At 57.0% G+C, this 115,343-nt stretch carries 93 protein-coding genes and 6 pseudogenes (2 of these 99 cut by a window edge); 18 read left to right on the top strand and 81 right to left on the bottom strand.

The features are described 5' to 3' along the window. From tssM to CPA59_RS07040, 15 genes are all read right to left on the bottom strand, one after another. Positions 1–240, bottom strand: partial view of a type VI secretion system membrane subunit TssM gene (gene tssM / locus CPA59_RS07110; protein ID WP_038918412.1) — the 5' portion only. It extends 3,258 nt beyond the left edge of the window; only the first 240 of its 3,498 coding nucleotides appear in the window; its start codon is at positions 238–240; its stop codon lies off the left edge, out of view. 25 nt (positions 241–265) lie between these two features. Next, on the bottom strand, positions 266–1,705 hold the full coding sequence (gene tssA, locus CPA59_RS07105; RefSeq protein WP_107760772.1) for a type VI secretion system protein TssA: 1,440 nt from the start codon (positions 1,703–1,705) through the stop codon (positions 266–268). 11 nt (positions 1,706–1,716) lie between these two features. Next, positions 1,717–2,280: a type VI secretion system-associated protein VasI gene (gene vasI, locus CPA59_RS07100; protein WP_107758950.1), complete on the bottom strand. Its 564-nt coding sequence runs from the start codon at positions 2,278–2,280 to the stop codon at positions 1,717–1,719. Further along, a complete protein-coding gene (locus CPA59_RS07095; protein ID WP_038918410.1) occupies positions 2,280–3,818 on the bottom strand; it encodes a sigma-54-dependent Fis family transcriptional regulator in 1,539 nt (512 codons plus the stop codon). Before CPA59_RS07095 ends, vasI begins: the two co-directional genes overlap by 1 nt. 2 nt (positions 3,819–3,820) lie before the next feature. Continuing rightward, positions 3,821–6,439: a type VI secretion system ATPase TssH gene (gene tssH, locus CPA59_RS07090; RefSeq protein ID WP_107758949.1), complete on the bottom strand. Its 2,619-nt coding sequence runs from the start codon at positions 6,437–6,439 to the stop codon at positions 3,821–3,823. 15 nt (positions 6,440–6,454) lie between these two features. Next, positions 6,455–7,231, bottom strand: a complete 777-nt coding sequence (gene icmH, locus CPA59_RS07085) for a type IVB secretion system protein IcmH/DotU (RefSeq protein WP_038918408.1) — start codon at positions 7,229–7,231, stop codon at positions 6,455–6,457. 16 nt (positions 7,232–7,247) lie between these two features. Beyond that, positions 7,248–8,585, bottom strand: coding sequence for a type VI secretion system baseplate subunit TssK (tssK, locus tag CPA59_RS07080; protein ID WP_038660487.1), 1,338 nt, complete (start codon positions 8,583–8,585; stop codon positions 7,248–7,250). A 2-nt stretch (positions 8,586–8,587) separates the two neighbouring features. Further along, positions 8,588–9,109: a type VI secretion system lipoprotein TssJ gene (gene tssJ, locus CPA59_RS07075; protein WP_038918407.1), complete on the bottom strand. Its 522-nt coding sequence runs from the start codon at positions 9,107–9,109 to the stop codon at positions 8,588–8,590. Then, positions 9,109–10,323: a type VI secretion system-associated FHA domain protein TagH gene (gene tagH, locus CPA59_RS07070; RefSeq protein ID WP_038918405.1), complete on the bottom strand. Its 1,215-nt coding sequence runs from the start codon at positions 10,321–10,323 to the stop codon at positions 9,109–9,111. The genes tssJ and tagH overlap by 1 nt, the downstream gene beginning before the upstream one ends. 2 nt (positions 10,324–10,325) lie before the next feature. Then, the gene (tssG, locus tag CPA59_RS07065; protein ID WP_039691354.1) at positions 10,326–11,339 is read right to left on the bottom strand and encodes a type VI secretion system baseplate subunit TssG; all 1,014 of its coding nucleotides are present in this window, start codon (positions 11,337–11,339) and stop codon (positions 10,326–10,328) included. Further along, positions 11,303–13,069 carry a type VI secretion system baseplate subunit TssF gene (tssF, locus tag CPA59_RS07060; protein WP_107758948.1) on the bottom strand — a complete coding sequence of 589 codons (1,767 nt, stop codon included), beginning with the start codon at positions 13,067–13,069 and terminating at the stop codon, positions 11,303–11,305. The genes tssG and tssF overlap by 37 nt, the downstream gene beginning before the upstream one ends. A gap of 2 nt (positions 13,070–13,071) precedes the next feature. Next, the gene (gene tssE, locus CPA59_RS07055; protein ID WP_013317140.1) at positions 13,072–13,503 is read right to left on the bottom strand and encodes a type VI secretion system baseplate subunit TssE; all 432 of its coding nucleotides are present in this window, start codon (positions 13,501–13,503) and stop codon (positions 13,072–13,074) included. Between the two features lie 6 nt (positions 13,504–13,509). Continuing rightward, positions 13,510–14,988: a type VI secretion system contractile sheath large subunit gene (tssC, locus tag CPA59_RS07050; RefSeq protein WP_038660504.1), complete on the bottom strand. Its 1,479-nt coding sequence runs from the start codon at positions 14,986–14,988 to the stop codon at positions 13,510–13,512. 31 nt (positions 14,989–15,019) lie between these two features. After that, the gene (tssB, locus tag CPA59_RS07045) at positions 15,020–15,523 is read right to left on the bottom strand and encodes a type VI secretion system contractile sheath small subunit (protein WP_012770486.1); all 504 of its coding nucleotides are present in this window, start codon (positions 15,521–15,523) and stop codon (positions 15,020–15,022) included. 849 nt (positions 15,524–16,372) lie between these two features. Then, positions 16,373–17,530, bottom strand: a complete 1,158-nt coding sequence (locus CPA59_RS07040) for a M20 aminoacylase family protein (RefSeq protein WP_107758947.1) — start codon at positions 17,528–17,530, stop codon at positions 16,373–16,375. 117 nt (positions 17,531–17,647) lie between these two features. Here CPA59_RS07040 and CPA59_RS07035 point away from each other — a divergent pair, with 117 nt between their 5' ends. Further along, on the top strand, positions 17,648–17,905 hold the full coding sequence (locus CPA59_RS07035) for a hypothetical protein (RefSeq protein WP_107758946.1): 258 nt from the start codon (positions 17,648–17,650) through the stop codon (positions 17,903–17,905). Between the two features lie 124 nt (positions 17,906–18,029). Continuing rightward, positions 18,030–18,278 (top strand): annotated as a pseudogene (locus tag CPA59_RS23100) (hypothetical protein); the annotation flags it as partial. 43 nt (positions 18,279–18,321) lie between these two features. Here CPA59_RS23100 and CPA59_RS07025 read toward each other — a convergent pair. The 3 genes and pseudogenes from CPA59_RS07025 to CPA59_RS23225 all read right to left on the bottom strand — a co-directional run. Continuing rightward, entirely contained in the window at positions 18,322–18,642 is a 321-nt protein-coding gene (locus tag CPA59_RS07025) for a type II toxin-antitoxin system RelE/ParE family toxin (RefSeq protein WP_100849209.1), read from the bottom strand. A gap of 2 nt (positions 18,643–18,644) precedes the next feature. After that, complete coding sequence (locus CPA59_RS07020) at positions 18,645–18,920, bottom strand: type II toxin-antitoxin system ParD family antitoxin (protein WP_107758944.1); 276 nt, start codon at positions 18,918–18,920, stop codon at positions 18,645–18,647. Positions 18,921–18,950: 30 nt separating this feature from the next. Beyond that, a pseudogene (locus CPA59_RS23225) lies at positions 18,951–19,406 on the bottom strand (tyrosine-type recombinase/integrase); the annotation flags it as partial. A 157-nt stretch (positions 19,407–19,563) separates the two neighbouring features. Between CPA59_RS23225 and CPA59_RS07010 the strand changes: the two are divergent. Then, positions 19,564–19,680: pseudogene (locus CPA59_RS07010) on the top strand (transposase); the annotation flags it as partial. A gap of 218 nt (positions 19,681–19,898) precedes the next feature. On the opposite strand, the gene CPA59_RS07005 reads toward CPA59_RS07010, so the two are convergent. Continuing rightward, complete coding sequence (locus tag CPA59_RS07005; protein WP_100848778.1) at positions 19,899–20,921, bottom strand: IS110 family transposase; 1,023 nt, start codon at positions 20,919–20,921, stop codon at positions 19,899–19,901. A 66-nt stretch (positions 20,922–20,987) separates the two neighbouring features. On the opposite strand from CPA59_RS07005, the pseudogene CPA59_RS07000 reads away from it, so the two are divergent. Next, positions 20,988–21,982 (top strand): annotated as a pseudogene (locus tag CPA59_RS07000) (IS3 family transposase); the annotation flags it as partial. A 117-nt stretch (positions 21,983–22,099) separates the two neighbouring features. Here CPA59_RS07000 and CPA59_RS06995 read toward each other — a convergent pair. From CPA59_RS06995 to CPA59_RS06985, 3 genes and pseudogenes are all read right to left on the bottom strand, one after another. Continuing rightward, complete coding sequence (locus CPA59_RS06995) at positions 22,100–22,489, bottom strand: hypothetical protein (RefSeq protein WP_107758943.1); 390 nt, start codon at positions 22,487–22,489, stop codon at positions 22,100–22,102. 211 nt (positions 22,490–22,700) lie between these two features. Continuing rightward, positions 22,701–23,051 carry a hypothetical protein gene (locus CPA59_RS06990; RefSeq protein WP_107758942.1) on the bottom strand — a complete coding sequence of 117 codons (351 nt, stop codon included), beginning with the start codon at positions 23,049–23,051 and terminating at the stop codon, positions 22,701–22,703. 4 nt (positions 23,052–23,055) lie between these two features. Continuing rightward, positions 23,056–24,162: pseudogene (locus CPA59_RS06985) on the bottom strand (RHS repeat domain-containing protein); the annotation flags it as partial. 61 nt (positions 24,163–24,223) lie between these two features. Here CPA59_RS06985 and CPA59_RS06980 point away from each other — a divergent pair. Next, the gene (locus tag CPA59_RS06980; RefSeq protein ID WP_369831426.1) at positions 24,224–24,373 is read left to right on the top strand and encodes a hypothetical protein; all 150 of its coding nucleotides are present in this window, start codon (positions 24,224–24,226) and stop codon (positions 24,371–24,373) included. An 8-nt stretch (positions 24,374–24,381) separates the two neighbouring features. Next, positions 24,382–24,728, top strand: a pseudogene (locus tag CPA59_RS23090) (SymE family type I addiction module toxin). Positions 24,729–24,816: 88 nt separating this feature from the next. Here the strand turns inward: CPA59_RS23090 and CPA59_RS06970 are convergent. The 10 genes from CPA59_RS06970 to CPA59_RS06925 form a co-directional block, all read right to left on the bottom strand. Then, positions 24,817–25,404: a hypothetical protein gene (locus CPA59_RS06970; protein ID WP_107758940.1), complete on the bottom strand. Its 588-nt coding sequence runs from the start codon at positions 25,402–25,404 to the stop codon at positions 24,817–24,819. Further along, positions 25,376–30,349: an RHS repeat-associated core domain-containing protein gene (locus tag CPA59_RS06965; protein WP_107758939.1), complete on the bottom strand. Its 4,974-nt coding sequence runs from the start codon at positions 30,347–30,349 to the stop codon at positions 25,376–25,378. The genes CPA59_RS06970 and CPA59_RS06965 overlap by 29 nt, the downstream gene beginning before the upstream one ends. Before the next feature lie 19 nt (positions 30,350–30,368). Beyond that, on the bottom strand, positions 30,369–31,286 hold the full coding sequence (locus tag CPA59_RS06960; protein ID WP_100849204.1) for a DUF4123 domain-containing protein: 918 nt from the start codon (positions 31,284–31,286) through the stop codon (positions 30,369–30,371). Further along, positions 31,283–32,251 carry a DUF4123 domain-containing protein gene (locus CPA59_RS06955; RefSeq protein ID WP_107758938.1) on the bottom strand — a complete coding sequence of 323 codons (969 nt, stop codon included), beginning with the start codon at positions 32,249–32,251 and terminating at the stop codon, positions 31,283–31,285. The genes CPA59_RS06960 and CPA59_RS06955 overlap by 4 nt, the downstream gene beginning before the upstream one ends. A 158-nt stretch (positions 32,252–32,409) precedes the next feature. Next, on the bottom strand, positions 32,410–33,174 hold the full coding sequence (locus tag CPA59_RS06950) for an ankyrin repeat domain-containing protein (protein ID WP_174213731.1): 765 nt from the start codon (positions 33,172–33,174) through the stop codon (positions 32,410–32,412). Further along, positions 33,171–33,938: an ankyrin repeat domain-containing protein gene (locus CPA59_RS06945; protein WP_072093519.1), complete on the bottom strand. Its 768-nt coding sequence runs from the start codon at positions 33,936–33,938 to the stop codon at positions 33,171–33,173. Before CPA59_RS06945 ends, CPA59_RS06950 begins: the two co-directional genes overlap by 4 nt. Continuing rightward, positions 33,935–34,714 (bottom strand): ankyrin repeat domain-containing protein, encoded by a 780-nt coding sequence (locus CPA59_RS06940; RefSeq protein ID WP_049854146.1) that lies wholly within the window; start codon positions 34,712–34,714, stop codon positions 33,935–33,937. The genes CPA59_RS06945 and CPA59_RS06940 overlap by 4 nt, the downstream gene beginning before the upstream one ends. Continuing rightward, on the bottom strand, positions 34,714–36,087 hold the full coding sequence (locus tag CPA59_RS06935) for a PAAR domain-containing protein (protein WP_100849201.1): 1,374 nt from the start codon (positions 36,085–36,087) through the stop codon (positions 34,714–34,716). The genes CPA59_RS06940 and CPA59_RS06935 overlap by 1 nt, the downstream gene beginning before the upstream one ends. A 9-nt stretch (positions 36,088–36,096) precedes the next feature. Next, a complete protein-coding gene (tssI, locus tag CPA59_RS06930; RefSeq protein WP_049854144.1) occupies positions 36,097–38,133 on the bottom strand; it encodes a type VI secretion system tip protein TssI/VgrG in 2,037 nt (678 codons plus the stop codon). 164 nt (positions 38,134–38,297) lie between these two features. Then, entirely contained in the window at positions 38,298–38,816 is a 519-nt protein-coding gene (locus tag CPA59_RS06925) for an Hcp family type VI secretion system effector (protein ID WP_038918397.1), read from the bottom strand. Positions 38,817–39,219: 403 nt separating this feature from the next. Between CPA59_RS06925 and CPA59_RS06920 the strand changes: the two genes are divergently transcribed. Continuing rightward, complete coding sequence (locus CPA59_RS06920) at positions 39,220–40,908, top strand: molecular chaperone HscC (RefSeq protein WP_107758936.1); 1,689 nt, start codon at positions 39,220–39,222, stop codon at positions 40,906–40,908. A gap of 488 nt (positions 40,909–41,396) precedes the next feature. Here CPA59_RS06920 and CPA59_RS06910 read toward each other — a convergent pair whose 3' ends face one another. Both CPA59_RS06910 and CPA59_RS06905 read right to left on the bottom strand, forming a co-directional pair. Beyond that, on the bottom strand, positions 41,397–44,072 hold the full coding sequence (locus CPA59_RS06910; protein ID WP_107758935.1) for a DUF805 domain-containing protein: 2,676 nt from the start codon (positions 44,070–44,072) through the stop codon (positions 41,397–41,399). Continuing rightward, complete coding sequence (locus CPA59_RS06905; RefSeq protein WP_038920855.1) at positions 44,072–44,776, bottom strand: DUF1266 domain-containing protein; 705 nt, start codon at positions 44,774–44,776, stop codon at positions 44,072–44,074. The genes CPA59_RS06910 and CPA59_RS06905 overlap by 1 nt, the downstream gene beginning before the upstream one ends. A 227-nt stretch (positions 44,777–45,003) precedes the next feature. Here CPA59_RS06905 and CPA59_RS06900 point away from each other — a divergent pair, with 227 nt between their 5' ends. After that, a complete protein-coding gene (locus CPA59_RS06900; RefSeq protein ID WP_038918394.1) occupies positions 45,004–46,461 on the top strand; it encodes an AMP nucleosidase in 1,458 nt (485 codons plus the stop codon). Between the two features lie 326 nt (positions 46,462–46,787). Here CPA59_RS06900 and CPA59_RS06895 read toward each other — a convergent pair whose 3' ends face one another. From CPA59_RS06895 to CPA59_RS06870, 6 genes are all read right to left on the bottom strand, one after another. Further along, complete coding sequence (locus CPA59_RS06895; protein WP_225622648.1) at positions 46,788–47,291, bottom strand: hypothetical protein; 504 nt, start codon at positions 47,289–47,291, stop codon at positions 46,788–46,790. A 425-nt stretch (positions 47,292–47,716) separates the two neighbouring features. Then, a complete protein-coding gene (locus CPA59_RS06890; RefSeq protein ID WP_107758934.1) occupies positions 47,717–49,231 on the bottom strand; it encodes an ABC transporter substrate-binding protein in 1,515 nt (504 codons plus the stop codon). After that, positions 49,218–50,306, bottom strand: coding sequence for an ABC transporter ATP-binding protein (locus CPA59_RS06885; RefSeq protein WP_107758933.1), 1,089 nt, complete (start codon positions 50,304–50,306; stop codon positions 49,218–49,220). Before CPA59_RS06885 ends, CPA59_RS06890 begins: the two co-directional genes overlap by 14 nt. Then, a complete protein-coding gene (locus CPA59_RS06880) occupies positions 50,303–51,274 on the bottom strand; it encodes an ABC transporter ATP-binding protein (protein WP_107758932.1) in 972 nt (323 codons plus the stop codon). The genes CPA59_RS06885 and CPA59_RS06880 overlap by 4 nt, the downstream gene beginning before the upstream one ends. After that, complete coding sequence (locus tag CPA59_RS06875) at positions 51,271–52,128, bottom strand: ABC transporter permease (RefSeq protein WP_107758931.1); 858 nt, start codon at positions 52,126–52,128, stop codon at positions 51,271–51,273. The genes CPA59_RS06880 and CPA59_RS06875 overlap by 4 nt, the downstream gene beginning before the upstream one ends. Then, a complete protein-coding gene (locus CPA59_RS06870) occupies positions 52,125–53,063 on the bottom strand; it encodes an ABC transporter permease (protein WP_107758930.1) in 939 nt (312 codons plus the stop codon). Before CPA59_RS06870 ends, CPA59_RS06875 begins: the two co-directional genes overlap by 4 nt. 391 nt (positions 53,064–53,454) lie before the next feature. On the opposite strand from CPA59_RS06870, the gene CPA59_RS06865 reads away from it, so the two are divergent. Beyond that, the gene (locus tag CPA59_RS06865) at positions 53,455–54,189 is read left to right on the top strand and encodes a LuxR family transcriptional regulator (RefSeq protein WP_202438458.1); all 735 of its coding nucleotides are present in this window, start codon (positions 53,455–53,457) and stop codon (positions 54,187–54,189) included. A 21-nt stretch (positions 54,190–54,210) separates the two neighbouring features. On the opposite strand, the gene CPA59_RS06860 is transcribed toward CPA59_RS06865, so the two are convergent. Then, a complete protein-coding gene (locus CPA59_RS06860; protein WP_100849191.1) occupies positions 54,211–54,546 on the bottom strand; it encodes a hypothetical protein in 336 nt (111 codons plus the stop codon). Positions 54,547–55,123: 577 nt separating this feature from the next. Here CPA59_RS06860 and CPA59_RS06850 point away from each other — a divergent pair. Both CPA59_RS06850 and CPA59_RS06845 read left to right on the top strand, forming a co-directional pair. Further along, positions 55,124–56,017 carry a proline iminopeptidase-family hydrolase gene (locus tag CPA59_RS06850; protein ID WP_107758928.1) on the top strand — a complete coding sequence of 298 codons (894 nt, stop codon included), beginning with the start codon at positions 55,124–55,126 and terminating at the stop codon, positions 56,015–56,017. Positions 56,018–56,252: 235 nt separating this feature from the next. Continuing rightward, positions 56,253–56,738 carry a Dps family protein gene (locus CPA59_RS06845; protein WP_038918391.1) on the top strand — a complete coding sequence of 162 codons (486 nt, stop codon included), beginning with the start codon at positions 56,253–56,255 and terminating at the stop codon, positions 56,736–56,738. Positions 56,739–56,832: 94 nt separating this feature from the next. Here the strand turns inward: CPA59_RS06845 and CPA59_RS06840 are convergent, their stop codons facing one another. From CPA59_RS06840 to CPA59_RS06815, 6 genes are all read right to left on the bottom strand, one after another. Continuing rightward, a complete protein-coding gene (locus CPA59_RS06840; RefSeq protein ID WP_038918390.1) occupies positions 56,833–57,975 on the bottom strand; it encodes a lactonase family protein in 1,143 nt (380 codons plus the stop codon). A 178-nt stretch (positions 57,976–58,153) separates the two neighbouring features. Next, positions 58,154–60,601, bottom strand: a complete 2,448-nt coding sequence (locus tag CPA59_RS06835) for a TonB-dependent receptor domain-containing protein (protein WP_107758927.1) — start codon at positions 60,599–60,601, stop codon at positions 58,154–58,156. A 205-nt stretch (positions 60,602–60,806) separates the two neighbouring features. Further along, a complete protein-coding gene (locus CPA59_RS06830) occupies positions 60,807–61,601 on the bottom strand; it encodes a heme ABC transporter ATP-binding protein (protein ID WP_107758926.1) in 795 nt (264 codons plus the stop codon). Further along, a complete protein-coding gene (locus CPA59_RS06825) occupies positions 61,594–62,550 on the bottom strand; it encodes an iron ABC transporter permease (protein ID WP_049842380.1) in 957 nt (318 codons plus the stop codon). Before CPA59_RS06825 ends, CPA59_RS06830 begins: the two co-directional genes overlap by 8 nt. Positions 62,551–62,579: 29 nt before the next feature. Further along, a complete protein-coding gene (locus CPA59_RS06820; RefSeq protein ID WP_107758925.1) occupies positions 62,580–63,395 on the bottom strand; it encodes a hemin ABC transporter substrate-binding protein in 816 nt (271 codons plus the stop codon). Continuing rightward, entirely contained in the window at positions 63,392–64,423 is a 1,032-nt protein-coding gene (locus tag CPA59_RS06815) for a hemin-degrading factor (RefSeq protein WP_107758924.1), read from the bottom strand. The genes CPA59_RS06820 and CPA59_RS06815 overlap by 4 nt, the downstream gene beginning before the upstream one ends. On the opposite strand from CPA59_RS06815, the gene CPA59_RS22835 reads away from it, so the two are divergent. The 3 genes from CPA59_RS22835 (at position 64,424) to CPA59_RS06805 (ending at position 66,783) form a co-directional block, all read left to right on the top strand. After that, a complete protein-coding gene (locus CPA59_RS22835; protein WP_127350741.1) occupies positions 64,424–64,696 on the top strand; it encodes a hypothetical protein in 273 nt (90 codons plus the stop codon). Positions 64,697–65,126: 430 nt separating this feature from the next. Further along, positions 65,127–65,387, top strand: coding sequence for a DUF1471 domain-containing protein (locus CPA59_RS06810; protein WP_038918385.1), 261 nt, complete (start codon positions 65,127–65,129; stop codon positions 65,385–65,387). 445 nt (positions 65,388–65,832) lie between these two features. Further along, positions 65,833–66,783 (top strand): VirK/YbjX family protein, encoded by a 951-nt coding sequence (locus tag CPA59_RS06805; protein WP_038918384.1) that lies wholly within the window; start codon positions 65,833–65,835, stop codon positions 66,781–66,783. Positions 66,784–66,832: 49 nt separating this feature from the next. Here the strand turns inward: CPA59_RS06805 and CPA59_RS06800 are convergent, their stop codons facing one another. Continuing rightward, a complete protein-coding gene (locus tag CPA59_RS06800) occupies positions 66,833–67,594 on the bottom strand; it encodes an SDR family oxidoreductase (protein WP_049854136.1) in 762 nt (253 codons plus the stop codon). 213 nt (positions 67,595–67,807) lie between these two features. Continuing rightward, a complete protein-coding gene (locus CPA59_RS06795; RefSeq protein WP_049854135.1) occupies positions 67,808–68,269 on the bottom strand; it encodes a hypothetical protein in 462 nt (153 codons plus the stop codon). A gap of 229 nt (positions 68,270–68,498) precedes the next feature. Between CPA59_RS06795 and CPA59_RS06790 the strand changes: the two genes are divergently transcribed. Then, positions 68,499–69,395 (top strand): GntR family transcriptional regulator, encoded by an 897-nt coding sequence (locus tag CPA59_RS06790; protein WP_038918380.1) that lies wholly within the window; start codon positions 68,499–68,501, stop codon positions 69,393–69,395. 12 nt (positions 69,396–69,407) lie between these two features. Here the strand turns inward: CPA59_RS06790 and CPA59_RS06785 are convergent, their stop codons facing one another. From CPA59_RS06785 to CPA59_RS06780, 3 genes are all read right to left on the bottom strand, one after another. After that, positions 69,408–70,472, bottom strand: coding sequence for a diguanylate cyclase (locus CPA59_RS06785; protein WP_049854134.1), 1,065 nt, complete (start codon positions 70,470–70,472; stop codon positions 69,408–69,410). Between the two features lie 582 nt (positions 70,473–71,054). Continuing rightward, positions 71,055–71,222, bottom strand: coding sequence for a hypothetical protein (locus tag CPA59_RS22975; protein WP_162942913.1), 168 nt, complete (start codon positions 71,220–71,222; stop codon positions 71,055–71,057). Positions 71,223–71,373: 151 nt separating this feature from the next. Next, positions 71,374–72,876: a hypothetical protein gene (locus CPA59_RS06780; RefSeq protein WP_107758923.1), complete on the bottom strand. Its 1,503-nt coding sequence runs from the start codon at positions 72,874–72,876 to the stop codon at positions 71,374–71,376. Positions 72,877–73,144: 268 nt separating this feature from the next. Between CPA59_RS06780 and CPA59_RS06775 the strand changes: the two genes are divergently transcribed. Next, positions 73,145–74,341 carry a hypothetical protein gene (locus tag CPA59_RS06775; RefSeq protein WP_255412270.1) on the top strand — a complete coding sequence of 399 codons (1,197 nt, stop codon included), beginning with the start codon at positions 73,145–73,147 and terminating at the stop codon, positions 74,339–74,341. Positions 74,342–74,435: 94 nt separating this feature from the next. Here the strand turns inward: CPA59_RS06775 and CPA59_RS06770 are convergent, their stop codons facing one another. From CPA59_RS06770 to CPA59_RS06645, 25 genes are all read right to left on the bottom strand, one after another. Then, entirely contained in the window at positions 74,436–76,592 is a 2,157-nt protein-coding gene (locus tag CPA59_RS06770; protein WP_107758921.1) for a YjbH domain-containing protein, read from the bottom strand. Then, positions 76,592–77,371, bottom strand: coding sequence for a capsule biosynthesis GfcC D2 domain-containing protein (locus CPA59_RS06765; protein WP_038918374.1), 780 nt, complete (start codon positions 77,369–77,371; stop codon positions 76,592–76,594). Before CPA59_RS06765 ends, CPA59_RS06770 begins: the two co-directional genes overlap by 1 nt. A 9-nt stretch (positions 77,372–77,380) precedes the next feature. Next, complete coding sequence (locus tag CPA59_RS06760) at positions 77,381–78,001, bottom strand: YjbF family lipoprotein (RefSeq protein WP_338084196.1); 621 nt, start codon at positions 77,999–78,001, stop codon at positions 77,381–77,383. Between the two features lie 913 nt (positions 78,002–78,914). Next, a complete protein-coding gene (gene gndA, locus CPA59_RS06750; protein ID WP_038918370.1) occupies positions 78,915–80,321 on the bottom strand; it encodes an NADP-dependent phosphogluconate dehydrogenase in 1,407 nt (468 codons plus the stop codon). 271 nt (positions 80,322–80,592) lie between these two features. Beyond that, positions 80,593–81,492 (bottom strand): sugar phosphate nucleotidyltransferase, encoded by a 900-nt coding sequence (locus CPA59_RS06745; protein ID WP_107758920.1) that lies wholly within the window; start codon positions 81,490–81,492, stop codon positions 80,593–80,595. Between the two features lie 83 nt (positions 81,493–81,575). After that, positions 81,576–82,742 (bottom strand): nucleotide sugar dehydrogenase, encoded by a 1,167-nt coding sequence (locus CPA59_RS06740; RefSeq protein ID WP_038920852.1) that lies wholly within the window; start codon positions 82,740–82,742, stop codon positions 81,576–81,578. A gap of 236 nt (positions 82,743–82,978) precedes the next feature. Beyond that, positions 82,979–83,986: an NAD-dependent epimerase gene (locus CPA59_RS06735; protein ID WP_038918369.1), complete on the bottom strand. Its 1,008-nt coding sequence runs from the start codon at positions 83,984–83,986 to the stop codon at positions 82,979–82,981. 105 nt (positions 83,987–84,091) lie between these two features. Then, positions 84,092–85,465 carry a phosphomannomutase CpsG gene (cpsG, locus tag CPA59_RS06730; RefSeq protein ID WP_038660632.1) on the bottom strand — a complete coding sequence of 458 codons (1,374 nt, stop codon included), beginning with the start codon at positions 85,463–85,465 and terminating at the stop codon, positions 84,092–84,094. Positions 85,466–85,478: 13 nt separating this feature from the next. After that, a complete protein-coding gene (locus CPA59_RS06725; protein ID WP_107758919.1) occupies positions 85,479–86,906 on the bottom strand; it encodes a mannose-1-phosphate guanylyltransferase/mannose-6-phosphate isomerase in 1,428 nt (475 codons plus the stop codon). A 192-nt stretch (positions 86,907–87,098) separates the two neighbouring features. Continuing rightward, the gene (locus tag CPA59_RS06720; RefSeq protein WP_038660640.1) at positions 87,099–87,935 is read right to left on the bottom strand and encodes a glycosyltransferase family 2 protein; all 837 of its coding nucleotides are present in this window, start codon (positions 87,933–87,935) and stop codon (positions 87,099–87,101) included. Between the two features lie 97 nt (positions 87,936–88,032). Continuing rightward, a complete protein-coding gene (locus tag CPA59_RS06715; protein WP_038918366.1) occupies positions 88,033–89,304 on the bottom strand; it encodes an oligosaccharide flippase family protein in 1,272 nt (423 codons plus the stop codon). Then, entirely contained in the window at positions 89,301–90,221 is a 921-nt protein-coding gene (locus CPA59_RS06710) for a glycosyltransferase family 2 protein (protein ID WP_107758918.1), read from the bottom strand. The genes CPA59_RS06715 and CPA59_RS06710 overlap by 4 nt, the downstream gene beginning before the upstream one ends. Before the next feature lie 173 nt (positions 90,222–90,394). Beyond that, positions 90,395–91,252, bottom strand: coding sequence for a dTDP-4-dehydrorhamnose reductase (rfbD, locus tag CPA59_RS06705; protein ID WP_038918363.1), 858 nt, complete (start codon positions 91,250–91,252; stop codon positions 90,395–90,397). Further along, on the bottom strand, positions 91,249–91,785 hold the full coding sequence (gene rfbC, locus CPA59_RS06700) for a dTDP-4-dehydrorhamnose 3,5-epimerase (RefSeq protein WP_049854839.1): 537 nt from the start codon (positions 91,783–91,785) through the stop codon (positions 91,249–91,251). The genes rfbD and rfbC overlap by 4 nt, the downstream gene beginning before the upstream one ends. Position 91,786: 1 nt before the next feature. Next, entirely contained in the window at positions 91,787–92,656 is an 870-nt protein-coding gene (gene rfbA, locus CPA59_RS06695; RefSeq protein ID WP_038918361.1) for a glucose-1-phosphate thymidylyltransferase RfbA, read from the bottom strand. Positions 92,657–92,681: 25 nt separating this feature from the next. Further along, a complete protein-coding gene (gene rffG, locus CPA59_RS06690; protein WP_038660659.1) occupies positions 92,682–93,746 on the bottom strand; it encodes a dTDP-glucose 4,6-dehydratase in 1,065 nt (354 codons plus the stop codon). A 24-nt stretch (positions 93,747–93,770) separates the two neighbouring features. Beyond that, positions 93,771–95,177: an undecaprenyl-phosphate glucose phosphotransferase gene (gene wcaJ / locus CPA59_RS06685; RefSeq protein WP_038660661.1), complete on the bottom strand. Its 1,407-nt coding sequence runs from the start codon at positions 95,175–95,177 to the stop codon at positions 93,771–93,773. A 25-nt stretch (positions 95,178–95,202) separates the two neighbouring features. Beyond that, positions 95,203–96,120 (bottom strand): glycosyltransferase family 2 protein, encoded by a 918-nt coding sequence (locus CPA59_RS06680; RefSeq protein WP_038660664.1) that lies wholly within the window; start codon positions 96,118–96,120, stop codon positions 95,203–95,205. 88 nt (positions 96,121–96,208) lie between these two features. Then, positions 96,209–97,234, bottom strand: a complete 1,026-nt coding sequence (locus CPA59_RS06675; RefSeq protein WP_049854841.1) for a glycosyltransferase family 1 protein — start codon at positions 97,232–97,234, stop codon at positions 96,209–96,211. A 112-nt stretch (positions 97,235–97,346) separates the two neighbouring features. Next, positions 97,347–98,558 (bottom strand): glycosyltransferase family 4 protein, encoded by a 1,212-nt coding sequence (locus CPA59_RS06670; RefSeq protein ID WP_107758917.1) that lies wholly within the window; start codon positions 98,556–98,558, stop codon positions 97,347–97,349. 272 nt (positions 98,559–98,830) lie between these two features. Beyond that, a complete protein-coding gene (locus tag CPA59_RS06665) occupies positions 98,831–99,994 on the bottom strand; it encodes a glycosyltransferase (protein WP_038918358.1) in 1,164 nt (387 codons plus the stop codon). Between the two features lie 297 nt (positions 99,995–100,291). Continuing rightward, complete coding sequence (locus CPA59_RS06660; RefSeq protein WP_038918357.1) at positions 100,292–101,443, bottom strand: glycosyltransferase family 4 protein; 1,152 nt, start codon at positions 101,441–101,443, stop codon at positions 100,292–100,294. A gap of 303 nt (positions 101,444–101,746) precedes the next feature. Beyond that, on the bottom strand, positions 101,747–103,918 hold the full coding sequence (gene wzc / locus CPA59_RS06655) for a tyrosine-protein kinase Wzc (RefSeq protein WP_038918356.1): 2,172 nt from the start codon (positions 103,916–103,918) through the stop codon (positions 101,747–101,749). A 16-nt stretch (positions 103,919–103,934) separates the two neighbouring features. Further along, positions 103,935–104,369 carry a protein-tyrosine-phosphatase gene (locus CPA59_RS06650; protein WP_038660679.1) on the bottom strand — a complete coding sequence of 145 codons (435 nt, stop codon included), beginning with the start codon at positions 104,367–104,369 and terminating at the stop codon, positions 103,935–103,937. A gap of 19 nt (positions 104,370–104,388) precedes the next feature. Beyond that, positions 104,389–105,525 (bottom strand): polysaccharide export protein, encoded by a 1,137-nt coding sequence (locus tag CPA59_RS06645; RefSeq protein ID WP_038660683.1) that lies wholly within the window; start codon positions 105,523–105,525, stop codon positions 104,389–104,391. Between the two features lie 1,400 nt (positions 105,526–106,925). On the opposite strand from CPA59_RS06645, the gene CPA59_RS06640 reads away from it, so the two are divergent. Further along, complete coding sequence (locus tag CPA59_RS06640) at positions 106,926–108,515, top strand: TerC family protein (protein WP_038918353.1); 1,590 nt, start codon at positions 106,926–106,928, stop codon at positions 108,513–108,515. 124 nt (positions 108,516–108,639) lie between these two features. On the opposite strand, the gene asmA is transcribed toward CPA59_RS06640, so the two are convergent. The 4 genes from asmA to apbC all read right to left on the bottom strand — a co-directional run bounded on the left by asmA (position 108,640) and on the right by apbC (position 113,209). Next, positions 108,640–110,454: an outer membrane assembly protein AsmA gene (asmA, locus tag CPA59_RS06635; RefSeq protein WP_038918352.1), complete on the bottom strand. Its 1,815-nt coding sequence runs from the start codon at positions 110,452–110,454 to the stop codon at positions 108,640–108,642. A 32-nt stretch (positions 110,455–110,486) separates the two neighbouring features. After that, positions 110,487–111,068, bottom strand: coding sequence for a dCTP deaminase (gene dcd, locus CPA59_RS06630; RefSeq protein WP_038660695.1), 582 nt, complete (start codon positions 111,066–111,068; stop codon positions 110,487–110,489). Positions 111,069–111,170: 102 nt separating this feature from the next. Next, entirely contained in the window at positions 111,171–111,812 is a 642-nt protein-coding gene (gene udk, locus CPA59_RS06625) for a uridine kinase (protein WP_038920850.1), read from the bottom strand. Positions 111,813–112,099: 287 nt separating this feature from the next. Beyond that, the gene (gene apbC / locus CPA59_RS06620; protein ID WP_107758916.1) at positions 112,100–113,209 is read right to left on the bottom strand and encodes an iron-sulfur cluster carrier protein ApbC; all 1,110 of its coding nucleotides are present in this window, start codon (positions 113,207–113,209) and stop codon (positions 112,100–112,102) included. A 277-nt stretch (positions 113,210–113,486) separates the two neighbouring features. Here apbC and metG point away from each other — a divergent pair, with 277 nt between their 5' ends. Beyond that, positions 113,487–115,343 carry the 5' portion of a methionine--tRNA ligase gene (metG, locus tag CPA59_RS06615; protein ID WP_038918350.1) on the top strand. It continues 177 nt past the right edge of the window, so 1,857 of the gene's 2,034 nt are visible here — the first part of the coding sequence; its start codon is at positions 113,487–113,489; its stop codon lies off the right edge, out of view.

The following is a 115,343-nucleotide window of genomic DNA, read 5'->3' as shown; positions in this document are numbered from 1 at the left end:
CTGTACCCGGCGCCAGACGCGCCAGGCGCTGTAGGCAAAGCCCAGCCACAGCCAAATCAGCGTGAACACCACGCGGCCCCACACGCTTTGCAGCGGGCGCATGTCGCCGAGGGTCAGACGCGGCCCCAGCCACCAGGCCAGCACCAGCGCCACCACCCATACCACCACCCCCAGCAGCAGCCAGGAAGGTTTCAGTTTCGGCAACTGTTGCCGCAGAAAGGTAATGATTATTTTCAACATAAGTGACCATTCAACTCCGAATGTCTTATTTCCTGCGGGACGCGCCCAGCCGTTCCAGTCGGCTGACCATTCCCGGTTCCCACTGCATCAGGCCCAGTCGCTCGCTTTCCTGCCACAGGTGCTGATAATGTTGCGCCGCCAGCGCTTTCATGCCTTCTTCCGCCAGCAAATCCGCCAGCACCAGTTCAGCGCAAAAACGCTCGCGCGGTTCTTTCAACCGCCGAATACGTTCATCCAGCAGCGACAGCGCCGCCCCCAGCCCTTGCTCGGCGCAACAGGCCGCCGCCTCGGCCGCCAGGTCGTCCTGCCGCTGACCGCCGCCGCCGCGTGCCGGCTGGGCCGATTGCAACCACTGGGCGCATTTGGCGGACAGGAACGGCGAACCGTCGCTGAACGCCAGTTCACGCAGTTCCGGCAGCCGGGCGAGAAACGCCGACAGCTCATCGGCGATGGCGCCGGCGACCGCGCCATGCCCTAGCCGGGTTGCCACCGTCGCCGACAGCATGTGGCCGTCAAACCAGTACGGCGCCAGCGTCAGGCTCTGTTCAATCTTGCTCCACAACGCCAGATCCGCCTGTGCCAGCGCGCTCTGGTACTCATCCACCCGGTCGGGCGACACCGGCGCCAGTTGGGTCTTATTACCGCGCGCCGCCGTCGGCGGCGTGGCGATCCCGGCCCAGACCGCGTTGCGGCGCAGGCGATATCCCACCGGCGATTCCGGCTGACGCTCCACCAGCAGCGCCGCCACATTAAGCTGCGTCTGCTTCCAGTTGCGGTCATCCGAACTGTTGATTTCCACCGTAGCGACCGCGCTGGTCGCCCCGGCGGCGCTCCCATGACCGCCGCCAGCGGCGGCAACGTCCCCGGTTGTTCCGCCCGACCCGCCGGACGCCGGCTCAGCCGCCTGATTGGCTTTCTCCTGTGCCTGATGGCGTTGGCGGGCGCGCTGAAGCGCCGCCACCAGTTCGTCGGTCAGGTCGGCTTTGTCGGCGGCCAGCGCACTCCAGCGCGCCGCCAGTTGTTCCGCCAACTGATGCAACTGGCTGAGTTCCGCCCCGGAGGCGTTTTCCGCCATACGGGGCAGCACGCCCTCAAAACGGCGGATGATCTGCACCATCAGCTTCTGTTTCTGTACCGGGCTGGCGGGAAACGCCAGCGTCCAGTAAGCGTCCAGCCAGCTGTCGAGCAGCATGATCGCGGTGGCGAACGGGGTGGCTTTGGCCGGGTGCTGCAGGCAGCGCAGCAGTTGCACCAGCACGCGCATGTCTTTGGTACGGCTTTCCAGCAGCGTCAGGCACTGACCGGCGACAGCGTTGAGATCCACCTGGCTGTGCGCCAGCGACCCCAGCTTGACCAGCTCGGTTTCCACCTGTTCCCACAGCGGATCATCCGCCGCCACCGCCGCCCGCAGCGCCTCGTCGGGCAGGGTCGTCAACAGTCGCTTACACCAGGGGTGTGCATGCATGCTCATCGCTCCTACCAGCGGCACTGCTGGCGTAACGGCGCCAGCGCCTCGCCCAGCCCGGTGAGATCGATGCGCAGCGCATGACCCTGCTCGCCATTCAGCACCAGCTCCCGGTGGCCGACCCAGCGCTTGAGCGCGTCGATCGCCGGCAGGCCGCGGCCGAATTCCAGCAGCGTGCCGCGGTTGCGCACAAACCAGTTATCCGGCGCGCCGGCGCCGTCAAGCTGCGAGGTGACGTTGTCGCCCGGCCACGGCTGGCTGAGCGTCAGCCGCAGATGGGTAATGCTGCTGGCGCAGCTGATCACCAGCGTATTGCCGTCCGCCAGCGTCCGCGTCAGCGTCAGGTCGCCATTGACCGCCTCGCGGTTAAGACGAAATGCGTTCTCCCCCGCCGCGCCATTGTTCGTAGCAGGCGGCACAGCGCCCGCGCGTTCCGTCTCGCGTCCGAGCGCGTCATAACAGGCCAGACGCACCTGCGGCGACGTCTCATTGCGGCACTGTTCCCACAGTGATTGCCAGGCGGGATCGGGCGAGCCGACCGCCGCCATCAGCAGCGGCACCATCGTCAGCATCATCAATTCACCTCCAGTTTCTGGCACTTGTGATCCAGGGTTCGTTTGGGAATATTCAGGCTCTCCGCCACCAGCAGCCGGTTGCCCTGAAACTGGCGCAGACGCGCCGCAATCACCGCGGCTTCATACTGCTGGGTGGCGATGCGCAGATCCTGAATGTGGTGGAAAGCATCGCTATCGGCGGCGGTTTCGCCGCACACCCGCTCACGCAACTCCGGCGGCAGCGACTCCAGACGAATAGGCTGCCCTTGCGGCGTATGGGCGCAGGCCACCTCCAGCAGGTTCTTCAGCTCACGCACATTGCCGGGGAAGTCGTAGCCCACCAATTGTTTAAGAAACGCACGGTGCAACGGCCCCAGGTTTTTCTGCTGCTGGCGGGCGAACTGCCCGATGAAGTGTTCGCACAGCAGGCTGATGTCGTCCGGGCGATCGCGCAGCGGCGCCACCTGCACCAGACACTGGCACAGACGATGGTAGAGATCCTGACGGAACTGGCCTTCGGCCACCCGTTGTTCCAGCGGTTGATGCGTAGCGGCGATCAGCCGGAAATCGGAATGTTGCTCCTGCCCGGCGCCCAGCGGCCGGAAGCTGTGCGTTTCCAATACCCGCAACAGCTTGGCCTGCATCAGCGGCGGCATATCGCCCACTTCATCCAGAAACAGCGTGCCGCCGTTGGCTTGCGCCACCAGCCCGACCTTGTTGCTTTGCGCGCCGGAAAACGCGCCTTTCTCATAGCCGAACAGCTCGCTTTCAATCAGGTTTTCCGGAATAGCGGCGCAGTTGATGGCGATAAACGGCCGCTCGGCGCGATCGGAGCACTGGTGCAACAGCCGGGCCACCACCTCTTTGCCGGCGCCGGTTTCGCCGTGAATCAGCACCGATAACCGGTGGCTGGCCGCCTGACAAATCTGCTGATGCAGTTGTCGCACCGCGCCGGACTGACCAATCAGCCCGGCGGCCACCCGTTTTTCCCGCTCACGCCGCAGCGCGCCTTCGTCTTTAATCTGGCGCAGCGAATCGCGCAGCGCGGTCTGTTCGCGCCGGCTGCGGCCCAGATCGCGGATCAGCGCCAGTTGACGGCAAAACACCTGCGCCAGTTGCGCGCAATCGCCATGTTTCCCCAGCGCCTGCAGCCGTTCCGGCGTATCCAGCAGCGCCAGCACCGCCAGCGGTTTGCCGTTGTCCGCCTGCAACGGCATGGCGTACAGGCCGCAGGCGGCGCCCGCGTCGGTCAGCAACTGGCGAAAACCGCCATGCTCGATACGCGCGCCGCCGTACAGCGACGTCCAGCTGCGCGTTTGATTCTTGAGCAACACATAAGCCAGCGGATGACTGAAATCATCCACGCCAAGCGACAGCGACAGCGGCGCGTGATGCACCCAGCCGCTGCATATCAACTGGCGCCCGCTGACATCCACCATCCCCAGCAGCGCGCCCTGCGGCTGCCATGCGGCACGCAGCGTGCTCATCAGCCAGTCGCACAGGCCGGCTTCATCCCGGTGACGGGTCAGCGAGAGCGCCAGATCGAGGGCTGATTGCATGCTCAGCCCTCCACCTCGGACCGGAACTGGCCGTCTTCCACCCGGAAATGAATGCGGCTGACCGGCTGACCGGCCGACATGCGTTGCAGCAATTGCAACGACACCGGCGGCAACAGTGCGCCGTCGATCACCGACTCCAGCATGCGCGCGCCGTTCTCGCTGCGGTTCGCCAGACGCAGGATCTCTTCCGGCACCGACGCGTCGATAACCACCTCGGCGCCAAAGCGTTGCTGCAGCAACGTAACCAGACGGGACAGTTTGCCCTGCACGATCGCCACCAGCGTGTCGTGATCCAACGGCAGGTAGGGAATCACTTCCATGCGCGCCAGCAACGCCGGTTTGAAGAACGCCGCCAGTTCCGGATAGAGCGCATCCAGCAGTTCGCCCGGTCGATCCGCAACATTGACGTGCTCGGCAAAATTGACAATCGTCTGGAACCCCAGGTTGGAGGTCAGGAAGAACACCACATTGCGGCAGTCGATCACCCGCCCTTCGCCATCGGCCAGTTCGCCCTTGTCAAACGCCTGATAGAACAGGTTGAGCACGTCCGGATGGGCTTTTTCCACTTCATCCAGCAGCACCACCGAGTAGGGTTTCTGGCGAATGGCCTCGGTCAGCACCCCGCCTTCGCCAAAGCCGACATACCCCGGCGGCGAACCGATCAAGCGGGAAACCGTGTGCTTCTCCTGGTACTCGGACATGTTGATGGTGGTGAGATAATTACGGCCGCCGAACATCAGATCGGCAATCTGCACCACGGTTTCGGTCTTGCCCACGCCGCTCGGCCCCACCAGCAAAAACGCGCCCAGCGGTCGACCGGGACGGCGCAGGTCGGCGCGAGCGGTCAGCAGGTGCTTGTGCAACTGGGCGATCGCCAGTTGCTGCCCTTTGATGCTGTCGCCGAGGTAATCCGGCAGACGGGTGACCACGTCCAGCTCGCCCTGGGAAATCCGGTTCAACGGCACTCCGGTCCACTCGGCGATCACCGACGCAATCTGGGTTTTATCCACATGCGGGGACACCAGCACCGACGGCTGTTGCAGTTCGGCCAATGCTCGCTCGCTGTCGGCCAGTTCAGCCGCCGCCGCGGCGGCATCGAAATCTTCCGGCGCTTCATCAGCCAGCAGCGCGGTGCGCAGGGTGACGATCTGCTGCACCAGCGTTTTCTGCCGCTGCCAGTCGGCTTCCAGTTGCGCCAGCGTCGCCGCATCCGTTTCGCTGGCGTCACGCAGCGTCGCCAGCCGCTCCGCCGTATCGCCCAGGCCGATGCGGCCCTGACGCTCCAGTTGGGCGATTTCCAACGCCTGCTGATGTAAACGGGTCTGCAACTGGCTGACCGCGCGCGGCGGCGTGGTCAGGTTGATGGCGACGCGCGCGCAGGCGGTATCCAGCACGTCGATCGCTTTGTCCGGCAACTGACGCCCGGAGATATAACGCGCGGACAGATTAGCCGCCGCCTGCAGGGCTTCTTCGTCGATCAATACGCCGTGCGATTGTTCGTAAATGCTGCGCAACCCGCGCAAAATCACCGTGGCTTCGTCGACGTTCGGCTCACCCACTTTTACCAGTTGGAAGCGACGCGACAGCGCGGCGTCTTTCTCCACGTATTTCTTGTATTCGCTCCAGGTGGTGGCGGCGATGGTGCGCAGTTCGCCGCGCGCCAGCGCCGGTTTAAGCAGGTTGGACACGTCCAGACCGCCGGCCTGATTGCCGGCGCCAATCAACGTGTGGGCTTCGTCGATGAACAGGACAACCGGTTTCGGCGCCTCTTTCACTTCCTGCATCACGCCTTTGAAACGCTTCTCGAACTCGCCTTTCACCGACGCGCCGGCCTGCATCGCGCCCAAATCCAGCGTCAGCAGTTCCACATCGCGCAGCCGTTCCGGCACCAGACCGGCGACAATGCGCAGCGCCAGTCCTTCAATCAGCGCGCTTTTACCCACCCCGGCCTCGCCGACCACGATCGGGTTATTTTTACGACGGCGGGACAGAATATCGATCATCAGGTCGATTTCATGATCGCGGCACAATACCGGGTCCAGCTTGCCCTGACGGGCGGACTCGGTGACATTCTGGGTATAGCGGGACAGTTGGGTGGTAGCCGCAGCCGCCTGCTCCGGCGTCGCGCCAGCGGCGGAAACCACGTCGGTTTCCGCTGAATCTTTCACCCATTCGTCAAACTGCTGACGCAGCAGTTCGCGGTTAATCTGCGCCAGTTGGCGTGTCACCGCCGCCGACAGATAACGCGTCGGCGTCATCAGCAGCACCAGCAGCAGCACGCCGCTGCGCAGACGGGCGTGCTGGAGTTCCGCCGAGGCCAGCAGCCAGCTGTCCTGCAACCACTCCACCAGCAGCGGCGAAAACGAGGGATAGCCCGACTCAAACCCTTTGTCTGCGGCATTGGGCTGCAGCAATGCCGCCAGTTCGTCAACATCCATCCCGGCGCGTTTAAGGATCTGACGCACGTCGCACAACGGCGTCTCCAGCATTTTCAGCAGCAGGTGCTCAATGCGGATCTCCGCGCCCTGATGCTGAATGCACAGCGCCGCCGCCTCTTCCATTATGTGGCGGCACAGCGGGTTGAGTCGCTCAACCAGGATCGGCAGTTCGATTCGAATCACGAGAATACGCTCCTGTTATTGTAATAATTCTCCCAGTTGACGCAGCACGTCCTGGGTCTGGTTGGTTAGCTGGTAGTGATAGAGGCCAAACGCCGCGGCCATCACCACGCACAGGCCGATGAACAGCGTGCGCAGCGAAATCTGTTTACGCAGTTGGTAACGGGAAGCCTGCTGCCCCAGATTGAGGTGGAATACCGTCGGCGGATTTTCCGGCTCCGGACGCAGGGTGTCGTGCAAGCGGCGCACCACCCGGTCCAGCTCTTCTCGCCCTTGCGTCATCACCCGGTAACGGCCTTCAAAGCCAAGGCACAAGCACAGATAGATAAACTCCAGAATGTCGCGGTAGCGCGTCGGGTCATCCAGCAGCTTCTCCAGCAACACGAACACCTTCTCGCCGCCCCAGGTTTCATTGTGGAAACGGGTCAGCAGCGAATGGGCGGACCATACGCTCTGCCCCCCCCACTCCCGCCCCATCACCGCTTCGTCGATGAAGGTGCACAGAATGTAGCGAAACGACAAGATCACGCCGTTTTCGTAACCGTGGGAATGCAGTTCCTGCTCAATGGCCTGAATTTCGGACTGCACGCGCTGGTATAGCTCCGCCACGCCGTCGTATTCAGACAGCTGGCGCACCCGCTCCACCATGCCCAGCAATGGGGTAACGGCGTCGATCATCGGGTTGATGCTCTGCCCGCGCAGGCGAAACCAGTAATCGGAATCCATATCCAGTTGCCGGGCGTTGTCATACAGCAGGTCGCCCAACTGATCGCTTTTGATGATGTCGGTACTCACGGGATCCTCCTGTTAACTACTGGCCGCGGATGGCCCACAGTTGCATGTCCAGTTCCGGGAACTCGCCGGCGATGTGGAACGCCAACGTGTTGCTGGTGACCAGCGATTTCCAGGCCGGGCTTTGTCTGTCCAGCTGGAAGTAGCTGTAGCCGGCGTGATACGGCAGCTGACGCGGCGCCACCGGCAACGGCAGCAGCGGCACGCCGGGCAGTTGCAGGCTGATGAGTTCGCGGATTTTGTCGCTGGAGGCGATCTTGGTTTGCTGCAACAGCTGTTTGCGCAAATGCTCCTGCGGCATACGGGCGCGCACCGCCAGCACAAATTCGGCGCTGGTCATCAGCTCGGCGTCGCCCACCAGCGCCACCCGCACGCCGTAAGGCTGCGCCTTCATCTGGATCGACACCGCGCGCGGCGACAGTACGGTGCTCAGCGCCTGACGCAGCGCCATCATCAGCGGCTCAAAGCTGGATTGTTGATGCTCGTGACGGTAGGCGGGAAACTCCGGCGGCAGACGCGACTCGTCGGTAAAGGTCATCAGTTCGCCGCACAGCTGCACCAGCGCTTCGTGCAGCCGTTCCGGGTGCAGCGTACCGAGGCGCGCCAGATGCGAGAGCTGCGGCTGAGCGCGGTTAAGCAGTTGCAGCATCATGAATTCCGCCACGTCCGCCACCCCTTGCTGACCCGGCGCGGCGATGCGCTGAGACAGACTGCGGGCGCGTTCCGCCACCAGACCGGCGGACTCGCCCAAAAAGCGTTTCAGGCTCGGAATGGCGGTGACGCTGATGCTGCACGGCATGAAATTGGGGTCCAGCACCAGACCGCCGTCCGGCCGCTTATCGAGAATATTGGCAATCGCCAGCGAGGCGTAGGCGCTGCGGTCATCGCGTTCCAGCATCAGCCGCAGGCTGACCTTGCCCACTTCCACCGACACCACGTCGCCGCCTTCGCTGTGCAAATCGCGCACATCATGGCGGTGCGACTGCAAACGGGTGGCGACGCCGGCGCCCGTTTGTCCCACCTCGCTGACGCCGTTCACCGCCAGCGGCAACGCCAGATAGACTTTCTGGTTAGCCAGCGCCACATCGGTTACCTCCAGCGGCTGCGGCAGCGCGTCATCCCCCGGAATGTTGAATACCGTGCCGTCCGGCATCACGCCGGTGGCGTTCACCAGCGCGATGCGCCCGAAGTTGAGGTATTCCTCGTTGATCGCCAGCGACTGCAGGCCATAAAAATAATCGCTGAGCGCGCTAAGACGGGCATGCAGCGCGTAGTCCGTGTGTCTTTGCTGTTGCTGGAAATGCTGCGGCTTGATGAACAGCCCTTCCCGCCAAATAATCCGATTTCGGCTCGACATAGTTATTCTTCTTCTTGATCTTTCTTGATTTCGACTTCTTCACGGCGCAGATGCACCAGAAGCTGATAAGTGCGGCCGGTGTTTTTCAGCTTGACAACCTTGCGCCACTCGGCGCTGTCCGGATCGGCGTACTTGGCGATCACCCCGATGTAATGCACTTTCTCATCCAGCTTGACCGGCGGCAGGTATTTGAACTGCCCCGGCAGCAGCGTGTAGTCCTGATGACTGACGTAATTCTTGGCCAGCGCTTTTTCGATATCGGTGGTCACCTGATCGTAATCGGTGGCCAGCAGACGGGAGTCTTCCGCCAGCATCACCAGTTGAAACTCGATTGGCGCCGCTTCGCCGCTTTCGCTGGGGTTAACGTCCGGTTCCGCCACCAGGCTGAAACCGACGGTGGACGGCTGGTTATCGTTGCTGCCTATCTGAATATCCGGATTGGCCGCCACCTTCGCCATCTTGCCGAGCGTGGAACAGCCGGGAAGCAGCAGGATCAAGGCGCATAACCATAAGGCTCGCAGCATTATTTCTGCTCCTGTTGCTGGCGAACCGCGCGGTCATAGGCCTGCGCATACACCTGATGGAACAGTTTCTGGAACCCTTGCTGACGCGGCGAGGTCAGCTCGCGGTAATAGTGCTGGTACATCTGCCACGCCCAGCCGTCGTCCAGCGCCTGACGTTCGCCGCTACGGCGATAATGTTCGAACCGGCCCAGCAACGCCGCCGGCGAAAACGCCTGCAGAATGCTCTCCAGCGCCACGGCGATCGCCTGCTGGTTGGCCCGGTGATGCGCCTGCATATTACTGAGCACTTCACTGATGGCCGCCGGCGCGGACAGATGCACCGGGCTTTTATCGTCGGCAAACAGCAGCGACAGGGTATCGGTGTAATCCAGCCCCAGCCGCAGCGGGTTATCCTCGATCGGCCGCAGGTGGGTATCCGCCAGAGCCGCCTGGTCGGCTTGCAGCGTCAGCAACCCCTCCACCATCGCCTTCAGGCTTCGGCCCATCTCTTCAAGCATCTCGCGCAGTTGCTGCTCATCACCGGTATTCAGCGATACGCCCAGCCCGCGCAGCAGCGGCGCCAGCGTCACTGCGTCCGCCTGCCCGCCCAGCCCCGCCCCGGCGTGCGGGTTATCAATGGTCGGTAATTCCACAAATTTCTGATCCATGGTGTCCTCAACGGCAGAAAAAGAAGAAAGCGAGGTCGGCAGTTCGTCGCCGCGCTCACCCTCCGTTGCCAGCGGCGAGCGGCTCTGTTCCTGCTGCAACGCCCACAACGGGTCATTAAATCGGCTCGCCGTCGTCTCTTCGACGGTCGGGCTGTGTCGCTCTTCGCCGAGCCACCCTTCCAGCACGTCGCCGGGGCGCTGGCCCAGCACCTGATCGATGTCCTGCTCGCGCGCCGGATCGTCGAGGTAAACCCCCAGCCGAAACGGGCCGATCACCAGCTCATCGCCATGCGCCAGACACACCCGGCGGTCACGGCCGATGGGCGACAACGCGCCGTTGATGAAGGTCTGGCCGCTCAGGTCGCACACACAAAATTGGCCGTCCTGCAGTTCGATGCGCGCATGCTCCGGCAATACCGCCCCAAGCCGGTCGCGCAGTTGCCACTGATCTTTTTCCGACGCGCCCAGCGTGCCGCCGCGGTGATCAAACCGGTGCTGCACCTGCGAATTGATATCCAGCTGTTCGCTGTTGAGCACCACCAGAGTGAGTGGGTTGTTTTCGTTCACAATTACTCCTGCACACAAATCGTCACATACGGGTCGGCCGGCGGCTGCCCGAGAAAGCTGCTCCATCCCAGACGGCTGCTCTGGTCATCGCCCAGCCGCAAGCCTCTGGCTTCTCCTTCGGCGAAACCGAGGCGCAGGTCCCAGGCCAGTTGATCGCGCAGGATGAAGGAAACAAAACGCACCAGCGGCTGAAAATGCTCGCCGTTGGGCAGGAAACTGAGAAAACGGCTGAAACTGAGGTTATCCACTTTGAGCAGGAATTTGCCGGCGCAGTCATTCACCTTGTCGCCAATGACAAAATCCCCGCCCAGCACGCTGTTGGCGCGCCCCAGCCGGTTTTGCTGGTCTTCGAAAATCGGCACTTTGCGATGCTGCCAGGCGATGACTTCCACGTCTTCAAGGTCAAAGCAGTGAATAACCAGACCGGCCACCACTTCCGGCGAACGGCTGGGGCTGGCCAGCAGGCCGGCGTAAGACAGCATCTTGGCCCGGTTGACCGGCAGGCTGTCGCGTACCGCGTCATTGCCGAGCCCCACCAGCGCGAACATCAGCCGGGAAAAACCGTCCTCGCCGTCATTCTGGAAACGGACGTGATAGCGGTATTTACGCCAGGCGCGATGCAGCAGCGTCAGCAGCCGATGATGGAAAAAATCGAGAAACACGCCCAGTTTCTGCTCGCCCTGGGCGTACTCCCACGCCAGCTCTTCGAGGTAATACCCCGGCATCGGCGACTGGCTGCCGTGCAGACCGAGAAACGCGACTTCCAGCTCCTGCCGGCCGTCGACATCCTCCCCCACCCGCAGTACGTCGCTGGGGTGAAAACCAATCGACGCGGTGGAACGAAAACGAATGCGCTCCAGCTCCGGCCGGAAGTCGAGCGCCTGCTCCAGATCGACGCCCTCCATCTGGTTAAGCAGTTCCACCAGTTGGAAAAAGTTGAAGTGGCGCGCATCCTGGCGAAACATCGCCTGACCGGGCATTACATCATCGAGTGCTGACCTATCTGCACCGGCCATCGGTAGCGCTCCTTGTTATCGATGTTGACCACTTCCAGCAGATGGAAGGCGTTGACGCTGGCGTACAACGAAAAGAAATGCGCCAGCACGGTACTGAACAGATAGAGTTCGCCTTCACTGGAGAACGCCGATTGCCGCACCGACAAGACCGACTTAAGCCCGCGTACCGGCATCCCCTGCACCAGCCGGTCCACCGGCGTGGTTTCAATCGTCTCGATCCCCGCCAGCCGCTTGCGTGACGCCTGCTCCGCCTGCTTGTCATGCAACGCGGGAAAGTCGTAGGTACGCAGAATCTGCACCAGCGCATCACGCCGCAGCAGCGACACATAGTTCAGCGACAGGTTGGAGATCAGCGTCCAGTGCAGGCTGCCGTCCAGCGCCGGGCGCAGCGGACGGGTCGGCCGAATCAGGTTGCGGAAAGTGGCGAAAGACGGCGAACTGCCGGTCGGCACGCAGATGGCCCCCACCGGCAACTGCGCCGCACGCGAACGGTTGGTGCAGGTCAGGGTGACCGAAATGGATTCATCAAGATCGATCACCTCTTTCTCGTCGCCGCGCACAAACGACAGCAGGTGATCAAAGCCGTCGCCGCTGACCGCTTCACGCACCCGAATGCGGTAATACAGCGCCAGCCGCCCTTTGGCCCGTTCGATTTGATGCTGGAAACTTTCGAAAGGCTGATAGAGCCGCGGAATGCCGCGCGAACGCCCGTTGTTGCCCTCCACCCAGCCTTCCACCTTGTCGATGGAGAAAATTTCGAAACTGTCGGCGTGACGGTAGCTGGCTTTGAGCGGGTAATCGGTCTGGCGACCATCCAGATTGATGGGTTCGCTGTCATGGCGGAACAGATTGATGGCCGGCACGCAGTTGAGCATGAACGAGTCCGGACGGATTTTCAGTTCCGCCGGCAACGGCCGGTCAAAGCAGAAGTGCAGTTTAAAATCCGTCACCATCAGCGGCTGATTAGGCCAGCTGGCGCCGGACAACTGGAAGAACAGAAAACTTTCCGGAAAACAGAAATACTCCTGCAGGATGCGGTAGCCGGAGTAGACGTTGCCGGGATACGGCAACATCGCGTCTTCACGCTCGAAGCCGACGGTTTTCAGCACATTCGCTTCCTGGCGAAAGCGTTTACCGTCAATTTCCAGCTCAATGTGCGACAGCTGGCTGGCGATCCAGAAATAGAGTTCGTAAGCGGTATAGCGGTCACCGCCCAGGAAGAAACGCAGTTTATCGAGCTGCAAGTCCCCCAGCGACAACGGCCCGTGCAGGCCGATATCCAGCGTGATGGCGGACATGTCGTTGCCGCTTTGCGCGTTGATCTGGCGGATATCCGCCGGGTAAATCCAGGCATCGTGGCAGGTCTGAAAATGGCAGACCACATCGTCGATCGGCAGGCTGTCCAGCTCGCAGCCGCGCGACACGAACGCCGGTTGCGCGATGGCGCCGGGCAGTACCGAAAACTGCATGATGGTCATGCTGGGCACCGGGCGCAAATAGTTCGGCCACAGCATGCCCAGCAGGCCGTGAGTCAGTTCCGGAAACTCATCCTCGATCTTCGCCCGCAGGCTGCCGGTCAGAAAGGCAAAGCCTTCCAGCAACCGCTCGACATCCGGATCCGTCGTCTGTTCTGACAAAAATCGGGTAAGTTCAGGGTGTGCCCTGGCGAATTCGCGTCCCTGCAGACGCAAATAGGCGAGTTCATCCCTGAAGAAATGTTCCAGCGACATAATCACATCATTCTGTAATGGCGGTGGCTGTCCATATGAATATTGAAGGAGGTGACCTGCTCCAGATCTTCCAGCCGCACATGCGCGGTGACCTGAAACGACATCTCCAGCGGATTGGACAGATAGTCCGACGCACTGACGTCCACATGGACAATTCGCGGTTCAAAGCGACAGATACACTGTCGGATCGCTTCACGGATCTTGCCCCGGATATCCGCGCCGCCCTGCGTGGCGTCATTGAAATCAATCACGCCAAGCTCGGGTGCGCTGCGACAACTGCCGGGACGCGTATTCAGTACCTGATCGAGCTGGCGTTTCACCGACTCGATCAAGTCTTCCAACTCCGTTTCGGGAGAGGAACGGCGCTCCTCTCCCCGGATACGATCAAACAGGCTGGCCGCAGATCCCCGCTCCCAGGCAGAGAGCGACGGCATCAGTCGTTATTCCTTATCCAGACGCCCAACCAGGGACAGTTCGAAATTCGCCCCCATGTACTTGAAGTGCGGGCGCACCGCCATGGTCACCTGGTACCAACCCGGTTCGCCTTCCACGTCCAGCACCTTGATCTGGGCGGCGCGCAGCGGGCGACGGCTGCGTACATCTGCCGGCGGGTTTTCCTGATCGGCGACGTACTGCTTGATCCAGTTGTTCAGCTCGCGCTCCAGATCCTGACGCTCTTTCCAGGAACCGATCTGCTCGCGCTGCAATACTTTGATGTAGTGCGCCAGACGGTTGATGATGAACATGTACGGCAGCTGCGTACCCAGTTTGTAGTTGGTTTCCGCCTCTTTACCCTCTTTGGTGTTGGCGAATACCTTGGGTTTCTGCACCGAGTTGGCGGAGAAGAACGCGGCGTTGTCGCTGTCTTTGCGCATGGTCAGGGTGATGAAGCCCTCTTCGGCCATTTCGTATTCACGGCGGTCGGTGATCAACACCTCGGTCGGAATCTTGGCCTGCAACTGGCCCATCGCTTCATAGACGTGCACCGGCAGATCGGTGATGGCGCCGCCGCTTTGCGGGCCGATGATGTTCGGGCACCAGCGGTACTTGGCGAAGCTATCGGTGATGGCGGTACCCATCAGGTAAGCGGTGTTGCCCCACAGATAGTGTTCGTGGTTGGCGCTGATGTCTTCCTTGTAATTAAACCCTTTGATCGGGTTTTCTACCGGGTCATAAGGCAGACGGGCCAGGAAACGCGGCGCCGTCAGGCCCAGATAGCGGGCATCTTCCGACTCGCGCATCGAACGCCATTTGGTGTAGGCCGGCCCCTCAAACACCGATTTCAGGTCTTTGATGGACGGCAGATCGGTGAAGCTGTCCACGCCGAAGAAGGTCGGCGCGACGGAGGAGATGAACGGCGCGTGCGCCATTGCGCCCACCGCGCTGACATACTGCATCAGCTTGATGTCCGGCGAACTCTGGGTCAGCGCGTAATCGCCGATAACCCCGCCGATCGGCTGACCGCCGAACTGGCCGTAGCCGCTGGAATAAACGTGTTTGTAGAAACCGGACTGGGTAATTTCCGGTGCGAACTCAAAATCTTCCAGCAGCTCGTTTTTGGTCGCGTGCAGCAGCAGGATTTTGATGTTTTCGCGGAAATCGGTGCGATCGATCAGCAGTTTCAGCGAACGCCAGGAGGATTCCAGCTCCTGCAGTTCCTGCGCATGCAGAATCACGTCGATCTGCTTGCTGAGTTTCTTATCCAGCTCAACGATCATACTGTCGACCAGCGCCTTGTTCACCGGCTCGGCCGCGTTACCGCTGTCCAGAATGTTGGCCACCAGCGCGGCGATCCCCTGCTTGGCGACGTTATAACCTTCATCCACCGGGGTGATGCGCGCCTGCGCCATGATTTCTTCAAGCAGCGACGATGAACCACCGGCCGCGCCTGTCTGGGCCTGTTCTTCAACCATTGACATGTTTGTTTCCCTTCTCGTCAGTAACAATCAATTATTCGGCGGGTTTCACCAGATCCAGCTCTTTGAGCAGCTGCTCTCTGGCTTCTTCGCTGGACAACAGATCCTGCAGGCGATTACGGAAAGCGGGAATATTACCCAGCGGCCCTTTCAGAGCGACCAAGGCTTCGCGCAGTTCCAGCAGTTTGCGCAGTTCCGGCACTTGCTGGGCGATGCGATCGGGGGAGAAATCATTCAGCGAAGCAATGCTGAGTTTGACGGGAAGGTCATCCTGGCTGTCTTCTTCCAGACGGTTAGGCACGCTGAAATTCAGCTCCAGGTTTGCCTCTTTCATCACCGAAGTGAAGTTATTCTTGTCGATAGATACCGTTTGACGTTCTTCAATCGGCGTCTCTTCTGTGCGTCCTTTCATATTTCCCACCACCATCAGCGTAAGCGGCAGTTCAATTTCCGCCTGCTGACCACCAGTGGCCGGGACATATTTGATATTAATACGTTCCTTTGGTGCGACAGATGCACCGTCAGTTCCTTTTGCCATATGTCAATACCAACGTGAGGGCACCCTGGCCCGAAAAAACAAGGTCGAATCCTACTGAACGACCCGCCAGAATCCATGACAGACCAGGCTGTTCAGCGAACAAATAGGCTATTTGTTTTTCGACCGACGATATGCACGAAATAGAACCCGCCGCCTCGGCGCATTCACTCAACGCATTCTTAAACCGTATGGAATCAGTAAGCCAATAAAAAACGACAGAACTGTATTCAAAATGTGTAGATATATTTCTGCTTCGTTCGCCAATCATACACATAACGCTGACACATGGTCAACGCTAATATACTTTTGATATCCCAAAGCTCCAAAAATAAAAAAATACAATAAAAAACAACAATATAAATATAATGAACAGCTCAAAAATACACATTATTACCGGTGAAATAGTTACATAAACCTGCATTGCAATTTTCCAAAAAACGGCTATTTTTGGCCTCTCTAATTTCGTTAGATTTAAAAACAATTATCCCGCTAATTATTTTCAGGAATAAACTGATTTTTTATAGGGAATATTCACATGACGAAAAAATGATTATTTTCATGCCGAGGCATAATGCAAACGAAACATTTCATCACCATTTCCGTCATGAAAAGCAAATAAAACGCCGAATCATCGTTCAATTAAAAACCACATTGCGTGGCGAAACCTCTCTGAATCACCAGAAAAAAACGGTTTCCGCCGGCCTGACAACGGCATTTATAGGAAACCGATTCCCGTTTTATTATTCCCAATTGCAATTTGAATCAAGAAAAAATAAAAAGCATAATTTATGGAAAAATAGTTTCCATTAACGTCAATTATTCCGGTCTTCCTACGCAGACCGGAGACATTTACCCCATCGGCAACCGTTTTTCCACCAACGCCACCCACATGGCGACACCGTGTGGAATCAACGCGTCATTGAAGTCATAGCAGGCATTATGCAGCGGACGGGATGGCGTATCGCCATCGGCACCTAACCAGAAATAGGCGCCGGAACAGTGCTCCAGCATGCAGGCGAAATCTTCGGACGCCATGGAAGGTGCGATTTCCCAATGCACCTGGTTTGCGCCAAACGTCGTTTCCGCGACCTCACGCACCATTTGCGCCGCTCGGGCGTCATTTTGGGTAACCGGGTAGCCGGGGTAGTAAGCGATGGAGCCCGTGACGCCGAATACCTCGGGGATTTGCGCCACAAACTGCGCAATCAATGCCTTCACCTGCTCGCGTACAGAGGTTTGCAGACAACGCAGCGTACCGCGCAGCACCACTTTTTCCGGAATGACGTTGATGGCCTCGCCGCCGTTAATCTGCGTGATACTGATCACCGCAGACGACTGAGGCGACAGGCGTCGTGAAGGGATAGTCTGTAACGATAGCACCAGTTGAGAGGCGGCCATAATCGGGTCAGCGCCGTTTTCCGGCATGGCGGCATGGCAGCTTTTGCCGATCAGCACGATTTCAAACGAATCCAGGGAGGCCATCATCGCTCCGCTGCTCAGACCGACCTGTCCCACAGGCAGCCCCGGCCAGTTATGCAACGCATAGATGTCATCCATTGGAAAACGGGTAAACAACCCCTCTTCCACCATGCGGCGCGCACCGCCCAGATTCTCTTCCGCCGGCTGAAATACTACCCGCACCGTACCGCTAAAACGCCGGGTTTCGCTGAGATGGCAGGCGGCGGCCAGCAACATGGCGGTATGCCCGTCATGGCCACAGGCATGCATAACGCCGGAATGCCGGGATTTATAAGCAAGATCGTTCAGTTCGGTAACCGGCAGCGCATCCATGTCGGCCCGCAACCCAATAACAGGACCGGGCCCGTTCTCCAGCGTTCCTACTACGCCAGTATCCGCCAGGCCGGTATGAACCTGAAAACCAAAGGCGGCGAGCAACGTCGCCACCATCCCGGACGTCTGACGCTCGTGATAGCCCAGTTCCGGATTGGCATGCAGTTTGCGCCGCCATTCAACGGCCTGCGCAATCAGCGCCGGAGAAATCCCCATACGCATCCTCCCGTTGATTCATATCAGAGCCCACCGCCTGATATGCCGTTCCCTCTGTTCAGGAATCGCCCACAGAGAATCACCTACTCTACTCCACCAGCCCCCATGAACAAAGGCATGTCCGACAAGAACGCACGCGGGATAACCCCCATGCGCGCCATGTCATCCTTCCATCACCGTTATCGGCATTATCGCCGACATCTTGCATCGGTTCTGGATAGCGACCTGTCCGGCGCACTGATTGAAACCGGGGAAATAACAAAAGAGCAGGAAAAATCGCCTCTCATCAACGCGGCTCAACGCCACCAACTGACAAGGGAAGAGATCACTCGGCAAAACGGCAGACTCCACCCGCCTTTTGCTAATCGAGCTTAAAAGCTGCTGACTGAGGCGAGCTTGATTACCGGGAGCCGGTTACCGTGACAGGTGAATAGGTAAGGATGGTAGGTAAGAATAGTGATTAAGACGCTAATCAATCTCTGACGGGTAATTCAATAAATTGCGGATAAGTAATCCTGAAGGCAACGCATTGGCACAGGCCGGTTTTACCGCCGGGGCGTTGTTTCATATCAGCCTGTACCACAACGGGCTGATGCTGACCCGGCTGGACGATGACATCGATATCGCCGAGATGGGTGGCAGCGACACCGAAGGCGCAGACTGGGTGAGCGACAACGGCGAACTGACGCTGGCAGGCAACTGGCTCACCCAAAGCGGGTTACTCACCCCGCCGTTTAGCATTGAAGCAGGGAAGGAGCTACTTTTTGATACTGTCCGGCGACACCGTACTTTCAGTCAGTTTCATCCGTCAGCAGGTCACTTTCATAGTCCTGACCACCGTGCCAGATGCCCAGTACCGTTACCCGCTTTTTGTCTTCCTCCACCATAAAGGCAATGACCGTTCTTTTACGATAGTTCGTTACACGAAGCCCTGCCAGAAGGTCATTACGGGCGTTTCCCCTCGCCGGGAACAGGGATAGTGATTCACAGTAATCAACCACACTTTCCGTGTAACTCAGCGCCGTGTTGGGTGTCGCCGCCTCCGCGATATAACGATACAATGCAGCCAGTTGTTCTTCCGCTTCAGGGGCGAACACCACCTGATACTCCATTATTACTCTCCGGTTGCCTTCTTATGCTCGGCTTTCAGTCTGTTTCTGACGTCGTTACTGCTGAGGCTGTCCGTTTCACCCCGTTGCAACGCATTCCAGGCCGGAACAACCTGCTCCTGCAACCATTTTTCCACCGCATTATCGCGTGCCAGCAGTGCCCGAAGTCCCTCCCGGATAACCTCGCTTTCCGACGCATATTCGCCACTGGCGACGCGCGCTTTGACCAGCGCCGCCATCTCATTCGGCAACGTGATACTCATCTGCTGTGTCGTTCTCATTGGTAACCCCTTTCTCCCGCCAAGTAGGATTTAATCATACTCGTTCTTTTGCCCCTTGTCAGGAGCTGCTCGTGTCGTTTTCTTCCGGCGAACCTTTCGTTTCCGCTCTGCCGGGTGCGTCTTCTCATCATGCACCTGTTTCAGATGCCCGATAGCCACTTTGGTGTATATCTGCGTCGTCTCCAGTTTTTCATGGCCTAAGATAGCCTGGATATACCGCGTATCCGCTCCGTTCTCCAGCATCTGCGTCGCCATCGAGTGCCGACGCCACGGCCTTTTTCAGGTGTGCCTCATCACGTATTGCACGGCCTGCCAGTATCGTCAGCGTTGACCGTGCCAGCCGTTTGACCATACCGTCACGAACAGATAACCGCTGTCGTGCTTCGTCGTCAGCCTTAGCCTCACCGCGTCCAGATAGCGCTGCACCTACACCAGCGCCCGCAGACCATTGTCTTTACCCTGTCGAACCACCAGAACCCCGCGCCCACGTCCACATCGGCCAGCATCTAACCTTTCGGTCGCTGGTTAAGCGAAGCCGGTTTCAGTAACTGCGCAAGCAATACTGTAAGTATCCCACTAAACCGAACCATTCACTTTTAGAGATCTTCCGACATACTGATTATGTCCCGTTGAGGAGATCGCTATGCGCAAAGCCCGATTTACCGAGCACCAGATCATCGCCGTTTTGAAGTCCGTTGAAGCCGGACGTACCGTCAAAGACGTCTGCCGCGAAGCGGGAATATCCGAGGCTTCGTACTACATCTATGGACTACCTCCGTTTTGCAAGCACTGATTCTGGTTTTGGGTTGTTGCTTACATCTATCCGGCATCAGGAAAACCTGTGCCCAAATGGGTAATCCGCACACGATCGCCTCAACAACTGGACGGCCTCTGAGGCCAGTATAAAAATCAGGTTCCGATTGTGCAGGTGCAACCTGTCACCATTTCTCAGTACACTGCAACTTTTCTGGCTGGGAATTAACTTCCGGCTGCCTGATATTCTGTATCATTTCTCAGCATCGACCAGATTATTCTCGCGTTCTTGTTAGCTACCGCCACGGTCGTTTTATTAAACCCTCGCCGTTCCCTCAACTGATTAACCCACTGATGCAGACAGCTATCATTCTTATTCGTGGCAACCCTGACGACAGCGCGGGCACCATGAATAAAAAGAGTCCGCAGATGCTTGTCGCCTTTTTTCGTCATATTCATGAGAACTTGCCTGTCACCACTTGAGTGTTGCCGGGGAACCAGACCAAGCCACGCGGCGAAGTGACGACCATTTTTAAATTCAGTTCCTTTGCCAATAGCGGCAACAACAGCCGTTGCCGTTTTAGGACCAATACCTTTAACTTTGGCAATGCGCTGGCAGGCTTCAGATTGCCTGAACACAGCCTCTATTTCTTTATCAAAAAAGTTTATGCGACGACCAAGATCGTTAAAGAGATCATAGAGTTCTGCAATCGTCCTGCGCATTCTGGTACTGAGACCATTTTCTGCATCTTCAAGGATCAGCGGAACTGCATGACGAACTCTTGAGACCGCTGCACCGATTGTTATTCCCCGGTCGAGCAGCAGTCCTCTGATTTGACAGACGGTTGCAGTACGATGATTGACAATACGTTGTCTTGCACGGTGCAGAGCCTGAATATCCTGCTGTTCGGGACTTTTAGGCGGAACAAACTGCATCGTGGGTTGCATAAGGGCCACAGCTATCGCCTGTGCATCATTACCGTCATTTTTTTGCCCACGAACAAAAGGTTTTACATACTGTGGGCTGATGACTTTTACTTTATGTCCCAGTTTTTCAAACTCGCGTTGCCAGTAAAATGCCCCTGTTGACGCTTCGATACCAATCAGACAGGCAGGAATATTTGCCACCGTCTGGAGTAATTCTTTTCGGCCGGTACGTTTTGTATAAACCGGTTTGCCAGCCTGGTTTAATCCGCAAAGCTGGAAAACATTTTTAGCCAGATCAATACCCAGAAATACGATATTCATGGTGACTCTCCTGTTGAGCATATTTCGTACAGTTAACCGCAGGGGGAGGAGGTAGTCCATCCCATTAACTGGAAAGCGAAGTTTGGCGGAATGGAAGCCTCTGATATCAAAAAGATGAAAGATCTGGAGGACGAAAACCGGCGACTGAAACAGATGTTTGCCGATCTCAGTCTGGAGTGCCGGGCACTCAAAGATGTTATTGAAAAAAAGCTTTAAAACCAGCGATAAAGCGTGAGCTCGTCAGTTATCTGACCGCGCAGTTTACGATGAGCATCAGCCAGGCATGCAGGACGTTATCGTTGAGCAGGACGGTCTATTTTTATCAGCCTGACACCCGGCGTGATGAGCCGGTCATTCAGGCACTGACCGACATGGCGGAACGCTATCCGCGATACGGCTTCAAGAAGTTGTTCCAGAAGCTACGCAGGCAGGGGCATGCATGGAATCACAAACGCGTTCATCGTATTTATTGCTTACTGAAACTGAATTTTCGTCGTAAAGGAAAGCAACGTTTGCCCGTGCGTGATCCAGCACCATTGGCGACGCCGGAACACCTGAATCAGAGCTGGTCAGTGGATTTTATGCATGATGCGCTGGTATGCGGCAGACGTTTTCGTACGTTTAACGTGGTGGATGATTTTAATCGTGAAGTGCTGGCGATAGAAATTGACCTGAATATACCGGCACAACGCGTTGTTCGGGTGTTGGACAGGATAGTGGCAAACCGAGGGTATCCGCTAAAGATGCGGATGGATAACGGCCCGGAGCTGGTTTCGCTGACGTTGGCACAATGGGCGGAAGAGCATGGTGTAGCACTGGAATTTATTAAACCGGGCAAGCCGACACAGAATGCCTTTATCGAACGTTTTAACCGGACGTACCGGACAGAAATACTGGATTTTTACCTGTTCAGAACACTGAATGAAGCGCGTGAAATTACAGAACGCTGGCTGCATGAATATAACAGCGAGCGTCCCCATGAATCGCTGAATAACCTGACGCCGGAAGAATATCGGCTGATGGCCGAGAAACCGGAAATCTCAAAAAGTGTGTGGAACTAAAAGCGGTCTACTTACAGAATCATACTCCGGGCTGAACCGGGCGAGATGCTGGCGTAATAATACAGACAGCTAAATATAAAAAAGCCGGAAGGATCGTTAGATCGCTTCCAGCTTTTTTTATAGAAACGCCACTTCTGCACTTCCTATTTTTTTAACTGACAGACCTGAGAACTTAATACCTATACCGTGTTCAGCATCCCCTACCCATCTAAATAAAAAACCGAACTCATTTTCCATATCAGGAAAAATATAAATTTTCATCAATTTAAAAGAAACATCTTTTCTATTATAAACGGATGCAATATATGAAGATATTTCCCTTTCTGATATTTTAAAAAAATCCTCCTGATTGTTAATTATAAAATTAACGTCATCCACCATCTTTTCATCACTGGAATCTGATTCCAGATAAATAACCTGAACGCCTACCCCATTAAAGACATTTAAATCAACATTTACTGCAACACCTTCATCATCTTCATAAAATTCAAAATCATCACTGTTCATTTAAACCTCTCCATTTCTATTTACAAGCTTTAGGTGGTTTAGGCGCATTCATTTCTTTAGCAATACATTTAGCTTCAGGTGACTCATACTCCACACCGTGATGGCAGGATCATGCTCTGGGCTGAACCAGGAGCAATGCTGGCGTAATAACACTAACGGCTCAATATAAAAAAGCCGGAAGGATCGTGAGATCGCTTCCGGCTTTTTATTTTTAATTATATATACCTTTATCTTCAGCCTTTTCAATGAACAGATCCTGTAAATCCCCTTGGATCTCTTCATCACCATAAATCAATTTAAAATCATCATCTATTCCAGGAGGAAAATGAGAGCCATCAATAGTCCCTAGTATTATTGACGCTGTATCTGTAATAGTTATTTTAAAAAAATCAAAAATAGCCTCCTTATCCTCATCACTAAGTGACGACAAGGCTCTTCTAGCTTTTGCATAAACATCAACACCTTCATCAGGTGCCTTTGTTAAGCTATTCTTATAACGAAGAAAATTATCTTCGAGCGCTTCATTGAAAATTGAATCAACAAATTTTTCACTACCAGACATAAAATCATCTCCCAAAGTTTTTATATCTCACTTCCGGATACATTGATTTATTCAAATCAATCAACTCACGTAATTTAGCATTTGGAACATCAGGATAAACTCTTCTAAGCTCTTTAATATCTCTAGCGATAACATCCCTAGCGGAGCTGAATGGTTGCCCTGTCGTCGGATTTATTTTACTTCTTGATACTATTCCAACACCCTCTTTAGAAAGAGTATGACCTTCTTTAGGAACTAACATTGAGGGGGCTGTTTTAGGATCGTAATCTTTTACTAAATCTTTCATTATTGCCTTTTGACCAACATGGTGGGCATCTAATTCAAGATTTTTTCCTTTCACTGAGTTTCGCAGATCCTCATAACTTCCTACGTCCCATTTTTCAGGACACTTAGTTAGACCTAGAGGGTCAACCCAACAGAAGGGGTTAGGAACATACCCCTGCGGCCTTATCCCCCCCAACAACCCTATCGGGTCCGCCGAGATATACTGCCCCAGTTCCGGGTCGTAGTAGCGGTGCCGGTTGTAATACAGCCCCGTCTCCGCGTCGTAGACCTGACCCTGATAGCGCAGCTCGCAGTACACTTCCTCGTTGGCCGCGTCGCCCAGATAACGCCGCAGCGGTATGGGTCGCTTATCTTCCCGGTACGCCCCCCACAGCCCCTGCTCGCCGCGCCAGTGCACGTCGCCCGTTTCGCTGCACAGCTCACGCGCCGTCCCCGTCAGGTCCGTCACGATATAGTGCAGCCGGGTTTCCCCCGCCTGCTCCTCCACCTGCGCCAGCGGCCGGAAACTCCCCGGCTCGTACACCCACTGCACCGCACGCGCCACGCTGCCGTCCACCCGGTACTGCGTCTGCCCCGACAGCTGGTCGCCGTCCCACCGGTACGCCACCCGCGCTACCGCCTGCGCCGACGGCACCTGGCCCTCGCGCACCTTGCTTACCCGTCGTCCGAACGCGTCGTAACGATACCGCCATCGCGCCCCGTCCGGCAAACTCACCCGCACCAGACGGTCCTGCGCGTCCCACTCAAACCGCGTTTCCTGCGCCCGGAAACCGGGACGGCTTTCCCGTCTGACCGCCAGACGACCGCACGCATCGTACTGATACTGGGCAGGCCACTGGCTGAAGGAAGCCGGGTTCCGCACCGGGCAACCGCTGAAGCTGCGCGTGATGCCCGGCTGCATTGTCATCACCACGCAAGATATCCGTGCGCTGTGGCAGGACCTGCACGCGCTCAGTATTGCCGCGTTCGATGAACAGGCGGTGGCACAGTGGCTGAGGGGGTTTCCCGGCGAGCTGGATTTTGGAGGCGCACAATGAGCATCGATATGGATATTGATATCACGTGGCAGCAGGGCGACCCGCCGGAACTGACCCTGAGCGGTACCGCACTGGCACAGGCCGGTTTTACCGCTGGGGCGTGGTTTCACATATCAGCCTGTACCGCAATAAGCTGATGCTGACACGGCTGGACGACGACACCGATATCGCCGCGCTGGTGGCCGAACTGGATGGCAGCGGGACAGAAGACGCGGACTGGGTAAGTGACAACGGCGAACTGACGCTGGCAGGCGACTGGCTCACCCAGAGCGGCTTACTCACCCCGCCGTTCAGCATTGAAGCCCTGCCCGGTAGGATTATCCTTCGAGCTGAGCCGGGTGTGATGCTGGCGTAATCACGCTGGCAGCTAAATAAAAAAAGCCGGAAGGATATTGAGATCGCTTCCGGCTATAAAACACTACTGATATAGTACTTAATAAAAATCACATAATGATATTAAAATCATCATTTCCAATAAGAGAGTTCAAAAATGACTTACAAACCGTATCATCCTCACCAAAGGATATAATACCAAACCCTATATCACCATGAGGATATATTGCCAACTTCAATTCCAAGTTAATCATAAAAAAAACCTGACCTAGCACCCCCCCATGCCCCATGATCAATCTACAAATATCCATAAAATCATTATTATCAAAATGCAGACTTAATGAAGTCGCAGGCAAAGGAATCTCACCATACAAATAACTTTCAAAATCATCACTCAGAGGCTTCAAATAGTTATTAACCTTAGCATAGTCATATATACCCCCATATTCTTTCAATATATCACCATCAGTCTCCCTTTCATCATCAAAAGACAATGCTGACAGAGCAAAAAAACCACCCCAATGAGGAGAAAAAAAATCACGCACTATTTCTATAGAGTCATCAATCAATGAAATTGCAAATGGAGATTTTTTTTCAAAACAACCGACCCATTTTTTTGATGAACTAAAAGAACTAAAATCAATATCAACCAAGTTAAAATTAAAACTATTACTTGTCAATTTTAATGATTTTTCCATCACTCATCCCTACCGTAATCTTTTTACTCGGAGTAGGTGCATTTTTCCCTATCCCGACCTTCCACTCCCCAAGCTTATCACTGTGAGTGGTATTACTCTTACTCCATATCTCTCCTGTGTTTTGATTTTTATAATCACCACCTCTTATTTTTGTAAAATCTTCAGGATGTGACGATGGAGTACGAACAATATCCCCAACTTCAGCCGAGTTAACCTTTTTCTTCGGATTGTCTAAATGACTTGTCCCTGGACACCCAACCAACCCCAGCGGATCGACCCACTCCAATGGATTGTGAACATAACCTTGAGGTCGGATACCACCAAGTAAACCTATCGGGTCCGCCGAGATATACTGCCCCAGCTCCGGGTCGTAGTAGCGGTGACGGTTGTAATACAGCCCCGTCTCCGCGTCGTAGACCTGACCCTGATAGCGCAGCTCGCAGTACACTTCCTCGTTGGCCGCGTCGCCCAGATAACGCCGCAGCGGTATGGGTCGCTTGTCTTCCCGGTACGCCCCCCACAGCCCCTGCTCGCCGCGCCAGTGCACGTCGCCCGTTTCGCTGCACAGCTCACGCGCCGTCCCCGTCAGGTCCGTCACGATATAGTGCAGCCGGGTTTCCCCCGCCTGCTCCTCCACCTGCGCCAGCGGCCGGAAACTCCCCGGCTCGTACACCCACTGCACCGCACGCGCCACGCTGCCGTCCACCCGGTACTGCGTCTGCCCCGACAGCTGGTCGCCGTCCCACCGGTACGCCACCCGCGCTACCGCCTGCGCCGACGGCACCTGGCCCTCGCGCACCTTGCTTACCCGTCGTCCGAACGCGTCGTAACGATACCGCCATCGCGCCCCGTCCGGCAAACTCACCCGCACCAGACGGTCCTGCGCGTCCCACTCAAACCGCGTTTCCTGCGCCCGGAAACCGGGACGGCTTTCCCGTCTGACCGCCAGACGACCGCACGCATCGTACTGATACTGATGACCGCCGCGCTGCGTCACCCGGCCGGCCGCATCGTAACCCGCCGACGACTGCACCGCCGCATTTTTTGCCGACAGCCGCCCGGCTCCGTCCGGCGCTATCGCCGACACCTCGCACAGGTTCTGCTCGCTGTCGTAGCCAAACAGCCGTGCCTGTTTCTGCCGCCCCTGCTCGCGCCGCTCCGCCGTCACCTGCCCTGCGCCATTGAGCCGCAACGCCTGCTCGCCCCAGTGGCTGTCGCGGATGCCCGTCAGACGGTCCAGCACGTCGTACTGGTAGCGCCGCTCCAGTACCCCATTCACCCCGTCCAGCGCCTGAACCGCCAGCAGCCCGGTGGCGCTCCACTCGTGGCGCAGCGCAAAGCCTTCGCCGTTGCTGCGCAGCTGTTCATACCCCGACGCCGTGTGGCTGAACGTCAGCGGCTGATGCGAGCCGATGCTCAACGTCGTCAGCCGCCCGCCCTGCCAGCCAAGACTCAGCGACGACAGCAGCCCTTCCACCACCGACCGCTGCCCGCTGTCGTCGTAGCCGCTGCGCACCTCTTCGCCGTTTACCCGCTCCGACACCACCTGACCGGCACGGTTATAGTCGTACTCCACCACCGCGTCCGGGCTCGCCGCCTTCAGCAGCCGGCCCGACAGGTCATAGGCAAAGGTCGTCGCGCCCTCGCTGGCACCGTCTGCCCGGACCGCCTGAATCTCGCTCAGCCGGTCGCCGGCGTCATACCCGTATTCAAGATGGCTGCCGTCCGGCGCCGTGCGCCGTGTCAGTCGGCCCGCCACATCGTAACCGTAACGGTACACCCGGCCGTCATAATGCCGTTCTTCGCTCAGCCGGCCACTGGCGTCAAACTGATAGTGCCACGCCTGCCCCTGGCTGTTGGTCACCCCGGCGAACTCCGATTCCGCATTGTAATGATAGCGGACGGTCGCGCCCAGCGGGTCGGTCGCTTCCAGCAGGTTATCAAACGCCCCATAGCGGAACAGGTAACGCTGCCCCAGCGCATCCGTCACCGAGGTCAGATTGCCTTCCGTATCATAGCCAAAGCGGGTTTCGCTGCCGTCTTCGTACACCACTTTCGACGGCGTGTCGCGCCCGCCTTCATAGTCCCAACGCCGCACCTGCACGCCTTGTTCATGTGCGATGTGCCGCTCCGTCAGCCGGTCTTGCGCATCGTAGAAAAAGGTCACCGCCGGCGCCTCGCCGGGCTCCAACCGCTCCAGCAATCCACGCCGGTTGTAATGATAATGCTGCTCGCGGCCATCCGGCCCGGTTACCGCAGACAACAGCCCCTGCGCCGTGTAGGCATGATGCCAGCTCCGCCCCTCCGGGTCGCTGGCCGTTTCCACCAGCCCCTGGGCATTGCGCGCATACTGCCAGGCGTTACCCAACGGGTCGGTATAAACCAGCAATTGACCGTCATCGTCGTAATCGTAACGGTGTAGGCTCCCGTCCGGCAGCGTCACCGCCGTCACCTGCCCCCAGTCGTTACGCTGATATTCGGTACGCTGGCCCAGCGGGTCGGTCTGCGCCGCCAGTTGGTTGTTGTTGTCCCACTCGAAGTGAACCTCGCCGCCGTCCGGCTCACGGCGCAGCAGAATATTATTGCGCGCATCGCGCACATAGGTGATCACCCCGCCGAACCCGCTGTGATAGTGGTTGGTGAGGTTGTCCGGGTCGTAGCTGAACGAGCCGGGCCAGAAACCCTCTGCCGTTCTGTCGCGCAACGCGCGGCCCTGTTCATCGTAATCGTGTTCGACCCAGGTATGAGCCAGATCGGACCAGCGCAGCAGCCAACCTTCCGGCGAGTAGCGGTAATCAAAATTACGCCCTTCGCCAGCGCGCACGCTGAGCAGATGACCTTGCGCATCATAGCGGTAGCTGGCCAGCGTTTTTAGCGTCTGACGGTGCTCATCGCACAGGGTCAGTTTGACTATCCGCCGCCGCTGCGTCTCCACATGCACCAGACGCCCGTCCGGCAGGGCTATCCAGCACAGATCGGCGCGATCCCACAACAGGGCGATTCGGTTACCCGCCTGATCTTCAATCGCGCTAAGGCAAAGTTGCAGCCCCAGGGCATGCTCAAAGCGATAACGCACGCCGTCCACGTTTTGCAGCACGAGCTGACCCTGTTGACGAGTCAATCGCCACGCCGGATTCGACGCCGCCCGGCTGAACGCGCCCTCGTCAGGCAGCACGAACACCGCCTGATTGAACTCGCCGTCGGTCAGCGTGGCGATCCCGTTTTCCAGCTCCAGGCCCATATCCCAGTTGGTGCGCCACAGCGCCCCTAACAGCCCCGGTTTTCGCTCCCCGCCTGAACGGTAATACCGTTTCATGGATAACGGCAGCAGGCTCGTCAACGTAAAGTCGGTGCGCCAGTCCACCACGTAACCGGTCGCCATATCCACCGGTTCGCCCTCGCTCTGACACTTCTCGCTGCCGGCTTTACACGCCTTGTCGTCTTCCCCGGCTTTTTTCTGCTGTGGGGTGCTATCCGGCTGTTCGCCCTTATTGCTCCCGGCGCTAATGTCCTCGGTTTCTTTCGACGGTGCGCGTCGTTTCTTTTCACTCACCGCATTTTTCGGCTTTCCGTCATCGGCTTTGGTTATTGCGTTGTCGGATTTTTTGGTAACCGGTCTGCCTTCTTTGATGCCGTCGGCTTTGGTTTCGGCTTTTTTCCCTTCCCCCGACTTGGTAGTAGTTGCCTCCGGTTTTGCCGCCTGACTTTCAGCATGCGCCGGCGCTTTCGGCGCTTCGGCGGCCTTAGCAATGCTCCCCTTCGGCCTGGCGCTGCCGCTCACGCGGGTGACTACCTTGCCGATAAACTCATTGAATTTGGACTCGATGTAGGCCAGCGCGCTGTCATATTTGGCAATCAGCTTTTCCAGCGCGGTGATCATGGCGCTGAAGCTGTCTTTCATCAGCGACACAATCCAGTTGTTTTTAAGCGCGGACTCGGCCAGCACCTGTTTGAGCGCCGCGTGGATCTTCAACAACAAGGCCTTAGCCTGCGCGCCGTAGTTCCTCAGCTCGGCGCGCAGTTTGGTCAGCCCTTTCACCAGATTGCCGTCCGATAGGCTGCGGATAGTCCTGATGGCGAACTGCAGCTCTTTCGGCGTCCCGACCTTGAGCGCGCGGATAATCGCCCGTCCGCTGACCTTGAGCGCATCCCCCAGCCCGGGAATGACGCCAATCGCACAGAGCGCGCCTTCGGCGATATGCAGCGGGTCTTCGAGCTTGGCCGGCTCCTTGTAAGACTGCCAGCTCCACTCGCCGATCGAATACACATCCATCGCCTGCCCGACTACCGGAATAAAACCCAGCGCGATTTCACAAAACAGCATCAGCGCGGCGTTGTCATCTCCGCCTTTGTCCGCCACTTCCGCCGCCAGGCTGTGATGGATTTTGTTAATCGCCTGTTTGAGCTGACGGCTGCCGCGATTGACGCGTTTATCCAGTTCCCAGAAACGGTCATAGGATTTGCGGTACTCCTTGGGAATTGAGGTAAAAAGCCCCGCGCCATCGACATCCACATGACGATCGCTGCTGTCATCCGCGTCGTAGGTCACCAGACCTTGCTTGCGCAGCAACAAAAACAGCGTGAAATATTCCCCCGCCAGCGTTGCATAAGCCGGGTTCGCCTGTAATACCGGGTTGTTTTCCACGGTTTCACGGGGTTTGAAATCGTCGGAACCTTCATCCAGCATCAGCTCAAACGTGCCGCATCCCATGTCGTAAATTTTGCACAACCCTTTGGCGTCGGTTTTGCCGTGAATCTCCGTCTTATTACTATCAACCAGTACGAACGGCGCGTTGGGCACCGGTTTCCCGGAGTCATAGTGGTAATAAATAAGCACTTCACAGCCGCATTTGGCGCAACCGCCTGAAATTTGGTTATCCGTGGCAAAATTCTGATTGGCTGCGTCTTCACTCGACAACAGCGTCGCCTTTTTATCCTGACTCATGACAAGTCATCCCTTTTAGTTATGCGTCGTCCAGTTGGTCAATCGCCGTCTTATACAGGCGGTCCATACGGTTTTGCGCGCCGATATATTCCGGCTGCGCCAGAATCTCCTGCGCCCACGGCTGATAAACAAAGGCCGGCTCCAGCTCGGTGGCCAGCGCCAGATAGCGCACGATATCCCGATCGTTATTAAATCCCTGGATACGGGCCTGTTCGGTTTGTTGGCGGGTGAAATTCAGCAAGGCGTCGTCATCGCTCGCCTGCCAGCGCTGGTGATGGGTTTTGAGGTGCGCCATATAGCTGTCCAGCGCCTGACGCGTAGCCGGCGCCAGCAGTGCCTGCCACTGCGCCTCGCTGAGCGAACGCGGCAAGGTATCAGGCAGATTGTGCGCGGTCCGTTCGGTCAGCGTCAGGCTCTGCACGGCGCCGTCAGGCGCAATGTCGCAGAACGTGGCGATCGGGCCGCAGAGCGCGGTAGCCTCCTGCGCCGAACTCGCCGCCAGCAGCGGCGTAAGCACCTCCCAATCGCTGATGCGCAGAATGGCGCTGTCTCCCTCCTGGGTGGCGACCAGACTCCACTGCCGCAGGTGTTTCACCAGTTCCAGCAGTTGGTCAAGCGGCGAGTAGGCCTGCATAAACCAGTCGAGTTGAACTCCGACTCCCCAGCCCGGCTGCGTTAACAGATGCTCACGCACCTGCGGCCAGTTGGTCGGGTGGACGGGAATACAATAAGGCGATACGGAAGCATGAACCTGTCCGGTTTCTCCCCAGTACAGACGGGTTTGTTCCAGGCTACCGCCCCAGCGCTCCGCCAGCCAGGGAACCGCATCGTTCAGCGCCGCTTCGGCGACCACGAAGCACCCGCCCGCGGCCAGTCGCGCCTGCCAGGCCGCTTCCGTTTCCGGTTGCAGACTCAGAAAAGATTGAGACAGCGTCACGGCATAACCTCCGTCGTATCCGGTAATTCGCCCCGCATCCAGCCGGGCCGGTGATAATGAAGGCGAACGTCTTCCACCCGGGCGGATTCGGATTTAAAAATCCGAATGCTGTCGCCCAGCGAATAACGCTCGGTCAAATGAATAAAAACCGGGTGATGATAAAACTCGCTGCCGATGATCCAGCGGTGGGCCGACCAGGCTTCGCACTCCGTTTCCGAGGCAAGCGGATACCGGATGCGGGCCAGCGTAACGCCGCTGAGAAAGCGGCTTTTCACCACCTCGATATCCAACTGCATCCAGTGCAATGTGCCGGCATAAAGAAACAGCTCATTCGCCAGCCGGTGCAGACGATTGTCGTTGGATAACAGATAAAACTGGTCGCGATTCAGTGTAATCAGATAATCGTCATCGGTGGATTGACGCACTGGCTGCCTCTCATGATGGTCCGCCAGCACGTGGTAGCGGCAAGGGGCGGCGGGGTCATCCTCCGCCAGCGGCAGGTACAAACCGGTCAAAAGCCCCATAAATGCCATGCGCTCATCGTCGTTGAGCGTTTGCCACCACAGCCGCAGCACAGCCGGTACATAGCTACGCAACAGCGCCAGCGTACCGTCCGGGTAACGACAGCGCAGACGTTGCTGCCAGAAATCAGCCACTGGTGTCAGTGACTGCTCGCTATGCATCAACATCACGCCCTGATGGCGCGCAGGTTGCGTATCCGCCAGCCAGTGCAGCAGTGTTTCCCCCGGCCCGCCTTCGTCTACCTGCACCACCATCGGCGCCCAGCGCTGCCAGTCATCACCGGCACCTTCAAAGCGTAAGGGTTGCCACATCTGCGCCGCTCGCGGCTGAAACGCGCGCCAGAAATCCGGCAATGCCGGATACTGCATCGGATCGACAATGGCATACAGCGGCAGCGAGCAACGCTGACTGAGTTCAAACAGGGTATAGCCCGTTATCGTCATGATTTTTTCACTGGGATAATTAATCGATATTTAAATAAGGAGAAAACCGGAATGAGAACAGCGACAAACGTCGTCAGAGGAAATGAATTCCACCACGACGGCGAACAAAAATAATCTATTGCTAGTGAAATACGAACCGACTGACCAGCGATGCTGTTTTAAAGTAATTCGCCTTTGGCGCGGCGTTCCCGAACTTCTGCGGGAGATAAGGGTGGGAATTTCACTCCACGCTGTTGCAGCAACTGCTTCACTTTCAGCGCCCAAGGATAATGTGGCGAGCGATGGTCCATCAGCGACAAACTATCTTCAACAGTCCATGCCAAATTACTTCCAGTCCTATCATAAGGATGAATATCCGCTCCCTTCTCTATCAGCCAGTAGGTCACATCATATTTGTTTAGATAGGCTGCATAATGTGCACCATTGCGACCTAGCCCATCGTTTAGATTCACGTCTGCACCACGCTCTACCAAGAGCTTAATATCAGCCCAACGTTCTTCAGCTATTGCCCCAAATAAGGCTGGAACTTTATTTTGATCTAATGAATTCGGATCGCCACCAGCATCCAACATCATTTTCAGCCATTCAGGTGATTTCGCACCAGCCACTATATTGACGGCAGATGAACCTGTACCGGTTCGAAAATTAGGATCCGCCCCCAGCTTTAACGCCAGTCTGGCTCCGGCCTGATCCTGCTGCATCACTAACCACAACAGTGGTGTAATCCCTTCCTTACCCAACTCGTTCAGGTTTTTTCCCTGCGCCAGCTGCTGCCGGGCCGCAGCCTCATCACCTTTTTGGATGCTGGATAATAAATTGACCATCGGTGGTTTGAAAAATTCACTGGCCTGCATACTGCGCCCTCCAGCCTGACAGGCGGTGAGCAGCGGCAAACAGGCCAGCAGCCAATGCCACCATTTCAAAGCGTCTCTCCCTTTTCCCATTTATCCTGAACCTCTGCCGGAGATAACGGGGGGAATTTAATACCGCGTTGCTGTAATTGCTGTTTGACTTTTACTGCCCATTGGTAAGCAGTAGTTTTATGATCGATTGTTGACAAGCTATCATAAACTCTCCATGCCAAACTACTTCCAGTATCTGAATAATTATCGACTTTGACTCCCTGCTCAATCAACCAATAAACAATTTCATATTTATTCAGATAAGCTGCATAGTGCGCACTGTTTGTATTGTGCTTATCAGCCAAGTTAATATCGGCACCTTTTTCTACCAATATTTTAATATCCGCCCAACGCTCTTCACCTATTGCACTAAATAATGCTGGCTGACCTCTTCTATCGATAGCATTTGGGTTTCCTCCTGAATCAAGAATGATTTTTAACCACTCAGGATCTTTTGCACCAGAAACGGTATTGACTGCACTATCTCCAAATCCATCTTTATAATTCGGGTCTGCCCCCAGTTTTAACGCCAGACGCACCGCCTCCTTATCCTGCGTTTCATAAATCAACCATAGCAGCGGCGTAATCCCTTCCTTACCCTGAATATTCAAGTTCAGCCCCTGAGCAAGCTGACGCCGGGCTTCCGCTTCATCACCTTTACGGATAGTTTGCAATAATGTCGCCATCGGTGGCTGGAACAATTCACTGGCCTGCATACTGCGCCCTCCTGCCTGACAGGCGGTGAGCAGCGGCAAACAGGCCAACAGCCAATGCCACCATTTCAAAGCGTCTCTCCCTTTTCCCATTTATCCTGAACCTCTGCCGGAGATAACGGGGGGAACTTAATACCGCGTTGCTGTAATTGCTGTTTGACTTTTAATAACCAGGGATATTGTGGCGAACTCTGCGCCATGATTGACAAACTTTCATGCACCCGCCAGGCCAGACTGCCACCCGTTGCAGAATAAGTATCGACTTTAGCACCACGCTCAATTAGCCAATATACAATCTCATATTGATTGATATAAGCAGCATAAAGCGCGCTATTCCTTTTCTGCTTGTCTTCTAAATTGATATCCCCACCACGCTCTACTAACAGTTTGATATCAGCCCAGCGTTCTTCATTAATAGCACTAAATAATGCCGGTTGACCTAGTCGCCCAATGGCATTCGGATTTCCCCCAGCATCCAGAACAATGCGCAGCCAGTCTGGATCTCGCACACCGGATACTCGGTTTACTACACTGTCACCTGCGCCGTCTTTATAATTTGGATCGGCACCCAGTTTTAATGCCAGACGCACCGCCTCCTTATCCTGCGTTTCATAAATCAACCATAGCAGCGGCGTAATCCCTTCCTTACCCTGAATATTCAAGTTCAGCCCCTGAGCAAGCTGACGCCGGGCTTCCGCTTCATCACCTTTACGGATGGTCTGCAATAGTGTCGCCATCGGTGGCTGGAACAATTCACTGGCCTGCATACTGCGCCCTCCGGCTTGACAGGCGGTGAGTATTCCCGCAAAAAATACAGCGATCCATTTGATTTTCTGTAACCATCGCATTATGCCCCCTTAAGCGTACTGGTAATTTTTCCAATATCGTCCTTTTTCTCTTTCTCTATACCCGCAATAACCTGATCCATACCATGACGCGCTAGCGGCGACCCACCAGATGCAGGCAAAGGCATCATCTCTCCTGCTGCTTTGGGAAGCCCGCCGCTCAACAACGCAGCAACACCGACAGCGCCCCCTATCGCCGCGCCAACGCCCCCCCCAACCAGCGCACCAGCCCCCGACAGTAGACCGGGAACGGCCGCTTTGCCATAGGTTTGCACCATAGTCAGAATCTCGCCATCTACTGCCTGTGTCTTAATCAGGGAACTGGTAGTAGCCATATCTGCACCACCATTTTGAACTATTGTATTAGAATGCAATCCAGCTGCATTGAAGGTATAACCAACTAACTTGGTCGCACTCACAGCAGCAGAGGCTAATCCTCCCCCTAAAGAATGCCCAACAATGACTGGTGGAGATTTTGATAGTACTTCCTTCACCTGAGTAGCTAAATCCATGGCTTGTTTATATTGTGTCGTCTTTAAACCCATGCCTTGACCTGCATTAGTTAACCAATCTTTGGCCCCCGTTACAGCATTATTTGTGCCTCGAAAAGTAAGCATGGTTTCATCATTTATTGCAGATTTAAATAATGCGGCACCAAATCCTGAATCTGGATCCGTAAATACAGTACCTTCTAACTTTGGCAACTGCTCTATAGTTAAACGTTCCAACCCAACCGGTGGCTTTGGCAATACCGTTCTGGCCTTACGTGCTACCTCATCCACCGGATAAACATACTGCGCCGCCTCCGCGCGCAGGATACTGTCGTTGTTAAACGCCAGTCGGGTGGCGGCGTCTTTCAGGTCCGGCATGGTCGCCGCCTGTTGCGCCAGCTTCGCGCGCGCCAGATAGCGATCCTTACGCTGCAATATCGTCAGCGCCTCATCCAGCACCGGCAGCTCGGCGGTCGCTGCCCACTCCATCATGGCGGGCAGCAGCATCGGCGTCAGCGCCAGCAGTGGAGCGCGGCTTTTCGCCGATTGTTCCGCACAGGATTTGACCGGCGACTGATAAGGCGAATCGCCAATAATCACATCTCCGCTGCCGGCCGCCACCGATCCACCGCAGCCGATGGCATCGCCGATACGTGCGGCCAGCTTGCCGTTGATAATTACCGTACCGGAACCGGCGGAAATTGCCCGGTTGTGAACCCCGTGCGGCATATTCGGACACGGACAGGCATGCAGCAACACCGCATCGCCCTTACGCGCCGCCGGTTTGCCATTGATAATCACATCGCCACTGCCCGCAATCACCGGGGTGGCGGGAAAGCAGCCGTGACCGGCACAGCTGTCCCCTAAACGCGCAGCTCCTGGCATGGTGGCTCCTTAACGCCGATCCGGGGCATCCGGCAACGTCGGTCTGGTGGGTGCCTCCGGCTCGATGGACACCGGTGCCGTGCCCGCCCCTGCCGAACCGCCGTCGTTGATTTTCACCAACGTGCCGGAGATGGTGACGCCAGCGCCGTCGATTTTGATAAACCCGCCCGGCGCCTTGATGGTCAGCGACTGTCCGGCTTCCAGCACGATATCCGCCGCTTTGAGGTAGCTGTCGGTATTGACCAGCACGCGCTGATGCGCGCCAATCAATGTCTCTTCTGAACCGGACAGCGTCGTCTGGCGGCTGCCTTCAATACGGGTGATCTCGCCGCCGCCGATAAAACGTTTGAATGACTGGGTGATGCTCTGTATCAGATGGCGGCCGATCGACTGATGATGGTCCTGCCCAATCTGTTCAAAATCATCCTGTCCGATGGTGCGATGGCTATGCCTGTCCACCCGCTGGAACTGGTCCTTCGCCACGCTCAGATGCTGATCCAGCCCGACGCTCTGGCGATGAATGTTATTAATCACCGCGTCCATGTCTTTCTGAGCATGCAGGTAAATCTGCTCCCGGGTGGCCTCATCTTCGAAACGAAGTTCGTTGAAACCACTGCCTTTGTGGGTATCGGTTCGCAGCGTGGTGCGTGTTTTGTGTTCCGGCAGCACATACGGCGTGGGGTTAGTGGCATGAAACGTCCGACCGGTGATCAGCGGCTGGTCCGGGTCACCTTCCAGAAAACTCACCACCACTTCATGGCCGATGCGCGGAATAGCGATCAACCCGTACTGGCCGCCGGCCCAGCCCTGACTGACACGCACCCAGCACGAGCTCTGGTCGTCGCTGGCGCCGTAGCGGTCCCACGGGAATTGCAGTTTCACCCGACCGAACTGGTCGCAGTAAATCTCTTCCCCCGCCGGACCGACGACGGTGGCGATCTGCGGGCCGTCCACCATCGGTTTGTACGGCAACGCCGCCCGCCAGGTAGTCGCGCCCTTCACCACCTCGAAACTGTTGCTGAGCGTGGTCGGCTCGCCGCCGCTTTCCTCTTCCAGCGCCTGCGGTTGCTGACCGCTGTGGGTCACCGCCACCACCTGCCAGGCGAGATTGAACGCCGGATTCGGGTGTTCGGTGAGAGTAAAGGTGCTGCCCGGCCGCAGTTCGGCGGCGTTGGATTCACCCACGCCGGTTATCGCATCCGCACGCAGCGCGTCCAACCGGTAGCCGGTAAACGCCTTGCCGCTCGGGTCCTGCTTGAAACGGCCGGGGTAGTCGAAGTGCTGGTAGGACTCACGTTGGTGATCCAGCTCGTTACTGGTCTTCTTGTGGGACAACCCATATGCCGGGGTTTTGAAGCTGTAGTCCTTCAGTTCCACCTCGGCGGTGCTTACCGCTTCGGCGTAGCGGAAACGGCGCACGTAAGCGCCTTCGGACAACCCTTGGGTGGCGAGATTGAAGAACAGCGCCGGGCCTTTGGCCAGCGCGCCGGCGTCGTCGGCAAACACCACCCGGTGCTTGCCGGCTTCAAACTCGTGGAAGTAGAACATCCCCTCTTCCGCCGCCAGCCGGTTGATGAACGCCAGGTCGCTTTCGCGGTACTGCACGCAGTATTCACGCACCGCGTGCTCGTGGCGCAGCGAAAAAGCAAAATCGCTGATACCGGCTTCCTGCAACAATTGCGTGATGATCTCGTCCGGCTTTTTGGTCTGGAAAATACGGGCGTTGGTGCGCAGCCCCAGCCGCCACAGCGCCGGGCGCACTTCCGCCTGATAGCGGGTGCGGCGAAAGCCGGTGTCGCCCTGAGCAAAGCGACTGACGATGCCGCTGACCCGGCGCTGCAGCTCGCCTTCGTACCACACCATCAGCTCGCACGGCTGGTCCAGCACCGCGCCAAAATCAATATCCGCCTGGCTGCTGGCAAGGCTCAACGACAGCGCGAACGGCTGGTTCAGCGCCTCGCTCAGTTCGAAATCCACCACCGCGAAGGTGGTTTCCGCCAATGCGCCGATTTTCACGGTAAACTGCAATCCTGTACTGTTGGCCACCCCGCTTCCTCCTTTTCCCGGCTCCATAGCTACCGCACACCCGGCGGATGCCGTGCGTCAGCGCAAAATCATGATCAATACGACTGCACTCAGCGATGGGCGCGCCATCGCTCAGCGCAGACAAAAACGGAAAAACCCGGACCGCAGTCCGGGTTAAGGCGGCATTACGCTTCGATCGGCGCGCGCCAGTCGTCGGAACCGGAAGTGCCGGCGACGGTGTGCTCCCAATCAACTTTGCGGTAGGCCAGCGACACTTCGATCAGCTGGGTGTAATCCTGCTTGGACGGGTCCTGGCAGTGCGGCATCTGGTTGTTGATGTCGACGATGGTGGCGTCGGTCAGGGTAGTGGTGAAGAAATGCTCCTGCTTGCCTTCGACCGAGGTGCGGTACCACTTCAGGGTCACGGTCGGCAGCATTTCGCCGGACGCCAGCGCGTTATACAGCAGCGGTACGGCTTTGTTCAGCGCGACGGTGAACTTGAACGGTTTGTGCACGCGCTGGCCTGAAGGCTGGCCGGACTGCGGGTCGGTCGGCACAGTGACGATGTGGTTGAATTCCTGTACCAGCATCTCGTCTTCGTGGCCCTGCACGTAGATGTTGCCGACGGAGTCGGAGGTGAAGGCACCGGCAGTGATATTGCCCTGAGTTTTACCTTCGATGCTGATATAGCATGGAGTTGGCATAGTCTTGCTCCTTGTTGTTGAACATGTGTTTGACTTCACCGTTCATAGAGCAATGACCATGCCACTTTTTATTTATTTGTTTTAAAAGGGAAAATCCACATCGCCATTTTCCCTAAGTCAAATTTGAGCAAAAAATTGCGCAGACCTCCCGAAAAAACGGCATCCATTGCGCAAACAGGGATTTATGCTGGTAACTGAGCAAGAAGTTGCGCAGATTTCGCATTTATTCTTATGCAGATTATTTAGTGAACAAAAAAATCAGAAAATTTGTGATTTTAGTCACAAATAATTTTTCTTAATTTTACTGCCATCGCTGCCGATACCGAGCCACAGAGCAAGTTATTCAATCTGTAAGGCAACCATCCTTTTCACGCTCATTAATGGAATATGTGAGGACATTGACATGATTCACCAGCAAAACACTGCCCCGGCTATCGGTATCGATCTCGGCACCACCAATAGCCTGATCGGTGTTTGGCAGGAGGGCAAAGCGCACCTGATTCCCAATGCGCTCAATGAATACCTGACGCCTTCGGTCGTCAGTCTTGAGGAGGACGGCGCCATACTGGTCGGCCGACCGGCCGTCTCCCGCCTGACGACCCACCCTCACCTGTCCGCCGCATTGTTCAAACGCCATATGGGCAGCAGGAAAACCTTCCGGCTGGGTGATCACGCGTTTGACTCCGCAGAATTATCGGCACTGGTGCTGAAATCGCTCAAGGCCGACGCTGAAAGTTATCTCGGCCACCCGATCAAAGACGTGGTGATTTCCGTTCCCGCCTATTTCAGCGACGAGCAACGCAAGCAAACGCGGTTTGCCGCCGAACTGGCGGAGTTGAACGCCGTCCGGCTGATCAATGAACCCACCGCGGCGTCGATGGCCTATGGGCTGCACACGCAAAATCTGGGGCGCACGCTGGTGTTTGATCTGGGCGGCGGCACCTTCGACGTCACGGTGCTGGAATACGCCTTTCCGTTGATCGAAGTGCACAGTTCCGCCGGCGATAACTATCTGGGCGGCGAAGATTTCACGCAGTTGATCGTCAAAGCCGCGCTGAAGACATGGCAACTGGAAGAGAGCCAGATTCCCGCCACGGAGCTGGCGCAGCTTTACAACCTGGCCGAACAGTGGAAATGCCGGCCGGCGGCCGAACAGACCAAAACCCTGTGCTGGCGCTGGCAGGAGCGGGAATGGCGTCTGGAACTGGATGACGCCGCCGCGGAAGCCATCTGGCTACCGCTGTTAAACCGGTTGCGCGCGCCGATTGAGCAGGCGCTGCACGACGCCCGGCTGAAACCGGAGCAACTGGATCACATCGTGCTGGTCGGAGGCGCGTCGCGTATGCCGGTGATTCAGAGGCTGGTGGTGCGGCTGTTTGGCAAACTGCCCTATCAGCATCTGGACGCCAGCACGGTGGTGGCGCAAGGCGCCGCGGCGCAGGCGGCCTGTCGGCTGCGCCATGAAGATATCGAAGAAGTGATTCTCACCGATGTCTGCCCGTATACGCTGGGCATCCGTACCGCCAACGATCACCAGAGCGGCCTGTTCTCGCCGATTCTGGAACGCAACACGGTGGTGCCGACCTCGCGGGTTGAGACGTTTTCCACCTCACGGCCCGGCCAGACGGCGATCAGCATCGCCATCTATCAGGGAGAAAGCCCGTACGTGGAGAACAATATTCTGATTGATGAGTTCGACATGACCATCCAGCCGAAGGACCACCCGCAGTCTATCGAAGTCCGCTTCAGTTACGACATCAACGGCCTGCTGGAAGTGGATATCAACCTGCCCGACAGCGGCGACACCTTTACCAAAATGATCGATCGCAGCCCGGTGGGGCTAAGCGCGGCGCAACGCGAGCAAAGCCAGCAACGGCTGAAAGCCCTGAAAATTCACCCGCGCGATAATCTGGTCAACCGTAATCTGCTCGCCCGGCTGGAGAAAGCCTGGGCGCAGACGCGGGCCGACGAGCGAGCGCAAATCGGTATCTGGCTGCGGGAATTCGAGCAGGCGCTGGCCGCCCAGCATACGCCTCGCATTCAGGAAACCCGCGTTCGTCTGGAACGCGCACTGGACGAGTGGGATAGATAGACAATTCGTTCGATAAATCCGCTCTATAAACACCAATAAAGGAGCTGAAGGCCCCTTTAATTGTCTGATTGCTGACAAAATCCTTAAGTACAGGATGAAGCATTTTCCTGGCGTCAAAAACTGTGCTGAGGTGGGTGACTTCGCCGGATGCGCGGCAGGGACGCCGCGCAAGCCCGTGCCGCGCCGGACAAAAACGCGAAAAGCGTTTTTGAACAGCGTTTACGCTGGCCCGCAGGGCGAGCCACAGCATGTGGCGAGTCAACGCGTCACGGGCGGTCCGAACAGCGAAGGCGAACGCCGAAGGAACCGCGTCAGCGGCACAGTTTAGCCACCAGCCAGTGGTCAAGGAGAGGCGGCGTCTGAGTCTCTCCTTGTCGTGCGTGCGATGAAGCGGCAAAGAAATGACACCGCTTATCCCGCACGAAACTATTCACTGACCGGACAAAATTCACCATTTACAAGACAGCATAGCTGTTGATACCAACCCGCTACTCCGACGGTATTTCAGGCGGGCCGAACCGGTTCCATCGTTTGCTGCCGTTAAGACATAGCGGTAAAAAGACGAAAATCGGCAACAACACCACGCAGAACGCCGAAAGCGACGGGCTGTTACTGCCCATGTCGTTGAAACGACGTCGGGCGGCGCTGAACAGATTGAGCAGCAACAGAGCGATAATCACCAGATTTTTATGCGGCGAATGCTCAAGCAGCATGTTGCCTCCGGTATAGAGCAGCAGCGCGCCGATCCAATTTTGCGCAAAAAAACCGGCTCGATCGATGCGATCGCTCATTCGCCAGAACTGCCAGAACCGGCCGCGCGCCACGCCGTTGTGTTTAAAGTGCGACTCTCGCTCATCGGCGTATTGCTGCAGTATTTTCGCCACCAGCCGCAGCGTCACATCGTCATGAGCGTGCCGAAGACAATCATCCAGCAACGCCTGCTCGTCGTTATCCGGCAAATAGGCTTCATTCTGATGGAACTTGTCGATCATCCGGCCGATCAGTCCGATGCGTTTATCGTCCTCCAGCGGCTTGAGCGCCTGATGCAGTTCGTCAGACTGGCGTTCCAGCACCGCGTTGGCAATTTGCTCCAGCTCCGGCGTTTTTCCTTCCAACTGCTGCAACCACTCCCGGTGTTTCTCCGCCTGGCGGTCGCTCCCCAGATAGCAGTAAATAGCATGGAATAAAATCTGATAGACCAGCGGTGACTGTGCCACGGTTTCGCGCCAGCCGGACTCAGAGCTATAGAATTGACTGGCGGCGGCGATATAACTGTGCCCATCCTGACGCAGGTAGTCCTCCACCGACACCGGCAAACGCATCCAGCAGTTATAGTGAAGCCCGTCGGACAGCACCAGCCATGTCGATAGCTGACGCATGGCGTCATCCGGCTCAACCGCATCCAACTGGCGGTACAACCGATACAGCGCATACGCCGGGTGCGATTCCGGCAGCGATGGAATCTCAAGGTGGCGCAGCCATGACAGACTCTCACGCGGGTAGGCCACCATCAGCGTCAGCAGCATGGCGTGGCGGAATTCGTCACGCGCGCTGACACGCTCCTGTTCAGGCAGGACGATATCCCATACCGAAGCCAAAAACGCCAGCCAGTCTTTGACCGGCTCCAGCATCCGGTTGCATTCGGCATGTTCGGTCAGTTTGCGCAATGGGCCCGGCGGCAAGCGCCGCCATTGCATCAGCCATGAAAAGACCTGATTCCAGACCACCGAATCGGTATCGTCGAACTCAGCCGGCAGCGCGGCGTCCGACGGCGCCGCCAGCCACGCGGTGAACGCCTGAATCACCGAAGAGGTCGCCAGCCATTGCAGGCGCTGTTCCGCCTGCGCCCGTAATCCGGACATAACCAGCGCCGGCAGCGGCTCGTCCGGTATCGGTTGATCCAGAATATCCTGCAGCAGTCGCTCGTTGCCGAACGTGAGCATACAGGCATGCCAGTAGCATTGATCCTGCAACGTGTCGCCGTGGTTCCGCACCAGATGCGCGTACATGATTTGCGGCTTCCATGCGCCCAGCTTCCATTGCACATAGTCAGCCGCACGCGAAGACAACGGCAGTTGCGCGGCATCCCCCCAGCGGGCCATCATCTGCACCGTCTGTTCCGGCTGGAAGAAACGCTGCAGCGAATCCTCAAGGCTTACGCCGTCCAGCGACGGCGCCACGGCGCTATTGAACGACTGGATCAACAGCGGCAGCCACTCTGGCTGGCGCCGCGCGCACCAGTCGATCAGCCATTGTTCGGCCTGCCCGTGCCGGTTAAGCAGATACAACCGGCGCCACAGTTCGAACGCCTGCGGCTCATCGCCGGTCAGCGCACAGTGGTGTGCGCTCAACCGCAGCCACTCGCTATCCTGTGGTTGAGCAGCAAGTTGCTCCAGGCAGTAATCACGCAATAACGGCTGAGGCACTTCGGCCAGGCTGTACCAGCGAGCCAGTTGATGCATCAGCGCCGGGCAGTCCGGCCAGACAATCACGGCCGCATCGTTCAGCAACGTCTTCAACATGAAACCAGGCCGGTTCCAGAACAGTTCCCGACACTGCTGCAGGAAAAAGATCGTTTCCAACTGTGCCGGCAGGTTGAGCCCGTCCAGCGATGAGAAATCGAACCAGTCGCCCCGCGCCAGAAAATCCAGATACTCGTCCATCTCGCCGGCGAGTTCCTGAGGCAACTCGTTCAGCCGTTGACGCCAGCGCAGCCTCTCGGCCAGCAGCCCGGCGCAGGAGGCCGACAGACAGGGTTCCCGATACAGCCGTTTTAACAGCGGCCAGCGGGCCCGCTCAACCACCGTCATCCCGAACTGATCCAGCGTGTGAATAAAACGCTCCCAGCCGATGGGTTGCACACGGGCGGCAGGGTCGGACAACAGTTGCTCAAACGCCGCGCGCAGCGGCTCGGTGTCGGCGTCAAATTCAAACCGGTTGTCGGCCGGCGCGTCGGCTTCCGCCGGAGCCTGCTCGTCTGCCTGCGGCTCACCGGGATGCTGCGCCAGCCGGCAGGCGGCGTCATAAGCCTGCCGCAGGCGCTTAAACCCTTCCGGGTCGGTTTCGGGGTGGAATTGCGGCAGCGTTTGCCGGTAAGCCTGACGAATGGCGTCCATATCCTGCGTGGGTTCAATGCCCAGCAGTTGCCAGCACAGATTATCCATTACACCTCTGCTCCCTGTAACGATGCGGGTTTCTCCATGTCCGGATGCGCCACGTCCCACCGCAGATGTTTTATCGGGCTGTCGGCGTGACAATAGAGCGCGTTGAACTGGGCGACATAGGAAGGGCGTCGGCAGAGATGACCCCATTCATACCGCTGAATCTCCGGCGATGCCTCATCCAAGGCCAGCCAGTAGGTTCGGCCGACGAAAAACGCCGCATAGTAATTTTGCCAGCTGCGATAGTAATAGTTGGCCCGCGCCGCCAGACGGGAGTGAAGCCACTGGCTTTCCGTCTGATTGATCCAGCCGCTAAGCAGACCGACCCGGCAGAGAAAACCCATTCGACCGAGATCCCAGGCGCGGATGCCGGCTTCGCCGCACAACGCGGCCGTTTCCGTCACCAGCGTCAGCACGCCTTGCCGGCCTTCAGGCTGGCCGGCGCAATATTCTTGCCATTGTTCGGGGCTCAGCCGGTGCCACAAATGATAATCACGTTCCAGGTTCTCCGCGTGTCCGTTGTCGGTCATGCGATTAATCATGGCGATCAAGTCGTCGCGGGAAGCGATATCCCAGCTGTCTTTCAGGCTGAAAGTCTTGCCCGGCGGGTAAAACGTATCCGCATCGTAGCGGGCGCCGTAGTCGATATTCAGCGCCACCATCGGCGCTGACAACGCCAGCAGCCAGTGTTGATATTCCTGTTCCATCACCATAACGTCCAGAGGTTATTGGTTCGTCCTGTTCGTAACATAACAAAAAATGAGGAAAAACTGTCAGATACCGCCTGACATCTCCCCTAATATCGGTACGATCGCCGCATTCCATGAGCCTGACTTTTCAAATTCACTTTTATCCCATCGTGCCGTGATGTGCGGTATGCCACAATGGACGCACTGTATGGCGTCGGCCATCGCATCGGAAAAAAGGAGTAAAGATGAGTTATGCACCTGGCGCTGGCCTGTCCGCCAGCGAGGCGCTGGACCAACTGGAAGCGCGATATGATGCCGCGGTCAAAGCGTTGCGCACCGCGATCGGCGATTTTATTACCCACGGCACCCCGCCGGATGCCGCCGCGCGCGCCAACGGACTGTTTGTCTACCCGGAGCTGCGCATCAGTTGGGACGGACAGTCCCAGAAGCACAGCAAGACCCGCGCGTACGGCCGCCTTACTCACGGCGGCAGCTACCGCACCACCGTCACCCGCCCTCAGTTGTTCCGGCACTATCTGGCGGAGCAACTGGCGATTCTGGAAAACGACTATTCAGCGACCATCGACGTCGCGCCTTCGGACAAGGAGATTCCTTATCCGTATGTGATCGACGGCGCCAATCTGGGGCTGGAGCGTTCGATGAGCGCCGCGCTGGCGCAGCACTTCCCCACGCCGTCGCTGGCGCTGATCGGCGATGAAACCGCCGATGGCCTGTTGCAGACGCTCGACCATTTCCCGCTGTCGCACTTCGACGCGCTACGCACCGATTTCTCGCTGGCGCGCCTGCGCCACTACACCGGCACCCGCGCCGAACACTTCCAGCCGTTTGTGCTGTTCACCAACTACACCCGTTACGTCGATGAGTTCGTGCGCTGGTCCTGCGACCAGATTGCCGATCCAGAAAGCCCGTATCAGGCGCTGGCCTGCGCCGGCGGCGCGGTGATCACCGCCGACACCGACAACCCGCATCAGGCGGTATCGGACCTGGCGTGGAAAAACCATCAGATGCCGGCCTACCACCTGATCTCGCGCGAAGGGCGCGGCATTACGCTGGTGAACATCGGCGTCGGACCGTCCAACGCCAAAACCATCTGCGACCATCTGGCGGTACTGCGGCCGCACGCCTGGCTGATGATCGGCCACTGCGGCGGCCTGCGGGAAAGCCAGACCATCGGCGATTACGTGTTGGCGCACGCCTATCTGCGCGACGACCACGTGCTGGATTCGGTGTTGCCGCCGGATATCCCGATCCCCAGCATCGCCGAAGTGCAGCGCGCCTTATACGACGCCACCAAACAGGTGAGCGGCATGCCGGGTGAAGAAGTGAAACAGCGCCTGCGCACCGGCACCGTGGTCACCACCGACGACCGCAACTGGGAGCTGCGTTATTCAGCTTCGGCGCTACGCTTTAACCTCAGCCGGGCGGTGGCGGTAGATATGGAAAGCGCCACCATCGCAGCGCAGGGGTATCGTTTCCGCGTGCCTTACGGCACCTTATTGTGCGTGTCGGACAAGCCGCTGCACGGCGAGATCAAACTGCCCGGTCAGGCTAATCGCTTCTATGAAGGGGCGATTTCCGAGCACCTGCAAATCGGCATCCGCGCGGTGGACCTGCTGCGCGCCGAAGCGGAACACCTGCACTCGCGCAAACTGCGTACCTTCAACGAACCGCCGTTCCGGTAAGTAAAAAGCCGCCTTCAGAGAAGGCGGCTTTGATGTAGCCCCCTGAAAGGGGGCACAAAATATTTATTCGCCACTCTTTAGCCTTCTTCTCGAATGCATTACCGAGGAAAAAACCTCACTGCCTCTCTGAATCATCCAAGTGTAAGATGAAACATTTACGCATCGGCTTTCTTCAGGCTATAGCCTCACAGGAACAATCACCACCTCCCGAGGAGGTGGTTTAAAGCTGACAATAAAAAACCCGCCGAGTGGCGGGTCTGTCTAAAGATTTTGTCTCACTGTAACGTTTCCTACCGCAGGAATGGCAAAATATCGCAGCAAGATGATCAGATACTTAATTCACAGGCACTAGCAAAACTATTAACTGAATTAGTTGAACCGGATACTCCGCCGGAGAAGGAGGACTGGTGTCCACCATCTTTTGTCTGGATTCCGACTAAAAATTTTGATTTGGCAGTTTTGAGCAATTTAAGCACCTGAGTGACTTTATCCATATCATCGGATCCGACCTGGATAGTCTTGTCATTTCGTCGGGAAATCATCGCGTCAAACTTTATGGGATCATTACCATCAATCTTGATAATCAGATCAGCAGGGAAATCAGGGTTGTTAGATGTCTTGTCCGCCTCTGCATAGGCAATAGAGGCTTTTCCCTTTGTGCAGTCAAAAATCACAAGTGAGGATGAGTTACCCAAGCTACCCATCATCACGGCCTTATGACCGCCCGAAAAAACATCATCATCGACCTTGGTCATCCACTCTGCATGGGTGAACGGAGAGATAAAAATCATTGCTGCAAAAATAATTTTTACAAAACTCGAACGCTTCACGTTACATCCTTATTGCTTGTTAGACTTATTTTGATGATAACTGATTTTATAAAAAATATTCATTTATCCATGCTCTGATAGTTTTTTATATCCGCAAATTGTGCATTTGAAATAACCTGTTGTTGACCTCATAAACGATTGCCATCAGTCCTCCGGAAGTAAAAATCCGCCTTCAGAGAAGGCAGCTTTGATGTAGCTCCCTGAAAAGGGGCACAAAATATTTATTCGCCACTCTTTAGCCTTCTTCTCGAATGCATTACTGAGGAAAAAACCGCACAGCCTCTCTGAATCATCCAAGTGTAAGATGAAACATTTACGCATCGGCTTTCTTCAGGCTATAGCCTCACAGGAACAATCACTACCTCCCGAGGAGGTGGTTTAAAGCTGACAATAAAGCCGCTCCCGGTTAACGGGAGCGGTTAACTTTACCCCTTCACCGTATCTTCGAGGAAGAAACGCCCCAGCGGGTTTTGGTAGAAGCCGCTGATGTTCTTGCGCGTGACGTTACGGTACGGGCTGTAGTAGAGATCGATCCAGTTGGCGTCGTCCTTGGCCATCTTCTGCAGGTCGATGTACATCTGCTCACGCTTTTTCGGGTCCATTTCCACCCGCGCCGCCGCCGCCAGCGCTTTGACCTGGTCATTCTGATAACGGGTCATGTAGTTCATGTTGCTGTCGTGGCCGAGCACGAAGGTGGTTTTCTGGTCCGGGTCCAGAATGTCGTTGGTCCAATAGTTGACCGAGATGTCAAAATCGCCCGCTATCAGCATGCTCCAGCTCTGGCTGGGGTCGACCTTTTGCAGATTGACGGTGACCCCGGCTTTCGCCAGTTGCTGTTGCAGTAGTACGGCGATCTGTTCATCCACTTCATCCCCGGCGTTGACCACATAATTCAGCGTTAAATCGGACGCGCCCGCCGCTTTCAGCATCTGTTTGGCTTTTTGCGGATCGTACGGGCGCTGCAGGTTGTCGGCGTAGTAATAGAGCGCCCCTTTCGGAATATACGAATTGGCGACCGAGCCGTAGTTGAACGTCACGGTCTTAACGATAGCGCTTTTATCAATCGCGTAATCCAACGCCTGACGGACCTCCACCTTGCCAAGCAGCCCGTGGGAATGGTTAATCAGCAGACTGTCCTCACGGGTGGATGGATCCAGCACCACCTTCAGATTCGGGTCCTTCTGCAGCGAAACGATGCGCGAGAACGGCACCGACAGCGCGGCATCCAGTTCGCCGGCCTGCACCTTCAGCATACGGGTGTTGTCGTCCGGAATGGTTTGCCACTCCACCCCGTCCAGGTTGACGTGGTCCGCCTGCCAGTAATAGGGATTTTTCGCCAGCACGATCCTATCGCCGCGCGCCCAGGATTTAATGACAAACGCGCCAGAACCTATCGGCTTCTCGGCAAAGGTTTCCTCACCCAGGCTGTGGACGATTTTTTCCGGCAGCACCGAGGCGTTCGGCAGCGCCAGCTGCGACAGGAACGGCGCGGAAGGCGATTTCAGCGTTACGACCAGCGTATGCGCATCCGGCGCCGCCAGCTTATCGATGATGCTGTAAGAGTCGCGCCACAACGACTCCTTGCTGTCGCGGATACGGGTCAGGCTGAACACGGCGTCCTGCGCCGTTACCGGCGAGCCGTCGGAAAAGCGCGCCTCGCGCAACGTGAAGGTGTACACCGTGCCGTCCGGCGACACCGTCCAGCTCTGCGCCAGCCCCGGCTCCAGTTTGGTGCCGGTTTTATCCACCCGAATCAGCACGTCGAACACGTTCGAGAACACCCAGTTATCAGCGTTCTGCGCCGATTTAATCGGGTCGAAGGTTGTGCTGTCCTCACGCCGTCCGATGGTGAGAATCCCGGCCGCCTGCGCCAGTTCGCTGACCAGACTGAGCGCCAGCAACACGCTGGCGGCCGCCACATTGCGCTTATACATTTTCATGGCACGACTCCCCTGTTGATACGATTGGAATGCGAGTGGAAGCGGAAAAGTCCGCGGAAACGGCTCCCACGGCGTCGGCTGGCGCCGTGGGGCAAAACGCGATGTCGCCGGCCCGCAGGCAGGCTGAATACTGACGCCCCTGCGCTCGCAACGGCGGCGTTTCCTGCCGGCACGCCGCGATGGCATGCACGCAGCGCGGGTGAAACGCGCAGCCGGAAGGCAGCGCCAGCGGGCTGGGCGGTTCGCCCATCAGGCCGGTGGCCGGCAGTGAACGGTCAGGATCGATATCGGGAATGGCGGCGATCAGCGCGGCGGTGTACGGATGCTGCGGCTGGCTGAACACCGCCTCGGTCGGCCCTTCTTCTACAATGCGCCCGAGATACATGACCGCCACCCGATCGCACAGCCGCCGCACCACCGCCAGATCGTGCGCGATAAAGATCATCGCCAGCCCCATCTGTTCGCGCAGCGACATCAACAGGTTGATGATCTGCCCCTGAATCGACACATCCAGCGCCGACACGCACTCGTCCGCCACCACCAGCTGCGGCTCCAGCGCCAGCGCGCGGGCAATCCCGGCGCGCTGACACTGCCCGCCGCTCAGGTCATGCGGATAGCGCCGGCCGTGCTCCGGCCGTAGTCCCACCATGGACAGCAACTGGCTGACGCGCTCGGCAGTGACGGCGGGAGATAACCGTTTATGGACTTTCAGCACCTCGGCGATGCTCTGGAACAACGTCTGGCGCGGATTGAGCGAGGAAAACGGGTCCTGAAAAATCATCGCCGTCTCTTGCCGTAAGCGGGCTACGTCGCTGTGCAGGCCATCGCTGACCGGAATGCCGTTGAAACGCACCCGGCCGCGCTTTAACGTCTCCAGTTGCAACAGAGCACGGCCCAGCGTGCTCTTGCCGCTGCCGGACTCACCCACCAGCCCGAGGGTTTCGCCGGGAGCAATCTGCAAACTGACGCCGTTGACCGCCCGCACTTCGCGTTTTTGCCACGGAAAGCGGCCCGATACCGGGAACGTCACGTCAATCTCTTCCGCCTCCAGCAGCGGGTATATCAGTCCACTCATCCGGCCTCTCCTTCATGTTCCGCCAACGGGTAATGGCACGCCAGTTGCCGCGCCGTACCGTCCAGCGACGGCGTCTGCCGCTGGCAACGCTCGCCCGCCCGCGCACAGCGCGGCTCAAACCGGCACCCGTCGCCGAACTGTTCCGGCAACGGCGGCTGGCCGGGCAACGTACGCAACGGCCCGCTGTCGCCCGCCTGCATCGGCTGGCACGCAATCAGCGCGCGGGTATAGGGGTGGCGCGGCGAAGACAGCAGCGCCCGCTTCTCCCCCAGCTCGCACAGGCGGCCGCCGTACATCACCGCCATGCGGTCGCAGGTCTGCGCCACCACGCCCAAATCGTGGGTGATCATGATGATGGCGATGCCCAGTTGCTCGCGCAGTTGCGCCAGCAACCTCAGGATCTGCATCTGCACCGTGACATCCAGCGCGGTGGTCGGCTCGTCGGCGATCAGGATCTGCGGTTCGCAGGCCAGCGCCACGGCGATCATCGCTCGCTGCCGCATGCCGCCGGAAAACTCGTGCGGATAATTGCCGGCCCGCCGTACCGGGTCGGGGATGCCGACCTGCTGCAACAGCGCGACGGCCTCATCACGCGCCGCGCGTCGACTGCTGCCGAAATGCAGACGCCGACTTTCGGCGATCTGCTCGCCGATGGTCATCACCGGATTGAGATGGCTGGACGGATTCTGAAAAATCATCCCCAGCTGTCGCCCGCGCACGGTTGTCATCTGCGCGTCGCTCAGTTGCATCACATCCTGACCGTTGAGCCACGCCTCGCCGGCGGCGATATGCAGCCCCGCGCCCGGCAACAGCCGCATCAGCGCCCGGCAGGTCAGGGTCTTGCCGGAGCCGGATTCGCCCACCAACCCCAGCATTTCCCCCTTCTGCAAGGTAAAGGAAACCGAATCCACCAGCCGGATTCCCTGACGGTTTTCCAGCGTCAGCCCCCGTACATTCAGCAGCGTCATGGCCGTGCTCCCAGTCGATCGCCCAGACCGTCCGCCAGCAAGCTAAAGCCCATCGCCAGCAGCACGATCGCCAGGCCGGGAAAGGTGGTCATCCACCATGCCGTGGTGATAAAGCTCTGCCCTTCCGCCACCATCACGCCCCACTCCGCCAGCGGCGGCTGCACCCCCAGCCCGAGATAGCTGATGGCCGCGCCGCTGAGCAGCACCAGTACACAGTCGGACATCGCAAACACCAGCGAACTGGTCAGCGCGTTCGGCAACAGGTGGACGAACAGCACCCGCCAGTGACTGTAGCCCAGGCTACGGGCCGCCAGAATGTAGTCGCGCTGGCGGAGCGTCAGCACCTGCGAGCGCACCAGTCGGGCGTAGGACACCCACCCCACCATCGCCATAGCGATATAGAAGCTCATCAGCCCCGGCCCCAGCACCGCGATAATCGCCAGCATCAGCACCAGAAACGGGAACGCCAGCACCACGTCGATCACCCGCATCACCAGGGTGTCGGTCAGGCCGCCGAGGTAACCCGACAGCGCACCCAGCAGGGTGCCGATGCAAAATGGGAACACCACCCCCAACAGGCTGATTTGCAGGTCGATACGGCTGGCCCACACCACGCGCGAGAAAATGTCGCGGCCGTAGTTGTCGGTGCCGAACAGGTGGGCGCCGCCCGGCGGCTGCAGGCTGACCGACGGGTCCTGCGCTATCGGGTCGAACGGGGCTACCCACGGCGCCAATAGCGCCAGCAAAACCCAGCACAGCAGAATCAGCGTGCCGGCCAGCAGCGCAGGCTGGCGGAACCGCCGGCGCGCCGCGGCAAAACGCGGGAAGAATGTGAAAGACGAAACCCGGCTCATAGACGAATCCTCGGATCCAGCGCCACCGTCAGCAGGTCGGCCAGCAGGTTGACCGTCACGGTGGCGACGGCAAACAGCATCACCACGCCCTGCACCACCATGTAATCGCGGCTGAAAATCGCCCGAACCAGCAGTTGCCCCATGCCGGGCAGCGCGAACACGCTTTCGATCACCACCGTGCCGCCAATCAGCCAGCCGATATTCACCGCCAGCAGATTGAGCGTCGGCACCAGCGAATTCGGCACCACATGCCGCCAGAAAATCCGCCGCTCCGGCTGGCCGCGGGCGCGTGCCGCCACCACATAATCGCTCTTGAGTTCCGCCAGCAGGCTGGCGCGCAGGTTGCGGGTCAGCACCGCCGATAACGCCAGCGCCACCGTCAGGCACGGCAGAAACAGATGATGCAGCCGCTCGGCCCAACTGCTGCCGTAGCCCGACACCGGAAACCAGCCTAGCCGCAGGCTGAACAACAGAATCAGCATGATCCCCAACCAGAACGCGGGAAACCCCAGCCCGGCGGTGGATACCAATCGAATGAGCTGATCCGTCAGCCCGCCGTGATACCGGGCCGCCAGCGTCGCCAGCGCAACAGCCAGCGACAGGGCAATCAGCACACTGCCCAGCACCAGCAGCAGCGTCGGCTCCACCCGGGACGCCACCAGCGGCAGAGTATCGATTTTGTAGACGATGGAGCGCCCCATTTCGCCGTGCAGCAGATTGCGCAGAAAGTAGAAATACTGCAGCCAGACCGGCTCATCCAGGCCGTATTGCGCGCGAATGCGGGCGATGGCGTCCGGCGTGCTGCGAATGCCCAGCAGCAGACGCGCCGGGTCGCCGGGAATGGCCCGTACCAGCAGAAAGGTGATCAGACTGATGCCGAACAGCACCGGCAGCATCTGCAACGGACGCAGCAATAAAAATCGGTAACGGTGCATGTTATTTCCCCCACTGCGCTGCACATAAACAGTGCAGTCTGCCCGGCGACGGCGTTATCGGAACCGGAACGGCGCAAGCACGCCGACGGGAAACAACAGCTCGATAGTCGTGACACTGGCGCATAAAAGCCTCAATTAACACCGCCTTAATCCGGCACTGGCATTTACGCTAGCGGTCACTCACCGCGCTGGGTAGTTAGTAAAAATGCTAGTTTTTGCGTGTAGCCAACTGGCACCCAAATTGCATTAACTCAGGAGATAAACGTCGGATTGTGTCGTGATCCATGCCGTAAGCGGGAGGGCAGCCGTGAGCGAGAAGACAGCCGTGAGCGAAAAAACAGCCGTGAGCAGGAAAATAGACGTCGCCCCCCGTGGAGGAACCGCCGTGGGGCTGGCCGACAGCGACCATCGCGGAGCGGCGGCATTTGAACCGGCCTTCGAACGGTTGTACGACGATGTGCGGCAACTGGGGTTTGACGCGCTGATTTACGACTACACGCCGGTTCCGCGTTCGCTGGACGGCGAATTGATCACCCCGTCCCTGCTGCGCACCCGCAATGTGCCGGATGACATGGTGTCGCTATGGTGCCAGAGCGGCTACTACCAGGTAGACCCGGTACAGATCCACGCCCTCGACAGCTGCGCGCCGTTCACCTGGTCCTACTGTCGCCCGGAGAACACCTCGCTGCGCCGGGTGCTGAACGAACAGCACCGCCCGGTTTCCCACTATATGCAGGACCATAATATGCTGTGCGGCGTCACCGTGCCGATGCACCTGCCGAAAGGCGGCTTCGTCACCGTGACCGCTATTCATACCGGGCTTGATACCGACAGCGAGATCGAGACGGTGCTGGCGCGTATGGGGCTGCTGGCCCATACCTTTCAGGAACAGGTGTTCCCGCTGTTTGACCAAGCCTGGTACCTTTGCCGCCACGTGCATCTTAGCCCGCGCGAGCAGGAGTGTCTGGCCTGGTCGGCGGAAGGACTGACCGCCAAGGAGATCGCCCGCAAACTGCACCGTTCGCTGGCGACCGTCAATCTGCACCTCAACAACGCCGCCCGCAAGCTCGGCGCCAGCAACCGCGTACAGGCAGTGGTGCGGGCGATGCATTATCGGCTGCTGTAACGCCGCCGCGTCACGGCACCATCACATGCACCCGGCGCAGCTGGTGCAACGCCAGTCCTGCGGATTGACGGCCTGATAGAAAAAGCGGAAATAACACTCTTCAATCGGCACCTGATGCTGTTCGAAACAGTCCGCCAGCCAATCGACGTTTTCCAGAATCCAGTCATCTTCATCCAGCCCGTCCCGGTAAAGCTCATCATCCGGGTCAATCACCGAATAAATCCCCAGTGTTCCCAGATGCTGCTCGCAGTATTTCTCCGGTAATTCAAACTCACGCCCCAGATAATCAATGATCCAGTGACCGTGACATAAAAGATTACCGTTCCGGCTCCATGATGCCGTAAAAGGATTTTGCATGATTATCTATACCCAAAATAATTCGAGTTGCGGGAAGGCGGCAACCGAGTGAATCCCCAGTCACTTACATAAGTAAGTGACTGGGGTGAGCGAGGGCAACCAACGCACCTGCAACTTGAAGTATGACAGGTATAAAATACCATTAATATCATTAGAATAAATATAAAACCTGACAATATCTGGATAAATAAATCGGCATGAATAATACAATCTATCAGAGTGGAAAAATATATGGATATATACCCAAAATAATTCGAGTTGCAGGAAGGCGGCAAGTGAGTGAATCCCGATGAGCTTACTCAGGTAAGTGATTCGGGTGAATGAACGCAGCCAACACACCTGCAACTTGAAGTATGACGGGTATAAACCTATAACCCTCAATGGGTAAATAATAAAAGCATTGATAAAAGACAACGTATTTTCGATTAGCAGAGAAATACGGATAATTTCCTCTCGATAAATCCTTGTTATTCAGACGCGTTCTGCCGTCACGGTACAACCTCGTATTTTTGCTAGCTATTCACCGCAACGCGCCGGCGGTAGCGTGTGCCTGTCCATCATGAAAAAGGTATGCGTTATGTATAACGTCTGTGAGGGGTATGCCCCTTTTCGCGAGTACCAGACCTGGTACCGGGTCTGTGGCGATCTCGCCTCGCCGCTGACGCCGCTGGTGGTGGCGCACGGCGGCCCCGGTTGCACCCACGACTATGTGGACGCGTTTCGCGACCTCGCCCAAACCGGCCGGGCGGTGATCCATTACGATCAGACAGGCAACGGCCGTTCCACCCATTTGCGCGACAAACCGGCCGGGTTCTGGCAGGTATCGCTGTTTCTGGATGAACTCGACAACCTGCTGCGCCACCTTGGCATCGCGCAGCGCTATGCCTTGCTGGGGCAATCGTGGGGCGGCATGCTGGCGGCGGAACATGCCGTGCGGCAACCGGCTGGGTTACAGGGGCTGGTGATCGCAAACTCGCCCGCCTCTATGGCATTGTGGCTGTCCGCCGCCGCCCGACTGCGCGCTGCCCTACCGCCGACGGTGCAGGCCACGTTGCTGGCTCACGAACAGGCCGGCACGCTAAACAGCGATGCCTATCGCGCCGCCAGCCAGGTGTTTTACCAGCGCCATGTTTGCCGGCTCGATCCCTGGCCGGACGAGGTGAAACGCACCTTTGCCGCGATGGACGACGATCCAACAGTCTACCACGCCATGAACGGGCCGACCGAGTTCCACGTGATCGGTTCCATGAAGGACTGGAGCATCATCGACCGTCTGCATGCCATCAGCGTGCCGACATTGCTGATTTCCGGCGAGTACGACGAAGCGGCCCCCGAGGTGGTGCAGCCCTTCGCCGACCACATCCGCCACAGCGAATGGGTGATCTTCCGGCACTCCAGCCACATGCCGCACGTAGAAGAGCGCGCCGCCTGCATGGCGGTGGTCGGCGAGTTTCTTGAACGCCTGCCCTGATGCCGCCTCGCGCCGTCCGCTAATCGCACGGCGTACCGACCCGAAATGTTGATACGCCGCAAACGTTTATTCACAGAATCGCTTTATAACTGGTTCACCACCCCCGCCCGGCGAAGATGGGACCGGGGTTTCTGGTCTATGATGAAAAGGCCGTCACGTTGCCCGGCAAGAGAGCACATGCCGGACTGATGTTCATGGCGAACCAACACGCGATTGACAGAAAGGAGAGCGTTATATGTCAGGCAGTAAAAAGAAAAAGAGCCCGATTGGACTGGATGTGCAGCAGTCTGAAAAGATTGCCGCCAAACTGAACACCTTGCTGGCCAACTACCAGATTCTTTACATGAATGTGCGCGGTTATCACTGGAACATTTCCGGTGCGGCGTTTTTCGAACTTCACGCCAAGTTTGAGGAAATCTACAACGAACTGCTGTTGAAAATCGACGAACTGGCGGAACGTATTCTGGCGCTGGGCGCCCAACCGCTGCATGCCTACAGCGATTACCTGAAAGTGGCGGACATCAAAGAAGACGTCAACGCCACCGACGGCAAAAAAACGCTGGCAGGGTTGCTGGCCGGTTATGCCGTGCTGCTGCAACAGCAGCGGGAAATCCTGCCGCTGGCGGCGGAAGCCAGCGATGAAGGCACCGCGTCGCTGATGACCGATTACATCAAAGAGCAGGAAAAACAAATCTGGATGTTCAACGCCTACCTGAAATAACCCCGGCCCGACACCTCATCACCACCCCGCCCGCTCAGGGCGGGGTTCATGCACTAACGGCGTTTTACCACACACCGGCGCTACTCGGTCTTACTTAAGGCAGCGTAACGATCTCAATCCAGTTAGCGCCTTTACCGGTCGGGAAACGGCCGGTCAGCGTCAATTCGCCGCTGGTTTGATTGATGCGATACACCGACAACTGATCGGATTTTTCACCGCTGGCGATCAGGTAGCGGCCGCTGGGATCGATCTGAATACCGCGCGGCTGGGTTTCGGTAGGATAGCGCGCCACATAACGCAATTGACCACTCTTGGGCGTAACCCGCAACAGGCTGACGGTGCTGCTGGTGCGTTCGGAAACATACAGGAAACGGCCGTTTGGCGTTAGCCGCAGATCCGCGCTCCAGATTTTCGGGCGGTTATCGATGCCCGGCGCTTTAGGGTCGACCGTGCCGGGTTGCATTCCCGCGTCCGCCGGGAGGGCATCGGTGTAATCCCGCAACGTCAGCCGACCGGTGGTTTTGTTCAGCGTCAGCCGCGCCACTTTACCGGACAGCTCATTACTGACGTACAGGGTGCGGTGATCCGGCGCCCAAACCAGATGACGCGGTCCATTGCCCGCCGGTAACGCCAGTTCAGCCGGCGTATTCGGGGTCAGTTGTCCGGTTTTGGCATTAAAGCGGAACTGCAACAGCTGGTCGCTGCCCAGATTGCTGGCCAGCACAAACCGGTTCTGGCTATCGGCGATAATGCTGTGCGCATTCTTCCCGGTAGGCACGACCTGAACCGCCTCGGCGCTCACGCGACCGTCTGCCGCAATCGGGCTGACCGCCACCTTGTTGCCGCCGTAGGAGGCGCTGAGCAGCCAGCGTCCGGTGCGATCGGTAGAAATGTACGCCATGCTGTCGGGCAGCGGCGCCGTTCCAGCCGGGCTCAACGCGCCGGTCTTCCGGTCGATGGCGTAACCGGCCAGCGTGTACGGTTTGCTGCGCACCGCGGCGTACAGATGGCGCTGGTCCGGGCTGAGCGCCATCGGCATGACTTGCGCGCCAGCGGCCACCGTACCAATGGCGGTCAACTGGCCGTTTTTGGTATTCAAGGTATAAGAGCGGATTTCCCCGTCTCCCGCCGCCGACACGTATACCGCGGTCACGGCCGATGACGCCAGCGGCCACAAACTGGCCGCCAGCAACGCCGCCATACCGCCCCATGTGGTGAGTTTCGTGTGTTTTGCCATATTTTATCCCTGATGATTTCGTGATGTTCTACGTATAAACCCATTCGTCCAATAAATTAAAACAGCATTTTAATCCAGAAGGAATAGCAAACGCCGTAGGGATATGGGATAGGCGGTCAGGACGGGGAAACAGTCTCCTGCCGACCGGCAGGAGACCGTTGGAAAGGCTCAGCGACGATCAGAAATCGACATTGACGCCCAGTTGGAAGGTGCGGCCCGGCATCACGGCCAGTTCGCGGTTGTAGCCATCCTGAGCGGTGCTCTGCGTCAGTTGACGGCTGCTCAGGTAGTCCCAGTATTTACGGTCGGTCAGGTTATAAACGCCGCCGCTCAGCCGCACAGTCGGCAGCACGCGCCAGTAGGCGGTCAGGTCCACCAGTCCGTACCCCGGCACGCGCATGTACTGGGTGGTCGAATCGGTCAGCGCCGCGCCGGTATTGTTATACCCCTGACGGTTGTTGGCGGTGGCGCGTTTGCCTTTCTGGAACGTCGACGTGATGGCCGCGCCGTAGCGGTTGTTCGCTTCGTCCCAGGCCAGCCCCACCACCGCTTTCACCGGCGCTACGCTGTCGAGGTCGACGTATTTGTCGCCCAGATAGCGGGATTTCGATTTACCTTCGTTATAGCCGATCGCCATCGTGGTGCTGAACCCGCCGAGCGCGTCAAACCAGGTGCCCCACTGCACGCGGCTGCTGAATTCCGCGCCGTAGATATAAGCCTTGTCGCGGTTTTCCATCTGGTATGCGGTATAGATATTCGACGGTACGTTGGTGAACTTTTCCGGATTAGCCGCACGGGTATAGCGGGTATTGGCGATAAAGTTCTTGTAGTCGTTGTAGAACACGGCGGTGCGGAAGGTCACCCCGTCGGTCATGTCGCCTTTCAGACCCCACTCATAGTTGTTGCTGGTTTCGGTTTCCAGATTGCTGTTGCCGATCAGCGCGTACTGCGCACGGCCGGCATAGCTGGAGCCCAGACTCCAGGAGCCGTACAGCTGGCTGGCGTCCGGGAACTGGGCGCCGCGGCGATACTGCAGGTAGGTGCTCAGGCGCGGCGTCAGTTCATACTGCAAACTGAGCGACGGCAGCACTTCGGTATCGCGGGTGGTCTTGCCGTACAGCGACTGTACATCATTCGTGGTGATCGCGCTGCTGCCCGCGCTCAGGCTGGACAGGTTACGTGACTTGGTGCTCTGGTGCGCCACCCGCACCCCCGGGGTGATCGCCAGCGTCCTGCCGGCCAGTTCCACTTCCATCTTATCCTGCACAAAGCCGCCCAGAGTGTAGCTGCGGCTATCCGCTTCCGGCTGCATGACGACATTGGCCCCGGTCTGAGCCGGCGACTGATGGAACGGGCGTTCGGTATCGGACTGTTGGGCGTTGAAGCCCCAGGTGAACTGGTGCATGCCGACGGATTTCAGCAGGCTGGTTTCGATGCCGTAGGTTCTGACGTTGTAGTCGGAGTTGACCTTCTGCATGCTGCCGTCGTCCAGCGGCAGGTCGGTGTCGTCTTTCGCGGTGGAACGCTGGGCGTAGATGCGGGAATCCACCGCATCCACCCAGCCGGTGTTGGTGGCGGAGGTCCAGTTGTGGCGCAGGCTGCCGCTCCAGCGCTCGCTGTCGCTGTCCTGCTGCGAGGTGCCGACGATGCTGGTGCCAAAGTTATTCCAGCCGTCGTAGTGGGTGTGAGACGTCTTGCTGTAGTAGTCGAGCGTCCCGGTAAAACGGTGCTGATCGTTAGGCTGCCAGATGGCGGAAGTCATCACCGCCGTCGAGTGCCAGTTGAGCGGATAGGCGGACAACTGGTCGCTGTTGGTGCGGGTTTCCTGACCATCACGACGGCTGATCACCGCAATGCCGCGCAGGGTCTGATCGCCGCCGGCGACGGTGACGCCGTTGTGCCAGCTGCGGCTGGCGGAGTCGTAGTCGCTCTGATAACCGACATAGTGGTCTTTCTGCGCGGATAAATACTGATCGGGTGATTTGGGGCGGAACGACACCGCGCCGCCGATGGCGTTATTGGCGCGCTCGATCGGCGTCGCACCCGCGTCGATGCTCACCAGGCCGTACATGTACGGGTCGATGTAATCACGGCCGATGCCGAAGGTGTTAAGACCGGGACGCCCGGCGTAACTGCGGCCGGTGGCGTTGGGCAACGGGATGCCGTCTACGTCGATCGCCACCCGGTTGCTCTCCAGGCCGCGGATGTTGTAACCGGTGTACCCGCCGCGATCAAACCCGCTTTTACCGGCGCCGGAACCGCCGCTGACGCCGGTGGCGCTCACCAGCGGCTGATAGCGCATGATAGAACCGAAGTCGTTGCCTCCGTTCTTTTGCATGTCGCTGTCGGTCATGGTGATGGTGGTGCCCGGTTTGGTGACGCGCGGCGACATTACCGTCATCTGATCGCCGGCCCCACCAGCGGCGGTTTTGTCCGCCGACACGGCTTTTTTCGTCCCACTGTCCGTCGTGGTCGATGGCGTCGTGGTGGTCGATGGCGTCGTCGTCGATGATGTCGCTGTGTTCGCGTCCGCCGCCAGCGTTGGGCAGGCAAGACCGGTCAATACGCCGGTCAAAATGATCCGGTTTAACCCGGTGCGATGCTTTTCTTTGTTGTGCAAGAACATACTGCAACCTCAATAGTGGATGTCATTATCTTCTTGCTCAGGGATTGCCAAACAGTATCATTTCAACCCGTTACGGTTGGAATACCCGTCATGTTTCACGTTGCCGGCGCGTCAGCCGCCTGCCTGCAACCTGAAACCCCTCGGGTACGATCGTTGTTATTATAATTGTCGAACTTTTTTCTTCATCGGCGCGCCACGCGCGTCGTTAACGGCGTAACGCTACCTGCGGCATACCGGTGTCGCCGTGCGGGCTGACCAACACCTCCGCCTGATACCAGCGCTGAATCGCCGCCTCGGTCAGCACCTGCGTCGGCGCGCCTTCGGCCACCTTGCGCCCGCCCTGCATCACCACCACCCGATCGGCCCATAACGACGCCAGATTGAGATCGTGCAATACGCAGCACACCGCCAGTTTCCCTTCTTCAGTCAGCGATTTCAGCAATCGCAACAGCCGTTGCTGATAGAACAAATCCAGCGCCGAGGTGGGCTCGTCCAGAAACAGCCAGCCTTGTGGGCCGTCGCCCTGCCAGAGCTGGGCCAGCGCCTGCGCCAGCCGGACACGTTGCTGCTCGCCGCCGGACAATTGCGGATACAACCGCTGCCGCAGGTGCCCGCAACCGGTCAGCGCCAGCACCGCGGACACCACGTCCGGCTCCGGCGTGTCGCGCCAGGGGGTTCGCCCCATCGCCACCACCTCTTCCACGCGGAACGACGCGGTCAGCGTATTGTCCTGACGCATCACCGCCCGCTGGCGCGCCAGCGCGCCCGGCGACCAGCTAGCCAACGCCCGGCCATCAAGCCGGCATTCTCCCCGCTGCGGGGTCAGATAACCGGTCAGCAGCCGCAACAGGGTGGATTTACCCGCGCCGTTCGGCCCGATCAACGCCACCAGTTCGCCCTGAGCCAGCGTCAACGACACATCGTCAATCAGGGTCCGACCGCCGGCGACCTGATAGCGCAACTGACTTGCCGCCAGTGGCGCAAAACTCGGTTCAGCCATGTTGCCGCCTTAGAATCAACCACAAAAACCACGGGCCGCCGATCAGACAGGTCAGCAACCCCACCGGCATTTCCGCCGGCACCACCAGCGTGCGGGCCAGCGTATCCGCCAGCAACAGCAGCAACGCCCCGCCCAGCGTCGCGCCCGGCAACAACCAGCGGTGATCCGCACCCAGCAGCAGCCGCATCAGGTGCGGCGTGATCAGGCCGACAAAAGCGATGACGCCGCTGACCGACACCGCCGCCGCCACCAGCACCGCGCACAAAATCACTACCCGGCGCCGGGTGCGGCGCACATCCACCCCAAGGTAATGCGCTTCCTCGTCGCCCAGTTGCAGCAGATTGAGCGGCGACGCCAGCCTTTGCAGCCACCACACGCACGGCACCACCAGCGACGCCACCGCCGCCACCGTTACCCACTGCGCCTGCCCCATACTGCCCATGCCCCACAGCGACAGCTGGCGCAGTTGCTGATCGTTGCTGATCCACGCCAGCAGGCCGGTGGCGGCGCTGCCGATGGCGTTGATGGCAATGCCCACCAACAACAGACGCGACAGGGAGCGATCCCCCGACAGGCTGAGGGAGAACAGCAGCAGCATGATCAGCAAACTGCCGACAAAGGCGGCCAGCAACGGCAGGTACAGCGCCAGCAGCGTCGGCAACGCCAGCGGAAACAGTATCGCCAGCGCCACACCGACGGCCGCCCCGCTGCTGACCCCCAGCAATACCGGGTCCGCCAGCGGATTGCGAAACAGCCCCTGCATCCCGGCGCCGGACAATGCCAGCGCCATCCCCACCAGCAACGCCAGCACCACTCGCGGCAGGCGAATATACAGCCATACCTGCCACGCCATGCTGTCGATCGGACGGGTCATCAACTGCGTCAATGACACCGGCATCGCACCGCTACCGGCGGCGATTAACGCCAGCAGCGCCAGCGCGCCCGCCATCGCCAGCAGCGTCAAACGCGGAGGCAGGCTCACTTCGCCGCATCCACCGCCTGACGCAGGCGCAACAGCGCCGCGGGCGTATCCAGACCAAAGCCCAGCAACGCCATATCATCGACAATCAGTAACCGTTGGTGCTTGCCTGCCGGCGTCAGCGCCAGTCCCGACAGTTTCCACACCGCCGCGCCGCCGCCCAGCGATTTCGCGCCATCGGTGGTGATCACCACCCAGTCCGGCTGGCTCGCTACCACCCCCTCCTGCGACAACGGCTGATAGCGGTTGAAACCCTGCATCGCGTTCTGCAATCCGGCGGCGCGGAACGCGGCGTCCGCCGCGGTGTCCTGTCCGGCCGCCATTGCGCCCATGCCGCTATGACTGAGAATGAACAACATGCGGGCCGACGCCGGTTGCGACGGTATCGCCGCCAGTTGCTGTTTCACCTGTTGCGCCAGCGCTTCGCCGCGCGGCGTCACCCCCAGCGCACCGGCGATCGCCTGAATCTTTTCGCCGATGCCGCCGACCGTTTGCGGCTCCGGCACCGTCACCACGCGCACACCCCGGCTGGCTACCTGTTCCAGCACCGTAGACGGCTGCGCCAGCGCGCTCGCCAGCACCAGCGTCGGTTGCATCGACAGAATGCCTTCCGCGTTTAGCTGGCGCATGTAGCCGACATTCGGCAGTGATGTCACCGCCTCGGGGTGCAGGCTGGTGCTATCGCGCGCCACCACCTTGTCGCCCGCCTGCAGCGCAAACACAATCTGCGTGACATCGCCGCCAATCGTCACTACCCGGTCGGCAGCCAGCAGCGATAACGGCAGCCACAGCAACATCAGACACAGCGTTCTCATGCCGCAGCCTCCGGCATCACCAGCGACATCACCTGCTCGCGCCAGCGCGCCTGCTCCGGTTCCCCTTCCGAACGCTGACCGAATAGCTGGGCGATCGGCGTGCCGTCGGCGGCGAACAGTTCCAGGCTGGTGACAATGCCGTCTTTGGTCGGTTTACGCGTCACCCAGCTCTCTGCGATGGCGTCTTCGACCAGATGCAGCGTGAAGTCACGGTTGAACACATTCAGCCAGTTCTCCATCGGCGTCACTTTTTCAATTACGCCGGTGAAAATCTGCACGCAGCCGCGGTTGCCGACAAAAATCATGATTTCATTGCCCGCCTGCTGGGCGGCATGCAGTAAGGCGCCGAGCGCCTGATTGTCCACCCGGCAGGCCAGATCGTCGCTGACGGCGCGAAACGCCTGCGGGCGCGTGACATTATGGCGCTTAAGCAACGGGAAGAACTGATGCACGTCGGTCATCGCCCGCCACTCCTGCTCCAGCAGCGCGGCGTCCGGCGCCGCGGCCGGGGCGTCGACCGGCGCAGGTTGCAGCGCCAGCGGCGGGTTATCCGCCAGCGTGAAGCTGTCGATCAGCGCCTGCCAGACGGTCAGTTCCGTGTTGTCGGTGGCATAGACCTTGAGCACCGCGTCGCCGTGGCGATCAAAAAACTGAATGCTGCGGCGCTCGCCGCGCGCGGTCTGTTCCGTCAGCGCAAACGCGCTATCCCACTGCTCGGGAAACAGGCGCAGGTCCAGCCCGCGCGGGTTGAGCACCAGACCGACGTGTTCGCCGATGCGCTGGTTGCGGTAAGCCCCGACCTGCTCATGCACCGCGTATTCATTGCGGGTGATGGACTTGGTTTCGCCGACGGATTCCAGCCCGGCCAGCAGCGCGCGCATGTCGCCGGACAGGCGGCGAGCGTCATGCCCGACGCGCAGCGACGTCAGCGCCGCTTCGCTCAGCCCCATCATGCGGGCCAAATCCCGGGCGTACTTGCGCGGATGCTCAACTTTCAGTTGCAGATAGTGTGTGTAGTGGTGATGCATGTGCCAAAACTCCCTCGACAGCGCCGTCCGCTGGCTGCGGTATTGATGTGTGCCACAAAAGTTAATAATAATTATTATCATTACGAAAAAGTGAAAACAAGACACATTCGCAACAACAGCATTACTAAACCATTACACTTTTCAGGGGTAAACCCGCAGTTACGCTACATCGGGATGGGAAATCAGCGTGGTGCGCAAAAAATCAGCTGCGGTTTTCAAATTCAGTTTTCATTATTATGGAACAATACCGCTCACATTTATCTTGTCATTTAATTTACCAATGATAATCAATCAATTAAAAATTCACTTGATAACATCGAAATATTATTTCCGCTGATCATTAACAACAGTGAAATTTAAATGGCATCAATTGACAAAATTACCCGTTCCCGGCGTCTATGATAAGCACACCCAACAGAGAAACAGTCATCTCGATTTTTTCCACGGCACTTATTCTGTTGGGATAAATATAAATACCTTAACTATACCCAAAATAATTCGAGTTGCAGGACGGCGGCAACCAAGTGAATCCCCAGAAGCTTACTCAAGTAAGTGACTGGGGTGAGCGACAAATTGGCGTAAGCCGATTTGAACGCTGCTGGCAGCGGCCCCGAAAGGGCGAGGCCCATGAAATGGGCCGAATAACGCAGCCAACACACCTGCAACTTGAAGTGTGACGGGTATAAAGATGGAGTTAGCTATAATGAACATTATGATCAAAAGCATCGCGGCAGGCGCTATTGCACTGGCCTCATTCAGCACGCTGGCCGCACAGGAAATAAACCGTGAACAAGCAGATAGCTATCAGCAAATTGGGGTAATCACCTCAAACAACACGGATTCCCCAATGGATGCGACCCGCGAATTATCACAAGCCGCAGATGCCCTGGGCGGAAAATATTTTGTGATTATTTCTATGGATAACGACGATCTGGTTCGCTCCAGCGCCATTGTCTATAAATAGTCACTGACTGAAAAGAAAACAGTCGGATTAATTAGCAATAGGGCCGGCGGGCGGATCTGCCGGCCTGTTTACTGACGCAGCTGACTGGCTGCACACTGTTTAACCCCTTTCGCTGCGGCAGATAAAATACAGCCCCACTCCGCACGATCTACCTATTATACGTTGCTCCCGATCATTAAGTTTAAATCAAACCCAAACAAACCCGCGATAAATCGGTATTTGTTATTTTCACTAAATCAATGCTCAACAACATATGGGTTCTGATTTTTCTTTTCTTTGTCCTCTTTATAATCCCCAGCAACAGAAAGTGCGAGGTAAAAGATAAAAATCACCTTGTCTTTCTGCGTGGCAGGGTTTCCGAGCTTGCGTTTTACGGTAATACATCAGTACCGGGCATACGCTCCCCTGTGATTATTTTTACAGCACTATCTCACGGGGAATTAAAATGGAAAAATCATCGTCGTTGTCGCTTTTCTATCAATTATTAAAGGGTAATTTTTTCTCTGAAAAAATCTGGCGTAAGACCGATATAAAAGCCAAATTTTTATTACGCTCATTATTAATGCCGTCAATTACCTTACGCTATCTGAAGAATATTATTGAGATTCCCGCCATGCAGAAAGCGGTGAAAATCCGGCCGATGCTGCCGACCAAGATTCACCGTCCTTATCTGTCCGCCACGCTGCATGCCGCCGAGCGCGCCGACGCCATCTGTACCCATTACACTTTCGTGGATCAGTTGGCTAACCCGTTTCTGAAGCAGGCGTTTCTCAGTCTGGATGATTATTGTCTGGCGCGTTTTTCCGGCAAGAACGGCGAAAGTTTTTCACTGATTTGCAGCACCTCACGCTACGACAAAGAGGGCGAGGCTACGCTGCGCATCCGTTTCAACGATGTGGTGCTGGCGTCACTGACATTCTCGGTAATGCGCGACCAGAATCAGCTCGCCATCATGATTGGCGGTTTGCAGGGAAAAGGCCGCGACCAGACCCGTGAACTGACCAAAGACGCATCGAAAGCCTGCTTTGGGCTGTTTCCCAAACGCCTGTTGCTGGAGTGCCTGCTGACCCTCGCCGGTCTCACCGGCATTCATCGCATTCTGGCGGTAGGCGATGAGAACCATGTTTATCAGTGCCTGCGCTACTGCTACCGTAAAAATAAGGTGCGGTTTTCCAGTTACAGCGAGTTCTGGCAGTCAATCAACGCAGACAGAAACGCGACGGGGTTGTACCAACTTCCGCAGATCATTACACGCAAAACGCTGGATGAATTGCCAAGCCGAAAACGAGCCCAGTACCAGCGCCGTTATCAGTTGCTTGACGACATCAACGCTCAGATCAGGCTCACTCTGGGGCACAGCGCCTCATCCGACACGCTGCATCGCATCGCCAGTTAGCATACGCCGACACCGGGGAAAACGGCGTTCCCCGGTACGTCATCCCCCATTACGCAAACCCGCCGTTGCTGCGGACCACCTGACCATTGATCCAGCCCCCTTCCGGCCCGACCAGAAAAGCCACCACGTTGGCGATATCGTCCGGCTCACCCAGCCTTTCCAGCGGCGTCATGGCGGTAATGGCGGCCACCTGCGCATCGGTCTTACCGTTAAAAAACAGTTCGGTCGCCACCGGCCCCGGCGCTACGGCGTTTACCGTTACCTCGCGACCGCGCAGTTCGTTCGCCAGCACCCGCACCAGCCCCTCGACTCCGGCTTTGGAAGCGATATAGGGGCCATAACCGGGCAGCGACCGGGCGATCACGCTGGTAGACAGCGCAATAATCCGTCCGCCGTTTTCCACCTGCCGGGCCGCTTCGCCCAGCACAATGAATGCACCGCGCAGATTGGTCGCCATCATGTTGTCGAACTGCGCCAGATCGCCATCGGCAATCGACGTGTTCGCCATCACCCCGGCGCTGTTGATCACGGCGTCGATACGCCCGAATTGCGCTTTCGTCTGCTGAAACAGCGCCGCCACCTGCTCGGGCGCGTCCACCTGCGCCTGAATCGCCAGCGCGACGCCGCCGTCCGCGCGAATCCGGCTCACCACGTCGCTCGCCTGTTGCTGCTGCCGGGCATAATTCACCACCACCCGCCATCCCTGCTGCGCCAGTTTCAGCGCAATCGCCCTGCCGATGCCCCGCGACGCACCGGTGACAATCGCCACGCGGGCATTCTGTACGCTGTCTTGTGTGTTGTGCTGCTGCATACGGTCTCCTGTTATTCCGGGATGAAAATGACTCCGGAATGAAAATTGTTCCGGGATGAAAACGATCGGGCCCGCCGCGACGTTAACACGGCGAAGCGGCCATCGCCTGCGTGGCAGATCCTGCCCGGATAGCGGCATGAGATAAAGGTGGATAAATGGATATGATTATTCCATTTTTACCGACAGTAATGCCGACACAGACAGTCTGGTCGCTCAACCGTGCGGCGGATAGCGGTGAACCAACGAAAACGCCGCGTTCACGCTGGTGGGAAGATAATCGCAGGCGATCGTGTCGGGCTGCAACACCGCCTGCCTGATAACCTGTTCGGTCGATGCGGCGATATGACGCTGCCACCCTTGCCGGTCGAGTATGGCAAACCCCAACGCGCAGGAGGATCCGCCTGACAGGCTGTCGATCACCACCAGTTGACTGTGCTGCGCATTTTCTCCGATGTATCGCGACAGCGCCGCTGCGCCAAAAATGCGGACCGTTTCCCACGCAGGCAGGCTTACCGCATCCTCCAGCAACCCGGATTGCGACAGGGCGCTCGCCGACACCAGCATCAACGAGGGCTGATGGCGAATGAAAGTACAGGCAATCCGGCCCAGGCCGGGGATCGTCAGCCATTCAAAAGGATGACCGGTAATCAGTAAGGGGTGTGCTGATGGCGCCACTGACAGTCTCTTCGTATTTCGCTGGATGTTCAGGATTTACTCATATTGCATTTTATTATTAAAAAATACAATCCATGAAATGACACCCCCTCTTCTTATGCCAACAGATCAACCGGATTAACACCCGAAGTGACTTTTAGTAAAATAAAGAACAATTGGCCGGCAGCACTGCCAGCCCGGTCGGTAACGGGTATAATCAGCGGTTATTTATTCTGGCTGGCAAGGAATCATGACGACCCTCACCCCTTTGCAGGCGCGCATCGTGCGCGATGTCATCAGTTATGTCAGACGCGAGCAACTCGCGGTGGGCCATCATCTGGTCGAGTCGGCGCTGGCGCAGGCGCTCAACACGTCGCGCACGCCGGTAAAACAGGCGATGCAGTACCTGATGGACAAAGGCATGGTGACCTATGACCGCAATCGCGGTTTTTTTCTGGCGCAACACGCCTCGCAATTGGGCAATCTGGTCGCCGAAGTGCTGGAGCAGGCGGAAGACCCGCTCTATCGCCAGTTAGCGGAACGCCGCATTACCCGCCAGTTGCCGGAACAATTTTCAGAAATGGAGCTGATGCTCGAATTCAGCGTTACCCGCCCGGTGCTACGCAAAGTATTGCTGCGCTGTCAGCAGGAAGGCTGGCTGGAGCACATGGCTGGTCAGGGCTGGCGCACGCTGCCGCTGATCGATTCGGTAGAAGCTTATGAGGAAAGCTACGCGCTGCGCGCCATTATCGAGCCAGCCGGACTGCTGTCGGCGACGTTTCATATTGACCCGCAGGTGCTGGCGCACTGCCGGAAGCAGCAGGAACACCTGGCCGAAGACGGTTACCTGACCATGACGGCGATGGAGATGTTTGATACCAGTTCCGGATTTCATGACACGCTGGCCGTCTGTTCCGGCAATCGTTTTCTGCTGCAAACCGTCCGTCATCTGGCCCGGCTGCGGCGGCTGGTGGAGTACCGCAAGGAGAGGTTTCGCCCACAGCGAAAACATCAGGCGGAAGAACATCTGCAAATCATTCGCTATCTGGAGCAAGGCGATCGGCTGAGCGCCGCCGATTTCATGCGTACGCATCTGGAAAAAGCGCGACGCCAGGCGGTCAACCCGGCGTTGTTCACGCCGCTTTAGCGGCTAAACCGTTCAGACGCAGACCGTGCAACCGCGACCGTTGTCTTTGGCCTGATACAACGCGGTATCCGCAGCTTTCAGCCAAACCTGATAGTCCTCCAGACCGGGATGAAACTGCACCAGCCCAACGCTGATTCCCACCCGCAGCATCGGCGCCTGATGCAGCTGCACGCTGTCCAGATACTCGCGCAACCGCTGGACGATACGCTCCGCCTCGACAGCCGGCGTCTGCGGCAGCACCACGCCGAATTCGTCGCCGCCAAAACGGCCGGTAATGTCGGATTGCCGCAAGGTTGATTTGATGCCGCCGCTCAGCAAGAGAATCACATCATCGCCCACGTGGTGCCCGAAGCTGTCGTTGATGCGCTTGAAATGATCGATATCCAGCAACGCCAGCGTCGCCACCTGCTGGTGGCGCAAACACAGTTCAAACTCATTTTTCAACAACTGCTCCCAGTAATGCCGGTTGTACAACCGGGTCATACCGTCGTGGATACTGATTTCCCGCAGTTGACGCTTGTGCTCCGCCAGTTTGATCGCGGTGCGATAGGTGACCAGCCCTACCGATATGGGATAGATGAATAGCATCGGCAGGCAGAAATAGATCTGCACAGGCGTGGTGGCAAAGGCGATCGTTCGGCCTGCCAGCCAGATAACAGCCAGCGCGCCGGTCAGTTGCACAACCAGCCCTTGCAAAAACAGCCGCAAACCGCCGGCCGCGATATTGTTCATGCCCATCATCGACATGATCAGCACCGACGGCAGCGAATTCAGCCCCATCATGCCAATCCAGACGCCGCCCAGCCAGGCGTCAAACCGCAGATTGCCATACTCGAACCGCATCGGATCGCGGGCGCGCCGCGCCAGCAACAGCGCAAGATGCGGCCAAAGAAAACCGTTGAAAAACAATACCCCCCAGACCCACACAGGCTCTGTCTGGTCATACAGCACCGCGGCGACATAAAAAAAGCCCAGCCCCAGACCAATCATTCGGGGGATATAGACGCGTCTGGCAAACGCCAGACCGGAGCGACGACGATCACCGTCAGCCGGTGCCGCAACGAGTGTTGAATACATTCCACTCTCCTTCTTATATCCGTCACACTTCAAACCGCAAGTACGTTGGCTGCGTCTCGGCCCATTCGCCCTTGCGGGGCGGCTACCGACAGCGTTCAAATCGGCTTACATCGATTTGTCACGTCCCCAGCCACTCGCCTGAGCAAACGGCTGGGGATTCACCGTATCGCCGCCTCCTGCAACCCCAATTATTCAGGGTATATAATCCTTATGACGGGGAACTTGCAGTCATTATTCCAAATTCCAGCTCAAATCACTTCAGTAAGATATGGTTTTTATTAAGAACCTATCCCGGCAGGCGTAACTGGCGCAGCGAGTAAACCCGTGCGTTACAGACAAACGAGGCGTTCAGACACTGCCCGGCAGGCAAAATAGCCCTGCTGCATCGTATTGAATTCTGGCTTAACACTGGCAGATAAAGGCCGTTATCAGCATGAAAAACGGTTGGGGGATCGCGTTCAGAGGAAAAGAACGTCAGATGAAAATAACGCGGGAGGGGGAAACGACAAGGTGAAAAACCGACGCCGGTCAGCAAAAGCAATGCGGCCGGCCCACAGGGGGGAAGGCCGGCCGCGTTACGTATCAGGGATGACCCGGTCCGTTGGCGGGCTGGTAATGGAACCCGCCCGGCCCACCGCCGCCGGGGCCGCCATGACCGCCGCCCGGACCGCCCCACGGGGGAGGGAAAATACAACCGCTCAGGGTGGCGATCAATGCCAGTAAACCGACCATTTTGACTACGTTTTTCATGATTCACCTCAGTTTCAACGGATGCATCATAAGAAACCGGCCAGCAGGCAACAAGTCGCCGATTCTTAAAAATCCTCTTATTTACAGTCATTTATACTGATTACGAACCACTTTCGTAAAACGATCGCATTCTTTACACTCCGCCCGGCGATCAGCAACTGACCAGCTTCAGTTCGCGCATATCCAGATAGTCGCCGACGCTGGCAGAGGAGAGATTGAACGACAGCGCCAACAGCCAGGCGCTGCGCGGAATTTTCCAGATGGTGCCCGAGTTGCCCTTCTGCAACCGATCGCTGCTCTGAATGTAATCCTTGCCGTCGCGGGTCAGGTCCATCATCACCGGTCCGGGGCCGTTTTCGCCGTAGCCATGAAGCTTTTTGGTAATCGCCACCTTGCCGGCGACGGAAGTTTGCGCCTGCCAGGTCAGCCCGATTTGATCGTGCCCATTGATCGGTATCAGAAACTGCACCTGCACGTTATCGCTCTCGGCGATTTTCACAAACCGCCCGTTATCTTCTTTGATGTGCGCCGGGTCATAACGACAGGCGCAACCGCCCGCGCCGGGGTAAACCAGCGTGCTGCCGCTGTCGTTCAGGGCGATCAGTTCCGCCATCTGATTGGTAAAGATCAGGTTATTTTTCCAGCAGGGACGGTTGGAGATCACGCAGGAAGTGACATTGATGCCATCGGTGGCAAAGCGAACATTGGCCAGCGTAGTCTGGTAATCAAACGCCTGATCGAAAATGAGGTAGGGTTGCTCCGGATTCTGACGCACAAAAATCGCCCCGCCGTTGAACACAAAGCTAGCGTTCTTTTTCCTCAGCACCACCGCGGACTGCTTTCGCCTCACGTACTCGAAGTGGCCGTTGATCTCCACATGCCCTTCGTTAATCAACGCGATCCCCTCGCAGTAATCAAAGCTGCCCGCCTGCCAGTACACCACGCCGTCCGGATTATCGATTTCAAAAGCGTACCCGCCGTTTTGCCAGATACAGCCAATGAAGGTGAAGCGCTCGTAGGAATCCGGCTGACGGGTCAGATACAACAGGCGATCGCAGTTATTGAATCCGCAGGAGAACCAGTTCCAGCCCCAGCCACCCGCTCCGTTGGAAAAGACTTTTCTGAACCCGGTAAAACGGCAGGAATAAATGCTCAACAGGCAGGATGCATTGCGGTTGGAATTGTTCTCCGGGTTATACGCAAAAAACAGATCTAACGTTCTCTTTTCAGAAATAAAATGCACGCCGGAAAAAAAACTGTCCACGATATTACTGTAGGCGGCATCCACGTCCGGGTTTCCGGTAACCACCACCGCATATTTATCGAAATTACCATTTTTGGTAAAAATAATTGTCAGCGGGCCATGAATAGAAACTTTCGATGCATCTATTTTTATTGTGGAAGAGACCTGCACCACGCCCTGTAACATTAACCTGACCTTTTGCTGGGCATTCGATAAAGATTGTGACTGTTCCAGCATATCATTAAGAAGTGTCTGAAAAGGCCCGGTGGAATCTTTCTTTCCGGAAAAATCAATATTGTAACGGGTGAGATCATTGGTAAATGCAACCGCATTATTCTCCTGCGCTGCCGACGCCGTAGAGGTCACCGCCAGCGATGCCAGACTGCCGGCCAGGAAATCTCTTCTATTCATAATAACCTCTCCGATATCAATAAATTAAATGTCTTAAAAATCGAAATTCACATAATGGAAGATAATGCGTTGATAACAGGCAGGGTAAACAATAGCGCCGATAAATGTCATAAATTTTCTGCAAAAATAATTAAAGATTTAATTCAATCTGATTTATCATCACTGGAAATACACTTCAACTGAGTATGGGAGTTGAAAATTGAAAGCAACCATAAAACATAATTCTCTTTATTGGGCAATGCTTTGCATTTTCCTGATACCACAGTTTGTGTTTGTATTTCTCCAGCAATCCTCGCTGGCGCCCGGCATGATGGTAGCCATCACAGCCATCTATATTTATGGCTTACGCTGTATGAAGCAATTGGCCTTTTCCAGTGGAAAAATCTTACTTTTTTCGATAGCGGTATTTATATTACTGGCGCAGTCCGGTTATATAGCCACCTTCTATGACAATTACAAACCACTCTTCACGTTACCGGCGCTGATTATTATTTTTCTTGGCGCCACGCTATTTTCCAACCGTCTGCTGACCGTCCCGCCCGCCACCCTTGCTTCCGTTTTCCGGGCCGTCACCTATACCCTGCTGCTGCTCGGCTGGATCTCGGTCATCCATCGCATTGATATCGGCAGTTACGCTGCGAAACCCAAGGCGGTGTTTCCTTTTTCCGAAGAGAGTCATTACGCCCTGACGGTCGGTATCTTTGTCTGCGCCAGCGGCATTCTGATGAAAAACCGGGAACGCGTGGTGCTGCTGACGAACCTGCTGTTGCAGGCGTTGATTTTCCCCAGCCTGACGCTGCTGGTGTTCTGCATGATGGCGATTTTCATCTTCTGGATGGCGCGGCGCATTACCCTGATGCTGACGATCATCGTGGTGCTGGTTGCGGCGGTGTATTTCATGCTGACCTACTTTTCCGACCTGCCGGCCATCGCCTACTTCGGCTCGCGCCTGACCATCAGCGACGATACCGACAACCTCACGACGCTGGTATTCCTGCAAGGGCTGGATGACGCCAAAAACGCGCTGCTGGAAAGCCACGGCCTTGGCTTGGGGCTGCAAATGGCCGGCACCAATGGGGTTGGCCAATACGGCTATGTCATCCAGTCGCTCGCCGGCAGCGACTTCAACCGTAACGACGGCGGCTTCCTGGCCTCGAAAATCGTCAGCGAATTCGGCGCCGTCGGTCTGCTGATCAGTATCGGCTACATGTTGATTCTGAAAAAAGCCGTCAACACCATCAACCGCATCCGCGATAACACCGATATGGAATCAACGCTGCTGAAAATCGCCATGGCGGTGGTGATCGCCTACGCGGTCGAGTTTTTCCTGCGCGGCTATGGTTACTTTTCACCTGGGCTGTTTCTGTTTGTCACCATGATGATGGTCAGCAGCAAGCTACATCGCCAGCGGACCAGAGCGGTACGCCCGCTGCCTTCCCCCTCGTCACTACAGCCTCAACTCTGATACTGGCGGCGCCTCCCGTTTTCCGGAAGGCGCTGCGCATTGACCGGGTGATTCGATTATCCCCTCACTACTCTTGATTATCCCCTGACCACCATTATTCCCGGTCCACCATGTTGTACAGCACGTCGCGCCGATCCAGCATCTGGCCGCCATCGCGGGTCAGCGGTACCCAGCCGATGGAGCCGTGACGGGTGGTCGGTGAACTGAAGAGCAGATCGAACGGGATGGTGAAGTAGATCCCTTTGGTGAAACTGCCTTCGCCATATTCGCTGGCGCTGACATTGGTGACGGTGGCAAACGCGCCGGCCACGATCCCGCTGTCGAAACGGCGCGACAGATCCAGCGTGACGCCTTTATCGCCGGCCAGATAACGCCCGACGCTGATTTTCGCCAGCCCGCCTTTGACGAACGGCAGCGACCAATAGGTGGTCAGGTGACCGGTGGTCACGCTGTAATCCTTCAGCCGCTGCGGATCGTCCCAGTCCCGCTGCTTGACGTAGTTGACGTCCATCCCCACCGCCCAGCTGCTGCCAAACGGACGATACAGCACTTCGCCCCCGACCCCGGCGTACATCATTTCCAGATAACCGCCGTAGACCTGGGTATACCAGTCGCGCGACAGATGATCGTAACGCGACAGCTGCAGGTTGGTCAGTTGTACGTCCGAAGCGGTCACATATTCGCGAATGTGGGTACGGACCCGCGGCAGCGCCGCGCCGTCCTGCGGGGGCGATCTGAAGTTGAACTGGTTATAGTTATTGAGCAGGTTGATGCTCAGCATGCCGCCCAGCCGCCAGTTATTGGTAATACGGTAATCGGCGCTGGCGTTGGCCGACAGCTGATACATGTAGAACGATTCCGGACCGCCAAAAGACTGCTGCAGCGAGGGGTCGATGCCGTAGGTGAAACGCGGCGGCTCGGTATGCAGCACCTGACGGCCACTCGGCTCCGGCAGCGGCTCGACATGATAGGGATCCGGCTCGTCCAGCCCCAGCGGCGTGCTGCCGGACTCCAGTTGGCGGAACGCCGACGCATCCACACGGGTACTGGTGGCGGTCAGCGGACCGCTACGGGTGACGATGTGATACTGCCCGACGTCGTCCGGCAGATTGTTCGCCAGCACCGTCGCCGCCCGCCGGCTGGCCTCGGCATCGCTGTTATATTTATACTGCTCCGCCACCACCGTCACCTGCTGGCCGTCGCTATAAATATCCGGTTGAGTAAAGCCGGCCTTTTCGTCCAGCTCCTGCGAAACACGTTGCCAGTCGGTGCCGCCCTGTGCATTTTTCGCCGTTGCGTTTTTTCCCGGTAAGTAAACCGGCGGCTCGTCGTCCGGGTGCTGCGGCCGCAGCCGGTTGAAGTTGGTGCGCAGCGTGAAGCCCCACATCAGGGTGTTGCCGCGCTCCCACGACAGCGACGTATCCAGCCAGTCGGTGGCGCGGTACACCAGGCCGACGTTAATCGGCGAGTCCTGCTTGATATGCTGCGACGCAGGGCGAGTCTGGTCCGCCGCCTCCACGCTGTAGTCGTTGCTGTCGTACTCCAGCTTGATACGCAACGGATCCCACGGCGTCTGGTATTCCAACCCGGCAAACAGCGCCGCCGGTCCGTGGAAAAAGTTCTTCGCCGCGAACTGCCCGGTCTGCGTTGAGGCGGAACGGGTACAGAATCCCGACATCAACCGGCAGGCCGGGTTGGTAATGTTGCCGCTCTGCGCCATGTTGCCCCAGCCCATACCCAGCGTGAAATCAAACGGCCCCCAGCGCTTGCTGGCTACCAGATACTCGCTGTCGAACAAACCGGTGCCGGCGATATCGCGCAACCCCAGCGATACCTGCGGCAGCCAGCGGCTTTCCTGCCAGAGCCGCGCCTTGACGTCGAAGCTCTTGTCTTTGTAGGTTTGGCTGCCACTGAAGCTGGGGGTGGTGCTGTAAGGCCGGGTACGAATATCGGTATACCGCAGCGTCGCCTCCAGCCAGTCGAGTGGCTGCAGTGAAATGGCATAGCGGCGATATTCCTGGTTGTCGCGGTAGCTGGCGCTAAACTCGCCGGTATCCGCCATGCGCGCCGTCGGCATCTGCCATAGCCCTACGCCGCCAAAATCCATCTGCGATACGCCGGCGGGCTGGTAATAACCGCTGCGGTTCGCCGCATCCTGGTTATCCGCTTCAGCCGCCCAGACCGACGTCCCTAATGTGCTGCCAATCGCCAGCGACAGGCAGCTCAGTTTAAAAGTTCGGTTGTTAGCCATTAGTGTGGAATCCGGTTGGCAAGATAGTCGGCGATCTGCTCATTCAGAGACGTGAAGCCCTCGGGCAGAATGGAAGGGTCAAAACCGATGAACAGCGTTTCTCCCGCCGCCGGTTCATTGTGCTGGCGGTTCCAGATGGCCAGCGGAACTTTGCGCCAGCGGCCGTCGCTCGAAATCAGATAACCGTCGCGGTTATCGCCGCCAGGCAGAAAACGCCGTCTGCCGATGTACTGTTCGACAGACCAGCCTGACTGGAGGTCGATGTCCTTGAACACGTTCGGGGTGCCGATATCAATGCCGGTGCTGATCAGCCCAAACAAAAAGAACTGATCCCGATAGGGTGACAGGTAGAGGGTATAGTTGCCCACCAGCGGGCGATTATCCCGCTGAGAAAGACGCACGATATCCGGGTCGATGCTGGCGCGGATCCGGCCGACGGTATTCACCTGTTTCAGCGCCTGCGCCATATACCAGGCGGCGATCGCCCAGTCGCCATCGCCCTCGACCTGCCAGACCAGCTGCAACTGATAGAGCCGGGCCTGCAGCCTTTCTCCCTTCTCTTTGACCTTTTCCGTCACAAGTTCGTTGGTGAGTAACGCAGTCTGCCAGTTGACCTTGTCCGGGAAAGTCATCTGGCCGTAGAACTGATCCAGACGGGTGCCGTCTTTCAGCACCACGGCGGGCAACGTTTCGCCCGCATACTTTACCGTTAACTGCGCCGCCCCTGATGTTCCGGCCACCAGCAATAACAAGGCAGCCAATCGATTGAATGACAACATAAAATTACCTTATTGATTGTATGGCTTAAGAACAGTGAACTGCACCAGAGCCATGTTTGGCCCCATATACTGATAGCTTTGGATGACCTGACCGGAAGTCGGGTCCAGCCAGTATTGGTTGGTATAGCGTTTGCCCAGCGCCGGTACGGTCACCTGCTCGTCGAAACGTACCGTCTGCCGCGGGATGTTCAGTATCGTCAGGGTTTCCGGGCCTTTGTTCTCGAATACCGATTGCTGGTCGTAACCGCCGCGCAGCACCTGCGACCAGCTGACGATGGTGTGCCACTGTTTTGGGGTGCCGGGTTTCAGCAAGCCAAGGCTGAGCGGGTCGGTGTCCAACTGGGTGACTTGCCGGATGTCTTCACCCAGCCCCTGCGTTTTCACCAGCCGGCCAAAGCGGGTTACCACCACGTTTTTATCCTCCGTCACCCACTTCAGTTGCTGGTTATCGACAAACGCCAGCACCACAAAGACGCGCGGCGCCTTACCCACTTTCAGATACGCTGAGGCATAGGGAAGCTGCTCCACCTGTTGCGGCGTCATGCTGACACCTTCCCTTCCCCACAACGCCAGCCGCAAGTCCCGGCCCAGTTGACTAATTTGCTGAGAACACCCTGTGAGTCCTAGCATGAAGAAAACGACCACCAACATCCGGAACAAGGCTAAATCAAGGATTTTTTTCATTGTTCGGGTTCTCGCCTGAACATCCTGAAGCAGAAAAAAGGCCACCGGAGTGGCCTTGGTTATTAGCCCATCATTAACCGCGAGTTGACGTCACGGTTGAGGTGCCGGTCGCAGTGGTGCTGGTTGTGCTGCTGGCGGCAGAAACGATGCCCCCCATGACGCCACGACCAACCCCGTGGCCATAGCCATAGCCATAACCCGACCCGCGGCCACTCGCTGCGCTAAACGCGTGTGAACCAGCTGCGGCCCCCCCCTGGAAAACGGGTTGACCGTTACCTGCTGACGGCCCAGCCGCCAGTGCGCCCACAGGTACGGCCAGAGCCAGTACCAGGATCGCTAGCGTTTTCTTCATCATTACCATTTCCTTTTATTTCCTGTTTAAGGACATCAGGCAGGGGACAACCCGGAAGCTCTCCCCTGACCCACGACTGGCTGAATTAATCAGCCAGGTTGGATCTTCCCCACGGCCTGTGAAGCAATTATTTCAATTCATCCTTCATGAAATAATCACCAGCGCGTGGGAAGGATCCGAACCAATACTCAGATAAAGAATAAGAAAAGCAAAATTGAACGATTAAGGAAATAAGACAAGTCGCAAGAGTGTTATATTTTTCCCATTGATTACAATGAGATGAAATATTATCGGAAAAGTCTCATACCCGTCATACTTCAAGCAGCAGGTGTGTTGGCTGCCTCGCTCACCCCAGTCACTTACTTATGTAAGCTCCTGGGGATTCGCTCAGCTGCCGCCTTCCTGCAGCTCGAATTATTTGGGGTATAGTTATTAGAGGGGAGATATTGAGAAAGAAAAACCGGATATTTCTACCCGGTTTCAGAATATGAAAAATATTTCAGAATATTATTCCAACCATTCGGTGTGGAATACGCCTTCTTTATCAATACGCTTATAGGTATGCGCGCCGAAATAATCGCGCTGAGCCTGAATCAGATTGGCCGGTAATACCGCGGAACGGTAACTGTCATAATAGGCAATCGCCGCCGAGAAGGTCGGAGTCGGAATCCCCTGCTGTACCGCATAGGACACCACGTCACGCAGCGCCTGCTGGTATTCGTCGGCGATCTGGCGGAAATACGGCGCCAGCAGCAGGTTGGCGATATCGGCGTTCTCGGCGTAGGCGTCGGTGATCTTTTGCAGGAACTGGGCGCGGATGATGCAACCGGCACGGAAAATCTTGGCGATTTCGCCGTAGTTCAGGCTCCAGTTGTTTTCGTCAGACGCCGCTTTCAGCTGAGAGAAACCCTGCGCGTAGGAGACGATTTTGCCCAGATACAGCGCGCGACGCACTTTTTCGACGAACCCGGCTTTGTCGCCGCTGAACGCCTGGGCAGCCGGGCCGCTCAGCACTTTAGAGGCCGCCACACGCTGGTTCTTCAGCGAGGACAGGTAACGGGCAAACACCGACTCGGTAATCAGCGACAGCGGTTCACCCAGATCCAGCGAGCTCTGGCTGGTCCACTTGCCGGTGCCTTTGTTGGCGGCTTCATCCAGAATCACGTCGACCAGGTATTTACCCTCTTCGTCTTTCTTGGTGAAGATATCGGCCGTGATTTCGATCAGGTAGCTGCTCAGCTCGCCCTTGTTCCATTCGGAGAAGGTGCTCGCCAGTTCTTCGTTGGAAAGCCCGAGCGCCTGCTTCAGCAGCGCGTAGGCTTCGGCGATCAGCTGCATGTCGCCGTACTCGATGCCGTTGTGCACCATTTTCACGTAGTGACCGGCGCCGTCAGCGCCAATATAGGTTACGCAAGGCTCGCCTTCAGCACGGGCTGCGATCTGCTCCAGAATCGGCGCGACCAGCTCATAGGCCTCTTTCTGACCGCCCGGCATAATGGACGGACCTTTCAGCGCGCCTTCTTCACCGCCGGACACGCCGGTACCGATGAAGTTGAACCCTTCGGCAGACAATTCACGGTTACGGCGAATGGTGTCTTTATAGAACGTGTTGCCGCCGTCGATCAGGATGTCGCCTTTTTCCAGATACGGTTTCAGGGACTCGATAGTTTTATCCGTCGCTTCGCCCGCTTTAACCATCAACAGGATACGGCGCGGTTTTTCCAGAGATTCAACAAACTCTTCAACGGTGTAGCACGGCACCAGTTTTTTCCCCGGATTCTCTGCAATCACCTCATCCGTTTTGTCTGCGGAACGGTTAAAGACGGAAACGGTATAGCCACGGCTTTCAATGTTCAGCGCCAGATTGCGCCCCATTACCGCCATACCGACAACGCCAATTTGCTGTTTGGACATTAAAGCAACTCCTGTCTGAAGGTAACCTGCCTGCGGCTGACTGCGCCCCAGGCAACAAAAAGCTGGCTGACATGGTAACCCAGCTAACGCCGGGTGGGTAGTTATTGGTGCGACAAGGAAGGTAGCAGGCGTTCCACGAATGAGGCTGACCGGGTGGAGGACAAAAAACAGTGCAATAAATTATCGTGATATTAATTTCATTGATAACCATCTGAACAATGGTCAGAAAAAACCCGATAACACCAGGGTGTTATCGGGTATGGCGCGTTGATTAATATTTTTCCAGCAGCGCTTTGATTTTGGTTTTGAAAGCACTACCCAGTTCCGGATTGCGCAGACCGTAGGACACGAATGCCTGCACATACCCCATCTTACGACCGCAGTTGAAGCTACGCCCCGCCATCTGAACGGCATCAACCTGCTGGGTTTTGATAAGCTCGGCGATGGCATCGGTCAACTGGATACGGCCCCAGGCGCCTGCCAGGGTGTTTTCCAGAATCGGCCAGGCTTCGGCAGTCAGAACATAACGGCCGACCGCGGACAGGTCCGACCCTTCCACCGGCGCCAGCTCCGGCTTCTCGATCATGGAGGTGATCGCCGAAGCGTCGCCCGCCTGATTCAGCGCGTTCTCACATTCCACGATGGAATATTCCGGCAGCACCTCGTACGGACGGTGTTTTACCAGCACCTGGCTGTGACCGGTCTGCTCAAAACGGGAAATCAGCAGCGCCAGATTGTCTTTCGACTGATCGGCGGAAGCGTCGTCCATCACCACATCCGGCAGTACCACCACAAACGGCGCGTTGCCGACAATCGGGTGAGCGCAGGACACCGCGTGCCCCAGACCCAGCGTCTGCCCCTGACGCACATTCATGATGGTCACGCCCGGCGGGCAAATGGACTGTACTTCCGCCAGCAACTGACGTTTGGCGCGCTCTTCCAGCATCGACTCCAGCTCGAAAGAGGTATCAAAATGGTTTTCAATGGCGTTTTTAGAGGCGTGCGTCACCAGCACGATCTCTTTAATTCCCGCATTGACGCACTCGTTGACAATCTTTTCGATTACCGGCCGGTCAACCAACGGAAGCATCTCTTTTGGAATCGCTTTGGTAACCGGTAACAAGTTCATCCCTAAACCGGCAACGGGGATAATCGCTTTTAATGCTGTCATTTCGTGTTCTCTCAAAAACATGCTGCTGTTTGCCGCGACGACAAAGACCGCGCCACATTAATTTTTCTGGCGCCAGAATACACCTAATCGGCGCCGAAGAGATCGCGGGTATACACTTTTTCCATTACATCAGACAATTCCGGCGCCATTCGGTTCGACAGAATCACGTCGGATATCTGTTTGAACTCATCCAGACTGTGAATCACGCGGGAACGGAAGAACTCCGACTCTTTCAACGCCGGCTCATACACCACCACGTCGATCCCTTTGGCCTTGATGCGCTTCATTACCCCCTGAATCGCGGAAGCACGGAAGTTATCAGAGCCGGTTTTCATCACCAGCCGGTAGATACCGACCACTTTCGGACTCCGTCTGATCACGGAATCGGCGATGAAATCCTTGCGGGTGGTGTTGGCGTCGACAATCGCCCGAATCAGGTTGTTCGGCACCGATTCGTAGTTAGCCAGCAGTTGCTTGGTATCCTTCGGCAGGCAGTAGCCGCCATAGCCGAACGACGGGTTGTTGTAGTGCTGGCCGATACGCGGGTCCAGCCCGACGCCTTCGATAATCTGTTTACTGTCCAGCCCCAGAGTCTGGGCGTAGGTATCCAGCTCGTTAAAGTAGGCCACGCGCATCGCCAGATAGGTATTGGCGAACAGTTTGATCGCTTCGGCTTCGGTTAAACCGGTAAACAGCACCGGAATATTGGTTTTGATGGCCCCTTCCACCAGCAGGCGGGCAAAACGCTCGGCGCGTTCAGAACGCTCGCCCACCACGATACGGGACGGATACAGGTTGTCGTACAGCGCGCGGCCTTCACGCAGGAACTCCGGCGAGAAGATGATATTTTCAGTGCCGAACTGCTCGCGAACCTGCGCGGTATATCCCACCGGAATGGTGGATTTGATGATCATCACCGCGTGCGGATTCACTTCCAGCACCTTGCTGATCACCGCTTCCACCGAGCGAGTGTTGAAGTAATTGGTTTTCGGATCGTAATCCGTCGGCGTGGCGATAATGACGAATTCCGCATCCTGATAGGCGGATACGGCATCCAGCGTGGCGCGGAAATTCAGCGCCGGGTTACGCAGATAGGCTTCGATTTCCTTATCCACGATGGGGGAGATGCCTTTGTTGAGCATATCCACTTTTTCGGCGACGATATCCACCGCGACCACTTCATTATGCTGCGCCAGCAGCATGGCGTTGGACAAGCCAACATAACCGGTACCCGCAATTGCAATTTTCATCATCTGTCCACATTCATCCTACGGGGTAACACACTGTACCCGCCACAGAACAATAGCAAAGCCGCAGAGACGTCCGCTGCGTAATGCCGTCTATACCCGCCATACTTCAAGTCGCAGGTGCGTTGGCTTTCCTCGCTCACCCCAGTCACTTACTTATGTAAGCTCCTGGGGATTCGCTGCGTCGCCGCCTTCCTGCAACTCGAATTATTTGGGGTATATATTTCTCTTTATTTCGCTCAGGCCTGATAGAAATCCCGGTACCAGTCCACGAAGGCCTGTACCCCTTTTTCTACCCCTACCTGCGGTCGATAGCCTGTCACAGCGAACAGGTCGCTGGTATCGGCATAGGTCTGATAAACGTCGCCAGCCTGCATCGGCATGAAGTTTTTTACTGCCTCACGCCCCAGCGCCGACTCCAGCGCGGTTACGAAATCCATCAGCCGCACCGGGCTGCCGTGACCGATATTGTAGAGCTGGTACGGCGCGGAACTGGTGGCCGGCGAACCGCCTTCCACCGTCCAGTCGGCATCGCGTCCCGGAATCTGATCCACCATGCGCAGCATGCCTTCCACAATGTCGGTGACATAGGTGAAATCACGCCACATATCACCCTGATTGTAGATATCGATCGGTTCGCCAGCCAGAATCCGGCGGGTGAACTTGAACAGCGCCATGTCCGGACGCCCCCACGGTCCATACACCGTGAAAAAGCGCAGCCCGGTGGTCGGCAGGTCATACAGGTGCGAATAGGAGTGCGCCATCAGTTCATTGGATTTCTTGGTCGCGGCATACAGCGAGATCGGGTGGTCGGTCGAGTCGGCGGTGGCGAACGGCGTTTTGCTGTTCAACCCGTACACCGAGCTGGAAGAGGCGTAAATCAGGTGACCGACGCCGTTATGACGGCACCCTTCCAGCACATTCAGATGCCCGATCAGGTTGCTTTCCGCATACACCATCGGGTTTTCCAGCGAATAACGCACCCCAGCCTGCGCGGCGAGGTGGATAACGCGCTCGAATTTTTCCGCCGCGAACAACGCCGCCATCGCCTGGCTATCCGCAATATCTATCCGCTCAAAATGAAAACCGGGCAGCGCGCGCAGTTTCGCCAGCCGCGCTTCCTTGAGCGATACCTCGTAATAGCTGTTGAGGTTGTCGATCCCCACCACCGTATGGCCGGCGGCGCAGAGTGACTGACAGGCATAGAAGCCGATAAAGCCGGCCGCGCCGGTAACAAGAAATTTCATTCAGGAACTCTTAACGTGACTTGAATGGCGGAGATAATACCATCCACCGCCCTGATTCAGCACCCGCTAACCACTGAAAACATGCAGAGGGTGCCAGAGATCGCCTCAACACTGACGCAACAGCGCCAGAATCGTACGGGTTTTTTCCTCCATCAGTCGGGGATTCTGCCGCGACTCCACATTGAGCCGAACCACCGGTTCGGTGTTGGAACGGCGCAGATTAAAACGCCAGTCGGTAAACGTCAGGCTGATGCCGTCGGTTTCATCCACCGCCAGCGCCTGCGGTTCCCAGGCGGCGCGCACGCGGGCAATCGCCGCGGCCGGGTCGGTCAGCAAGGAGTTGATCTCGCCGGAAGCGGGATACGCCAGCATCCGCTCGCTGACCAGCTGCGACAATGAGCGCCCACGCACCCCGATCAATTCCGCCACCAGCAGCCACGGGATCATGCCGGAATCGCAGTAGGCGAACGACCGAAAGTAGTGATGCGCGCTCATTTCACCGCCGTAAATGGCGTCCTCCTTGCGCATCCGTTCTTTGATAAACGCATGACCGGTTTTCGACATCACCGGATTACCGCCTTTGCCGGTAACGATATCCACCGTGTTCCAGGTCAGACGCGGGTCATGAATGATGGTGGAGCCCGGCGCCTTGTTCAGGAAGGATTCCGCCAGCAGCCCGACGATGTAGTAACCCTCGATAAAACGCCCCTGATGATCAAACAGGAAGCAGCGGTCAAAATCGCCGTCGAACGCCACGCCGAAATCCGCCTGATGTTCAACCACCGCGCGGGCGGTATCCGCCCGGCATTCCGGCAACAGCGGATTGGGAATGCCGTTAGGGAACGTGCCGTCCGGCTGATGGTGGACCTTGATAAAGGACACCGACGCGCCATGACGGCACAGCTCCGCTTCCAGCGCATCCACGACGTGACCGGCGGCGCCGTTGCCGCTGTTGATGACGATTTTTATCGGCGTCAGATTGCGCGGGTTGATATACGACATCAGGTGCTCGATGTACGGTTTCAACGCCGCCAGAGGCTCATAGCGCCCGCGGCGCTGCGGGTCGGCGGGCGCAAAGCGGTTTTCCTCCGCCAGACGCTGGATATCTTTCAGTCCGCTATCACCGCTGATGGGTTGAGAACCGGCGCGCACCAGCTTCATCCCATTGTAATTGATGGGGTTGTGGCTGGCGGTGACCTCTATCCCGCCGTCCATCCCGAAATGGAAGGTGGCGAAGTAGACTTCCTCTGTGCCGGACAGGCCGATGTCATACACATCCACCCCGGCGTCGCGCAGGCCATCGGCCAGCGCTCGCTTCAATGATTCGCTGGTCAGCCGAACATCGCCGCCCACCACCACACGCGTGGGTTGAATCACCTCGGCGTAGGCGCGTCCGATCCGGTAGGCGATGTCTTCATCCAGTTCGGTTCCCAGTTCACCGCGAATATCATAGGCTTTAAAACAGGTTAATGCGGGCATTGTCCTTCTCCCTTCATACCCGACCATAGCGGTCATGCAAACGGACGATGTCGTCCTCTTCCAGGTAATGACCTGAGCGGACCTCAATCACCACGAGGTCGATCAGGCCCGGATTTTCCAGCGTGTGCACCGCGCCGGGCGGAATAAAGGTGGACTGGTTTTCCGCCAGAAAATAGGTCTTGTCATCCACCTGAACCCTGGCGGTCCCCGCCAGCACCACCCAATGTTCAGCGCGGTGAAAATGCTGTTGCAACGACAGCCCCTGACCGGGATGCACGACCAGTTTTTTCACCCGATAGTGTTCGCCGGCATCGATATTGCTGCTCTTGCCCCAGGGGCGGAACGACTCGGTATGATCGCGGAACTGGTGCCGGTTTTGCGCTTTCAGGCGTTCCACTACTTTCTTGACGTCCTGCGCCCGTTTTTTGGCGGCCACCAGCAATGCATCCCCGGTGTTGACGATGATGACGTCGTCGATGCCGATGGTCGCCACCAGCGACGAGGACGAAGAAACGTAGTTGTTGCGGCTATCCAGCGCAATCACATCCCCCACCGTCACGTTGCCCTGCTCGTCTTTTTCCGACACCTCCCACAGCGACGACCAGGAGCCGACATCGCTCCAGCCGGCGTCAAAAGCGATCACCACCGCATCGCGGGTTTTCTCCATCACCGCGTAGTCGATGGAATCGCCGGGGCAGTCGGTAAACGCGCGCGACTCCACGCGAATAAAGTCCATATCGCGCTGGCTGCGCGCCATCGCCACACGGGTCAGCTCGTAGATATCCGGCTGGTTCTGTTGCAGTTCATCCAGATATTTCGCCGCGCGGAACAGGAACATGCCGCTGTTCCAGCAATACGCGCCGGATTTCAGGTAACGCTCGGCCGTCGCCAAATCCGGTTTTTCCACGAATTCGTCTACCGCGAAGCCGCCACCGGACAACGCGCCGCCCGTCTTGATATAGCCATAACCGGTTTCGGGGCACTCCGGCACGATGCCGAAGGTCACCAGCTTATCGTCGTGGGCATAGGGCAACGCCTGGCGGATCGCCTGATGGAAGTTATCGGTTTTCCTGATCAGATGATCGGCAGCCAGCACCAGCAGCAGGCTGTCCGGATCGGTCTTGACGCTCAGATGGGCCGCCAGCGCAATCGCCGGCGCGGTATTACGCCCAACCGGCTCCAGAATGATGTTGCCCCCCAGTTGCTGTTGCTCGCGCAACTGTTCCGCGACCAGAAAACGGTGCTCCTCATTGCAGATCACCAGCGGTCGTTGCTGCGCCAGAAACGACAATCCCTGCAACCGCGCCAGGGTATTCTGCAACAGGCTGCGGTTGCTCTCGTCGCCTAATGGCAGAAACTGCTTGGGAAACAGCTCACGCGACAACGGCCATAGTCGGCTGCCGCTACCGCCAGCCATAATGACAGGAATAACGTTAGACATATCGCACCTTGATAAACTTGATAAATATGTGGCGGCTATTGACGCGATAAACGTAATTGACGTGAATTACGTTATTAACGTGATCGCCATTCAATAGCCGAAAATAAATTCAGTCCGTCGTCTCAGGCTTTAACATTGCCGGATACGTATTAACCCAATAGCAATGGGCTTATCAGAAAGCGTGCAGAAAAATTAATTACAGCGAGGATGTTTGCCGCGAAAAAAAGCCTGTGTGGCAACCATAACGGTTTTAAATCGTAATCGAACAAACTGTTTTAACAGCCGCCAGCCAAGATGGTAATACAAGTGAAACTGGGGATAGCGGCGGGCTGAAATAGCCAGGTCGATCAGGTTCTCTGCAATTCTGAATTCGCTTTCCTTTTTTTCCGAACGGGAAAGCCCATGTTCCAGATAACAGCTGCTTCTCAGCACAAATTTTTCACCGGACGCGCTCAGGCGATGTATGCGGCGAAACACGCTGACATCCACGCCGTACAGCGCGTAGTTTTCATCAAACAGCGACAGGCCACGCCGTTCGAAAACATCCCATAACCGGCGGTGGATAATCAGCCCGGAGCCGATGGAAAAGGCCGTCGCCGGGTCCAGATCCTGATAACTCAGGACAATTTCCCCTTTGGATACCGGGTAATAGGTTTTGTAATTAATGCTGGAAATAATCCGCGGGCATTCAATATCCGCCTGGGTGTGCTCCACCGCAAACCAGAATGATTCATTAATGGTGGTGTCATCATCCAGAATAACCCATCGTTCCACCTGCAGGTTATTGGCGATAAACCGATTGTATACCTGGCTCAATGGCTGGTTTTCCAGACAATTAACCAATTCCACCTGTTCATAAATCGTTTTCAGCCGAAGAAAAAAGCTGTCTTCTTCGGAAATACGAAAAGGACCATTATTATGAATAGTCAATTTTATAGATTTAAACGGATGCTGAATCAGCGTCTGCAAGGTTGTAGACGACTCCAGTCCCTTATTGTACAACACCACCAGAATTGCATTTTTAATCATGACTCTCTCTCCTGGCAAAACAGGATTGCAATGACGACTCCATTCAGATGCACGATATTTCCGTGTTGCATCATGAAATGCTGGCGCGGCGGTTATTTTATTGGGGCATCCCTAACATCCGGTTACCCAGAATGTTCTTTTTCATTACCATAAAAAAGAACACCACCGTGATGATGAACTCGGTCGCGCCCACCGCAATCGCGACCCCATATACGCCCCACCATTGGGCAAAGAAAAACAGATAGGAAAAATGGCACAACAGACCGATGAAATAGACCCGCTTCAGGTAGATGCTGAGCCCGGCCGGAATAATGATCAGGTTAACCAGAATAATCGACAACGAGATCACAAACTGGGTAACGATCATGATGGTCAGCAAATGCCCGATATCGTATTCCTTGCCGAAGACCCAGTGGATAATCGGCGTCCCCACCAGCAGATTCCCCAGAAAAGCGCTGGCGGTGAGCAAAGAAAACATCATCATGACCTTCATCAGCCGGGCCCGAATAGCCGGGTACTCCAGGCGGTTGTAAAGGCTGCAGATATGGCTGAAATTGCCTTGCACGATCGGGTTATACAACTGGCGCAACACCGATGCCAGCCGATCCGCCACCGCGTAGTGACCCAACGTGGCGTCGCCGAACATAAATTTGATCACCACCGGATTCAGATAAGTAAAACCCAGCGTGAACAATGACGCGGAAAAGTTGTGAAAACTCTCCCGGATTTCGTCGGCCACCGTATGCCGGTTTACGCCGCTGAGCTGCCAGCTCACCGATTCGCGGCGTTTCAACTGACACTGAATCACCAGCCCGACCAGCACCGGCGGAAACAGCTGAATCACCGACGCCAGATAAATATCCGCTGGCGAGCTGACCAGCAGAAAGATCAGGCCCAGCGCCAGCGCACGGAACACCAGGTTCAGGATAGCCAGATGCGAGTTCTTCCCCAATCCCTGAAACAGCCAGGCGGCGGACAGCAGCGAACTCAGCGAGGACGCCAGCCCGATGAAGAACAGGATGCCGTCTATCTCCGACTGAGCCGTCAACAGGTCGACTACCGTCCCCGCCGCCATCACTATCAGGAACAGCAATGTTTTGGCGCATTGCACATTCGAGTACAGGGCATTGATGGCCGCCATATCGCCAGCATGCGCGCTGACTTTTCTGGCGGCCGAGAAGTTAAAACCAAAATCGACAATAAACAACGCGATAAAGCTGATGGACTGGGCGTAACTGAGCTTGCCAAAGAACTCCGCGCCCAGCACTCTGGCGAGATAAGGAAAGGTCGCCAACGGCAGCAGCATATTGGAAATCTGGATGATATAGAGATAGATAACCTCGCGCTTTATTGTCTTTTTGTCACTCATACCATCCACCAGATTGCACAGCTCAGCAGTTTCCGCTCGCCGTTACGGGCGCGCCGCATCAACGACAGCTTACTCAGCACCCCCGCTTCTCCGCGAATCACCCGCAGAAAATCGCTGCTGTCGGACTGATGCCGCTGGCAAAAACTTTTCAGGGCGGTCAACATCATGCGGCTGTGCTTGTGACCCGTGGGATAGCCCCTGAGACACAGCAGGCTGTCCGGCAGCAGGCGTTTTCGCAGGATACCGGGCACGCCGACGGTATTATTGCCGTGCTGGCGATACTTGATCAGCGGCCTATCCACATACGCGATCTTCCCGCTGTGAGCGGCGATCATCGCAATCCACCAGTCATGCATGCGAATGTCGTCCGGCATCGGTTCCATCAGCTGTTTCAATGAGCGATTGAACAACATGGCGCAGCCAGGAATATGGTTGCTGACCACAAAGTCTTCCGGCTGGCTGGCCGCCGAGGACTTGATCGACGCGCGATAGAAGGAGGGATAGATCGGCCCCAGCACCGCATCCACGATCTCCAGATCGGAAAACGCCAGCACCGGCGTCTCCCCTTCCTGTTCGTGCGCTTTAACTTCGTTCAGCAACCGCTCCAGCTTTTCCGGAACCCAATAATCATCCTGATCGCACAAAGCGATATAGCGGTCTTCACAGCAGGCAATGGCGCGGCGGAAGTTTTTCATCGCGCCCAGCCCGCCTTTGCCGGGATAAAGGCGGACTTTACCCTGCTGATAGAGTTCATGGCTCCGGATTACCTCCAGCGTGTTATCACGGGAACCGTCGTCGCACACATGGATGATAAAGTCCTGATGCGTCTGATGCTGGATGGAATCCAACTGCTGTCTGACATAACGGCCACCGTTATAGGTAGCCAACGCGATACTGATCCGATCGTGACCTGTCATCTCTGTCAACCGAAGATAAGGAAATACGAGAACGATGTGCGGTATACCCGCCCTCTCCCGAGCTGCAGGCGCACTGACCGTACAAATCCGCATCAGGGATTCGCCCGGTTATCGCCTGCAACTCGAAAGGAAGAGGGCATCACGCCCCACGGGTTTACCGCGCCTGAACATCATCAGACCAATTTGGGGATGATAACGCCCAACGCCTCCCGCCAGGCGGACGGCTGAATACCCAGCCGGGCGATTTTGCCGCAATCCAGCGTGGAATAAGCCGGCCGCGCTGCCGGCGTTGGGTACTGCTCAGTGGTAATGGCGTTGACCACCGGCGTGCGGGTCAGCAGTTGCTGCTCGCCGGCGATGGCGAAGATGGCGCCGGCAAAATCATGCCAGGACACCTCTTCATCGCCGCAGAAGTGATACAGACCGGCGTCGGCCTGCTGTTGCAACAGGCTGATGATGGCGTCGGCAATATCGCCGGCATAGGTCGGGCAGCCGCGTTGATCGGCCACCACGCCGAGGGTATCCCGCTCCCGCCCCAGCCGCAGCATGGTTTTGACAAAGTTGTTGCCGTACTCGCTGAAAACCCAGGCGGTACGCACAATCTGCGCCGCCGGATTCACCTTCAGCACCGCCCGCTCGCCATCCAGCTTGGTCTGACCGTACACGCCCAGCGGGTGGGTGGCGTCGGTTTCGCTATACGGCCGGGTCGCCGTACCATCGAACACATAATCGGTGGAGACATGGATAAAGCGCGCGCCCAGGTGACGGGCGGCGCGAGCCAGATATTCCGGCCCGGCGACATTGATACGCGCCGCCAGCTCGGGTTCCGACTCCGCCTTGTCCACCGCGGTATAGGCCGCGGCATTGACAATGGCGTCCGGCTGCCACGATTTCACCGTAGCCTGCACCTGCGCCTCGTCGGTGATATCCAGCGAGTCCGTGTCCGTCGCCAGCACCGACCACCCGTCCGGCAGCCGATCCTGAAAGCAGCGCCCTAACTGACCGTTAGCACCGGTTAACAAGACTTTCATGCCCATAACTCCTTAAAGGATTTGCCCTTTTTATCCTTTTCCGACAACAGGGGGGAGGCTATCGGCCAGTCGATAGCGATATCCGCATCGTTCCATAGCAGGCAGCCTTCGTGAGCCGGGTTATAGTAATCGGTGCATTTGTATTCGAAATCCGCCAGTTCGGACAGCACCAAAAAACCGTGCGCCAGACCGGGCGGGATCCAGAACTGAGTCTTGTTTTCTTCCGACAACACGACGCCTTCCCAACGGCCGTAGGTCGGGGAATCCGGGCGAATATCCACGACGACGTCGAACACCTCGCCGCGCACCACGCGCACCAGTTTCCCCTGCGGATTGGCAGTCTGAAAATGTAACCCGCGCAACACGCCTTTGGCCGAGCGGGAATGGTTGTCCTGTACAAAGTCCAGGTCGATATCCAGCATTTCCTGATAACGGTTTTTCTCAAACGTTTCCAGAAAAAAGCCTCTGGCATCACCGAAGACCTTGGGCTGAATGATTTTGACGCCCTGAATGGCGGTATCATGAACTTGCATATCACATCCCTGTAAGTAGCTGGGCCAGATACTGACCGTAGTGGGTTTTACCAAGGTACCGGGCTTCATCCGCCACCTGTTCGCGGGTCAGCCAGCCTTTGCGGAACGCGATCTCCTCCAGACAGGCGACCTTGAAGCCCTGACGCTTCTCGATAGTGCTGATGAACTGGGAAGCCTCCAGCAGGCTGTCATGAGTGCCGGTGTCCAGCCAGGCAAAGCCGCGCCCCAGCACTTCGACATTCAGGTTGCCCTGTTGCAGATACATTTCATTGAGCGTGGTGATTTCCAGTTCGCCGCGCGCCGAGGGTTTAACCTGCTTGGCCATTTCCACCACGTGGCGGTCATAGAAATAGAGCCCGGTCACCGCCCAGTTGGATTTCGGTGTGCTGGGTTTTTCTTCCAGCGAAATCGCCTGATTGTTGTCGTCAAATTCCACCACGCCAAAGCGCTCGGGGTCCATCACCTGATAACCGAAAACGGTGGCGCCTTCGGTGCGGGCGGCCACGTTTTCCAGCTTCTTGCCGAAGCTCTGACCGAAGAAGATGTTGTCGCCCAGCACCAGCGCGCACTGATCGCCGCTGATAAAGGTTTCGCCGATCAGAAACGCCTGCGCCAGACCGTCCGGCGAAGGTTGCTCGGCGTAACAGAGATTCACGCCGAACCGGCTGCCGTTGCCCAGCAACCGACGATAGGCGGGCAGATCATCCGGGGTCGAAATAATCAGAATGTCCCGGATACCGGCCAGCATCAGTACCGAAATCGGGTAATAGATCATCGGTTTGTCGTAAATGGGCAACAGCTGCTTCGATACCCCGCGGGTAATCGGATAGAGTCGCGTTCCTGAACCGCCTGCCAGTACAATGCCTTTCATTGAACTTTCCTTAACTAGAATACGATTAAAGGGTTAAACCTAAGCGTTCACCGGTATAGGAGCCATCCTTAACGCTGCGCCACCAGGCCTCGTTCGCCAGATACCATTCCACCGTTTTACGGATGCCGGACTCGAAGGTTTCCTGCGGTTTCCAGCCCAGTTCACGGTAGATTTTCGACGCGTCGATCGCATAACGCAGATCGTGCCCCGGCCGATCGGTCACATGGGTGATCAGCTCGTCGTAGTGGCGGATGCCTGCCGGCTTCTCCGGCCGCAGTTCATCCAGCAGGGCGCAGATGGTTTTCACCACCTCAATGTTTTTCCGTTCGTTATGACCGCCAATGTTGTAGGTCTCCCCAACCTCGCCGGTGGTCACGACGGTGTAGAGCGCCCGGGCATGATCTTCGACGTATAGCCAGTCACGGATCTGGTTGCCCTTGCCGTAAACCGGCAGCGGTTTTCCTTCCAGCGCGTTGAGAATCATCAGCGGAATCAGTTTTTCCGGGAAATGATACGGGCCGTAGTTGTTGGAGCAGTTGGTCACCAGCGTCGGCAGACCGTAAGTCCGCAGCCAGGCGCGCACCAGATGATCGCTGGCGGCTTTGGAGGCGGAGTACGGGCTGCTCGGCGCGTAAGGCGTGGTTTCCGTAAACAGATCATCGGTGCCGTGCAGGTCGCCGTACACTTCATCCGTGGAGATGTGATGGAAGCGGAAAGCCGCCCTGCTCGCCTCCGGCAGCGCCGACCAGTAATGCCGCGTCGCCTCCAGCAGGGTGTAAGTCCCGGTGATATTGGTTTCAATGAAAGCGGAGGGGCCGTCGATGGAACGATCGACATGGCTTTCCGCCGCCAGATGCATGACCGCATCCGGCTGAAAGGTCGCAAACACCCGATCCAGCCCAGCCCGGTCGCAGATGTTGACTTTTTCAAACAAAAAACGGGGATCGGATGCCACTTCTTTCAACGACGCCAGATTACCGGCATAAGTCAGGCAATCCACCACCATTACCCGGTCCTGAGTGTGCTGAATGATATGACGCACCACGGCTGAACCAATGAACCCAGCCCCACCCGTTACAAGAATATTCATGAATAGTGACCTTTCAGAAATGTGTTAATACGCGGATTTACTCACAAATCCTTTGAAGATTGTCAAAAATATAATCTTGATATCCAGCCAGACGCTCCAGTTTTCGATATAGAAAAGATCGCATTCCACCCGCTTTTCCATCTTCTCCAGAGTATCGGTTTCACCGCGCCAACCGTTAATTTGCGCCCAGCCGGTGATACCTGGCTTCATTTTGTGCCGCAGCATGTACCCCTTGATCAGCTTACGATACTGTTCGTTGTGCGCCACCGCGTGCGGACGCGGCCCGACGATCGACATTTCGCCGCGAATGACATTGATGAACTGCGGCAGTTCGTCCAGCGACGTGCGGCGCAGAAAAGCGCCCACCGGCGTCACACGCTTGTCGCCTTTGCTGGCCTGGATCACGGTATCGCCGTTCTCCATCACCGTCATACTGCGGAATTTCCACACTTCTATCGCCTTGCCATCCATGCCGTAACGTCTCTGCCGGAAAATCACCGGCCCCTTGGAGGTCAATTTGACCAGCAACGCAATACCCAATAACAGCGGGGAAATAAGCACAGTAATAATCGACGCGGCCACAATGTCTTCCAGACGTTTGAGCAAACGGTTCACGCCGCTCATCGGCGAATCATACAGCGACACCACCGGAATACCGTTGATGATGTCGCTGCGCGACTGCAGCACGTTGAACGCCAGAATGTCGGGCACCAGCATCACGGTACAGGTGGTATCCGTCAGTTCCGACATCAGGTGGTTGATCAATTCCGCTTCCTGCAGCGAGAACGAGACGTAAATCTTGTCCAGATCCCCTTTGCGGGCCAGCCGAATCAGTTCCTCCACATTCCCCAGACAACGCACGCCATTGCGCTCATAGCTGTACTGGAACTGGCTGTTTTCGGAAAAATAGCCAATGATGTTCAACCCCATCCAGGGCGCCTGCTTGATGCTCTCCGCCAGATAAGGCCCGGAGGGTTGCGCGCCGATAAACGCCACATTGACCTTGTTGTAACCCATTTTTCGCAGATATTGCACCACTACCCGAATCAGGGTGCGTGATATCACAAATCCCGCCACGGTAAATAAAAACCAGACCGCATGAAAATGATAACCGATATATTGATTCGGCACCAAAGATAAAATACCGGCACCGAAGGTGACGCTGACACCCCAATTAATAATCAGGGTACGGATTTCGGTATAAATACCGACACCACGCCACGAACGATAAAAATTGGTAAAACCCGCCAGCAACTGGAAGACGGAGAAACTGATTAAGGCGATCAAATACGACGCCGTCGATATCTCTTTTTTTGTCACCAGGCATGCCAGCAGCACGCTGATAAAGATTACAGTCATATCAGAAAAACGCTGTAATACTGAAACCAGCGAGGGAATAGCATAAATTACACTCTCTTTTTTCCTGACCATAGTCGTTCACCTGTACGAGTAGAAGTTATTGCCAGAATCTTTTATGCATACTCAGTTTCCTGATTAAGCCATGAGGTATTTTCCGATAATGTTGCCCTAATTTATATCCTGCGATTTTCAGGGCATTGTGCACGCATGCACGAGGGATCCACAGATAGTTATTTTCTTTCATGAGATAACGGAGCTCGGAAAAAATAAACCGCTTTCCTTCGCCGCCGGCGCCGCCAAATTCCTCCCTAATCCATTTTTCGTCGCAGTGAAATACACCGATATCAAAATAACGCTTGAACTCCTCCACCGGCGTATAGTTGTGTGAATGTTTGACCGCCGCATCCGCCACATACGCCACCCGGTATCCGGCCAGTACCGCCTGAGCCGCCAGATACATATCCTCGCTGAGAATAGTGTTGGACGGAAATCCGCCCAGTTCATGAAAGGTTTTCGCCCGATAAGCCGCAAACGAGTTGGAGGTAAACACCGTCTTGATGCCATAGTGCGACTTGTCCATCAGCCCCAGTACATGACTGCTGGTGCTGTAATTGAAACGGCGCGCATGGCAGGCCAGCGGATTGGCGTCGTCGTGCGGCAACTGGCGGCCGTAAGCCACCGCCACCTGCTCGTCCTCAAACGCCGCCAGCAGTTCACAAATAAAATGGTGCTGGGGAATGGCGTCCTGGGTCAGGAACACCACCACGTCGCCGTCGCTCATTGCCACACCGAGATTGCGCGTGCCGCCGTGGTTAAATTCGGCGGACGTAATGGTGTGACACCGAAAACCGTAGCGAGCGGCCACGTCGCGCGAGTTGTCGCGTGACGACGAATCAATCACCAGCACCTGCTGCGGCGGCAGTTGTTCGGCGGTCAGGCAGGCATGCAGCGACGCCGCGCATTGCTCCCAGATTTCACCGCCGTTATAAACCGGAACCACAAAATTGACTTTCATATTCGATTCTCTTGCACACCTGAAAAGTGAAAAAACAGTCGTCAAAGTGAAAAAACGGTCGTCGATTTCGCTACACAGCGCGTCGGCTTCAGTGCCCCAATACGCGTAACGTTTCAGATGCGCACTGCTTCCATGTCAGCGACCGGGCGAACGCCGCGCCCTTTTCCTGCATGCCAGCCGGGCCATGACCGGTCACCAATTGGTGAATGCCCTCGGCGATGGACTCCACCGACAGCGGGTCGACCAGAATCGCCCGTTGTTCGCACAGTTCCTTCATTGACGTGGTGTTACTGGTCAGCACCGGCAGCCCGTAGCACATCGCTTCCAGCGGCGGCAGCCCAAACCCTTCGTACATCGAGGGGTAGCAGAAGCCGCGCGCATGCTGGTACAGGCTCACCAACGCGTCATCGCTGACATGGCCGGTAAAAATGACCGCCTCGCTATCAACCAGCGCTTCGGCGCCGTCATCCCCGAACACCCGCGATACGCCTTTCTTACCCACAATCACCAGCCGGATGTCGGAACCGCTTTCCTGTCTGAAACGCAGAAATGCCTTGATTAATCTGGGAATATTCTTCCGCGGCTCCAGCGAACCCACCGACAGCAGGTAGTCCCCGTCCACCACCGGCGCGCTTTTTTCCGTCGCACTCCCGTCGGCATCCGGCTGCAGCACGTCCACGCCGTTGTAAATCACCGAGACCTTGCTCTCCGGCACGCGCAAATGGTGCATGATGCGTTCCTTGGAAAATTCGGAAATGGTGATGATGTGTTCCACCTTTTTCGCCAGCCGTGGCTGCATGAATTGATACCAGGCGACAAATTTTTTATTCAGCCATTCCGGATGATCAAAAGGCACGGTGTCGTGAATAGTGACGATTTGTTTTTTAATCAGCAGCGGCCCCGTATTACAGGGAGACCACAATATTTCCCGCGAAGCAATTTTTCGCGGCAGAGAAAATTGCTCCCACAAATGTCCCTTCATGCCATAAATGATATTATCAGGCTGTATTGATGCCACCCTGACACCGACAGTGGAAATATAATCAATAATCTTTTTGGTATAGCGTTGCACGCCGGTAGTATGTCCCAGCAGATTACGTGTATTCACATACATGAATGACATCCCCTTCCGGTTACACCGAATGGTGTAACCGTTTAAATAAAAGACAGTGATTGTTTCCGGATTCCTTTATTCCAAAAATAAGCCAATCATAAAGCCGTATTCCTTATTTTTTTATTCCGTTTGATTCCGCGGGCAATAAATCGCGCCGTCGGCTTTCGGGTATAAGCATTTTCACATAGACCTTTTCAAATTCCCCGGCGATGGCGTCAGGTGTAAATGCATGTAATGTTTCGGGACCAAGTGGTTTGATATGTTTATTTATGACCTCTTCAAGCGAGCACTCTTCCATAAAATAGATATTCGGCAGCAGGGACGATAATTCGCTCACCGCTCCCACTCGATTAGTCAGCACCACTTTTCCATAAAAGATGCTTTCCACCACTACCCGACCGAACGGCTCATGCCATTTCACCGGCAGCACCACCACATCCACCTGCTGCATGAAGTCTTCCAGGCTGACAAACCCCAGCAGCGTTACGCCGCTGTCCCGGGCTTCCTGCACCAGCGGGTTATCCGGCGTGATGCGCCCCGCGGCATAAAAGGCATACTCCGGACGATCGCGGTAATGCCGGGCCAGTACGCAGAAATCATCAAATCCCTTTTCCACCGCCAGCTTGCCGATAAAGCCGATGCGCCTGAACGTCTTACCGGCCTCCCCCGTCGTCGCTGGCTCTGGCGTCTGACCGGCTTCTAGCACGATGTCATAAATAAACGCGTGGTATACCTGGGGGAAAAACCCCGCATTGCGATGCAACTCGAAAATAAACCGGCTGATGCCGACATAACCGTCCACCAGACGGCTGCACCGCCGTTTCAACCAGGACATCAGACGAATGCCCACAGACGCCGGATCCTGATTCTTTCCTCCGCGAAACAGGGTCACATTGTGATGAAACAGGTAGTAATCCCGGCTGGTATGCAAGATTTTCACCCCGCAGGCTTTCGCCGCCGACCAAACCGATACCGAAAATCCGGCGATATTGTTGGTATGCACCAGATCCGGCGAGAAGTCCTGGATCACCTCCATCGCGGCGCGGCGCATATCAACGTTGTAGTAATCTTTCAGGTGCCAGCGTACTTTCTGGAAGAAAGATTTTTTTTCGCCATCAAACGGCCAGTAACAGTTGGCCAGCGGCACATAGCACACGGCAACACCGTTAATAACCGTTTCACGACGCTGGTTTTCCGGCGTCAGGCACAGTACCAGCACCTGATGCTGTCGTCGCACCAGCGCTTCCGCCATCAACTGCACGGACACCTCGGCCCCACCCACTTTGTACGGGTGGTACAGGGTGTTGATAATCAGAATTCGCATATAGAGTTGTCCCCGGCAAATACGGGGTGCCTTATTCAGGCACCAGACGGCGTGGCCGTCCTATTCCGCATCAAGAAAATAGTCTTATAAGTCATAACCATAGCCGTACTAACCCAGAGCATGTAAAGCAATGTGTTAAGGACAACATCCTTGATGTGGCGACACCGTTATTGCCAGTGCGGCTTTATGCGTTTCCTTTTTTCGGTAACCCGTCGACAAGGACAACATCGCGCCTTAATCGACGGGTCTGCGTCAATCACTCCCACTTCGCCTCACGCGCCGAACCTATCGTTGAGTACGTTGTGGTAGGCCTGCTCGTACTCCTGCGCGATCCGGTCGGGAGTAAAATGCGCCAGTATTTCAGGGCAAAGCGGTTCGGCGAGCCGCTTCACCACCTCATCCACCGAGATCTCTTCCATGAAATAGATGTTCGGCAACAACGCGGCCAGTTCGGCGACGCCTCCCATTCGGTTGGTCAGCACCACTTTTCCATGGAAGATGCTTTCCACCACCACCCGCCCGAACGGTTCATGCCATTTCACCGGCAGCACCACCACATCCACCTGCCGCATAAAATCTTCCAGGCTGATAAACCCCAGCAGCGTCACGCCGCTGTCTCTGGCTTCCTGGATCAGCGGGTTATCCTGCGTGATGCGCCCCGCAGCATAAAAGGCATAGTCGGATCGATTACGGTAGTGCCGGGCCAGCGTGCAAAAATCATCGAATCCCTTCTCCGCCGAAAACTTGCCGATAAAACCGATCCGCCTGACATCCTCTTTAACCAGGCAGCTATCCCCGACGCACTCCACCGCCGGCACCGTGTTGTAAATAAATGAATGGCGCGCATTAGGAAAAAAACCCGCTTTGCGATGCAGTTCGAAAATAAACCGGCTGATGCCGACATAACCGTCCACCAGACGACTGCACCGCTTTTTCAGCCAGCACAGCAGACGAATGCGGATGGATTCCGGGTCCTGATTCTGGCCTCGATGAAACAGGGCCGCATTATGGTGAAACAGGTAGTAATCCCGGCTGGTATGCAAAATTTTCACCCCGCAGGCTTTCGCCGCCGACCAGACCGACACGGAAAATCCGGCGATATTGTTGGTATGCACCAGATCCGGCGCGAAGGTCCGGATAACCTCCATCGCGGCGCGACGCATATCAACGTTGTAGTAATCTTTCAGGTGCCAGCGTACTTTCTGGAAGAAAGATTTTTTTTCGCCATCAAACGGCCAGTAGCAGTTGGCCAGCGGCACATAACACACGGCAACGCCGTTAATAACCTCGTTACTGCACTGTTTTTCCGGCGTCAGGCACAGTACCAGCACCTGATGCTGTCGCCGCGCCAGCGCTTCCGCCATCAACTGCACGGACACTTCAGCTCCACCCACTTTGTACGGGTGGTACAACGTGTTGATAATCAGAATTCGCATACATTGTTGTCCCCGGCAGATTGTTGTCCCAGGCAGAGAGGGTTGCCTCCCCGGTAGATACGGGATGCATCAGCCAGGCACAGATGGCATGACTGCCCGTCTCCGCACCCAAAATCGTGTTATAGCCGTATTAACCCAGAGCGTATAAGCAATGCGTTAAGGACAACGTCCCTGATGGCAACCCTGTCGCGTCCTGCGCCACGTTATGCGTATTCCTCTTTCCTCCTCCGTCGGCAGGGACAAGATGGCGTCTTGTCCACCGGTTCTTCCTCACTTCATCAATCAACACGTTTCGTATCAGGCGCCGAGCACATTGTTGTAGGCCTGCTCGTACTCCTGCGCGACCCGGTCAGGGGTAAAATGCGCCAGCATCTCGGGGCAAAGCGGCTCGGCGTGCCTTTCCACTTCCTCATCCACCGAGGTCTCTTCCATGAAATAGATGTTCGGTAATAAAGAGGCCAGCTCGCCGACGCCTCCCATTCGGTTGGTCAGCACCACTTTTCCATGGAAGATGCTTTCCACCACCACCCGGCCGAACGGTTCATGCCATTTCACCGGCAGCACCACCACATCCACCCGCCGCATGAAGTCCTCCAGACTGACAAACCCCAGCAGAATCACCCCGCTCTGGCGCGCTTCTTCTACCAGCGGGTTATCCTGCGTGATGCGCCCCGCGGCATAAAAGACATAGCCGGAGCGGTTGCGGTAGTGTCGGGCCAGCGCGCAGAAGTCATCGAACCCCTTCTCTGGCGAAAACTTGCCGATAAAACCGATCCGCCTGACATCGTCTTCGCTCGGTTCGTTCTCTCCGGCGTCGTCCACCGCCGGCACCGTGTTGTAAATAAACGCATGGTGCGCGTTGGGGAAAAACCCGGCCTCCCGGTGCATCTCGCAGATAAACTGGCTGATGCCGACATAACCGTCCACCAGACGACTGAACCGTTTTTTCACCGCCGACATCAGGCGAATGCCCGCCGCATCGGGATCCTGATTCTGACCGGCGGAAAACAGGGTCGCGTTGTGGTGAAACAGGTAGTAATCCCGGCTGGTATGCAGAATTTTCACCCCGCAGGCTTTCGCCGCCGACCAGACCGACACGGAGAACCCGGCAATGTTATTGGTGTGAACGATATCGGGCGAAAACGCCTGAATTTCCTGCATCACCGCCACGCGCATGTCACGGTTGTAGTAGTCCTTCAGGTGCCAGCGTATTTTCTGACCGGAAGAGTGCTTCTGACCATCAAACGGCCAGTAGCTGTTCGCCAGCGGTAGATAACACACCGACACGCCGTTAATTACCTGCTCGCTGCGATGCGGATCAGGCGTCAGGCACAGTACCTGTACCTGGTGTCCGCGTTGCACCAGCGTTTCGGCCAGAAGCTGGACCGAGACTTCAGCCCCACCCACTTTATAAGGGTGATATAAGGTATTGATAATCATGATCTTCATATTATCTATCCTTGTTTTTAATTCTTTATGTTCAGGGACCCATTTCCGCTTCTGCGAAATGGACCGGCACGCCCTCCCCGAGGGCAGAGATGCGGCTGGCGTGCACTCCGGCATAACACCAGCTATCTCTACAGCTATTTCCACTGCCTTTATCGCGACTTCCCTTACCCGTTATCGCGTGTCAGTCACCATCATTGACCCGCTGTTTTTCACATCCATCCTTGTCAATCCGGCCTTGCAAACATCCTGTTTCTTCTATTCATCCTGTTTCTTCTACTCATCAGCTTCTATTCATCAGCGGAGCTAGTTTTTATCCGCGCCGTAAGAATACTGATATGAGTCATATCCATAGCTGTAGTAACTCAGCGCCCGGCGGATCACCGCATTCAGGATCACCCCTTTGATCGACGCGCCGTTCTGCTCGAAGCGTCGGATACTGATCTCCACTTCTTTCGGCGTGTTCATCTCAAACCGCGCCACCAGCAGCGATGTCCCAGCCTGTCGGCTGATAATCGCCGCGTCGGTCACCGCCAGAATCGGCGGCGTATCCAGCAGCACGATATCGAACTGACGGACGGCCCAGTCGACAAACGCGGTAAAGTTGCTGTGCATCAGCAGCTCCGACGGATTGGGCGGGATCTGGCCGCGCGGGATAAAAAACAGGTTGTCCACCGCGGTCGGTCGCAGCGCCTGCTGCGCATCGACCTGCCCGGACAGGATGTCCGACAGCCCTTTCTCAGGCGTCGCCCCCATCAGGTGGTGGGCGTAACCTTTACGCATATCGCAGTCGACGATCAGCACCCGCTGCCCGGCCTGGGCGATCACCGCGCCCAGGTTGGCGCTGACGAAGGACTTGCCGATCCCCGGACTGGCGCCGGAGATCATCAGGACATTGTTTTTCGCTTCCATCATCGCGAAATGCAGGCTGGTGCGCAGGCTGCGGATAGCTTCGATCGCCAGGTCGGCCGGGTTGCCCACCGCCAGCAGGGAGTCGGAGCGGGTATTGCGCTTGCGGTTCTTGCTGGCGAACTCCCTGTCTTTCTTCTGTTGCCATTCCGACAAGGGCACGCTGGCGTACACATTAATACCCAGTTCTTCCAGCTGTTCCGGGCTTTCGATACCCCGGTGCAACAGGGTTTTCAGCAACACGAACCCGACGGAGGCCACCCCACCCAACATCGCAGCCAGCAGAATCACCAACGTCTTTTTCGGTTTCACCGGTTTCAGCTGGACCACCGCCGGGTCGATGATGCGCACATTGCCGACGGTACTGGCCTTGTTGATGCTCAGTTCCTGCTGCTTATTCATCAACTGGACATACACTTCCTGCCCGACATTCACATCCCGCGTCAGCCGTACAATCTCCTGCTGGGTTTTCGGCATGCTGCTGACGCGCCGATTCAGGTTGTCGCGCTCCTTTTCCAGCGTGACGCGCTTTTCCATCAACGCCCGGTAGGCGGGATGCTCGCGGGTATACAGCTTGGAGATTTCCGCCTCACGAAAGGTCAGCTGGTTAAGCTGAGATTCGACATCCACTATCGTGTCCAGCACCGATTTAGCTTCCAGCGACAGATCCACCGAATCTTTTTGCTGACGGTACTTATTCAGTTTGTCTTCCGCCGTCTCCAGCGACGCGCGTACCAGCGGCAACTGCTCTTTCAGGAACACCAGGCTTCTGGCCGCCTCTTCCGACTTACGGTCCACATTCTGTTGCAGGTAGTTGTCGCTGATGCTGGCCAGCGTTTTTCTTACCAGCGTCGGGTCGCTGCCTTCCAGCGTCAGTTGCAGTACGCCGGTATCCTTGCCTTTATCCGCCACCGCCAGTTCGCTCAGAATGTCGTTGATCGCGGTCAGCATGTTCTTTTTCCTGACCGAAAACACCGTTCCCGGCGCGGCGTTGGTGTCGCTGATCAGCAGATTGAAACCGCCGTGAGACTCCAGTTGCCCGATATGACCGATAAACTCGGCGTCCTTACCGGCGGTAAAACGATATTTCCCTCCGTCCTGGATGGTCACGGTCATTTTTTCATCCAGCCAGATGTCCGGCACCGACAGGCGTGAGACGGCGATCCGGGCGGGCTCTTCATCCTTCAGCCGGGCGATACCTTTGCCCACCAGCGGGAAATACTTCTGCTCCACCTCGGTATCCAGTTCCAGATCCTGTACGGTCTTTCCTACCACCATGCGGGAGCGGAGCAGTTCGACTTCAGGCGCGGACTGCGGCTTGGTATCCGGCAAGACCTTGGAAATATCGTTCATTAGCGAATCGCTGACGTTCTGTTCCACCTGCACCATCGCATCCGCCTGATACACCGGCGTCGCCAGCAGCGCATACAGGATGCCCAGCATGGTAAAGATGGTGGTGATGCTGATAATCAGCCAGCGGTGATCCAGCACGGTTCCCAGTAAACGCCCCAGGTCAATTTCATCCGCCTTGTCCGCTTCAGATGTTTTCACGGCAATTCTCTCTGACATCGTAATCCCTGACTGGTTAACGGCTCAGCGCCTGCGCCCACTTGCGGGCAGATTGTTCAAGTTGGGTATACACAAACTCAAAGGCTTCCCGGCTTTTGCGGTACGGGTCGGTAATCTCCTGCTGGTTAAGCCAGTGCCCGAACAGCAGCGTTTTCCCGCGTACTTCCGGTGAGAAACGGCACACGGCATCAATGTGCGCCTTTTCCATCACCAGAATCAGGTCGTAATGCCGGCACAGCGATCCGGTCAACTGGCGCGCGACATGCCCATCCAGCGACAGACCGTGTTCGGCGGCCACCAGGCTGGCCGTTTCATCGGCAGGTTTTCCGTCCATCGCCCGCCAGCCGGCGGATGTCACCTTTTTCCCCGGCAATGCCTGCTGTAACAGGCGCTCGCCGGTCGGTGAGCGACAGATATTGCCCTCGCAAATCACAAGAATACTGTTGAACATCGACACGTCCCCCCTACGGCTACGGCCAGGTACGAACGCGCAGACTGCCTTCGCTCAAGTCGTTAAACCCGCTGATGGTCGGCACCAGTTGCGAAATCAGGCGGTTCCAGCGCGCGACCGGCGCCGAGGTGACATACACCACGTCATACGGTTGCAGCGGAAATTCGGAGCCCATCACCAACGCGGTCGCGTCTTTGGTATTGAGCTGATAAATGTTGGCCAGCTTCGGCCCTTGCGTACCTCGCAGCGGTCGGATAACAAACACGCCGGTGGCGTCGGCCACCATCTGGTTCATCCCTTCGGCGCTGCCCAACGCTTCGGTCAGCGTCATGCCGCTGCGGTCCATCTTGAGGGTGGACTGCTTGTTCACCTCCCCCATCACGAACACTTTCAGGTCATCGTTGCGCGGCACGAACAGGATGTCGCCGGGATACAGCAGGCGGTTCTGGGACAAATCGCCGTTCTGCATCAGCGCCTGCAGGGAAATGCGCTCGTCTTTACCGTTATGCGTCAGCACCAGATTGCGCCAGTCGGCAAACTCGCTTAGCCCGCCCGCGTTGTTGATCGCGTCCAGAATGGTCAACGGCACGTTGGAGATCGGTTGCTGACCCGAACGCACCACTTCCCCGGTCACATAGGCTTTTTGCGATCGGAACGCGGCAATGCTCACTTCCACCTGCGGCGATTCGATGTACTGCGCCAGACGGCGCATGATTTCCTCGCGCACCTCGGTCAAGGTTTTATCTACAACGCGCAACTTGCCGATGTAGGGGTAAAAAATGGTGCCGTCCGAGTGAACCCAGTTACCGGTGTCGGCGGCGGTGCGGTAGGTCCCCGCCGGCGTGGTCAGTTCCGGGTGATCCCAGACGGTAACCATCAAAACGTCGCCGATGCCAATACGGTATTCGTAGCGTTTCAGCTCCGCATCCAGCGACGGGTTGTTCTGAGCAATCGCCGGTCGCAGGCGCATTTTCTCTATCAGCAACGGGGTGACAGGATAAATATTGACCAGCTTATTGATGTTGAAATCATCATCCGGTTGTTCTACGACCTCTTTTCCACTGGTAGAAAGGTGCGTACCTGGTACCAGCGTACAGCCAGCCAGGAATGTCGCCGACAACATCAGCGGTATAACTTTCAGTGTTGGTTTTAACATCCTTTATGCCATCGCTTTTCAGTAAAGTGAGAAACAAAGAGCGGTACTACCCGATCGATAGCGCATTGGACGATCCGATTTCGCTCCGCAATGCGTTGATCCCTAATGATTTGCTTGAAAATGTTTTCACCCCGCCCAAAAATCCAAAGATTTATAACCAAAATCACCTTCACCATCGTTAAAATATTCAAACGGAAATAAGAAAGTGTTATTTCAGGTGAGAAGTCTCCGGCCGGAACGTGACTCAGGGTTTATCGCCCAAATGGAGACAAAGCCAGGCCGTCGCGAGCCATAGGCATGCGTTTTGGTTTGGAAAGGGGGAATAGCGTCAGCATGGGCCGGTTGATGGCGACCCGTTTCGTCAGGCTGCGCGGTTACATCGTCGTTGCTGTAGGCAAAATCGCTGCTGTGAGCAAAATCGTTGCTGCGGGCAAAAAAAGGCGACGCGGGCGAAGCGCCGGTCAGGGGGAATGCCGCTGGTTGTACCTGCGGTCTGAACGTCAGTGTCGGGTTTAACATCCTTTGCCATCGCCTTTCAGTCAAGTGAGTAACAGACAGCCCACACGTCAGGAATTCACGGTGGATCCGTTGACATCGTTGCCGTTTCGCTCATCGTCAAACAGGCGCTAAGGCCTGAATACCGGCGGCTGAACGGTTTCAACGTCCTGGAGGGCATGGTCTGAAACACAGCTCGCGGCTGTCGGGTGAATCGCATCAGGTACGCTACCGCCCTTGGCTCGTAGCTACCAACTCGCTGTCCCGTTTTCGTTTCAGACTCGCCCAGCTATTGCTGTGACTCGTCATAACTGACTCGTAAAAATGGCTTGCAAAAACATTAATGACACTAAAGTTTCGAATTAAATATTTTTAAAGATGTGTCAATATCGCCACACCGGAGAGTAGTAAAAAATATTTGCTTATAACAAGACAAATATCTTCCTGGTGTTTTTTTTCGGAAAAATACTAACAATCCATGCAGTTTTTCTTATGAGCAAAGATATTTTTATCATTAATAAACAGAAAGTTATGTATATCAGAGACATCTTAATAAATATTTCATTTTCATATAATAATTTTGTTAACGCATTAATGGGCTTATTAAATAGCCAGGAAAAGGGGTAATTTTCCGCTCGCCTCTCGGATTTGGCATATAATGCATCGCCTTAATGGAATGGGTTATTTTTTAACCTGATCGATGCTTTTTTGATTTCTCAAAACGTACTGCAATGCTTTCCATCTTGCTGAAAATCATGTGATCTCACTCACGCGAAAAAGGCGGGCGCCGACGCTTCGCAATTTGATATCAGTCAATCACGATCGGTCGCGTTATGGTTGAGCGACGCAACGCCTGATACGCTATGCAACTATCAACCTGATAAAGAAAAAGGTGAATTCAGCCTATGGAATGGATCGCTGATCCAACAATTTGGGCCGGTCTGGCCACGCTGGTGGTTTTGGAACTGGTATTGGGTATCGACAACCTGGTCTTTATCGCCATTCTGGCGGAGAAGTTACCGGAAAAGTCCCGGGATCGGGCGCGAGTTGTCGGGTTATTGCTGGCCTTGCTGATGCGGTTTGTACTGCTGTCGTCCATCTCCTGGCTGGTCTCGCTGACTCACCCGTTGTTTACAGTTTACGGACACCCGTTCAGCGCGCGTGATCTGATTATGCTGGTGGGCGGGCTGTTCCTGCTGTTCAAAGCCACCATGGAGCTGAATGAACGGCTGGAGGGCAAAGACCAGGCGCAGCAAACCCAACGCAAGGGCGCGCGTTTCTGGCCGGTAGTCGCGCAGATTGTGGTGCTGGACGCCGTGTTCTCGCTGGACTCGGTGATTACCGCGGTCGGTATGACCGAGCACCTGCCGGTCATGATGGCGGCGGTCACTATCGCCATCGGCCTGATGCTGCTGGCCAGCAAGCCTCTGACGCGTTTCGTCAACGCGCATCCCACCATTGTGATCCTGTGCCTGAGCTTCCTGCTGATGATCGGCTTCAGCCTGGTTGCGGACGCTTTCGGCTACCCGATTCCAAAAGGTTACCTCTACGCTGCCATTGGTTTCTCAGTCATGATCGAGATGCTCAACCAGTTGGCGCAGTTCAACCGTCGACGTTTTCTCTCTTCTTCGACCCCGTTACGCCAGCGTACGGCCGAAGCGGTATTGCGATTGCTGCGCGGTGAACATGAGGAAGCGGAGCTGGACAAACAGGCCGCCGACCGGGTGGCGGATAACACCGGCGGCATCGGCCAGCCGGTGTTCAACCAGCAGGAACAGCGCATGATCGAGCGCGTGCTCGGCATGTCGCAGCGTTCCGTCAGCAGCATCATGACCATCCGCCACGATATCGAACACGTGGACGTCAACATCGACCCGGCGGACTTCCACGAACTGATGGAAAAGAATCAGCACACCCGGCTGGTGATGTTCGACAGCCACGTTTCCAGCGAACCGCTGGGCGTGGTGCACGTGATCGATTTGCTGCGTCAACAGTTGCACGGGCAAGCGCTGAATCTGCGCGCGCTGATCCGCCAGCCGCTGGTGTTTCCGGAGCAATTGTCGCTGCTGTCCGCGCTGGAGCAGTTCCGTGAAGCGCACACTCACTTTGCCTTTGTGGCCGATGAATTCGGCTCCGTCGAAGGGATTGTGACCCTGAGCGATGTCATGGAAACCATCGCCGGCAATCTGCCGCTGGAAGGGGAAGAGCTGGACGCCCGCCATGATATTCAGGAAAACGAAGACGGCACCCTGACCGCCAACGGCTATCTGCCGGTCGAGGATTTACTGATGTATATCCCGCTGCAACTGAATGAAAAGCGCGAATACCACACGCTGGCCGGCTTGCTGATGGAGTATGCGCAGAAAATCCCGCAGGAGGGCGATGAGGTGCGAATCGACAACACCCTGTTCCGGGTACTGACCGTGGAAAGCCACCGCATCGTGAAGGTGCTGATTATTCCGGAACCCCATCCGCAGCCGGATTATGAGGTGTGATCGGGGTATCCCAGCACGCATGTACAACAAAGGCGGCCACAGGCCGCCTTTGCTTTTTCACTGCCTGTATTTTACTGAATGCCTTTTCACTGAAAGCACGCCATGCGCGCTACATGCATACCCGTCACATGTTCGGCGCCGGGGTTTTTGACGCCGGTTGATTTTTCTCAGCCCAGTCATTCAGACGTTTTTTCACCTCGTCCTGCAGCCGCTTGCGCAGCAACTGCTCGATCTGCAACTGGTAGTTCAGATTGCCGAATTCGCCGTACAGACGGAACGGGATGGGAGTATCCTGCAGCAGTTGCACCAGTTGGCTATCCCCTTTCCACCCCTGCGTTACGCGCACATCCAGATTGATGTCGCAACGCTGGGCGGGCAAGTCGAACTGACCGTCGCCGTTGACCGTCAATGCCTCAGACTGCCCGGACAGTGACTGCAACTCCAGCTTGCCGGCGTTGAGCGTCGCTTCGCCGTTCATCTGCCGAATATCGGTATAGCGGGCATAATCGTCCGGCGTCTGGATACCGCTGTTGCTGCGCGCCGCCGCCTGCTGGATCAACTGCTGGACGTTCAGCCCCGACAGCCGCAGTTGGTCGAACTGCACCGACGCCGTTCCCCGCCATTGTGAGAGCAGCGCCTGCCGCGACAGGTCGTCGCCGCTCAGCCGCCCTTGCAGACTGAGTTTGCCCTGCAAACCGTCAGGCAACCCGAACAGCGGCAGCAACGTCGACAGCTCCATTGATTTCAGGGTGGGTTGAATAGCGATAACCGGCGACGCCCCTACATCCATCGACCCCGGCAATGAGAAGCGCCCTTCTCCCACCTGGCCGCTGAAGTCGGTAACCCTGACTTTGCCGCGCTGATTGCTGCCCTTCAGGCTGAACTGGTTGACCGTCATGCCGTGGTAAACCAGCGTATTGGCGGTCACCGATACGTTGGCAATGGAGCTGCGCAGCCCCTGATAAGGCTCCGGCGGCTGATCGTGTGAAAACACCGGTTTGGCGATTACCGTTTTGTCGCCGCCGTCGCTGGACGAAGCGGCGTGCGTCAACCCCAGCAACGCGTCCAGATCCAGTTTTTCCGACTGCAGATCCAGCACGTACTCCGGCGTGACGCCGAAGGTGGTGGACAACGAACCGTTCAGCTGGCTGCTATTGGCGCTAAGGGCAAACTGGCTGATGGCCAGTTTCTCCGGCTGACGCTGATAACTGCCGCGAATCGTTCCTTTGCCGCTGATGCCCTCCGTCGGCAGCCCCGCGCCCTGCAACTGGTAACTGACGCTGCCGATATCGGCGCCGATCTGCTGCGGGTAGTTCTGCATATCCAGCATGGCGTTAAGCGAGAACGACAAATCACGCTGGTCACGGTTAAAACGGCTGGAGAGCGACACCCGCACCTGCCGGGCGCTGTCGCTCTCCATCGTCAGGTTGATGTCGCGAACATTCAGAACCGGTGCGTTTCCGCGCTGGAACACCAGCAGGCTGTCCGCCACTTCCACCCGGTTGATATCAAAACGCCACGGGGTTTCCGGCTCCGGCGACGACGTCCCGCCCGGCGCAATCGGCACCGGACCTGCCACCCGCGCTTCGCTGTCGGACGTCAGGCGAATCACCGCGCCTTTGAGCATCACCTGCTTCACTTCCAGTTGATGCGACAACAACGGCCAGAGTTTTACGTCCAGCCGCATATTCTCAGCGCTGATCACCGGTGCGGCCGCGCCCGGCGCGCTCACCGACAGGCTGCCGGACAAAATGCTCAGTTGCGGCCAGACATGCCAGCGCAAGTCACCATCCAGATTCAAGCGGTAGCCCGTACGCGCCTCAACCTGCCGCACCATATAGGCCCGGAAATCGTTCGGGTTAATCAACACCACCAGCGCCGTCATGCCTGCCGCCAGCACCACCAGCAGAATCACCAGCGTGGTAAACAGTCTTCTCATGCCATCCTCGTTCGCTGTCGTACCTGGCCCAGCTAGTCTTTGTCAATCCGGCTTGCCACCGCGCCCTGCTGGTCCTTGTATTTCGCGTCTTCACGTCGGTTATACGGACGCGCGGCGGGACCGGAGAGCGGTTCAAAACTCAGCGCGCCGATAATCATGCCGGGACGCAGCGCCAGCGGCAGTTTGCCCGAGTTGTAAAACTCCAGCACGATGCGACCCTGCCATCCCGGATCGATGCGGTGGGCGGTGACATGCACCATCAGCCCCAGACGCGCCAGCGAAGAACGGCCGTCCAGCCAGCCCACCAGATTATCCGGCAGCGTGACCGACTCCAGCGTCACCGCCAGCGCCAGTTCTCCCGGATGCAGGAAAAACGCGTCGCCTTCCGCCAGATTGATTTCATCGCTCATCACGCGATCCAGCGCGGCGCTGACTTCGTCTTTCGGCCCGCTCAGATCAATGAATGCGGCGGTGTGACCGCTAAACACCCGGAACTGATTACCCAGCCGCACGTCCACCGTGGCGCCGTTAATCCGCTCGATCGGGGGACGCGGCGTAATCGACAGCCGGCCGTCGTCCAGCCAGGTTTCAATGTCACGGTCGCACAGTCTCATCATCTTCTCCAGTCAGACTCTCGCAGGTGATCAAACTGCCACAGCAGCGCCGGAAATGCCATGCCGGCTCCACCTGCTTTAAGGGTTTTCTTAACGCACAGCCTACTCAAAGAACTGGCTGATTTTCGCCTTCAGAATATCAATGGCGATGCGGTTCTTGCCGCCGCGCGGCACGATGATGTCCGCATATTGCTTGGACGGTTCGATGAACTGCAGAAACATCGGGCGCACCGTTTTCTGGTATTGCTCCATCACGGAATCCATCGAACGGCCGCGTTCATTAACATCGCGGCGCATACGGCGCATCAGGCAGATATCCAGCGGGGTATCGACAAAAATGGAAAAATTCAGTTCTTCACGCAGCCGGGCATCGGTCAACAGCAGAATACCTTCAAGAATAATCACCTTTTTCGGCGCCATATGCAGCGTTTCCTGCAAACGCGTATGCTGCACATAGCTGTACTGCGGCAACGCGATCGGCTGACCAGCCTTAAGCATTTGCAGATGTTGCAGCAGCAGGTTGTGATCCATCGAACTGGGGTGGTCGTAGTTGGTTTTGACCCGTTCTTCCATGGTCAGGTGGGATTGATCCTTGTAGTAACTGTCTTCCGGGATGACGCCAATGTGTTCATCACCCACCTGATCGCGCAATTCGCGGTACAGGGTGCTGGCAATAAGACTTTTTCCGGATGCGGACGCGCCGGCAATCCCGATGATGACACACTGGCGAGACTTATCAGTCATGGCAATAAAGACCTGATTAACAAAAAATAAGGAGGGGGACATACCAGACTGTTCGGACGCGGCTTACGCCGGGTTGTGCGCCGAAGGATAGCCATCAGCAGCATGCATGATTCATTGCGGGACACAGCCTGAGGTGTCTGGACGCGGCAATTATAGGGAGTTAGCACGATTCGCGCCAGTATTACGCGGGCTTATGCTATCGGTGCGCACGGCATCCGACCGCCACATGCCGCCGGATGCCAAAGACAGCGGATACCGCGCCGAATCACGGTATCCGCCGGACGAGATCACACCGCGCGGAACGCGATCTCCGTCGGGATCACCTCGCCCTGCCAGTACAGCTGGGCCGCCACCTGCCCCGCCAGTTCGCGGTACAACTGGGTGAACTCGCTGTCCGGCTGGCTGACCACGGTCGGTTCGCCGCGATCCAGATCCTCGCGTAGCGAAATGTGCAGCGGCAACTGGCCCAGTAAGGCGCAGTGGTATTTTTCCGCCAGCTTCTGCGCGCCGCCGGTACCGAAAATCGGCTCCAGATGACCGCAGTTGCTGCAGATGTGCACGCTCATGTTCTCCACGATGCCCAGCACCGGCACCTTGACCTTCTCGAACATCACGATGCCCTTCATCGCATCCACCAGCGCGATATCCTGCGGGGTGGTCACCACCACCGCGCCGGTGACCGGCACGTTCTGCGCCAGCGTGAGCTGGATGTCGCCGGTACCCGGCGGCATGTCCAGCACCAGATAATCCAGATCCGGCCACAGCGTATCCTGCAACAGTTGCAGCAACGCCTTGCTGGCCATCGGCCCGCGCCACACCATAGCGTTATCGTCGGTAACCAGATAGCCGATGGAGTTGGTGGCAAGGCCGTGCGCCATGATCGGCGCCATGTGCTGCCCGTCCGGCGAGGTCGGCCGCTCGCTGGCCGCGCCCAGCATGGTCGGGATGGACGGCCCGTAGATATCCGCGTCCAGAATGCCGACATTGGCCCCTTCGGCCGCCAGCGCCAGCGCCATGTTCACCGCGGTGCTGGACTTGCCGACGCCACCCTTGCCGGAACTGACGGCGATAATGTTCTTCACGCCCTTGACGCCCGCCTGATTGTTGACGCGGCGCAGCGTGGCGATGTTATGGGTCAAGCGCCATTCCACTTCACGCGCGCCGCAAAGGCGCAGCAATTCTTCGCTGACGCTGTCTTTCAGAGCCGTCAGGCCGCTCAGCCAGACAAACGGCATGGTCAGTTCGATATGCAACACATCGTCCAGCAGCGCGCAATGGTGCAGCGCATTAAGCGTGGTCAGGTTATTTTTCAGCGTCGGGTGCGTAAAGGAGGACAGCACGCCGTTTACCATGGCGCGCAACATCTCGGGGTTTTGCGCAGGGAGTTTATCGTTCATCCCGGCTCCTTGAGTTGAATTAAAGTCGTTATAAAAACCGCCCTAGCATAGCAGAACGCCCGCGCGTGGGTGTATCGCCAATGTCCCGACGCTGAAAAAACGGCGGAACCGCCCCTCGCCCGGCGCCACTCAAACCTTGCCTTCCTGCTATATAACGCCGGAAGAGCGGGTTTTGTTGGAGCCCGCCGCGCCCCAAGGTTTACGCATCAAGGCGCGATGGGGTAACATCAGGACTCCTTCTTAATTCATTCACCAACCAACAAGCAAGTTCCCCACTATGACTCAAGTCGCAAACAAAATTTTGGTAACGTGCGCGCTGCCTTATGCTAACGGTCCGATCCACCTTGGCCACATGCTCGAACACATTCAGGCGGATATCTGGGTCCGTTACCAGCGAATGCGCGGCAGTCAGGTCCACTTTATTTGTGCGGACGACGCCCACGGCACGCCGATCATGCTCAAAGCGCAGCAGATGGGTGTGGCGCCGGAGCAGATGATTGCGACGGTGAGTCAGGAACACCAGCAGGATTTCGCCGGGTTCAACATCAGCTACGACAACTACCACTCCACGCACAGCGAGGAGAACCGCGAGTTGTCCGGGTTGATTTACCGCCGGCTGAAGGAAAACGGTTTTATCAAGAACCGCACTATTTCCCAGCTGTTCGACCCGGAAAAAAGCATGTTCCTGCCGGATCGCTTTGTGAAAGGCACCTGCCCGAAATGCAAGGCGCCGGACCAGTACGGCGACAACTGCGAAGTGTGCGGCGCCACCTACAGCCCGACCGAACTGATCGAGCCGAAATCCGCGGTATCCGGCGCCACGCCGGTGATGCGCGAATCCGAGCACTTCTTCTTCGACCTGCCGGCGTTCAGCGACATGCTGCAAAGCTGGACCCGCTCCGGCGCGTTGCAGGAGCAGGTCGCCAACAAGATGCAGGAGTGGTTCGACGCCGGGCTGCAACAGTGGGATATCACCCGCGACGCGCCCTATTTTGGCTTCGAAGTGCCGGACGCGCCGGGCAAATATTTCTACGTCTGGCTGGACGCGCCGATCGGCTACATGGGGTCGTTCAAAAACCTGTGCGACAAGCGCGGCGACCTCAGCTTCGACGAATTCTGGCGTAAAGATTCCAGCACCGAGCTGTACCACTTCATCGGCAAGGACATCGTTTACTTCCACAGCCTGTTCTGGCCGGCGATGCTGGAAGGCAGCGGTTTCCGCAAGCCGACCAACCTGTTCGTGCACGGCTATGTAACCGTTAACGGCGCCAAAATGTCGAAGTCGCGCGGCACCTTTATCAAGGCCGACACCTACCTGAAGCATCTGGATGCCGACTGCCTGCGTTACTACTACGCCGCCAAGCTCTCTTCCCGTATTGATGACATCGACCTCAATCTGGAAGATTTCGTGCAGCGCGTGAACGCCGACATCGTCAACAAGGTGGTCAATCTGGCCTCGCGCAACGCCGGTTTCATCAACAAGCGTTTTGACGGCAAACTGGCCGACCAACTGGCGGATCCGGCGCTGTATCAGACCTTTATCGACGCGGCGCAGACCATCGCCGATGCCTACAGCAGCCGTGAATCCGGCAAGGCTGTCCGTGAAATCATGGCGCTGGCGGACCTCGCCAACCGCTATGTCGACGAGCAGGCGCCGTGGGTAGTCGCCAAACAGGAAGGCCGCGACGCCGACCTGCAGGCGATTTGCTCGATGGGCATCAACCTGTTCCGCGTGCTGATGACCTACCTGAAGCCGGTACTGCCGTCGCTGGCGGAGCGCGCCGAAGCGTTTCTGCAGAGCGAACTGCGCTGGGACACGCTGGCGCAGCCGCTGACAAACCATCAGGTTGGCGCATTCAAGGCGCTGTTCAACCGCATCGACATCGCGCAGGTACAGGGCATGGTCGAGGCCTCCAAAGAAGAAGCCGCCGCGGCAGCCGCCAAACCGGCATCCGGCCCGCTGGCCGACAACCCGATTCAGGACACCATCGACTTCGCCGATTTCGACAAAGTGGACATGCGCGTCGCCTTGATCCAGAAAGCCGAACTGGTGGACGGCTCGGACAAGCTGTTGCGTCTGACGCTGGATCTGGGCGGCCAGACCCGTCAGGTGTTCTCCGGCATCCGCGCCGCT

This window comes from Dickeya sp. Secpp 1600 (assembly GCF_003049805.1).
GTDB lineage: Bacteria > Pseudomonadota > Gammaproteobacteria > Enterobacterales > Enterobacteriaceae > Dickeya > Dickeya fangzhongdai.
This window is presented reverse-complemented; position numbering and strand designations above follow the sequence as displayed.

What these genes read in the sequence shown, in the direction of transcription:
- CPA59_RS06720 (WP_038660640.1), bottom strand. Translation starts at nt 87,935, where the DNA reads ATGATTAAAAATGCAATTCTGGTGGTGTTGTACAATAAGGGACTGGAG.
- vasI (WP_107758950.1), bottom strand. Translation starts at nt 2,280, where the DNA reads ATGATGCTGACGATGGTGCCGCTGCTGATGGCGGCGGTCGGCTCGCCC.
- apbC (WP_107758916.1), bottom strand. Translation starts at nt 113,209, where the DNA reads ATGAACGATAAACTCCCTGCGCAAAACCCCGAGATGTTGCGCGCCATG.
- CPA59_RS06805 (WP_038918384.1), top strand. Translation starts at nt 65,833, where the DNA reads ATGGAAAAATCATCGTCGTTGTCGCTTTTCTATCAATTATTAAAGGGT.
- tssE (WP_013317140.1), bottom strand. Translation starts at nt 13,503, where the DNA reads ATGCCGTCGCTCTCTGCCTGGGAGCGGGGATCTGCGGCCAGCCTGTTT.
- rfbA (WP_038918361.1), bottom strand. Translation starts at nt 92,656, where the DNA reads ATGAAAGGCATTGTACTGGCAGGCGGTTCAGGAACGCGACTCTATCCG.
- CPA59_RS07020 (WP_107758944.1), bottom strand. Translation starts at nt 18,920, where the DNA reads ATGAGAACGACACAGCAGATGAGTATCACGTTGCCGAATGAGATGGCG.
- CPA59_RS06710 (WP_107758918.1), bottom strand. Translation starts at nt 90,221, where the DNA reads ATGACAGGTCACGATCGGATCAGTATCGCGTTGGCTACCTATAACGGT.
- CPA59_RS06725 (WP_107758919.1), bottom strand. Translation starts at nt 86,906, where the DNA reads ATGTCTAACGTTATTCCTGTCATTATGGCTGGCGGTAGCGGCAGCCGA.
- CPA59_RS06870 (WP_107758930.1), bottom strand. Translation starts at nt 53,063, where the DNA reads ATGCACCGTTACCGATTTTTATTGCTGCGTCCGTTGCAGATGCTGCCG.
- CPA59_RS06740 (WP_038920852.1), bottom strand. Translation starts at nt 82,742, where the DNA reads ATGAAAATTGCAATTGCGGGTACCGGTTATGTTGGCTTGTCCAACGCC.
- tssB (WP_012770486.1), bottom strand. Translation starts at nt 15,523, where the DNA reads ATGGCAAAAGGAACTGACGGTGCATCTGTCGCACCAAAGGAACGTATT.
- CPA59_RS06660 (WP_038918357.1), bottom strand. Translation starts at nt 101,443, where the DNA reads ATGAAGATCATGATTATCAATACCTTATATCACCCTTATAAAGTGGGT.
- CPA59_RS06860 (WP_100849191.1), bottom strand. Translation starts at nt 54,546, where the DNA reads ATGCAAAATCCTTTTACGGCATCATGGAGCCGGAACGGTAATCTTTTA.
- tssK (WP_038660487.1), bottom strand. Translation starts at nt 8,585, where the DNA reads ATGTCGAGCCGAAATCGGATTATTTGGCGGGAAGGGCTGTTCATCAAG.
- CPA59_RS06955 (WP_107758938.1), bottom strand. Translation starts at nt 32,251, where the DNA reads ATGACGATAACGGGCTATACCCTGTTTGAACTCAGTCAGCGTTGCTCG.
- CPA59_RS06970 (WP_107758940.1), bottom strand. Translation starts at nt 25,404, where the DNA reads ATGGAAAAATCATTAAAATTGACAAGTAATAGTTTTAATTTTAACTTG.
- CPA59_RS06925 (WP_038918397.1), bottom strand. Translation starts at nt 38,816, where the DNA reads ATGCCAACTCCATGCTATATCAGCATCGAAGGTAAAACTCAGGGCAAT.
- CPA59_RS06900 (WP_038918394.1), top strand. Translation starts at nt 45,004, where the DNA reads ATGAGTTATGCACCTGGCGCTGGCCTGTCCGCCAGCGAGGCGCTGGAC.
- wcaJ (WP_038660661.1), bottom strand. Translation starts at nt 95,177, where the DNA reads ATGGTCAGGAAAAAAGAGAGTGTAATTTATGCTATTCCCTCGCTGGTT.
- CPA59_RS07040 (WP_107758947.1), bottom strand. Translation starts at nt 17,530, where the DNA reads ATGGGGATTTCTCCGGCGCTGATTGCGCAGGCCGTTGAATGGCGGCGC.
- CPA59_RS06885 (WP_107758933.1), bottom strand. Translation starts at nt 50,306, where the DNA reads ATGAGTGGACTGATATACCCGCTGCTGGAGGCGGAAGAGATTGACGTG.
- CPA59_RS06745 (WP_107758920.1), bottom strand. Translation starts at nt 81,492, where the DNA reads ATGACAGCATTAAAAGCGATTATCCCCGTTGCCGGTTTAGGGATGAAC.
- udk (WP_038920850.1), bottom strand. Translation starts at nt 111,812, where the DNA reads ATGACTGATAAGTCTCGCCAGTGTGTCATCATCGGGATTGCCGGCGCG.
- CPA59_RS06935 (WP_100849201.1), bottom strand. Translation starts at nt 36,087, where the DNA reads ATGCCAGGAGCTGCGCGTTTAGGGGACAGCTGTGCCGGTCACGGCTGC.
- CPA59_RS06680 (WP_038660664.1), bottom strand. Translation starts at nt 96,120, where the DNA reads ATGAAAGTCAATTTTGTGGTTCCGGTTTATAACGGCGGTGAAATCTGG.
- wzc (WP_038918356.1), bottom strand. Translation starts at nt 103,918, where the DNA reads ATGTCAGAGAGAATTGCCGTGAAAACATCTGAAGCGGACAAGGCGGAT.
- CPA59_RS06810 (WP_038918385.1), top strand. Translation starts at nt 65,127, where the DNA reads ATGAACATTATGATCAAAAGCATCGCGGCAGGCGCTATTGCACTGGCC.
- CPA59_RS07035 (WP_107758946.1), top strand. Translation starts at nt 17,648, where the DNA reads ATGTCCGACAAGAACGCACGCGGGATAACCCCCATGCGCGCCATGTCA.
- tssC (WP_038660504.1), bottom strand. Translation starts at nt 14,988, where the DNA reads ATGTCAATGGTTGAAGAACAGGCCCAGACAGGCGCGGCCGGTGGTTCA.
- rffG (WP_038660659.1), bottom strand. Translation starts at nt 93,746, where the DNA reads ATGAATATTCTTGTAACGGGTGGGGCTGGGTTCATTGGTTCAGCCGTG.
- tssJ (WP_038918407.1), bottom strand. Translation starts at nt 9,109, where the DNA reads ATGCTGCGAGCCTTATGGTTATGCGCCTTGATCCTGCTGCTTCCCGGC.
- CPA59_RS06905 (WP_038920855.1), bottom strand. Translation starts at nt 44,776, where the DNA reads ATGGAACAGGAATATCAACACTGGCTGCTGGCGTTGTCAGCGCCGATG.
- CPA59_RS06650 (WP_038660679.1), bottom strand. Translation starts at nt 104,369, where the DNA reads ATGTTCAACAGTATTCTTGTGATTTGCGAGGGCAATATCTGTCGCTCA.
- gndA (WP_038918370.1), bottom strand. Translation starts at nt 80,321, where the DNA reads ATGTCCAAACAGCAAATTGGCGTTGTCGGTATGGCGGTAATGGGGCGC.
- CPA59_RS06665 (WP_038918358.1), bottom strand. Translation starts at nt 99,994, where the DNA reads ATGCGAATTCTGATTATCAACACGTTGTACCACCCGTACAAAGTGGGT.
- CPA59_RS06765 (WP_038918374.1), bottom strand. Translation starts at nt 77,371, where the DNA reads ATGTTGTCATTCAATCGATTGGCTGCCTTGTTATTGCTGGTGGCCGGA.
- CPA59_RS06890 (WP_107758934.1), bottom strand. Translation starts at nt 49,231, where the DNA reads ATGAAAATGTATAAGCGCAATGTGGCGGCCGCCAGCGTGTTGCTGGCG.
- CPA59_RS07025 (WP_100849209.1), bottom strand. Translation starts at nt 18,642, where the DNA reads ATGGAGTATCAGGTGGTGTTCGCCCCTGAAGCGGAAGAACAACTGGCT.
- CPA59_RS06645 (WP_038660683.1), bottom strand. Translation starts at nt 105,525, where the DNA reads ATGTTAAAACCAACACTGAAAGTTATACCGCTGATGTTGTCGGCGACA.
- CPA59_RS06835 (WP_107758927.1), bottom strand. Translation starts at nt 60,601, where the DNA reads ATGTTCTTGCACAACAAAGAAAAGCATCGCACCGGGTTAAACCGGATC.
- dcd (WP_038660695.1), bottom strand. Translation starts at nt 111,068, where the DNA reads ATGAGACTGTGCGACCGTGACATTGAAACCTGGCTGGACGACGGCCGG.
- CPA59_RS06940 (WP_049854146.1), bottom strand. Translation starts at nt 34,714, where the DNA reads ATGCGATGGTTACAGAAAATCAAATGGATCGCTGTATTTTTTGCGGGA.
- CPA59_RS06780 (WP_107758923.1), bottom strand. Translation starts at nt 72,876, where the DNA reads ATGAATAGAAGAGATTTCCTGGCCGGCAGTCTGGCATCGCTGGCGGTG.
- CPA59_RS06850 (WP_107758928.1), top strand. Translation starts at nt 55,124, where the DNA reads ATGTATAACGTCTGTGAGGGGTATGCCCCTTTTCGCGAGTACCAGACC.
- CPA59_RS06670 (WP_107758917.1), bottom strand. Translation starts at nt 98,558, where the DNA reads ATGCGAATTCTGATTATCAACACCCTGTACCACCCGTACAAAGTGGGT.
- rfbC (WP_049854839.1), bottom strand. Translation starts at nt 91,785, where the DNA reads ATGCAAGTTCATGATACCGCCATTCAGGGCGTCAAAATCATTCAGCCC.
- CPA59_RS06820 (WP_107758925.1), bottom strand. Translation starts at nt 63,395, where the DNA reads ATGAGAACGCTGTGTCTGATGTTGCTGTGGCTGCCGTTATCGCTGCTG.
- CPA59_RS06800 (WP_049854136.1), bottom strand. Translation starts at nt 67,594, where the DNA reads ATGCAGCAGCACAACACACAAGACAGCGTACAGAATGCCCGCGTGGCG.
- CPA59_RS06815 (WP_107758924.1), bottom strand. Translation starts at nt 64,423, where the DNA reads ATGCATCACCACTACACACACTATCTGCAACTGAAAGTTGAGCATCCG.
- CPA59_RS06830 (WP_107758926.1), bottom strand. Translation starts at nt 61,601, where the DNA reads ATGGCTGAACCGAGTTTTGCGCCACTGGCGGCAAGTCAGTTGCGCTAT.
- tssF (WP_107758948.1), bottom strand. Translation starts at nt 13,069, where the DNA reads ATGTCGCTGGAACATTTCTTCAGGGATGAACTCGCCTATTTGCGTCTG.
- CPA59_RS06825 (WP_049842380.1), bottom strand. Translation starts at nt 62,550, where the DNA reads ATGGCGGGCGCGCTGGCGCTGCTGGCGTTAATCGCCGCCGGTAGCGGT.
- CPA59_RS06990 (WP_107758942.1), bottom strand. Translation starts at nt 23,051, where the DNA reads ATGTCTGGTAGTGAAAAATTTGTTGATTCAATTTTCAATGAAGCGCTC.
- tssG (WP_039691354.1), bottom strand. Translation starts at nt 11,339, where the DNA reads ATGGCCGGTGCAGATAGGTCAGCACTCGATGATGTAATGCCCGGTCAG.
- asmA (WP_038918352.1), bottom strand. Translation starts at nt 110,454, where the DNA reads ATGAGAAGACTGTTTACCACGCTGGTGATTCTGCTGGTGGTGCTGGCG.
- CPA59_RS06735 (WP_038918369.1), bottom strand. Translation starts at nt 83,986, where the DNA reads ATGAAATTTCTTGTTACCGGCGCGGCCGGCTTTATCGGCTTCTATGCC.
- tssA (WP_107760772.1), bottom strand. Translation starts at nt 1,705, where the DNA reads ATGCATGCACACCCCTGGTGTAAGCGACTGTTGACGACCCTGCCCGAC.
- CPA59_RS06845 (WP_038918391.1), top strand. Translation starts at nt 56,253, where the DNA reads ATGTCAGGCAGTAAAAAGAAAAAGAGCCCGATTGGACTGGATGTGCAG.
- CPA59_RS06995 (WP_107758943.1), bottom strand. Translation starts at nt 22,489, where the DNA reads ATGAACAGTGATGATTTTGAATTTTATGAAGATGATGAAGGTGTTGCA.
- CPA59_RS06760 (WP_338084196.1), bottom strand. Translation starts at nt 78,001, where the DNA reads ATGCTAGGACTCACAGGGTGTTCTCAGCAAATTAGTCAACTGGGCCGG.
- cpsG (WP_038660632.1), bottom strand. Translation starts at nt 85,465, where the DNA reads ATGCCCGCATTAACCTGTTTTAAAGCCTATGATATTCGCGGTGAACTG.
- CPA59_RS06675 (WP_049854841.1), bottom strand. Translation starts at nt 97,234, where the DNA reads ATGTATGTGAATACACGTAATCTGCTGGGACATACTACCGGCGTGCAA.
- CPA59_RS06880 (WP_107758932.1), bottom strand. Translation starts at nt 51,274, where the DNA reads ATGACGCTGCTGAATGTACGGGGGCTGACGCTGGAAAACCGTCAGGGA.
- CPA59_RS06715 (WP_038918366.1), bottom strand. Translation starts at nt 89,304, where the DNA reads ATGAGTGACAAAAAGACAATAAAGCGCGAGGTTATCTATCTCTATATC.
- CPA59_RS07095 (WP_038918410.1), bottom strand. Translation starts at nt 3,818, where the DNA reads ATGCAATCAGCCCTCGATCTGGCGCTCTCGCTGACCCGTCACCGGGAT.
- CPA59_RS06965 (WP_107758939.1), bottom strand. Translation starts at nt 30,349, where the DNA reads ATGAGTCAGGATAAAAAGGCGACGCTGTTGTCGAGTGAAGACGCAGCC.
- CPA59_RS06840 (WP_038918390.1), bottom strand. Translation starts at nt 57,975, where the DNA reads ATGGCAAAACACACGAAACTCACCACATGGGGCGGTATGGCGGCGTTG.
- rfbD (WP_038918363.1), bottom strand. Translation starts at nt 91,252, where the DNA reads ATGAAAGTCTTGTTAACCGGTGCTAACGGTCAGTTAGGGCGCTGCTTT.
- CPA59_RS22975 (WP_162942913.1), bottom strand. Translation starts at nt 71,222, where the DNA reads ATGAAAAACGTAGTCAAAATGGTCGGTTTACTGGCATTGATCGCCACC.
- CPA59_RS06910 (WP_107758935.1), bottom strand. Translation starts at nt 44,072, where the DNA reads ATGGATAATCTGTGCTGGCAACTGCTGGGCATTGAACCCACGCAGGAT.
- CPA59_RS06640 (WP_038918353.1), top strand. Translation starts at nt 106,926, where the DNA reads ATGGAATGGATCGCTGATCCAACAATTTGGGCCGGTCTGGCCACGCTG.
- CPA59_RS06785 (WP_049854134.1), bottom strand. Translation starts at nt 70,472, where the DNA reads ATGTATTCAACACTCGTTGCGGCACCGGCTGACGGTGATCGTCGTCGC.
- CPA59_RS06770 (WP_107758921.1), bottom strand. Translation starts at nt 76,592, where the DNA reads ATGGCTAACAACCGAACTTTTAAACTGAGCTGCCTGTCGCTGGCGATT.
- CPA59_RS06920 (WP_107758936.1), top strand. Translation starts at nt 39,220, where the DNA reads ATGATTCACCAGCAAAACACTGCCCCGGCTATCGGTATCGATCTCGGC.
- CPA59_RS07005 (WP_100848778.1), bottom strand. Translation starts at nt 20,921, where the DNA reads ATGAATATCGTATTTCTGGGTATTGATCTGGCTAAAAATGTTTTCCAG.
- CPA59_RS06790 (WP_038918380.1), top strand. Translation starts at nt 68,499, where the DNA reads ATGACGACCCTCACCCCTTTGCAGGCGCGCATCGTGCGCGATGTCATC.
- CPA59_RS06980 (WP_369831426.1), top strand. Translation starts at nt 24,224, where the DNA reads ATGCCCGGCTGCATTGTCATCACCACGCAAGATATCCGTGCGCTGTGG.
- CPA59_RS06875 (WP_107758931.1), bottom strand. Translation starts at nt 52,128, where the DNA reads ATGAGCCGGGTTTCGTCTTTCACATTCTTCCCGCGTTTTGCCGCGGCG.